The 115,343-nt window shown below is 36.2% G+C and carries 105 protein-coding genes, 3 tRNA genes and 1 pseudogene (1 of these 109 cut by a window edge); 49 read left to right on the top strand and 60 right to left on the bottom strand.

Translation table 11 applies throughout. From position 1 onward, the window contains the following. The first annotated feature begins 176 nt into the window (after positions 1-176). Positions 177-953: a carboxylesterase family protein gene (locus FW778_RS03660; protein WP_150413234.1), complete on the top strand. Its 777-nt coding sequence runs from the start codon at positions 177-179 to the stop codon at positions 951-953. A gap of 37 nt (positions 954-990) precedes the next feature. On the opposite strand, the gene FW778_RS03655 is transcribed toward FW778_RS03660, so the two are convergent. After that, a complete protein-coding gene (locus FW778_RS03655; RefSeq protein WP_150413233.1) occupies positions 991-1,710 on the bottom strand; it encodes a hypothetical protein in 720 nt (239 codons plus the stop codon). A 339-nt stretch (positions 1,711-2,049) separates the two neighbouring features. On the opposite strand from FW778_RS03655, the gene FW778_RS03650 reads away from it, so the two are divergent. Beyond that, complete coding sequence (locus FW778_RS03650) at positions 2,050-2,883, top strand: hypothetical protein (RefSeq protein ID WP_150413232.1); 834 nt, start codon at positions 2,050-2,052, stop codon at positions 2,881-2,883. 99 nt (positions 2,884-2,982) lie between these two features. Here the strand turns inward: FW778_RS03650 and FW778_RS03645 are convergent, their stop codons facing one another. Beyond that, positions 2,983-3,942 (bottom strand): ion channel, encoded by a 960-nt coding sequence (locus tag FW778_RS03645; protein WP_150413231.1) that lies wholly within the window; start codon positions 3,940-3,942, stop codon positions 2,983-2,985. Between the two features lie 155 nt (positions 3,943-4,097). On the opposite strand from FW778_RS03645, the gene FW778_RS03640 reads away from it, so the two are divergent. From FW778_RS03640 to FW778_RS03630, 3 genes are all read left to right on the top strand, one after another. Next, positions 4,098-4,394 carry a hypothetical protein gene (locus FW778_RS03640; RefSeq protein ID WP_150413230.1) on the top strand — a complete coding sequence of 99 codons (297 nt, stop codon included), beginning with the start codon at positions 4,098-4,100 and terminating at the stop codon, positions 4,392-4,394. Between the two features lie 121 nt (positions 4,395-4,515). Continuing rightward, positions 4,516-5,550 (top strand): sensor histidine kinase, encoded by a 1,035-nt coding sequence (locus FW778_RS03635; protein ID WP_150413229.1) that lies wholly within the window; start codon positions 4,516-4,518, stop codon positions 5,548-5,550. Positions 5,551-5,605: 55 nt separating this feature from the next. Beyond that, positions 5,606-6,751, top strand: a complete 1,146-nt coding sequence (locus FW778_RS03630; protein ID WP_150413228.1) for a glycoside hydrolase family 130 protein — start codon at positions 5,606-5,608, stop codon at positions 6,749-6,751. Positions 6,752-6,865: 114 nt separating this feature from the next. On the opposite strand, the gene FW778_RS03625 is transcribed toward FW778_RS03630, so the two are convergent. Continuing rightward, positions 6,866-7,834, bottom strand: a complete 969-nt coding sequence (locus FW778_RS03625; protein WP_150413227.1) for a ligand-gated ion channel — start codon at positions 7,832-7,834, stop codon at positions 6,866-6,868. Between the two features lie 183 nt (positions 7,835-8,017). Between FW778_RS03625 and FW778_RS03620 the strand changes: the two genes are divergently transcribed. Further along, positions 8,018-8,959 carry an NAD-dependent epimerase/dehydratase family protein gene (locus tag FW778_RS03620; RefSeq protein WP_150413226.1) on the top strand — a complete coding sequence of 314 codons (942 nt, stop codon included), beginning with the start codon at positions 8,018-8,020 and terminating at the stop codon, positions 8,957-8,959. Positions 8,960-9,097: 138 nt separating this feature from the next. Next, positions 9,098-9,598 (top strand): hypothetical protein, encoded by a 501-nt coding sequence (locus tag FW778_RS03615; RefSeq protein WP_150413225.1) that lies wholly within the window; start codon positions 9,098-9,100, stop codon positions 9,596-9,598. 90 nt (positions 9,599-9,688) lie between these two features. Here the strand turns inward: FW778_RS03615 and dapB are convergent, their stop codons facing one another. Genes dapB through FW778_RS03595 form a run of 4 tightly spaced genes read right to left on the bottom strand, consistent with a single transcriptional unit; the run spans position 9,689 to position 12,854 of the window. Then, on the bottom strand, positions 9,689-10,405 hold the full coding sequence (gene dapB, locus FW778_RS03610) for a 4-hydroxy-tetrahydrodipicolinate reductase (RefSeq protein ID WP_150413224.1): 717 nt from the start codon (positions 10,403-10,405) through the stop codon (positions 9,689-9,691). A 35-nt stretch (positions 10,406-10,440) separates the two neighbouring features. Beyond that, positions 10,441-11,088, bottom strand: coding sequence for a DUF5683 domain-containing protein (locus FW778_RS03605; protein ID WP_150413223.1), 648 nt, complete (start codon positions 11,086-11,088; stop codon positions 10,441-10,443). Positions 11,089-11,092: 4 nt separating this feature from the next. Next, positions 11,093-12,013: a ParB/RepB/Spo0J family partition protein gene (locus FW778_RS03600; protein WP_150413222.1), complete on the bottom strand. Its 921-nt coding sequence runs from the start codon at positions 12,011-12,013 to the stop codon at positions 11,093-11,095. Between the two features lie 34 nt (positions 12,014-12,047). Then, positions 12,048-12,854 (bottom strand): ParA family protein, encoded by an 807-nt coding sequence (locus tag FW778_RS03595; protein ID WP_150413221.1) that lies wholly within the window; start codon positions 12,852-12,854, stop codon positions 12,048-12,050. A gap of 307 nt (positions 12,855-13,161) precedes the next feature. Here FW778_RS03595 and FW778_RS03590 point away from each other — a divergent pair, with 307 nt between their 5' ends. Both FW778_RS03590 and FW778_RS03585 read left to right on the top strand, forming a co-directional pair. Continuing rightward, positions 13,162-13,659 (top strand): NADPH-dependent FMN reductase, encoded by a 498-nt coding sequence (locus FW778_RS03590; protein ID WP_150413220.1) that lies wholly within the window; start codon positions 13,162-13,164, stop codon positions 13,657-13,659. A 34-nt stretch (positions 13,660-13,693) separates the two neighbouring features. After that, positions 13,694-14,944, top strand: coding sequence for a metallophosphoesterase (locus FW778_RS03585; protein ID WP_150413219.1), 1,251 nt, complete (start codon positions 13,694-13,696; stop codon positions 14,942-14,944). A gap of 24 nt (positions 14,945-14,968) precedes the next feature. Here the strand turns inward: FW778_RS03585 and dcd are convergent, their stop codons facing one another. Further along, on the bottom strand, positions 14,969-15,505 hold the full coding sequence (gene dcd, locus FW778_RS03580; RefSeq protein WP_150413218.1) for a dCTP deaminase: 537 nt from the start codon (positions 15,503-15,505) through the stop codon (positions 14,969-14,971). 69 nt (positions 15,506-15,574) lie between these two features. On the opposite strand from dcd, the gene FW778_RS03575 reads away from it, so the two are divergent. Continuing rightward, positions 15,575-16,189 carry a 4'-phosphopantetheinyl transferase family protein gene (locus FW778_RS03575; RefSeq protein WP_150413217.1) on the top strand — a complete coding sequence of 205 codons (615 nt, stop codon included), beginning with the start codon at positions 15,575-15,577 and terminating at the stop codon, positions 16,187-16,189. A gap of 25 nt (positions 16,190-16,214) precedes the next feature. Here FW778_RS03575 and FW778_RS03570 read toward each other — a convergent pair whose 3' ends face one another. The 3 genes from FW778_RS03570 to FW778_RS03560 all read right to left on the bottom strand — a co-directional run bounded on the left by FW778_RS03570 (position 16,215) and on the right by FW778_RS03560 (position 18,853). Beyond that, entirely contained in the window at positions 16,215-17,483 is a 1,269-nt protein-coding gene (locus FW778_RS03570) for a DUF2130 domain-containing protein (RefSeq protein ID WP_150413216.1), read from the bottom strand. 49 nt (positions 17,484-17,532) lie between these two features. After that, positions 17,533-17,616 (bottom strand) — tRNA-Leu (locus FW778_RS03565). Positions 17,617-17,701: 85 nt separating this feature from the next. Next, positions 17,702-18,853, bottom strand: a complete 1,152-nt coding sequence (locus FW778_RS03560) for a sensor histidine kinase (RefSeq protein WP_150413215.1) — start codon at positions 18,851-18,853, stop codon at positions 17,702-17,704. Positions 18,854-18,949: 96 nt separating this feature from the next. On the opposite strand from FW778_RS03560, the gene FW778_RS03555 reads away from it, so the two are divergent. The 12 genes from FW778_RS03555 (at position 18,950) to FW778_RS03500 (ending at position 34,004) form a co-directional block, all read left to right on the top strand. Further along, on the top strand, positions 18,950-19,981 hold the full coding sequence (locus FW778_RS03555; RefSeq protein WP_235906012.1) for a glycosyltransferase family 2 protein: 1,032 nt from the start codon (positions 18,950-18,952) through the stop codon (positions 19,979-19,981). Between the two features lie 44 nt (positions 19,982-20,025). Further along, positions 20,026-20,247 carry a hypothetical protein gene (locus FW778_RS03550; protein WP_150413214.1) on the top strand — a complete coding sequence of 74 codons (222 nt, stop codon included), beginning with the start codon at positions 20,026-20,028 and terminating at the stop codon, positions 20,245-20,247. A gap of 60 nt (positions 20,248-20,307) precedes the next feature. Beyond that, positions 20,308-20,380 (top strand) — tRNA-Gly (locus FW778_RS03545). A 52-nt stretch (positions 20,381-20,432) separates the two neighbouring features. After that, positions 20,433-20,521 (top strand) — tRNA-Leu (locus tag FW778_RS03540). A 506-nt stretch (positions 20,522-21,027) separates the two neighbouring features. Next, positions 21,028-24,342, top strand: a complete 3,315-nt coding sequence (locus tag FW778_RS03535; protein ID WP_150413213.1) for a SusC/RagA family TonB-linked outer membrane protein — start codon at positions 21,028-21,030, stop codon at positions 24,340-24,342. Positions 24,343-24,362: 20 nt separating this feature from the next. Then, the gene (locus FW778_RS03530) at positions 24,363-25,994 is read left to right on the top strand and encodes a SusD/RagB family nutrient-binding outer membrane lipoprotein (RefSeq protein ID WP_150413212.1); all 1,632 of its coding nucleotides are present in this window, start codon (positions 24,363-24,365) and stop codon (positions 25,992-25,994) included. 73 nt (positions 25,995-26,067) lie between these two features. After that, positions 26,068-27,147 carry an alkaline phosphatase family protein gene (locus tag FW778_RS03525; protein WP_150413211.1) on the top strand — a complete coding sequence of 360 codons (1,080 nt, stop codon included), beginning with the start codon at positions 26,068-26,070 and terminating at the stop codon, positions 27,145-27,147. Then, entirely contained in the window at positions 27,147-27,719 is a 573-nt protein-coding gene (locus FW778_RS03520) for an HD domain-containing protein (protein WP_150413210.1), read from the top strand. The genes FW778_RS03525 and FW778_RS03520 overlap by 1 nt, the downstream gene beginning before the upstream one ends. Positions 27,720-27,723: 4 nt before the next feature. Beyond that, positions 27,724-28,407, top strand: a complete 684-nt coding sequence (locus FW778_RS03515) for an HAD-IA family hydrolase (RefSeq protein WP_150413209.1) — start codon at positions 27,724-27,726, stop codon at positions 28,405-28,407. Position 28,408: 1 nt separating this feature from the next. Next, the gene (locus FW778_RS03510) at positions 28,409-29,749 is read left to right on the top strand and encodes a DUF5690 family protein (RefSeq protein ID WP_202552060.1); all 1,341 of its coding nucleotides are present in this window, start codon (positions 28,409-28,411) and stop codon (positions 29,747-29,749) included. A 21-nt stretch (positions 29,750-29,770) separates the two neighbouring features. Next, a complete protein-coding gene (locus tag FW778_RS03505) occupies positions 29,771-30,898 on the top strand; it encodes a TIGR03364 family FAD-dependent oxidoreductase (RefSeq protein WP_150413208.1) in 1,128 nt (375 codons plus the stop codon). A gap of 382 nt (positions 30,899-31,280) precedes the next feature. Continuing rightward, complete coding sequence (locus FW778_RS03500; protein WP_202552059.1) at positions 31,281-34,004, top strand: bifunctional YncE family protein/alkaline phosphatase family protein; 2,724 nt, start codon at positions 31,281-31,283, stop codon at positions 34,002-34,004. Positions 34,005-34,081: 77 nt separating this feature from the next. Here FW778_RS03500 and FW778_RS03495 read toward each other — a convergent pair whose 3' ends face one another. From FW778_RS03495 to FW778_RS03445, 11 genes are all read right to left on the bottom strand, one after another. Beyond that, positions 34,082-35,368, bottom strand: coding sequence for an acetyl-CoA hydrolase/transferase family protein (locus FW778_RS03495; RefSeq protein ID WP_150413207.1), 1,287 nt, complete (start codon positions 35,366-35,368; stop codon positions 34,082-34,084). Positions 35,369-35,470: 102 nt separating this feature from the next. Continuing rightward, positions 35,471-35,923 (bottom strand): pyridoxamine 5'-phosphate oxidase family protein, encoded by a 453-nt coding sequence (locus FW778_RS03490; RefSeq protein WP_150413206.1) that lies wholly within the window; start codon positions 35,921-35,923, stop codon positions 35,471-35,473. A gap of 168 nt (positions 35,924-36,091) precedes the next feature. Further along, complete coding sequence (locus FW778_RS03485) at positions 36,092-36,802, bottom strand: sulfite exporter TauE/SafE family protein (protein ID WP_150413205.1); 711 nt, start codon at positions 36,800-36,802, stop codon at positions 36,092-36,094. A 10-nt stretch (positions 36,803-36,812) separates the two neighbouring features. Further along, complete coding sequence (locus tag FW778_RS03480) at positions 36,813-37,247, bottom strand: FixH family protein (RefSeq protein ID WP_150413204.1); 435 nt, start codon at positions 37,245-37,247, stop codon at positions 36,813-36,815. A 13-nt stretch (positions 37,248-37,260) separates the two neighbouring features. After that, complete coding sequence (locus FW778_RS03475; RefSeq protein ID WP_150413203.1) at positions 37,261-38,742, bottom strand: 4Fe-4S dicluster domain-containing protein; 1,482 nt, start codon at positions 38,740-38,742, stop codon at positions 37,261-37,263. Between the two features lie 59 nt (positions 38,743-38,801). Beyond that, positions 38,802-39,953 (bottom strand): cbb3-type cytochrome c oxidase N-terminal domain-containing protein, encoded by a 1,152-nt coding sequence (locus FW778_RS03470; protein ID WP_150413202.1) that lies wholly within the window; start codon positions 39,951-39,953, stop codon positions 38,802-38,804. Between the two features lie 10 nt (positions 39,954-39,963). After that, positions 39,964-40,155, bottom strand: a complete 192-nt coding sequence (locus FW778_RS03465) for a CcoQ/FixQ family Cbb3-type cytochrome c oxidase assembly chaperone (RefSeq protein WP_150413201.1) — start codon at positions 40,153-40,155, stop codon at positions 39,964-39,966. Between the two features lie 3 nt (positions 40,156-40,158). Continuing rightward, positions 40,159-42,309 carry a cytochrome-c oxidase, cbb3-type subunit I gene (ccoN, locus tag FW778_RS03460; protein WP_150413200.1) on the bottom strand — a complete coding sequence of 717 codons (2,151 nt, stop codon included), beginning with the start codon at positions 42,307-42,309 and terminating at the stop codon, positions 40,159-40,161. A 32-nt stretch (positions 42,310-42,341) separates the two neighbouring features. Continuing rightward, entirely contained in the window at positions 42,342-42,527 is a 186-nt protein-coding gene (gene ccoS, locus FW778_RS03455; RefSeq protein WP_150413199.1) for a cbb3-type cytochrome oxidase assembly protein CcoS, read from the bottom strand. A 91-nt stretch (positions 42,528-42,618) separates the two neighbouring features. After that, entirely contained in the window at positions 42,619-45,033 is a 2,415-nt protein-coding gene (locus FW778_RS03450) for a heavy metal translocating P-type ATPase (protein WP_235906171.1), read from the bottom strand. A gap of 118 nt (positions 45,034-45,151) precedes the next feature. Continuing rightward, complete coding sequence (locus tag FW778_RS03445) at positions 45,152-45,991, bottom strand: universal stress protein (protein WP_150413197.1); 840 nt, start codon at positions 45,989-45,991, stop codon at positions 45,152-45,154. Between the two features lie 268 nt (positions 45,992-46,259). Between FW778_RS03445 and FW778_RS03440 the strand changes: the two genes are divergently transcribed. From FW778_RS03440 to FW778_RS03405, 8 genes are all read left to right on the top strand, one after another. After that, positions 46,260-47,123: a universal stress protein gene (locus FW778_RS03440; RefSeq protein WP_202552058.1), complete on the top strand. Its 864-nt coding sequence runs from the start codon at positions 46,260-46,262 to the stop codon at positions 47,121-47,123. A gap of 68 nt (positions 47,124-47,191) precedes the next feature. Then, positions 47,192-48,010: an adenine nucleotide alpha hydrolase family protein gene (locus FW778_RS03435; protein WP_150413195.1), complete on the top strand. Its 819-nt coding sequence runs from the start codon at positions 47,192-47,194 to the stop codon at positions 48,008-48,010. A 480-nt stretch (positions 48,011-48,490) separates the two neighbouring features. Then, a complete protein-coding gene (locus tag FW778_RS03430; protein ID WP_150413194.1) occupies positions 48,491-49,342 on the top strand; it encodes a CHAD domain-containing protein in 852 nt (283 codons plus the stop codon). Between the two features lie 49 nt (positions 49,343-49,391). Next, on the top strand, positions 49,392-50,324 hold the full coding sequence (locus FW778_RS03425; protein WP_150413193.1) for a 1-phosphofructokinase family hexose kinase: 933 nt from the start codon (positions 49,392-49,394) through the stop codon (positions 50,322-50,324). A gap of 19 nt (positions 50,325-50,343) precedes the next feature. Next, complete coding sequence (locus FW778_RS03420) at positions 50,344-51,213, top strand: CHAD domain-containing protein (RefSeq protein WP_202552057.1); 870 nt, start codon at positions 50,344-50,346, stop codon at positions 51,211-51,213. A gap of 463 nt (positions 51,214-51,676) precedes the next feature. Then, positions 51,677-51,928, top strand: a complete 252-nt coding sequence (locus tag FW778_RS03415; RefSeq protein WP_150413191.1) for a DUF4342 domain-containing protein — start codon at positions 51,677-51,679, stop codon at positions 51,926-51,928. 294 nt (positions 51,929-52,222) lie between these two features. After that, positions 52,223-53,833 (top strand): sensor histidine kinase, encoded by a 1,611-nt coding sequence (locus tag FW778_RS03410; RefSeq protein ID WP_150413190.1) that lies wholly within the window; start codon positions 52,223-52,225, stop codon positions 53,831-53,833. A 4-nt stretch (positions 53,834-53,837) separates the two neighbouring features. Further along, a complete protein-coding gene (locus FW778_RS03405) occupies positions 53,838-54,896 on the top strand; it encodes a response regulator (RefSeq protein WP_150413189.1) in 1,059 nt (352 codons plus the stop codon). A 21-nt stretch (positions 54,897-54,917) separates the two neighbouring features. Here FW778_RS03405 and FW778_RS03400 read toward each other — a convergent pair whose 3' ends face one another. From FW778_RS03400 to FW778_RS03385, 4 genes are all read right to left on the bottom strand, one after another. Further along, positions 54,918-55,340 (bottom strand): hypothetical protein, encoded by a 423-nt coding sequence (locus FW778_RS03400; protein WP_150413188.1) that lies wholly within the window; start codon positions 55,338-55,340, stop codon positions 54,918-54,920. A 231-nt stretch (positions 55,341-55,571) separates the two neighbouring features. Beyond that, entirely contained in the window at positions 55,572-56,015 is a 444-nt protein-coding gene (locus FW778_RS03395; RefSeq protein WP_150413187.1) for an Hsp20/alpha crystallin family protein, read from the bottom strand. A gap of 180 nt (positions 56,016-56,195) precedes the next feature. Continuing rightward, positions 56,196-58,700 carry a cation-translocating P-type ATPase gene (locus tag FW778_RS03390; RefSeq protein ID WP_150413186.1) on the bottom strand — a complete coding sequence of 835 codons (2,505 nt, stop codon included), beginning with the start codon at positions 58,698-58,700 and terminating at the stop codon, positions 56,196-56,198. 20 nt (positions 58,701-58,720) lie between these two features. After that, complete coding sequence (locus FW778_RS03385) at positions 58,721-60,094, bottom strand: L,D-transpeptidase family protein (RefSeq protein ID WP_150413185.1); 1,374 nt, start codon at positions 60,092-60,094, stop codon at positions 58,721-58,723. Positions 60,095-60,486: 392 nt separating this feature from the next. On the opposite strand from FW778_RS03385, the gene hemN reads away from it, so the two are divergent. Further along, complete coding sequence (gene hemN / locus FW778_RS03380) at positions 60,487-61,851, top strand: oxygen-independent coproporphyrinogen III oxidase (protein ID WP_150413184.1); 1,365 nt, start codon at positions 60,487-60,489, stop codon at positions 61,849-61,851. 74 nt (positions 61,852-61,925) lie between these two features. Here hemN and FW778_RS03375 read toward each other — a convergent pair whose 3' ends face one another. The 13 genes from FW778_RS03375 to FW778_RS03315 all read right to left on the bottom strand — a co-directional run bounded on the left by FW778_RS03375 (position 61,926) and on the right by FW778_RS03315 (position 72,603). Next, positions 61,926-62,837 carry a hypothetical protein gene (locus FW778_RS03375; RefSeq protein ID WP_150413183.1) on the bottom strand — a complete coding sequence of 304 codons (912 nt, stop codon included), beginning with the start codon at positions 62,835-62,837 and terminating at the stop codon, positions 61,926-61,928. Next, positions 62,797-64,152, bottom strand: a complete 1,356-nt coding sequence (gene nrfD / locus FW778_RS03370) for an NrfD/PsrC family molybdoenzyme membrane anchor subunit (RefSeq protein ID WP_150413182.1) — start codon at positions 64,150-64,152, stop codon at positions 62,797-62,799. Before nrfD ends, FW778_RS03375 begins: the two co-directional genes overlap by 41 nt. Before the next feature lie 7 nt (positions 64,153-64,159). After that, the gene (locus FW778_RS03365) at positions 64,160-65,083 is read right to left on the bottom strand and encodes a 4Fe-4S dicluster domain-containing protein (RefSeq protein ID WP_150413181.1); all 924 of its coding nucleotides are present in this window, start codon (positions 65,081-65,083) and stop codon (positions 64,160-64,162) included. 28 nt (positions 65,084-65,111) lie between these two features. Continuing rightward, positions 65,112-65,342, bottom strand: coding sequence for a hypothetical protein (locus FW778_RS03360; protein WP_150413180.1), 231 nt, complete (start codon positions 65,340-65,342; stop codon positions 65,112-65,114). A 42-nt stretch (positions 65,343-65,384) separates the two neighbouring features. Continuing rightward, entirely contained in the window at positions 65,385-65,795 is a 411-nt protein-coding gene (locus FW778_RS03355; RefSeq protein ID WP_150413179.1) for a c-type cytochrome, read from the bottom strand. A gap of 49 nt (positions 65,796-65,844) precedes the next feature. After that, positions 65,845-66,774 carry a DUF5777 family beta-barrel protein gene (locus FW778_RS03350; RefSeq protein ID WP_150413178.1) on the bottom strand — a complete coding sequence of 310 codons (930 nt, stop codon included), beginning with the start codon at positions 66,772-66,774 and terminating at the stop codon, positions 65,845-65,847. Between the two features lie 10 nt (positions 66,775-66,784). Beyond that, complete coding sequence (locus FW778_RS03345) at positions 66,785-67,183, bottom strand: hypothetical protein (protein WP_150413177.1); 399 nt, start codon at positions 67,181-67,183, stop codon at positions 66,785-66,787. A 31-nt stretch (positions 67,184-67,214) separates the two neighbouring features. Next, complete coding sequence (locus FW778_RS03340) at positions 67,215-68,591, bottom strand: ethylbenzene dehydrogenase-related protein (protein WP_150413176.1); 1,377 nt, start codon at positions 68,589-68,591, stop codon at positions 67,215-67,217. Between the two features lie 280 nt (positions 68,592-68,871). Next, the gene (locus FW778_RS03335; protein WP_150413175.1) at positions 68,872-69,336 is read right to left on the bottom strand and encodes a hypothetical protein; all 465 of its coding nucleotides are present in this window, start codon (positions 69,334-69,336) and stop codon (positions 68,872-68,874) included. A 243-nt stretch (positions 69,337-69,579) separates the two neighbouring features. Continuing rightward, positions 69,580-70,560, bottom strand: a complete 981-nt coding sequence (locus FW778_RS03330; protein WP_150413174.1) for a DUF5777 family beta-barrel protein — start codon at positions 70,558-70,560, stop codon at positions 69,580-69,582. A 23-nt stretch (positions 70,561-70,583) separates the two neighbouring features. Then, positions 70,584-70,958: a hypothetical protein gene (locus FW778_RS03325; RefSeq protein WP_150413173.1), complete on the bottom strand. Its 375-nt coding sequence runs from the start codon at positions 70,956-70,958 to the stop codon at positions 70,584-70,586. Positions 70,959-70,979: 21 nt separating this feature from the next. Further along, positions 70,980-71,780, bottom strand: coding sequence for a hypothetical protein (locus tag FW778_RS03320; protein WP_150413172.1), 801 nt, complete (start codon positions 71,778-71,780; stop codon positions 70,980-70,982). A 223-nt stretch (positions 71,781-72,003) separates the two neighbouring features. Next, complete coding sequence (locus tag FW778_RS03315; RefSeq protein WP_150413171.1) at positions 72,004-72,603, bottom strand: hypothetical protein; 600 nt, start codon at positions 72,601-72,603, stop codon at positions 72,004-72,006. A gap of 222 nt (positions 72,604-72,825) precedes the next feature. Here FW778_RS03315 and eat point away from each other — a divergent pair. The 5 genes and pseudogenes from eat to FW778_RS03290 all read left to right on the top strand — a co-directional run bounded on the left by eat (position 72,826) and on the right by FW778_RS03290 (position 78,941). Next, a pseudogene (gene eat, locus FW778_RS23670) lies at positions 72,826-74,141 on the top strand (ethanolamine permease). Positions 74,142-74,179: 38 nt separating this feature from the next. Further along, positions 74,180-75,538: a glutamine synthetase family protein gene (locus tag FW778_RS03305; protein WP_150413170.1), complete on the top strand. Its 1,359-nt coding sequence runs from the start codon at positions 74,180-74,182 to the stop codon at positions 75,536-75,538. 148 nt (positions 75,539-75,686) lie between these two features. Then, complete coding sequence (locus FW778_RS03300) at positions 75,687-76,835, top strand: iron-containing alcohol dehydrogenase (protein ID WP_150413169.1); 1,149 nt, start codon at positions 75,687-75,689, stop codon at positions 76,833-76,835. 29 nt (positions 76,836-76,864) lie between these two features. Then, the gene (locus FW778_RS03295; RefSeq protein ID WP_202552055.1) at positions 76,865-77,563 is read left to right on the top strand and encodes a gamma-glutamyl-gamma-aminobutyrate hydrolase family protein; all 699 of its coding nucleotides are present in this window, start codon (positions 76,865-76,867) and stop codon (positions 77,561-77,563) included. Positions 77,564-77,573: 10 nt separating this feature from the next. Then, the gene (locus FW778_RS03290; RefSeq protein WP_150413167.1) at positions 77,574-78,941 is read left to right on the top strand and encodes an aldehyde dehydrogenase family protein; all 1,368 of its coding nucleotides are present in this window, start codon (positions 77,574-77,576) and stop codon (positions 78,939-78,941) included. Positions 78,942-79,061: 120 nt separating this feature from the next. On the opposite strand, the gene FW778_RS03285 is transcribed toward FW778_RS03290, so the two are convergent. From FW778_RS03285 to FW778_RS03270, 4 genes are all read right to left on the bottom strand, one after another. After that, positions 79,062-79,862 (bottom strand): sulfite exporter TauE/SafE family protein, encoded by an 801-nt coding sequence (locus tag FW778_RS03285; protein ID WP_150413166.1) that lies wholly within the window; start codon positions 79,860-79,862, stop codon positions 79,062-79,064. A gap of 55 nt (positions 79,863-79,917) precedes the next feature. Further along, positions 79,918-80,556: a Crp/Fnr family transcriptional regulator gene (locus FW778_RS03280; RefSeq protein ID WP_150413165.1), complete on the bottom strand. Its 639-nt coding sequence runs from the start codon at positions 80,554-80,556 to the stop codon at positions 79,918-79,920. Positions 80,557-80,716: 160 nt separating this feature from the next. Continuing rightward, positions 80,717-82,279, bottom strand: a complete 1,563-nt coding sequence (locus FW778_RS03275; RefSeq protein ID WP_150413164.1) for a membrane dipeptidase — start codon at positions 82,277-82,279, stop codon at positions 80,717-80,719. 115 nt (positions 82,280-82,394) lie between these two features. Further along, positions 82,395-83,168, bottom strand: a complete 774-nt coding sequence (locus FW778_RS03270) for a DUF4184 family protein (RefSeq protein WP_150413163.1) — start codon at positions 83,166-83,168, stop codon at positions 82,395-82,397. A gap of 288 nt (positions 83,169-83,456) precedes the next feature. On the opposite strand from FW778_RS03270, the gene FW778_RS03265 reads away from it, so the two are divergent. Further along, positions 83,457-84,407 carry an energy transducer TonB gene (locus tag FW778_RS03265; RefSeq protein WP_150413162.1) on the top strand — a complete coding sequence of 317 codons (951 nt, stop codon included), beginning with the start codon at positions 83,457-83,459 and terminating at the stop codon, positions 84,405-84,407. Positions 84,408-84,458: 51 nt separating this feature from the next. Here FW778_RS03265 and cysM read toward each other — a convergent pair whose 3' ends face one another. The 8 genes from cysM to FW778_RS03225 form a co-directional block, all read right to left on the bottom strand. Continuing rightward, positions 84,459-85,331 (bottom strand): cysteine synthase CysM, encoded by an 873-nt coding sequence (cysM, locus tag FW778_RS03260; RefSeq protein ID WP_150413161.1) that lies wholly within the window; start codon positions 85,329-85,331, stop codon positions 84,459-84,461. A 6-nt stretch (positions 85,332-85,337) separates the two neighbouring features. Further along, positions 85,338-86,153: a serine O-acetyltransferase EpsC gene (gene epsC / locus FW778_RS03255; protein WP_150413160.1), complete on the bottom strand. Its 816-nt coding sequence runs from the start codon at positions 86,151-86,153 to the stop codon at positions 85,338-85,340. Between the two features lie 23 nt (positions 86,154-86,176). Continuing rightward, positions 86,177-86,620, bottom strand: a complete 444-nt coding sequence (locus tag FW778_RS03250; RefSeq protein ID WP_150413159.1) for an OsmC family protein — start codon at positions 86,618-86,620, stop codon at positions 86,177-86,179. A gap of 109 nt (positions 86,621-86,729) precedes the next feature. After that, positions 86,730-87,719, bottom strand: coding sequence for a c-type cytochrome (locus FW778_RS03245; RefSeq protein ID WP_150413158.1), 990 nt, complete (start codon positions 87,717-87,719; stop codon positions 86,730-86,732). A gap of 12 nt (positions 87,720-87,731) precedes the next feature. Beyond that, positions 87,732-88,247 carry a DUF6691 family protein gene (locus tag FW778_RS03240; protein WP_150413157.1) on the bottom strand — a complete coding sequence of 172 codons (516 nt, stop codon included), beginning with the start codon at positions 88,245-88,247 and terminating at the stop codon, positions 87,732-87,734. Between the two features lie 2 nt (positions 88,248-88,249). Further along, positions 88,250-88,813, bottom strand: coding sequence for a YeeE/YedE family protein (locus FW778_RS03235; RefSeq protein ID WP_150413156.1), 564 nt, complete (start codon positions 88,811-88,813; stop codon positions 88,250-88,252). A gap of 123 nt (positions 88,814-88,936) precedes the next feature. After that, positions 88,937-90,472 carry an MAP7 domain-containing protein gene (locus FW778_RS03230; RefSeq protein WP_150413155.1) on the bottom strand — a complete coding sequence of 512 codons (1,536 nt, stop codon included), beginning with the start codon at positions 90,470-90,472 and terminating at the stop codon, positions 88,937-88,939. 113 nt (positions 90,473-90,585) lie between these two features. Then, complete coding sequence (locus FW778_RS03225) at positions 90,586-91,386, bottom strand: RHS repeat domain-containing protein (protein WP_202552054.1); 801 nt, start codon at positions 91,384-91,386, stop codon at positions 90,586-90,588. Positions 91,387-91,815: 429 nt separating this feature from the next. Here FW778_RS03225 and mazG point away from each other — a divergent pair, with 429 nt between their 5' ends. Together mazG and FW778_RS03215 are read left to right on the top strand one after the other, a co-directional pair. Beyond that, complete coding sequence (gene mazG, locus FW778_RS03220; protein ID WP_150413153.1) at positions 91,816-92,586, top strand: nucleoside triphosphate pyrophosphohydrolase; 771 nt, start codon at positions 91,816-91,818, stop codon at positions 92,584-92,586. Then, complete coding sequence (locus FW778_RS03215; RefSeq protein ID WP_150413152.1) at positions 92,583-96,353, top strand: ATP-binding protein; 3,771 nt, start codon at positions 92,583-92,585, stop codon at positions 96,351-96,353. The genes mazG and FW778_RS03215 overlap by 4 nt, the downstream gene beginning before the upstream one ends. A 7-nt stretch (positions 96,354-96,360) precedes the next feature. Here FW778_RS03215 and FW778_RS03210 read toward each other — a convergent pair whose 3' ends face one another. The 4 genes from FW778_RS03210 to rplU form a co-directional block, all read right to left on the bottom strand. Further along, on the bottom strand, positions 96,361-98,046 hold the full coding sequence (locus FW778_RS03210; protein ID WP_150413151.1) for a helix-hairpin-helix domain-containing protein: 1,686 nt from the start codon (positions 98,044-98,046) through the stop codon (positions 96,361-96,363). Positions 98,047-98,212: 166 nt separating this feature from the next. Continuing rightward, complete coding sequence (locus FW778_RS23555) at positions 98,213-98,335, bottom strand: hypothetical protein (protein WP_262714390.1); 123 nt, start codon at positions 98,333-98,335, stop codon at positions 98,213-98,215. 86 nt (positions 98,336-98,421) lie between these two features. Next, positions 98,422-98,688, bottom strand: coding sequence for a 50S ribosomal protein L27 (gene rpmA, locus FW778_RS03205; protein WP_150413150.1), 267 nt, complete (start codon positions 98,686-98,688; stop codon positions 98,422-98,424). A gap of 80 nt (positions 98,689-98,768) precedes the next feature. Continuing rightward, complete coding sequence (gene rplU / locus FW778_RS03200; RefSeq protein WP_150413149.1) at positions 98,769-99,074, bottom strand: 50S ribosomal protein L21; 306 nt, start codon at positions 99,072-99,074, stop codon at positions 98,769-98,771. A gap of 176 nt (positions 99,075-99,250) precedes the next feature. Between rplU and FW778_RS03195 the strand changes: the two genes are divergently transcribed. The 4 genes from FW778_RS03195 to FW778_RS03180 are packed head-to-tail and all read left to right on the top strand — an operon-like array spanning position 99,251 to position 104,156. Continuing rightward, positions 99,251-100,012 (top strand): lysophospholipid acyltransferase family protein, encoded by a 762-nt coding sequence (locus FW778_RS03195; RefSeq protein ID WP_235906011.1) that lies wholly within the window; start codon positions 99,251-99,253, stop codon positions 100,010-100,012. Positions 100,013-100,048: 36 nt separating this feature from the next. Continuing rightward, entirely contained in the window at positions 100,049-102,538 is a 2,490-nt protein-coding gene (gene priA, locus FW778_RS03190) for a replication restart helicase PriA (protein WP_150413148.1), read from the top strand. A 20-nt stretch (positions 102,539-102,558) separates the two neighbouring features. Further along, positions 102,559-103,578 carry a UDP-N-acetylmuramate dehydrogenase gene (murB, locus tag FW778_RS03185; protein WP_150413147.1) on the top strand — a complete coding sequence of 340 codons (1,020 nt, stop codon included), beginning with the start codon at positions 102,559-102,561 and terminating at the stop codon, positions 103,576-103,578. Between the two features lie 47 nt (positions 103,579-103,625). Further along, the gene (locus tag FW778_RS03180; protein ID WP_150413146.1) at positions 103,626-104,156 is read left to right on the top strand and encodes a hypothetical protein; all 531 of its coding nucleotides are present in this window, start codon (positions 103,626-103,628) and stop codon (positions 104,154-104,156) included. 40 nt (positions 104,157-104,196) lie between these two features. Here the strand turns inward: FW778_RS03180 and FW778_RS03175 are convergent, their stop codons facing one another. The 3 genes from FW778_RS03175 to FW778_RS03165 all read right to left on the bottom strand — a co-directional run bounded on the left by FW778_RS03175 (position 104,197) and on the right by FW778_RS03165 (position 110,278). After that, positions 104,197-105,720, bottom strand: coding sequence for a magnesium chelatase (locus FW778_RS03175; protein ID WP_150413145.1), 1,524 nt, complete (start codon positions 105,718-105,720; stop codon positions 104,197-104,199). Positions 105,721-105,792: 72 nt separating this feature from the next. Continuing rightward, positions 105,793-106,890, bottom strand: coding sequence for a vWA domain-containing protein (locus FW778_RS03170; protein ID WP_150413144.1), 1,098 nt, complete (start codon positions 106,888-106,890; stop codon positions 105,793-105,795). A gap of 256 nt (positions 106,891-107,146) precedes the next feature. Then, on the bottom strand, positions 107,147-110,278 hold the full coding sequence (locus FW778_RS03165) for a glycosyltransferase family 117 protein (RefSeq protein ID WP_150413143.1): 3,132 nt from the start codon (positions 110,276-110,278) through the stop codon (positions 107,147-107,149). Between the two features lie 254 nt (positions 110,279-110,532). Here FW778_RS03165 and FW778_RS03160 point away from each other — a divergent pair, with 254 nt between their 5' ends. Then, complete coding sequence (locus tag FW778_RS03160) at positions 110,533-111,414, top strand: DMT family transporter (RefSeq protein WP_150413142.1); 882 nt, start codon at positions 110,533-110,535, stop codon at positions 111,412-111,414. 78 nt (positions 111,415-111,492) lie between these two features. Here FW778_RS03160 and FW778_RS03155 read toward each other — a convergent pair whose 3' ends face one another. Together FW778_RS03155 and trxA are read right to left on the bottom strand one after the other, a co-directional pair. Beyond that, positions 111,493-111,909: an OsmC family protein gene (locus FW778_RS03155; RefSeq protein ID WP_150413141.1), complete on the bottom strand. Its 417-nt coding sequence runs from the start codon at positions 111,907-111,909 to the stop codon at positions 111,493-111,495. A gap of 30 nt (positions 111,910-111,939) precedes the next feature. After that, the gene (trxA, locus tag FW778_RS03150; RefSeq protein WP_150413140.1) at positions 111,940-112,236 is read right to left on the bottom strand and encodes a thioredoxin; all 297 of its coding nucleotides are present in this window, start codon (positions 112,234-112,236) and stop codon (positions 111,940-111,942) included. Positions 112,237-112,395: 159 nt separating this feature from the next. Here trxA and rpmB point away from each other — a divergent pair, with 159 nt between their 5' ends. The 5 genes from rpmB to rimO form a co-directional block, all read left to right on the top strand. Next, positions 112,396-112,632, top strand: a complete 237-nt coding sequence (gene rpmB / locus FW778_RS03145; protein WP_150413139.1) for a 50S ribosomal protein L28 — start codon at positions 112,396-112,398, stop codon at positions 112,630-112,632. 24 nt (positions 112,633-112,656) lie between these two features. After that, on the top strand, positions 112,657-112,839 hold the full coding sequence (gene rpmG, locus FW778_RS03140; RefSeq protein ID WP_150413138.1) for a 50S ribosomal protein L33: 183 nt from the start codon (positions 112,657-112,659) through the stop codon (positions 112,837-112,839). Positions 112,840-112,882: 43 nt separating this feature from the next. Next, positions 112,883-113,053, top strand: a complete 171-nt coding sequence (locus FW778_RS03135; protein ID WP_150413137.1) for a DUF4295 family protein — start codon at positions 112,883-112,885, stop codon at positions 113,051-113,053. A gap of 86 nt (positions 113,054-113,139) precedes the next feature. Continuing rightward, entirely contained in the window at positions 113,140-114,108 is a 969-nt protein-coding gene (gene ftsY / locus FW778_RS03130; protein ID WP_150413136.1) for a signal recognition particle-docking protein FtsY, read from the top strand. A 117-nt stretch (positions 114,109-114,225) separates the two neighbouring features. After that, positions 114,226-115,343, top strand: the 5' portion of a protein-coding gene (gene rimO, locus FW778_RS03125) for a 30S ribosomal protein S12 methylthiotransferase RimO (RefSeq protein ID WP_150413135.1). 190 nt of this gene lie beyond the right edge of the window; only the first 1,118 of its 1,308 coding nucleotides appear in the window; it begins with the start codon at positions 114,226-114,228; the stop codon falls past the right edge of the window.

Genomic DNA, 115,343 nt, shown 5'->3' with positions numbered 1-115,343 from the left:
GATAAAAAATTTTTGCAAGAAAAATTTATCGTTTTTGTGCAATCGCTGTTAAGAAATAATGATGCCTTTTTTAAAATACCTGTGTGACATGTGTTCTTATAAATACCAGGATTTCTAACTTTCGTTCAAATATTACATATCCCTTCTTCTAATAAACATTTTAAAAGATATAAAAAATGAAAAAAATCAAATTAGTTACGGTATTGATATTTCTTTTTGTTGCCGTTACCGTAAATCTGGTATCTGCCCAGCAATCGGTTTTTAGCTATGAGAAATTTACTAACGATAAAGGTGATACGCTAAACTACCGGCGCCTTTACCCCGACTATGATACGCTCCGTAAATATCCTCTCGTAATTTTTTTGCATGGTTCCGGCGAACGGGGCAACGATAACGAAGCCCAATTAAAGTGGGGAGTCATGAATTTTGCTACCGATCAGAATATGATAAAATATCCCGCAATTGTTATTGCTCCGCAATGCCCTGAGAAAATGGGCTGGGCCAATTTTTCTAATAAGAAAAACAGCCGTGAAAAGCTTCTGCAGCCCACGCCTTCCAAACCAATGGAACTTTTGATTGAGCTTGTTCATCAGATAATAAAAAAGTTACCGGTTGATACCAATCGTATTTATATAACAGGGCTCTCTATGGGTGGTCACGGTACTTACGATGCAATTGAACGTTACCCGGAACTATTTGCGGCGGCTGTACCGGTTTGTGGAGGGGGAGATGTGACGAGGGCTTCTTCAATAGCTCATATTCCTATCTGGATTTTTGCCGGGGCTGAAGATGCTGCGGTAAATCCATTGTATTCGCTCGACATGGTAGAAGCCCTTTTTAAGGCTGGAGCTCACCCCGGATTTACACAATATCCTGCGGTCGGGCATTTTTCGTGGTTAGGCGCATATAGCGACCCGCTAATGATGGAATGGTTGTTCAGGCAACATAAATAAATTTTCAATTGCGTTTACTCGAGGTAGTTATTACAAGTCAATGTTGCTCGCTGCTGATATATTTTACAAAACTTCTTTTAGCGATAGGCAATAATGTTTCCTCCATAGGATAAGTCAATTCTGTTTTAATGTTATATACAGCAGGATTCGGCAGTTCCCGGCGGTTTCTAATTAATTCTGCTTTTATATTTTCAGCGGAATTACTTACAGAGCGTTTCCATTGGCTTATAAAATCCGTACGGATGCCGCGATATTTTTCATCATGCTTTTCGTAAATAGTCAAATGATATTGATAGGCGACTGTTGTATTAAATCTTCCGTCGCATATTAATAAATAACCTTCATTAGTGTCGAGCGGAATAAGGCCTACAGGCTCAATATCCAACTTTGCTTCAACAAACTCATATATTTCTGTTCCGTTCTTAATTGTGACCTTTATTTTTTCTGCAGAATAGCGAACAATGTCTTCCATTTCTTTCATCAGGTCATTATCTTCTATGATCCTCTCATATTCAAGTTGCAGCTTTTTTAAGTTTATTTCGGTTAGTTGCTTTGGAAAGTGTTCCTGCAAAAATCTCCTGTTTTCCCTGAATGCCACAATATTATTGTAATGGAAAATAATATCAGCAAGTTGCGGATATAACTTGTTTTGATTAAAATAAGAATTTACATGTTGGAGATAAGCAAGCAACGTATATTTTTTCAATTCGAAATCAATATAACCTTCTGCAAACCAAGTTTCAGATAAAGATTTCATATTTATATGTTTTTGATTATAATATTGAATTTACACATTTGACTTCATATTTCTTAAAACGATGAACATGGAAAAATGTTTTAACAGAAAGTTGATGAGGTGAGTTTAAGAGAATAATTGCCAATTTTAACCCTCACTTGTTCGAAAAAGACATAACTAAATGGCACGAATTTAGTTTGGAGTTAAATTATATTATTGAGTTAAGTATAAGTTGCCGGCTGCAGATGCAATAAATTTATTAAATAAAATGTTATTGATTAATTTAGCTCGTAAAATATGTTAGGCTAAATCCCAAACCTTTAACCAACATTTTTAATTTAACCTCTAAAAGAAAACTAAATGAAGAGCCCTTTCCCATTTATCTTTATTGTATTATCCTGTTTAATTATTTCATCGTGTCAAAAAGAATTTTCGGATCCCAATGCCAGGCCTCCACACGTGTATGACGCGGATGCCTTAAGATTTATTGACAGCATAGGTATTTCAGATACTACTCAAAGATTTGCAATAGATGAATTTGTCAGCCAGTTAAAAGATTCTTCATTATGGTTGAAATTTAAAGCTATATATCCAATGGTGGGAGGTTCGGCATCGACCGCTAAATGGAATTTAAAAGATCCCAGGGATTTGGATTCCGCCTATAGATTAACTTTTAACGGATCTGCAGTATTTGCATCTACCGGTGTATTATTTCCTACTGTTTCGGACTATGCTGATACGCATTTAATTGATAATACGCTGGCTGGATCAAATAATAATTCAATAGCATATTATTCAAGAACACAAAATACAATAAGCGGTTACGACATGGGTTGTAGTGATAGTAAAAGTCCTTGGAACGAATTTTCAATTTATCATGGTTCGGATGCCACAAACTGGTTTGGTTTTTTTGCATTAGGAATTCAATCTGCAAATACAGTGGGGCTATTTATGCTTTCGTGTACGCCTGGAGATGTTAAAAGATATGATAATGGCATAGTTACAGATGCAAAAGGCTCCGCGCCGACTGCAACTTTTACGAACTTGCCAATTCTTATTGGGTCAGTAGTTAATGCTCCGTTAGTAGGACAAAGGGAATGTGGATTAGCAAGCATTGGAAATGGATTAACAGATTCAGAGGCTTTAACATTTTATAATATTGTTCAAAATTTTGAAACAGCGCTGGGGAGATAAGTTGAAAAAGCATCTATCGCAGGTAGCCTTATACGGTAGTTCTTCTGAGAAATGGAGGTTATCAGTTTTTAAATTAAACTTAAAATTAGCCGGTGGGTGTCAGAAGTCAATCTCTTTATGAAGGTTGAGTTTATGCAACTCAAGTATTGTTGTTTTACCATCGTCACTCTCGCGGAACATTGGTATAAATTTCCTGTTAAAAAGTATTTCATTAAATGTATAGGACGTTCGTTGCTGCACATAGTTAGAAAATACATCATCAAAGCCCCGCAGCATTACATATAATTCCACGTCAGCAGTTCTTATATCTTCTTCTGTAAATCCATTGAAAGGGCTGTCCTCATTAATCGGATGCACAACGGTCCAGCTCATTGGCATACTTTCTACTCTTGTTCTTTCAAGCGCCAGGCTAAAATATTTGTAAACGGGTGTTTCATTTTCTAATAAAAGCAAACCCGTGTTTACTCTTATATCAAGGTCGGTAAGTGCATGTTTATCTTTAAAAGCGGCAAAGCGGAACATAAGTCCTTTACCATCTTTGTATGGACTTATCAATGCATGATCACTAAACATAAGATAACTCCTTGGCTTTGAAAACCGGCCATATATTAAACCTGTTGCTATGGCAAGTGAAAGGAACCCCGTTAAGGCTTCTACCGCTGCTACAATATTAGCACCATCTCCAACAGGATTTACATGACCATAACCAACCGTGGTAAGCGTTTGTGTGCTGAAATAAAAAACTTCCCTGGCGATTTTCCAGGAACTACCCTTAATCATGCCTTCTAATTGCTGCGGACCGATGAGCAGGTAAATCAAAGTAAAAAGAATGTTAATCACGAGGTAAAAAAGAAAGATGACAGTAATAAATTTCCATAAGGGAAGGTTTAGCATGTCCTGGAAAAGGCTGAATCTCTTAAAGAAAGGCATCCCTTCTTTCACAAGATTATAACTTCCATCTTTATTAATAAAGCGGCCACCTATTTCACTGGTATTGCTCGCAAAACCTGTATCGTTATTTTGCTTTGAAAAGGGATTTATATTTTTATGAGAAGGCATGCTACAATTTTTAAATAGCAAAGTTTAATAAAATTATTGAATAGTATTTTTTAGTATTATCTGGTTTATCGCAAAAACAAAGTATAGTCTTAATGACCCAGCGTAAATAGAAATAATTTTTAAATTTGAAAAAGATAAAATAAAAAAATTTATTGATGACCCTATCTTCATTTAAAGATAGCCTTAGAGGCAAACAACCAGGTGAAAATATTTCGGATTGCTTAAAAGCTTTGTGGTACGATGCAAAGGGAAATTGGAGCAAAGCTCATGAATTGATTCAGCATAAACAAAATAAAAATGCGGCATGGATACATGCCTACTTGCACCGTAAAGAGGGAGATTTTTCTAATGCTGATTATTGGTATAACCAGGCAGGTAAAGTAAGACCTTCAGTTTCTATTGAAAAGGAATGGGAAGAAATTGCCGTTGCCTTATTTGAAATAAATTGTTAATAAGGAATAAAAAAAACTTATAAAAAGATTTTAGAAAAATTATTTAGCGGAATTCTATTAGAATGTAGAATTTTATCCAACCCCTGAAAGTAATTCAAGAAGTAAATAAATTTGATGCATTATGGAAAGCGCTGAAATTGAATTATTTACTCTGTTTGAGATGACTCCTGATCTTGTATGTATAGCTGGTAAAGATGGATTTTTTAGAAAGGTGAATCCTGCAGTTATTAAAAAGTTGGGTTATACAGAGAAAGAATTATTTGCTTTGCCTATAGCCTCTTTTATACATCCTGACGATAAGGAATTTACTCATCATAACAGAAAAGAGTTACTTAATGGAAAAGTGCTATTAAATTTTGAAAACCGGTATATTGCCAAAAACGGGCAACTGGTGTGGCTCGAATGGACTTCGATATATTTTCCTAATAAAGAGATTGTATTTGCAATTGCGAAAGATGTAACCGAAAGAAAACACATCGAAAAAGTAGTAGAAGAAAAATATAAGAAGTATAAGGGATTAACTGCTCATTTTAAAAATAAAATTGAAAAAGAGAGGAAATATTTTGCGTATGAATTGCATGAGGAATTGGCGCAATTAGTTGCTGCAGTAAAAATGGATATTGAATGGGTAGCCAATAATGAAACACAAATGTCCGCATCTTCAAAGAGCATGATTGAGCATGCCTTGGCTGTGTCAAAAATTATCATTAAAACTATTCAAAAAATTTCTTTTTCTATTAGCCCGAATATGTTGAGCGACTTTGGGTTAAATTCAACAATCGAATGGTTATGTAACGAGTTTTATATTTTGAATGAGATTCCCTGTAGCTTTGAAAGTGCATACAATGAGGAAAGATTAACACAAGAAATGAAAACAGACTTCTTTAGAATTTGCCAGGAATCTCTCACCAATGTTATAGATCATGTGATGGCAAGCAATGTAAAAATCAGGATTGCAGAATCACCTAAAGCTATACAACTCTGTAGTACTGATGACGGCAGAGGATTTGATGCCGCACATCAAATGGAAACTCCTGGCTTGATCAATGTGAGAGAGCATGCTTCTTCTATCAACGGTCATTTGGCCGTTCAAAACGAAATAGGCCAGGGAACAAGAATATGTGTTACAATAGAAAAAGAAAATAATTTAAACTAATGATTAAATAGCCTGTTTTTTTTAAGGGCTTAAGTAGAAAATCATAGATTTACTTATGAGCAAAAGTTTCACATTTATTAATATTTGCAGAAAAAAAATCCCCCTTATTTTATTATTGGTTTTTTCTGGTTTTTTTTGCCTGGCGCAACAGAACAATATAAATTTAAATGTCAATAGTTTTTATAAACCAAAAGAAAACCCGATACTAAAAGCCGATTCCTCCTTTGCCTTTACAGATCCTATCGCAAAACGAAAAGTAAAGTGGCAAAAAGCTGATGTATTTAATCCTGCCGCAATAGTAAAAGACAATAAAATTTTTTTGATATACCGTTGTGAAGATAATCCCGCCGCAGCAATAGGCGGCAGGACCTCACGGCTAGGGCTAGCCGAAAGTGAAGATGGAATACATTTTAAAAAATACCCGACACCGGTTTTATATCCCGACAAAGACGGATATACGCAATATGATTATCCCGGAGGTTGTGAAGACCCCCGCGTGGTTCAAACAGAACAAGGTTTATATGTTGTTGCATATACTTCTTGGAATAATAAAACCGCAAGATTGTCTATAGCATTTTCAAAAGATCTTATTCATTGGCAAAAAAAGGGTCCTGCATTTGCTAAAGAGTATGAGCAAAAATTCCAGGATGGATGGAGTAAATCGGGATCAATAATTACGAAAATGAAAAATGGCAAACCGGTTGCCGCTAAAATAAATGGAAAATACTGGATGTATTGGGGAGAACATTTTATTAATCTTGCATGGTCCGATAATTTATATACCTGGAATCCTTTGCTGGATGAAAATGGAAAACTAAAATCGCTGACTGCACCGCGGCGAAAAAAATTTGACAGTGACCTTACAGAATGTGGGCCGCCAGCAATTATAACCAGTAAAGGAATTGTTTTACTGTACAATGGAAAAAATGCCACTAACGAAGAGGCTGACACTTCATTGCCTAAAGGAACGTACTCAACCGGCGAAATTATTTTTGATAAAAATGATCCTGAAAAAGTTATTGGGCGATCAGAAACAAGTTTCTTAAAACCTTCCTTGCCTCATGAAACTACGGGCCAATACCAGGCGGGCACTACCTTTGCCGAAGGACTGGTCTTCTTCAAAAATAAATGGTTTTTATATTATGGCACTGCGGATTCATTTGTTGGCCTCGCCATTTCCAATAGTCAGGATCCTTTTTAATATGACTGCTATAAGTTATAATTATAACGGAGCTATAAAAACGACTCACTAAGGATATCAACTCAATAAAAGAATGGATAATAAATGTATAGCCTTACATTTCCGTTTCAACTATTAATTCCCATTTGCCTGCGAAATAAAATAAATATTTAAAAAAAGGTATAATACAAGAATCGCCTGCGCAACGAACATGTCAAACCGTTTTGCTTGTTTTTCTTTGCCCTTTTTTACAAGCTTGAGAGAATAGGCAGTAGCACTGATAATTATAAGAATGAACGATAAAGTAAGCCCATGCAAGGTATCAACCAGGGTGAAAGACGTAGATTCTGGCAAAGCCGAATCAATAATATATTTATTACCTATAACGGCAAACAAAGCACCTACGCTTAAACCAAAACGTGAATCAATACCATCCGGGTGAATGTAAAAACATACGTAAGCTATCAGGAAAGCGATATACATTCCGATAAACATTTTCCAAAATAATCCCAAAGCGTTCCTCGTTAAGTTGAGCCTCACTCTAAAGGCGCTGTACTCGCTGTGTGGTTTTGGAAGGCTTTCATCGCCGAAGGCAGTTTCATAAATTTTTGTTCCTGTATAAATTATGCAGCTATCAATATTCCATCCATTTAGTGTAAACCGCGGATCATAATGTTTACCTAAAGTATCTGCAACAAAAATCAATGAGTGAGAATCAAATTGAGAATTTTCTATGGAAAGCCTTAATTTCTGTTGATCGAAAGGGAAGTTGCTAATCTTCCAGGAATCTTTCATAACGCACTGTAATTTCATCAATAAATATATTTGACCGTCTGAGCTGTCAACAGTAGCAAAAGACCTTGAAACGGTTTTGGCCATAGGCACCTCAAGATTCTGTAAAAAATCAAAGTCTTTATTTTTATATTTTAACCACAACCAGAAAGTAACCGTGTATTCTTTTTGCTTAAAATCGATATCATGCACACTTGTAATATATATTCCGGTTTTAACTGTGTCTGGCTTTACCTCTTGTGCATAACAAACAGTTGTTATAACCAATAAGTTAAAAATAGCTACAGCGGCCAGGCAAATAGTCTTTTTCATTTTGCATTTTTAGGAAAACGAAAATTAGAGAATAGAAAGTATATAACAATAGTCATTTTTAAGACTTTGTTTTCTTCAATTAAAAAAAATTGATGTAAGGTATTTTACATCTGATTTTTATGATTGAATCTAATTCTTTGCTCTTTGATTATTTCAATTTTACTTTGCACACGAAAACTTGTTATGATAAAAGAAAAAATATTGGTTATCGGGGCCTGCGGCCAAATTGGTGTTGAACTAACACTTGAGCTTAGACGAATTTATGGGGGCGCCCAGGTAGTGGCTTCCGATCTCCGCGAAGAGAACGAGTTGCTGAAAGGCACAGGTCCTTATGTAAGCCTCGATGTGATGAACAAGGAAATGCTTCATGTGCAAATCATCAGGCAAAATATTACCCAGGTTTATTTACTGGCCGCCATTTTATCTGCCACCGGCGAAAAAAACCCCAACCTTGCGTGGAGCCTTAATATGCAAAGCCTTTTAAATGTATTGGACATAGCCAAAGATGAGCAAATAAAAAAAGTATATTGGCCAAGCAGCATTGCGGTATTTGGGCCAACATCGCCCAAGAGAAATTGCCCGCAACACACCATAATTGAGCCGATAACGGTTTATGGTATCAGTAAATATGCAGGAGAATTTTGGTGTAATTATTACAACCACCGTTATGGTCTTGATGTAAGAAGCATGCGTTACCCTGGCCTTATTAGTTACAAAAGCGAGCCGGGGGGTGGAACAACAGATTATGCAGTGGAAATATTTTATGATGCGCTGAAAGAAAAAAAATATACCTGTTTTTTGAAAGAGGATACATACTTACCTATGATGTATATGCCCGACGCTATCAGGGCAACTATTGAATTGATGGAAGCAGATGCAAGCAATATATCAGTCCGCACGTCTTATAATATTTCGGGCATGAGTTTTTCTCCAAAAGAACTAAGTGCTGAAATTAAAAAGCACATTCCCGAATTTGAAATTATTTATGAGCCTGATTACCGGCAACCCATAGCCGAAAGCTGGCCCCAAAGTATTGATGACAGCGTGGCAAAAAATGATTGGAATTGGAAGCCGGCCTTCGATCTCACCAAAATGACTACCGAAATGCTTAAGAATGTGAAATAATTTTTCCACAAAGGCAATAAAAAAATGATAGTCAAAGTATTGCATTTTCAATTTTATTGATACATATTTGTGCGGTGAAAAGATAATATTTATTTAATATTAAGTTCTACTAACCAATTATTAACGAAAAAATTTAAAATGAAAAAGACAATTTTAGCGGTTGCGGTTCTAACCATCTCCATTGCCTCAGTTAAGGCGCAGGACGATAAGAGTTCTAAAAAAACGGGAATAAGTATTGCTGTTAATGCAGGCATTCCTATTTCTTCACCTTCCGTTTATTCATTCGCTTTTGGCGCGGATCTACAGGCAGATTTTGCAGCTACAGAGGGACTGAAAATTACTGCAAGCGGCGGCTATGAGAATTATTCAATCAAATCTTCCTTTGGTGGCGGAAGGTCAGGGTTTATACCCCTTTTAGCGGGCGCAAAATTTAATTTGGGAAGCGATAAGGTTTACGGCCACGCTCAATTAGGTTACGCATTTTCTACAGAAAGCGGTGGCGGCGGTGCCTTTGCTTACGCACCCAGCATAGGATATTATTTCAGCCCCAATTTTGATGGCTCAATTAAATACCTTGCATTTAGCAAAAACAGTACAACGATAGGCGAGATTGGTGTTCGTCTTGCTTATAATTTTTAAGAATTAAATAATTAAAGTTTGATGGCCTCTTAGCGGAGGCCATTTTTATTTTAATAAAAGTCAAGTAATGATGGAAAAGTCTTAAAGGCTTTAGAAATTCAACACATCTTTCATGCTAAAAACTCCTTTTTTATTGAAGATAAATTCTGCTGCAAGAACGGCCCCTGCAGCAAAGCCTTTCCTGTTGTGCGCCGTGTGAATAATTTCTATATCGTCAACGTCGGAAGAATATTTTACTGAATGAGTTCCAGCGGCGGGATCTATCCTTTTACTTGTAATTGAAAGTTCGTTAGGAACATCTGAAAAGTGATTTACCCATTTATTTTTTTGTTGAGAAATTTTAATAATTTCCTCCGCAAGAGTAATCGCAGTTCCGCTTGGGGCATCTTTCTTTTCAGTGTGATGTATTTCTTCCATACTAACGTTATAATTCACCTGGTGCTTCATCAACTCTGCCAATTTCTTGTTCAGTTCAAAAAAAATATTTACTCCAATGCTAAAATTGCTGGCATATAAAAAAGTACCGCCAAGTTCTTTGCATTTTTGTTGAACCATTTCCATTTCCTTAAGCCAGCCTGTTGTTCCGCACACCACCGGAACCCCCGAACCAAAGCACAATAAAATATTATGAACAGCACTTTGCGGGCTGGTAAACTCAATGGCAACATCTGCTTGTTGAAGATTAGCCGTGGTCAATTCATCAAGATTCTGATCATGTATTCGTAAAATGATATTATGACCTTTTTGTAAAGCAATTTCCTCAATGGCTTTGCCCATTTTACCGTAACCTAATAATGCAATATTCATAATAAATTAATTGTTGAAATGAAAATAAGAAAACCTTAGGGAAGTGGCAATAAAACTTTAGAATGATTATTTTTAAAAAAGAACACAAATGAAATGCCCGGCCCGTTGTTAGCAGTGTTTAGGCCCGGACGAATCTTCATACTGATATCGGGGCTTACATCAAATGATTTTAAATGTGCATCAACAGTAGCATCTACAACATTCAATCCCCAAAACAACATAAAAAATAGAACCGAATAATCTATATTTTGCCTGTATTCGTTTCGGTACGATCTGATAGATTCTGTGGATAGGTTTATGAAATCCTTATATACCTGGTTATCGTTACTGAGTATTGTATCAGAACGAAGTATTACTGCCTGGCGCAATCTTTTATAAGTTTTTAAATTAAAAAAAAATACTCCTGCAGTGGTGCCTAATGCGCCATAAATAATCGGGATCTTCCAATATTTTCTATTGTATGCTTGTCCCCAGCCTGGCAATACTGCAGAACGAAATGTGGCAACTTTTGGATTGTATTTTTTCTTTACAACAGAAGCGGCAGGAACTTTTTTCCCGGTTGTATCAATGCTGGTATTTTCTTTTAATATGACCGTATCTTCTTTTTGCTGCGCAAATATTTTGGTATCACATATTATGAAGAGAAAAAAAAATGCGCCAAAAAGTAAGAATGTTTTTAGCATAAATTTAGTCCACAGGAACCTGCATCTTTTCTAAAATGGAAGTTAATTCGTCGATTGAATAATAGTCTAAAGTAATGCTGCCGGTTCCTTTTTTATTTTGTGTCATTTTCACTTTAGTGCTGAAATAGGATGCTAAATTATCTTCAATTTTCTTTAAAGACGGTGGCAGCGTGGCTTTTACCGAATTATTAACAGAGTCGTTTATGGGAGTATATAATTTTCGTACAAGGTCTTCAGTTTGCCTTACAGAGAGTTCTTTATTTTTAATTTCATTAAAAATATACAATTGTTTATCAACCACATCTACATTTATAAGCGCTCTTGCATGGCCCATACTTATAATTCCATTTCTTACTGCGGCTTGTATATCGGGCGGCAATTTAAGTAAACGAATATAATTGGTAACAGTGCTTCTTTCTTTTCCCATCCGCTCTGCCAGTTGTTCCTGTGTGTAATCAAGTTCATCCATTAATTGCTTATAGCTAAGCGCAATTTCTATTGCATTAAGATCTTCCCGTTGTAAATTTTCGAGTAATGCAAGTTCAAGAACTTTTGAATCTTTGGGTTCTCTTATATAAACCGGAACATCGGTAAGGCCCGCTATTTTTGCCGCCCTGTATCTTCTTTCTCCCGCTATTATTCTGTATTTACCGTTAGCGATTTTTGCAACAGTAATTGGCTGAATAATATCATGCATCTTTAACGATGCAGCTAATTCGCTCAATGAACTCTCATCAAAATCCCGCCTCGGCTGTTCGGGGTTTGGCTCGATAAGACTAAGTGGAATGCGGGTATTCACCGGGCTTAACTTTTCCGGGATCTCTTTTTTTAAACTATTGGCAGTTGTAGAAAGGTCTACATCTATATTTTGTAATAAAGACCTGATACCTTTTCCTAAAGCATCTTTTTTATTGGGAATACTCATGTTTAAATTTTTTACTAAAATTTTACCACGTTGTTTATGGATGTTCCATCACTCTTTGTTTCTGATGAATCTTAGTCATATTATTTCGCTGTAGTATTTCTTTGGCAAGATTTAAATAATTAACGGCTCCTTTGCTATCTGCATCATAAAGAATGGCGGGTTTACCAAAACTTGGAGCTTCACTCAATTTGGTATTGCGATGAATAATGCTATTAAATACAAGATCTTCAAAATGCCGGCGAACTTCGCTTACAACCTGGTTGCATAAACGAAGCCTTCCATCGTACATCGTCATCAGGAGGCCTTCAATTTGCAGGGAAGTATTGAGCCTGCTTTGAACAATTTTTATTGTATTTAATAATTTACCAAGCCCTTCCAATGCAAAAAATTCCGCTTGTACAGGCACCAACACGCTATCGGCCGCGGTTAGCGCATTCACGGTAATTAATCCTAATGAAGGGGAGCAATCAATAATTATAAACTCATACTGATCCTTGATATCACGCAAAATATTTTTTAAAACACTTTCCCTTTCGGGGTAATTAATCATTTCAATTTCGGCTCCCACAAGGTCAATATGCGATGGCATTAAATCAAGATACGGAATTTCTGTTTTCAAAATAACGTCTTTTGCAGGCGTTTCATTTACCATACAATCGTAAATACCAGTATTAATGTTATGAAGATCAAAGCCAACGCCTGTTGTACTGTTGGCCTGGGGGTCAGCATCTACCAGTAAAGTCTTATATTCAAGTACGCCAAGGCTTGCAGCAAGATTTATGGCTGTAGTTGTTTTGCCTACGCCACCTTTTTGATTTGCTATCCCTATAATTTTACCCATATTTCAAACAATAATTTTACCCCAAATTCTTTTTCAAAAGACCTAAATATTTACATAATTAGTATTCTTTCCTGTTTAGCAGGGGCGCTAAAGTAAACATTAATTTAAAGACATTACTTTAATATTGTCCCAAAAAGAATATTGTTTTATAACCGGCGAAATAATTTTAAGTCAATTTAATGCCAGATTGGCAAATTTAAATATTAGGCTTAATATTAGAGAACATTCAGCCTATAAAAATGGTTTATTAATCAACCAGTTTCTAACAATTTAACTTTGCAAAATCATTAGCCGGTAAAATTATAAGATGTACACAATAATAAGCGGAACGAACCGTCCTGCAAGCCATACCGGGAAAGTCGCCATAGAATATCAGCGATTGTTGAAGGAAAAAAATATCGATGCCGGCATTTTTTCATTAATTGACCTTGACGTGCTCAAAAGAACGCCGGAGTTTTTAAAAATTGAAAATGAAATATTAATTCCCACGCAAAAATTTATTTTTATTTTACCCGAATACAATGGTACTTTTCCGGGTGTTTTAAAAGCTATGATAGACAATAGCGACGTTAAAAAAGTATGGTATTATAAGAAAGCTTTGCTCACCGGCGTATCAACGGGAAGAGCGGGTAATTTAAGAGGGATGGACCACCTTTCTGCTTCTCTACATTATCTTAAGATGAATGTGCATCATAATAAATTACCCATTTCAGTTATTGATAAAGTAATGGATAAAGATGGCCGGCTAAATGAGGAAACTTTAAAGGTGATTGACGAACAATTAACTGAATTTATAAATTATTAAATTGCTATAATTCGCGTAACTAAAAGAATATTTCATGCGAACACCTTTAGGAGCCTTTATTTTCGTAATTATCATGCTGCTGCTGGACGCTTATGTTTTCCAGGTAATAAAAACACTGAGCCAATCTGCTTCTCCAAGAACAAGAACCATTATTTTTTCTATTTACTGGGCTATTTCAATAATTGCCATAATCGGCTTTATACTTTTTGTATTTACTGGCCCTGATTTTTTGCCAAGAAAAGTAAGAACCTATCTTTTTGCAACCGTAATTGGTTTGTTTCTTGCAAAATTTCTTGCCGTTGTTTTCTTTTTGGTAGATGATATAAGACGATTAATTCAATGGGCTTCAGGAAAACTTTTTTTTAAAAATACCGAAGGAGAAACCATCAGTGAGGATCATATCAGCCGGTCACTATTTCTAAGTTGGCTTGGCGTGGCGGCGGGCGGTACACTCTTTGGAAGTTTGGTATATGGCTTCAGCAATAAATACAACTACCAGGTTAAAAGAGTTTCTTTAAAGTATGATAACCTGCCTGCGTCCTTTAAGGGATTGAAAATTGTTCATTTTAGTGATGTTCATTCCGGGAGCTTTACCAACAAAGAAGCGGTTAAACATGGCATTGAAAAGATTATGGCACAAAATGCAGACCTGGTTATTTTTAGCGGTGATCTTGTAAATGACAAGACGATAGAAATGAAAGATTATATGGATGCCTTTAATAAAATAAAGGCGCCAATGGGCGTGTATTCTACTTTCGGAAATCATGATTATGGAGATTATGTTAGTTGGCCACAGGATGGAATTACCAAGGCGCAAAATCTAAAAAATCTTATGCAGGTGCATAAAGATTTAGGTTGGAGGCTTATGATGGATGAACATGTAGCCCTGGAAAAAAACGGGGAACAGATTGCACTTATTGGTGTACAAAACTGGAGCGCCAAAGCAAGATTTCCTAAATATGGGGATATGGCAAAGGCTTATGCAGGCACTGAAAAATATCCATTCAAAATTTTGATAAGCCACGATCCCAGTCATTGGGATGCAGAAGTTCGTCCTCAATATGGTGACGTTGATCTTACTTTAAGCGGGCATACGCACGGAATGCAGTTTGGCGTAGAAATTCCGGGTTTTAAATGGAGCCCTGTTCAATATGTTTATAAACAATGGGACGGCCTTTATGAAGAAGGAAGGCAAAAATTATATGTAAACCCGGGTTACGGTTTTATTGGTTATCCGGGCAGGGTAGGGATATTGCCTGAGATAACCGTGATAGAATTAACTTAATTCCCCTTTAGGTGTTAGGAGTTCTTAAAACTTATTCTTCCACATCATGCTTTCAACAGGCTTATTAATCTGACCGCTGTATTTCGCGTCTTTCTTTTGATTGTATTTCACTTCAATTTCGCCATCAACGGGAAAATAGATCAGTTGGCCTATTGGCATGCTTTTATAAATTTTTACCGGTTGCTTTACCGAAATTTCAAGGGTCCAGTTGCCGCAGAAGCCAACATCGCCTTTTCCCGCTGTCGCATGAATATCAATACCAAGGCGGCCTGTAGAAGATTTACCTTCCAGAAAAGGAACATGCGCATGTGTCTCAGTATATTCTTCTGTAACACCGAGATAAAAAATGTGCGGATACAAAACGAAGCCGTCTTCAGGTATTTCAAAATAATCTATAGTGTTATGTTTCTTAGCATCGAGTATATGCTCTTTATAAGTTGCCAGCCATTTTCCCAAATGCACATCATATGAATTACTGCCTAAACATTCCCGGCTGTAAGGTTCAATAACGATGGTTTTCTTTTCTATCTCTTCCAAAATACGTGAATCCGATAAGATCATTTCTTTCCTTTATTTTATTTTTTGCAAAATAATTCATACATCTGCAAAACAAGCGTAACTTTTTTTCGAATGCCTTTGTTTTATCAACATAATATCAACGATACATCCAAACTTGCCGTATGGCATATTACCGAGCCTGAAAATTTCTTCCTTCAAAATGTGCATTTACAAAAAGAAATACATCATCCCCATAAAAGGGTGCAACATCTTGCAGGGCGCTATTTGCTCCAGTTATTGCACCCGGAATTTCCGCTGCATTTAATTGAAATAGCAGAGTCAAATAAGCCAATGCTGCAGGATGAATCTTATCACTTTTCAATTTCACATTGTGGCGATTTTGCAGCAGCTGTAGTAAGCGAAAATACAAGCGCAGGTATTGATGTGGAATTAATAACTCCAAAAGTTAAACTGATACAGCATAAATTTTTATCCGCCGATGAATTAAAATTGTTGCCTGGAGCAGATCAAACGCTTCTTACTTTATGCTGGAGCTGCAAAGAAGCAGTTTATAAATGGTACGGAAAAGGTGGCGTTGATTTTATAAATCACATTCATATAAGTAATATAACAGTTAAGGATGTACGTGGAGTTATAGAATGTACATTTTTAAAAAACTGTCAAAAAGATTTATATATAAATTTTCATCTGTTTGAAAATTTGTGTCTTGCGTGGGTTGTAGGCTGATGTGCTCTACTGAAATTCGTTTTAATTAATCTTCCAGCAATCCCGGTTCGTCCAATAAACTCATATCAATAGAATCCTGCCCGGCAATTCCTTCTATTGAACCTTTTACATGTGCCGAGTTTAATAAAACTTTTTCCAATTGTTTTTCTCTTGCCTTCCACAAACGTTCCATGGAATCCCTTTCTTTTTGAATCCCAACTTTCATTGCAAAAAACCCTTCACGAATGGCTTTCCATTGCTCACTGAATTCGTTACTGGTTAAATAATCATACAACAAATGCATTTTATCGCCCTTGTTTTCCTGGCTTTTTGCCGAAGAATAAATGCGGATAATTCCATCTCTTAAAACATTGGCCAGCGCTTTCACCTCAGAAAATGTACAAACCCAAATGCCATCTTTCAACCCGAAGCAATCCATGTCTTTGGGCATTGTTTTAGTAACCAGCACAGCAATGTCGGCGCCGGTGCTGCGCATATCTTTTTTAAATTTCTCAATCCAGTCGCCGCCAAAATTTTCGGTGCGTTTACTTTCATAAATTATTTTACCACATTCCTGCCCAAAATTATTTCTCACCATTTGAACGCAATCTGCACCTCTTGTTCCTTTACCGACTTCAGTAATTATATCAAATGGAAAATTGTTGCGTAAAATTTCTTCCAACGCAATTTCCTGTACCTCGCCCTGCCGTTGCATTGAACCTTGTTCGGCTTTGCGTTTCATTTCATCAACTAATTTTTTTTGATCTTCCAGTTGTTTTTCAAGCTCTTTAAATTTTAAATTATTTTCAGTTTCCTTAATAGTATTTTTTTCTATTTCCTGCTTTCTTATCTGTTCACTTAACATTGCTCTTTCTTCCGATAATTTTTTTTGAAGAGCGATTTCCATTTCCTCTTCTTTATTTTTTAATTCCTGGACCTTCTTTAGAAACTCGAGCTCCTTTTGTCTTGCCGATTTTAATTTTTCTTCATTATCATTATTGGATTGCTGCAGAATTTTGATCTGGTTTTCAAAATCACTGCTGATTGATTTTCTTAATTTTTCCTGTATTTCAGTTTCAATTTTCAACTTTTCTTTTTGCATTCTTTCTGCAAATAATTCATTTTCCTTTTCCTTCTTTTTCTCAAATTCCTTTCTTTGTTCATCCAGTAATTTTTCCTGTTCAGAAAACTGCCGGCCCAGCTTTTGTCTTTCTTGATTTAATTTTTCTTCATATTCTTTTTCCAATGATTTTGCAATTGCATCTTCCGGTGCAAATTCATGTTTACAACTGGGGCATGTTATTAATGTTGGCATAGAGAATGTTTTTTATTAAAAAATCCTGTTTCAAAGAAACAGGATTTTGTGCGGCAAAGGAGATTCGAACTCCCACACCCTTTCGGGCGCTACCACCTCAAAGTAGTGCGTCTACCAATTTCGCCATCGCCGCATTTTTTGCTACCATCAAAATAAAATCTTTATAAATAAGGTGTTACTAAGGAATGCAAATTTAATAAAACCCTTTAATTAAAAATCTATGTGTTTAAAACAATCCTGAAAGTAGTTCCCTTATTAGGTTCTGAGGATTTTACATATAGTTGCCCTTTATGATATTGTTCTATTATTCTTTTTGAAAGAGATAAGCCAAGGCCCCATCCACGCTTTTTTGTAGTGAATCCGGGTTTGAAAACTTTTGAAATATTTTGTTTGCTGATGCCTCTGCCATTATCCGTAACGTCTATAACTATATTTCCCGGTCGCTCCCTTATTTTAATGTGAATGTTCCCTTTTCCTTCCATTGCATCCAACGCATTTTTCAAAAGATTTTCAATAACCCAATCAAATAAAGGTGCTGAAATTTTCGTGATGACCTTGCTGGGTGGGGCTTCTACCACAAAATTTACTTTGTCAGTAGCTCTTCTTTTTATATATGCCACCATCTTTTCTACTTGTTCTGTTATGTTATAATCTTCCAGTTTTGGTGCGCTTCCAATTTTTCCAAAACGGTCGCTGATAAGTTTTAAACGATTAACATCTTTTTCCATCTCAACAGAAATAGAATTAGACACTTCACTTTCCTTTAGCATTTCAACCCAACCTTCCAACGATGAAATAGGCGTGCCTAATTGATGTGCAGTTTCCTTTGCCATGCCCGCCCACACCTGGTTTTGAGTAGAGGTGTTCCTCGTGGTTATGGCATATAAAGTAATGATGATAAAAAGCGCTACAATAATTAATTGCACAATGGGATAATATCTTACCTGTTTTAGCAAATCAGAATCTCCATAATAATATTTATTAATAATCAGAGGATCTGTGCTTATCTCAATAGTAATAGGCTTGTGTTGTTTTTTAAATTCAGCCAGTTTTTTATAAACATAATGGCTATCTTTTTTTACCAACGCTGAATCAAGGTTTAAAACCATTCCGGATGGTTTGTCATTTTCGTCAGTCTCAATAATTGGAATGTCCTTATTTTCTGAAGTGATGATATTGGTAAGATCAAGTGCTGATTTCTCAGTAGTTTCAGCCCGCGTTTTTAACGCCTGCACCCACACGTTAACCTTTTGTCCTTCTTCAACGGCTATTTTTTTTGCCAGGAAATTTGAATAGAAAACAGTGCCGGTAACTATCGCAACGGCAATTACTGCAATCCATGTTCTAAAGTTAAAAAGTTGTGCAAGCATTAAAAATGATTCTTATCAAATCTAAAAGCTATTTCCGATAATTATCAGAATTGAAATCTAAAATTTTTATGTTTGTGTTTATTAATAAAATAAATTTTGATCTCTTTACCATCTGTAGCTGTTGTTATCCTTAATTGGAATGGAAAACCATTCCTGGAAAAATTTCTTCCTTTCGTATTGGAATCTACCTATAATAACTTTAGTGTTATTGTTGCTGATAATGCGTCTGACGATGATTCAGTTGATTTTTTGAAAAAGAATTATCCTGCTATAAAAATAATATTGAGCAACATAAATGAAGGATTTGCCAAAGGCTATAATACCGCATTACAGCAGGTTTCGGCTGATTATTATATTTTACTGAACAGCGATGTGGAAGTGACCGCGGATTGGATTGAGCCTGTTATTTCATTGATGGAATCAGATGAAAAAATTGCCGCATGCCAGCCAAAAGTTTTATCGTATACGGAGAAAACTAAATTCGAATACGCCGGCGCTTCCGGCGGCTTTATCGATATATTAGGATACCCGTTTTCACGTGGCCGCATATTCGAAACCTGCGAAACCGATAGCGGCCAATACGATAATGCAATGCAAATTTTTTGGGCTACCGGCGCGGCTTTATTTGTAAGAGCAAAAGTATTTCACGAATTAAATGGCTTTGATGAATTTTTTTTCGCCCACCAGGAAGAGATTGATTTATGCTGGCGAATGCAGCGGAAAGGCTATATAATTTACGTAGTTCCCGCTTCGGTTGTGTATCATGTTGGCGGAGGCGCGCTACCAATGGGCAGCAGGAAAAAAGTTTTCCTCAACTTCAGGAACAACCTTGTAATGATCACTAAAAATTTGCCTGTGGCGGAAAAGGTTTGGAAAATTCCATTACGAATTTTCCTGGATGTAATAGCAGCTTACCGTTCTTTAGTTGATGGTAATTTTAGTACTTTCATTTCAATTGCATCTGCGCACATGCATTATGCAGAATGGCTTTTGATTGGCAAACGAGGAGAAAAATTTCCCAAATTAAAAATGAAAACTATTGTTTCTGTATATGACAGGAGTATCGTTTGGCAATATTTTATAAAAAAGAAAAAAACATTTTCTGAAATTATTCCTCTTAAAAAATGATTTTTAAGCTCAATCGGTTATTTTTGCCGTGCAAAATTTAATATATGGAACACGAAGAAGTTCTTGATAATTCAGATCTTGATAATTCGGATAAGGATATTGCTCATAATTGGGTTTCCTCTTCACGTTTTCTTTTTTATTGCCAGATAATAATATTTATTGCGCTGGTTTTGGGTGGATGTTATACAATGTATAAGCACAGGTACACTGGTAAACCAGAAGTGGAAGTTCCTGGTAATACTTTGTACAATCCGCAATACAAATAAATTTTGCTTAAGCAAGTGTAATTATTACTTTTGCAATCCATTTTTTAGTTCTTAACATTTGCGGAAGTAGCTCATTTGGTAGAGCACGACCTTGCCAAGGTCGGGGTGGCCGGTTCGAGCCCGGTCTTCCGCTCATAATTTCCCGACCCGGTCGGGATTTTTTTTGATTTTTTACAAATGTGTTTACCCGGGTGGTGGAACTGGTAGACACGCAGGACTTAAAATCCTGTGATCAGCAATGGTCGTGTGGGTTCAACTCCCATCCCGGGTACCAGTAGATTTTAAAAACCTTGTTAGTATTTACTTTCAAGGTTTTTTATTTTAAGATAATTAAATGATGAAGATGAATTAGCTACAGAAATTACTCGCCTGGGAGTTATCAGAAAGTAAAAAAATGGAATGCTTGCCAAATTTATTTTTAAAAAAGCAATGTAACGGATAAGCTTAAACGCCGTTTTAAAAAAAATATTTTATCCGAAGATTTATAGTGGCAAAAGATGGTCTTAATACAGCTATTGATAAAACCATATCGATCGGTTATTCGCCTTTTGAATTTATAGTATTGCATCTTTTTTTATGAAAGCCTTGTCTAGTAAGGGTTTTTAGTCGAACTTAATGGTTTGAGTTTGTATATAAGCAAGGGAGATAACTTTTTACATTCTTGCTCTCACACGGAATTATTCGCTTAACCTTTTCATAACTTTTTGTTCATACGCCTTTAATAAATCCTTAACATTCGAAAGATAGTTTTGCCGCTCAATCAAAAAAAATTAATTGGTTATGAAGCGACCCAACCTCCCTTTTACGGGAACTATATTTCTCACAGTATTTTTATTTTTTATAACTCCTTTTATTTATGCCCAGGGCAATAAAATTCAAGGGAAAGTTATTGATGCGGCAAATAAGTCTCCTCTTGCAGGGGTGAGTATTTCAATTAAGAATTCCAGCGTCGGAACCTCTTCAGATGTAAATGGGAATTTTTCTATAGACGCTCCAAAAAACAGCAAAATTCTTGCATCTTTTGTGGGATATGAACCAAAAGAAATAAATGCTTCGCAAAAAAATATTACGATTCAACTGACTGCTTCCACGCAACAATTAAATGAAGTTGTTATAACGGCGACAGGCATAAAAAAAGAAGCAAAGCGTTTGGGATATTCTATTCAAACAATCGACGCTGCTGCGTTAACGAAAGCACGGGAGGCAGATCCTATCAATTCCTTGAAAGGCAATGCTGCAGGCCTTGCTATAAATATTAACTCCGAAATTGGCCATGCCCCGGACGTAATTATCCGCGGAGAAAATGATCCGAATAACCGTCCGTTATTTGTAGTGGATGGTGTTCCTATTAGTTCTGATACTTACAATCTTAACCCTGATGACATCGAAACATTTACCATTCTAAAAGGCCCAAATGCAGCAGCATTATATGGCTTCCAGGGAAAGAACGGTGCCATTATTATTTCTACAAAAAAAGGAACTAAAGATAAAAGGGGGCTGCAGGTTACATTTAATTCAAGCACCCAATTTAATAAAGGATTTATTGCTTTACCTAAATACAATGATTTGTACGGCCCCGGCGATAATGGTAAGTACGCATTCGGTGGTGGGGGTTCAAGCCCGGCTTCATACTTTGGAAACGGAGCCGTTGGGGTTGGTATAAATGACTATGATTATGATGTGTGGGGCCCGCAATTCAGGGGTCAGTTATTACCGCAGTACGATGGTGTTTATGATCCATCTCAAACTTTCACGACCGTTTTTGCTGATGGAACCAAGTATACAGGCCACGTTGTGCCAACACCGTGGGTGGCAAGAGGTAAAGATAATTTGAAAAAGTTTTTACAAACAGGTCTTCTTCAGTCTAACAGTATTTCCGTGGGTTCATCAACTGATAAAACAGATTTTCGGCTTTCAGTGGGAAATACGTACCAGCGTGGCATTGTTCCAAACACACAATTAAATAATGGAAACTTTACAGTAAGCCTTGTAGAAAGATTTAATAGGAAATTCTCATTGACATCTTATTTCAATTATAGCAGGCAATCAACACCAAATGTACCTGATGTAAGTTATGGCCCTAATAGTATCATATACAATTTTATACTTTGGGGCGGTGCAGACTGGAATGTAAATGATCCTAATATCCGCAACTACTGGCAGCCGGGCAAAACAGGAATCCAGCAAAACTACGCGGAGTATTACCGGTATAATAATCCCTGGTTTATGTCTTACGAATGGTTAAGAGGCCATTACCAGAATAACGAATATGGATACTTATCATTGAATTATAAACTCAATAATAATATTGATTTTCAATTCAGGCCAAGTATGACTGCATACGACATGGTTAATTCAGAAAAGTTGCCTTATTCAGCGGACGTATATGGAAGAGAACTTCACCAGGGAGATTACCGCGAAGACAGGAGGTCTTTATTCGAGACTAACGTAGACGCACAAGCGAGATATCATGAAGATAATATATTGGGATTTTTAGATGTTCAGGCATTAGCGGGTGCAACCGCAAGGAATTTCAGTTTCAATTCTAACTTTGAATCTACCAATTATTTGAATGTTCCCGGCATTTATTCTTTTTCTAACTCCAAGGGAACTTTAACGGGAAGTAGTTTTCGTTCGAGCATGCTGGTTTTAAGCGCTTATTACTCGGTAGATGCGGGATACAAATCTTACTTAACGGCTAACGTTACGGGCCGTGTTGATAAATCATCTGCATTACCTAGCAATACCAATAGTTATTATTATCCATCATTTAACCTGGCAACGGTGGTTTCTGAATACATGCACTTGCCAAAAGCAATATCATTTTTAAAATTGAGAGGTTCTTATGCAGAGAGTAAGGACGGAGGCACTTCTCCGCTTTTCTCCCCCAATGTGAGCGCTACGCCGGCCGGCGATTATGGTTATACCTGGAATTCACCGTACGGAGGACCTGGCTACCAATTTTCACAGCCCTATTCATTAAGTCCAACTTACTCAAGTCAAAATAGTGCTAAATACAGTGATCAAACAGTAAGCCCTACCATTTTTACTGCTGACAGAAAAGCTACTGAGTTTGGTGCTGATATTCGTTTCCTTAACAACAAATTAGCGTTTGATATAACCCATTACCATTATAGAAACACAGGTATTGTAAACCAGGGAACATCATCAGCATCCGGATATTCATCTTACCTAACTAACGGTAACGTATACACTAACGACGGATGGGAAGTTACTATGAATGCCCGTCCTGTTACACATCCGAATGGATTTAGCTGGAATGTAACTGCCAACTTCTCCTCTTATATAAGAAAATGGGTAAATGATGCCAACCCTAATAGTTATGAATACAATGGCAAGAGGATTGATTTGGTTTATGGAAATGCATTTGTAAGAACACCGGATGGCAAAATGGTTATCGATCCGGCAACCGGAGTTTATACACGGTTTTCTGATTTGGGCGTTTCAGCACAAAAAGTATTTGGGCATTCAGATCCTGATTGGCAGTGGGGGCTTGTGAACATGGTGAGCTACAAAAGCTTTTCATTACATTTTCAATTTGATGGAATGGTGGGCGGTGTAATGGAAGATTACGTTAGAAAGAAAACATTGCAAGGCGGACGCCATATAGAAAGTGCCACAGGAGCTTTCGGAGCAGCAAGGCCTTCTGACGAAGCAAATGTGGCAGCTTATACTGGCAGTGGAGTTAACCTGACCGGGGCACCTATAATCCTCGATCCTATAACTGGGGAAATTACGAACTATAAAGATTTAACGGTAACACAAAATACTACCAAAAGCCAGGTTCAGCCTTTCGTTACCCGTATGGCTTCCATCCCCGACCTAGACATTATTAAAAAGACTTATGCCAAATTAAGGGAAGTAACGTTTACTTATCTCGTGCCACAAAATGTATTTGGTAACAGGTCTTTTATCAAACAAGCAACGGTCTCTTTGGTGGGCAGGAATTTATTATACTTCTTTCCAAATAAATATAAAGATTTGGACGTAGATCAATACACCCAGGATTCGGGCTCTGGCTTGCAAACTCCCACCACACGCAGTTATGGCTTCAACGTAAATCTATCATTCTAATACCCGTAAAAGCACAAAATATGAAACAGATAAAATATATATTTTTAATAACTATAGGAACCTGGCTTATGGTTTCCTGCAAAAAACAAATCCAGGAAAAGCAACTTGACCCCAATAACCCCACCAGTGTTCCTCCAGGTTTAATTTTAGGAACTGTGTTAACGGATCTATCCGGAACAGGAAGCGCAGGCGGATTGGGCGGTATCAACTCCTGGGATAATGTGCAGGCGTGGAATCAATATCATTGCCAGAATTATGATTATTATGGTAACAATATTTATTCATGGACAGATGGCTCCTTTAATCCGTACCTGGTTATAAAGAATGTGATTCAAATGGAAAAGGAAGCAACTTCACGCGGAGCATCAAATGTAAACCCTTATGAAGCTGTAGGGAGGTTTATCCGTGCTTACTACTTTTATAATACTACGTCCTTATTTGGTGATGTTCCATTGACCGAAGCGCTGCAGGGTTCTAACAATTCCAAACCTGCTTACACGCCACAGGAACAGGTGTTTCAATACGTGTTAAACGAATTGGATACAGCTAACGCCGATTTTACATCGTTGATTGCTGCCAATGACAATTCGTTATCGGCTTCGCAGGATATATACTACCATGGCAATCTTGCTGCGTGGCAAAAGCTGGTAAATACTTTTAAACTTCGTGTGCTCGTCAGCGTTAGTAATAAAGCTTCCGATGCAACATTGAATGTGCCTGCACGGTTTGCCAGTATTATTGATAACCCGGCAAAGTATCCCATTTTTGAAAATCAAACTGATGATTTCTCGTTTGCTTATAATCCCGGCGGATCAAATACTTATAGTACTTATCCTTTTAATCCAAGTAATTTTGGTTCTATTGCGGGACGTTATAATATGGCAGCTACCTATGTAAGTGCACTTACAACGTTAAGTGATCCGCGTGTTTTTATTACGTGCGAACCGGCAACTGCTCTTGCGCTGAATGATCCCAACCCTGCACAATTTAAATATTTTGTGGGAGCCAGCACCGGCGAGTCTGTTCAAAGCATGTACGGTAATGCAAGTGCAGGATTATATTCATTTATTAACAGGCATCGTTATTATTCAAATTTTATCGGGGAGCCGGATGTTTTAGTAGGCTATAAGGAAATGTGTTTCAATATTGCTGAAGCAATCGTTCGGGGCTGGGTTCCCGGCAAGAATAATGTTGATGCGGAAGACTGGTATAAGGAAGGAATTACCGCTTCCATGGCATTTTATGGTATCGATATAAAGCAATCAAATTTTACAGCATATTTTTTACCGGCAGGTGCAAATTCCGTTACCCAGGTGGCGCCGTATCCGTTCGCATTTAATTTTTCAAATTATTATAATCAACCTTCGGTAAAACTTTCTTCAACTCCTTCAACAGCGATTAGCCAAATAGTTCTGCAGAAATATATAGCCTGTTTTGAAAACTCAGGATATGAACCCTATTATAATTGGCGCAGAACAGGTGTTCCTGCATTCCAGGCCGGTGCCGGTGTTGGTAACAACGGAGTTATACCTAAAAGATGGGCTTACCCGGTTTCGGAACAAACACAAAACAAAGCCAATTGGAATGCTGCATTATCTGCTCAACAATATTCTGCAGATGACCTCAACCAAACTATGTGGCTCTTAAAATGAATAGAATTTTGCAGACTGGTTTTTCTTATGCGAAGGCGGAGCCTTTTGGTTCTGCCTTTTTTAAAAAAAATTTATGAATAAATATATAGCTATTGTTTTCCTGTTTGTGTTTAATGTTACGCAAAAAACGTCAGCGCAATTAAAAACTGAAAACCTGGTAATAGTAACCTTGGATGGAATGCGCTGGCAGGAAGTGTATGGAGGTGCTGATTCTGCTTTATTAAAAAATAATGACTTTACAAAAGATAGCGCAGAAACCAGTTCAAAATTCTGGAGTAATAGTATTGAAGAAAGAAGAAAAAAATTATTTCCGTTTTTATGGAGCACTATTGTAAGTAAGGGACAGTTATACGGAAACAGGTGGGATGGAAATAAGGTGAATAACGCCAACCGGTACAAATTTTCCTACCCGGGATATAATGAAATTTTCACAGGCTATCCGGACACGACTGTAAATTCCAATGATAAAATTCCAAATAAAAACAGTAATGTTTTAGGGTTTCTCAACCAGCAAAATGGTTTTAAAAATAAAGTAGCAGCGTTTACCACATGGGATGCATTTCCTTATATTTTTAATAAATGGGAAAGTGGAATTTATGTAAACAGCGATACGGATTCTTTGCCTTACATCACTGAAAAATTCAGGCTTATTGATGATATAGAATCTCTTACCACACGCCCCATTGGTGTACGTCCTGATGTGCTTACTTATATTGCCGCCAGGGAATACATGAAAGAAAGGAAACCTAAAGTTTTGTACATAGCTTTTGATGAAACAGATGATTTGGCGCATGCGGGTATGTATAATCTTTATTTGGGAAGCGCACATGCGGAGGATGGCATGATAGCAGATTTATGGAACTATATTCAATCAACACCACAGTATAAAAACAAAACAACTTCGATCATCACTTGCGATCATGGAAGGGGCGATAATCCTAAAGAGAACTGGACAGATCATGGTGAAAAAATTAAAGATGCCGGCCATATATGGATTGCAGCTTTAGGGCCTGATACCAAGCCCGGCGGCGAAATGAAAAATAAAAATATATTGTACCAGGAGCAACTGGCAGCAACGTTTGCAAAATTGCTGGGCTTTACTTTTACCGCAAACCATCCAATAGCCCAACCAATAACTACAATCTATAAATAATGGAAAATTCAGAAGCTGAAAAAATCGCCGATGAAATATTGGGGCTGTACAAAATGTATGGCGACCAGGATTATATTGGCGAACCCGTTTCTCAAATTGAACACATGTGCCAATGCGCACAATTAGCCGAGAAAGAAAATTATGATGACGAAGTAATCCTCGCTGCGTTTTTTCATGACTTAGGCCATTTATGTGAGCACATTATGCCGGTAAATTATATGGATGATTTTGGAATAGCAGATCATGAAAAGATTGGTGCAGATTATCTTAAAGAAAAAGGCTTTTCAGAAAAAATCACCAGGTTAATTGCATCGCACGTAGATGCAAAACGTTACCTCACTTTCAAAAATCCTGTCTATTATAATCAACTATCGGAAGCTAGTAAGGCCACATTAAATTTCCAGGGCGGACGAATGAATGATAACGAAGCAATGCATTTTGAAAAAGAAGAATGGTTCAGTCTATACATTACTTTAAGAGCATGGGATGAGAAGGCAAAAGAAGAACGGCTTCCCCTGCCGGAATTACAACATTACCGGGACATGATGATCAATCACCTGACTAAAAAATAAATTAATGAGTATTAAACTGGTAGTATTTGACATTGCGGGAACCACCGTTGCAGATGAAGGCAATATCAATGATGTTTTTAGAAAAGCTTTTTCAAATGTAGGAATAGCAGAGGTAGAGGTTGCCGATGTAGATGAGGTTATGGGCTATAGAAAAAAAGAGGCAATAGAAATAATAGTTGAAAAGTATAAACCCGGTTATGAAAATGATGTAGAATTTATTGAAACTATTCACCGAGATTTTAATAATCAAATGGTATTGCATTATGAAACATACGAAGGGCTTGTGCCGTTACCTTATGCTGAAAGAGTTTTCCGCGAACTGCAAAATAATAAAGTGAAAGTGGCGCTTAACACAGGTTTTACAAGAACGATTACTACTCCAATATTAAAAAGATTAGGTTGGGATGCGGCATCGTTCATAGACGAAGTTATATGCAGCGATGAAGTTTCTGAAGGCAGGCCTCACCCTTTTATGATAGAAAAACTCATGCAAAAACTGAACATCAGTTTTGCAGATGATGTGGCGAAAGTTGGTGATACAAAAGTGGATATTGAAGAAGGCCGGAATGCGGGGTGCGGAATTGTGGTGAGTGTAACTACCGGCGCCTACACGAAAGATCAATTGGTAAAATATCAACCCGACTATATTATAGATTCCTTGGAATTTTTGCCTTCTTTAATACTTTAATATGCAGGCCATATTATTAAAAAAACACCGGCAAAAGTACCACGATACTTATGTTGCCGTGTTTGCCTCCCTTATTACATTCGCTACATACGCGTCGGTCTATGCATTTAGAAAACCCTTTACAGTCGGAAGTTTCAGCAAAGCACCTCTTATTTTTGGATTGGCTTATAAAGATGCTTTGGTAATAAGCCAGGTATTCGGTTACATGCTGAGTAAATTTTTTGGAATAAAATTTATAGCAGAATTAAAAAACATTGGCAGGGGAAAAATAATTATATTATTGGTGGGTATTTCATGGGCCTCATTGTTACTTTTCGCACTGGTTTCTGCTCCGTATAATATTATTTTTTTATTAATAAATGGTTTCCCGCTAGGTATCATTTGGGGTATTGTTTTTTCTTATGTTGAAGGGAGAAAAGCAACTGATTTTATTGGGGCTTCGCTTGCCGTGAGTTTTATCTTTTCATCAGGTTTTGTAAAATCTGTTGCTGAATATTTAAAGGTTAATTTTAATGTTACCGACTGGTGGCTTCCTTTTCTAACGGGGCTTTTGTTTATCCTGCCCTTACTATTTTTTGTTTATTTATTAGAGAAGATTCCTTTGCCATCGCAATCCGATATTGAACATCGTGTTGTTCGTTTACCAATGTCCAAAGCAGAGAGAAAAAATTTCTTTTCCCAATTTTCATATGGCCTGGTTGTACTTATTATTTTGTATGTGTTCCTTACAGTTTTCCGTGATATCCGCGATAATTTCGCCGCCGATATATGGCGGGAATTGGGTTTTGGCAACCAGCCATCAGTGTTTAGCGCGACAGAAATTCCCATAACTATTATTGTTTTGATTTTGATTGGCAGTATGATTCTTATTCGCAATAATCGCAAGGCGCTTGTGATTACGCACATTATGATTGTAGCAGGATTTTTATTGTCGGGCATCAGTTCGTGGATGTTTATTAACCATCATCTTTCTCCCTTTATGTGGATGACATTAGTTGGGCTCGGACTATATATTGGCTATATTCCTTTTAATTGTATCATATTTGAACGCCTCATTGCCACTTTTAAAAAAGGTGGAAATGTTGGCTTTCTAATGTACGTGGCCGACTCATTTGGTTACATGGGCAGTGTAATTGTTATCATCAGTAAATCTGCCTTCACCAATAAATTGCCATGGGCAACCGTGTATTCTAATGGTGTAATGTACTTGTCGGTTATAGGAGTTATCGGAACGTTTATGGCACTCCGTTATTTTAATAAAAAATATAAAGATGATTTCGTTAAAACAGAAGTCATTAATTCGGAAAATTTAGATCTTAAGAAATCTGTCCTCATTTACTAAAAAGAAAATCAATAAGCCTTCATGAATAAATCAGCTGTTGTAATAGGTGCGGGCATAGTGGGCCTTGCTACGGCGCGTGCACTTTCTTTAAACGGATTTACGGTAACTGTTGTAGAAAGGTCGGGTATGGCCGTTGGTGCATCTGTAAGAAATTTTGGAATGATATGGCCCATTGGACAGCCAGATGGGAAAATGTATAATCGTGCATTTCGCAGCAGAAATATTTGGAAGGAAATTGCTGATGCTGCCGGTTTCTGGTTCGATGAATGTGGAAGCATTCATCTTGCCTACCATGAAGATGAGTGGATAGTTTTACAGGAATTAAATGAAGCTTTTAATAAAAATGGTCGGTCCGTTGAGTTAATGAATCCTACTCAAATAGGCGAAAAAGTAAATGGCGTTAATCATCATAACTTAATCGGTGGTTTATTCTGCAAAACAGAATTAATCATTGATCCGCGGGAGGCAATTGCAGCATTGCCTTTGTATTTAATAGAGAATCACAATGTTCAATTTATATGGAATAAAAATGTAGTGGCAGTTGAAAGAAATAAAGTAATGATGGGTGATGAAACCATCCAGGCTGATATTATTTTTATTTGCTCGGGCGCCGATTTTGAAACATTATACCCTGAAAAATTTGCTGAGCTGCAACTTACCAAATGCAAACTCCAAATGATGCGGTATATAAGTAGTGAATCTAAATTTAGAATTGGTACTTCTTTATGTGGCGGGTTATCGCTTATCCATTATGAGAGTTTCAAAGCTGCTCCATCATTACCTTTGCTGAAAGAAAGGTACCAGAATGAATTAAGTGAATATCTTCAGTTAGGCGTTCATGTTATGGTTTCCCAAAATGGAAAAGGCGAACTTACCGTGGGTGATTCGCATGAATACGGATCAACATTTTCACCATTTGACGAAGCTTACATCAATGATTTAATTACAACTTATCTTAAAAGATTTGCCATTGTCGACAACTGGAAACTTGTTCAGTCGTGGCATGGTATTTATCCAAAAATGACTGATGGTAAAACGGATGTTTTTATACAGGCTGAAGAAGGTGTTTATATCCTAAATGGACTGGGCGGTGCAGGTATGACTTTATCCTTTGGGCTTGCCGAAGAAATGGTGGGTACCATTTCATAATTCATTGACCATTATCGCTAAGACCTATTTCATTGTCTCATTTTATTCGTAAGTTTTTGTTACTAGCGGTTAATCGTATATGCTTTTTAAACTCTTACGGACTGAAAAGGGTTACCCGGTTTTTTCCCGCATTTGCATAATCATTTAATAATAAAACAACGAAATCTAAGGAAGATAAATGAATTGGGGTTGATGCGTTATTACTAACTCCCAGGGTTTATTTGCAGAATTAAGCCGATAATCAACGAAGACGGGGTTAAAACTTTACTGTTTAATGAAATACTTTTGCGAGAACTTTCATTCTTTTATGTTTCATTAAATGCATTATAGCTTTTGCCATTGGCATAAAAGAGAAAGTTGGTACTTTTAAAAATGAAATAGAATGAGAATAAAATATATTTATAATAATTCCATTGCAAAAATCAATTTCTCCGCGCTTACCGGTCCTTGCAAAATCTTTTTGTTTCTCGCTTGGTTAGTTTTTGCGTCGTGTAAAACTACCCGCATTTATAAATCGTCTGTTACCACCGATGAAAATTATCATAGCAATTATGATGATACTACTTTGACGGTTGATAATAGTTCTATACTCATGCCTAATAATCGCTTTATAGATCCTGCAGGAACGGTGATCCGTTTTGGCAATTCAGCGCTTGAAAATCATAGCCTGGATTGTGTGTTGCTACCGGGCGAAAAGGTGTTGGCAGTGGAAGACAGGTATGGAGTGGCTTTCATTGATGTAGCGGAAAATAAACTGCTATTTCACCTGGATTATTCCGGAAACTACAAAGGGCTGATGAGTACTTATTCCGGGATAAAAGTTTATGAGGATGACCACGGAACTCATGTTCTATGGGGCGCTGCTAACCCTTATAATAATCTGTCACTCATTCTTAGCGCTTCATGGGACGGTAATAAAGCGCTAATCGAAGATTCAATCTCTTTTGCAACAGTTACACCTGCGCCAATGGCGTTGCCCAACGATATTGCGATTAATAAAGAAGCAGGGGAAAATTATTTGTATGTAGTATTAAACGGTAACAACCAACTTTCGAAATTAAGGTTAAGGGATAAAAAAATTATTTGGACAGCCGCTACCGGAATGGCGCCGTTCGGCATTGCATTAACTGCATCAAAAGCATACGTTACCAATTGGGCAGGCTCTGTACCAACCGACACTTCAAAGGAAACAGCGGGTATTCCTTACGGAGAGGTGTATGTTGATGCAAAAACCGGGGCGACTTCCTCCGGAACAGTAAGTATTTTTAATTTAAAAACCGGCAAGCTTGAAAAGGAAATGGAAGTTGGATTGCATCCCAACGCAATTATCGCCGCCGGTGATCATAAATTTATCTATGCTGCTAATGGAAACAGTGATAATATTTCCGTGATAAACGCATCGAAGGATAAAATATCAGAATCCATCTCAGTAAAGCTAACAGATGGTGCGAATACGTTTATTGGAGATTCGCCTAACGCTCTCGCCGTAAACGAAGCGGGCGATAAATTATATGTCTCAAATGGAATGGATAATGCGGTGGCGGTAGTAGCGTTGGGCAAAAAATCTTCGTCATCCGGCAAAGAAGTGTCTAGAGTTACAGGGTTTATACCAACAGAAGCTTATCCCGCAGGGTTAGTGCTAACAAAGAACATGTTGTTTGTTGCCAACCTAGAAGGAGAAGGAGCAAGAACGGCAACTGACGGTAGTTATAACAGCCACCGCCAACAAGCTACTGTTTCAATTATAGCGCTGCCGGGTGATACCATCTTAAACGCATACACGAAGAGAGTAGAAGCCGCTAACTTAATATTCCGTACAAGATTTACAGGCCTTCTGCCAAGAAAAGGAGTTGCTTCAAAGCCGGTGCCTGAAAGAATTGGCGAGCCCTCAGTTTTTAAACACGTGGTTTACATCATTAAAGAAAACAGGACATACGACCAGGTATTGGGCGACATGAAGGAAGGCGATGGCCAAAGTTCATTATGCATTTACGGAAATAACGTAACGCCTAATCAACATAAGCTGGCAAAAGATTATTTGCTTTTAGATAATTATTATGCATCCGGTAAATCGTCTGCTGAAGGGCATTCATGGACCGATGCGGCGATTGTTACAGACTATGTTGAAAAAAATGTGAGGGCATGGTTTAGAAGTTATCCGCACGTTTTGTATGACGCTCTTGTTTATAATAAAAAGGGTTTCATCTGGAACAATGCGCTGGACCATGGCAAAACGGTGAGAATATATGGCGAAGCATGTGTGCCCGAATTTGATGAAAGTTTAGATTGGACAAAGATTTATCAAACTTATCTTAATGGTGGCAAAACCGAATTTACAAATACAACAACTATCTCACGGGTCCGGCCTGTAATGTCAAAGGATTATCCTTGTTATGACGGGCATAAATTTACAGACCAGCTTCGGGCTGATGAATTTTTAAATGAGCTGAATGAAATTGAAAAAAAGCCCGGCGATCAATTACCTGATTTAATGATTCTTGCGCTGCCTGCCGATCATACTTCGGGCATGGCACAGGGATTTCCAACTCCCAGGGCGATGGTAGCAGATAATGATCTTGCATTGGGGAAAATAATAGAAGGCCTTACAAGAAGCCGTTTCTGGGATTCGACGGTTGTGTTTATTACTGAGGACGATTCACAAGACGGCTGGGATCACGTTTCTGCGTATCGCACCACGGGATTTGTAATCAGCCCGTATTCTCATCTCAAAAAAACAATACATACGAATTACAATCAAACCTGCATAGTTAGAACGATTGAACAAATTTTGGGTTTACCACCAATGAATGTAATGGACGCAACCGCGCTGCCAATGTTTGATTGCTTTAATGAGATGGCTAATAAGGAGACGTATTCTTTTTTAAAGAATAACATCCCGCTGGATGAAATGAATAAGAAAGCTTCGGCCTTATCAGGCAAGGCCAGAAAATTTTCTCTCCAGTCTTCGTTGCCGGAATTCGACCATATTGACGGCGGCAATGATGATCTCCTTAACAGGATACTTTGGTTTGCCTCAAAGGGCGATACGCCTTATCCTAAGCGGATGACGATCCCAAAAAAAGAAAGAACAGATGTTGACGATTAAAAGTTTTTATTTATAACTGCTGTAAAGAAGTCGTTTTCTTACGGTTGAGGCTACACGAAAGAAGATTTGGCAAAAATTTATGCAAGGGATTTAAATCGTTCACGAAATGCCTTTTCTAAAAATTCTTTATGATCCGGGTGAGCTATGCGAATCAGCTCTTTTGCTCTTTGCCTCAGGTTCTTTCCAAACAGGTCAGCCATACCAAACTCTGTTACGACCCAATGTACGTGCCCCCTGGTAGTGACTACACCGGCACCTTCCTTTAAAAAGGGTACTATACGGGAAACTCCCTTTGATGTTATGGATGGCATGGCTATAATTGGTTTTCCGCCTTCGGACAATGACGCTCCTCTTATAAAATCCATTTGACCACCTATGCCAGAATATTGATATGTTCCAAATGAATCTGCGCATACCTGTCCCGTTAGATCAATTTCAATTGCGCTGTTTATAGCGGTTGCCCGTGGATTTTTTCTTATAATACTCGTATCGTTTACATAGCTGATGTCCATTACTCTTATTGCAGGATTATCATCTACAAAATCGTATAGCCTTCTTGTTCCTGCCATAAATCCCGTTACGGTTTTCCCCATGTTTATTTTCTTACGACTATTATCAATAATACCTTTTTCTATCAGCGGAATTACTCCATCGGATAGCATTTCTGTATGGATGCCAAGGCATTTATGCGTGGAAAGATTTCTTAATACCTGGTCGGGAATTGCACCTATGCCTAACTGTAAGGTCGCCCCATCTTCAATAAGCGACGCGACGTTCCTTCCAATTTGAGTTACCGTGTCATTTGATTTTGATGAGTAGTCTATTTCAGGGAGTTCAGCATCATGCCAAACCAGGGCATTAATTTTATCTACATGAATAAAACCCTGGCCATGTGTACGGGGCATTCTTGAATTTACCTGCGCAATAATGTGCTTAGCAGTATCTACAGCGGCCCTGGCAATATCTACGGAAGTTCCCAGGGAACAGTACCCATGCCGATCTGGTGGCGAAACCTGCACAATTGCCACATCTAACGGTAAAATATTTCTTTTAAATAATTGTGGGATCTCGCTTAAGAATATGGGTACATAATCCCCGTGATCACTGTTAACAACAGCACGCGTATTTTCTGATACAAATAAAGAGTTTATAAAGAAGCTTTTTTTATAAATAGGGTTATTAAAATTTATATTTCCAAAGGTGGTGATGCTAACTAGTTCAACATTATTTAATTCTTCATATCTTTTTTGAAGCGCTTCCAAAATATACACCGGCGTGGCTGCGCTTCCATGTATAAACACCCTGTTGCCCGATTTGATAATCTTTACTGCATCTTCGACAGAAACATCTTTTTTATATTCCATTATTATAATATTAAATTTTAATTAGAGATAACTTTTGGATTGAGAATTTAATTGGAAAGAAAATTTTTAACTGGTTGGAAAGTTATAACAAAGGTTTGTTTTTTATTGTTTTTCAAATCTTCCTGTTTTTTCTTTTACTTTAATCCGGAACATGACGGGCTTAATTCTATTGCTGTCATCAATATCTGAGACCGGTGGCTCGTGTTCATGGGAATGAATTGTGGAACTTGTTAAATAAGGCCATATATGATTGAATAGATAATTTCTCGCTTTGGTTGCCGCAACACCCTTCAGCTCGTTAAATACTCCATTAATAATAACGCTTCGCCAGTTCGCCATATTATTCATTGAGTCTACTTCAAAACATACATTTGGATTATTGCGCATAATATGAAGCTTCTTTCCTTCCGTCGTCTGTCCTATTATATCTTTACCGTTATACACATAGGTTACAGGTACTATATACGGCTTTTTCCCATCGGAACACGCTATTCTGCCTACAGCTTGGCTAACCAGGAAATTATTTATTTGCATTTCATTTAATTCACCCAACATAGTGTTAATAAAGTTTTATAAAAAATAAAGTGTTCAAAAATAGGAGAGGCTTATATTTAAGATTATGATATCTGGCATTAATAAAGGTGATTAATGTCATGAAGGAAAATGGAATTATATAAGGAAAGATGCAACAGGTTATAATAACCGTTTTATGTCGCGATAATTTTATACAGGCTTAACACAACAATTTTGAACAACGCTTTTTTCAACCACCGGGCTTATGTAAGGAATTCCTAAACCCATACCACGAAGTATTAAAAGACAAGCAACCAGCATCATCATGTAGGGATATGCTTTTCTTATTTTTTGACGAACGCTGACGCCTATATAATTCCCAAAGAATGCGATACTCCACATCATGGGTAGTGTTCCCAATCCAAAAAATGCCATAAACGCTATACTGTTTATGATATCTCCGGCTGAAACCGCAACTGCTGCAGCCATATAAACAAGGCCACAGGGAAGTAAGCCATTTAATAGACCAATTGAAAATAAAGATGAAAAATTTTTCTTTAAAAAAAGCCTGCCTAACGCCGTGCGCAATTTTTGAAAAGAAGCAAGTATTAAATTTTGGTGTTGAAAAAATGCAAATCTTTTTGGGAGGAATATGAAAAAAAGTATCAATACTCCTAAGATAACTGATAACCATTGCTGGTATCCAAACAGCGCAACGCTCTTGCCAATTAACCCGAAAATTAAACCAAATACGGCGTACGTAACAATGCGCCCGGAATTATAAAACAACGCCGCGGAAAATTTTGCCCAATCGCTGTCGTGTTTTAAGGGGAGAGATAATGCTATAGGTCCACACATGCCCACGCAATGAAAGCTTCCCAGCAGACCCATCATAAACGCAGTAATTAATAACTGAGGCATAATGCGTGCTTTAATTTATAATTAATTTCTTTTCGAAATAATAACTCGTTCCATCAGCCTGCCAGCTCAATTGCAGTTGATACTCCAGTTTGCCTGCGGTGTGTACCGGAACCAATACCTGTAAATCTTTTACTGAAAAGTTACGCGTAATGTCCTTGTCCTCATCTGAAGGGCAATAAAGCAACACCTTGCCATCAATTGTTTTTCCTGAAAAATCTTTGGGAAAAACAATGGCTAACTTTCCATCGTTCATCGCATATTTTACCGTGTCGGACAATTGATGAACGCTTTTCATTGCATCTATCTTTTCCTGATACTTCAGCTCCTTTGCATAATAATCTGTAGTTACTAAATCCACTTTCTGGCTTGATGATTTGAAAACTAGCAAGATTATGCCGCTAACAAAACCAAGGTAAACGATAAGAATTTTATATCCCCAGTTCATAGTAAAATATTTATCAGTTATAAATTTCGGGGCCAATGAAATCGGCTTCCAAAGTTTTTATTTTTTTATTGTTTTGATACATTCCAATCTTTAAATCCGTTTTCCAGCTTTTAATATCGCTCCGGTTAAGTTTTACAAAAAACTGCAGGTGGGCGTATTCTTCTTTTTTTACAACCAGGCTGGTATTAGCGATAATTTCAATTTCACCTTTTATATTTTCGAGCTTTAAAGTATAAGGAATGTCCTCATGTGTTTTATTAGCTAGTTTCAGGTTATAGAGATTGCTAATCCGGCCGTCAGGCAAAGTCGTATAAGTCATGCCTGCAGTGCGCATAAGCCGGGCATCAAGATCGGTGCGGCTTACTAAAAGAAAAACCAGCAACGATAATAATAAAGCAAGTACGGCTGTATATGCTTTTATCCTTGCTGTAAATCTCAGCTTTACTCCTTTTACGATACTGTTTTCTGATGCAAAACGGATTAAACCCAAAGGTTTTTTAATACTTGTCATTATACTATCACAGGCATCAATACACGCGGTGCAGTTTATGCATTCCAGTTGTGTGCCATTTCGTATATCGATACCCGTTGGGCATACACGCACACATGCAAAACAGTCAATACAATCGCCCTGCGGAACCATTGATTCTATCTTTTGAGCCATACTTTTGCAGGCGCCGTCTTCCTTGCAATCAACACATTTACAGTCATGGTCTTCTTTCTTTTTTAATTTACCTCTTGGTTCTCCCCGTTTATGATCGTATGCTACTACAATTGAGTCTCTATCCAATAAGACGCCTTGTAATCTTCCATAAGGACATACAACTATACAGGCTTGTTCTCTAAACCACCAATACACGAAAAAGAATATGCTGGTGAACACCAGTAAAGAGATTAATGTTCCAATGTGCGCAAACGGATTTTTTAAATAGCCCAGTAATTGATCCATACTTATAAGATAGGCCAGGAAGAAATTTGCTATTATAAATGAAATGAGGAAAAATATGATAAACTTGGTAATGCGTTTTCTTGCCTTAAGTGAATTCCGCGGCATATCTTTCAACCTTCTTTGCTGTGCAGAATCACCATCAATCCAATATTCAATTTTGCGAAAGACCATCTCCATGAATATGGTTTGCGGACATGCCCAGCCGCAAAATATACGTCCGAAAACTACCGTAAACAGGATAATGAAAACTACGAATGTGAGCATGGCAATCCCAAAAATGAAAAAATCCTGCGGCCAGAATACCATACCAAATATGATAAACTTTCTGTCGAGGATGTTAAGCATCAACAACGGTTCGTTGTTTACCTTAAGAAAGGGCAACGTAAAGAAAACAATAAGATAAAAGATGCTAAACCGCGTTCTTAATTTATATAGACTTCCCTTTGGCTTTTTGGGATTAATGAAATTTCTTTTCCCTTCCTTGCTTATTGTAGCAACAGAATCCCGGTAACTTTCTTTTTTATCAATTGCTGAAGTTGCTTCCATAGTAAAAGTTTATTCTGTTTGCCTCTCGTTATCTTAGGTAAACTTTTAGGGGCCAGCTTTTATTTACCTATTGCTGAAGAATCAGCAGCGCCTGTTTGCGGCGTTGATGATGGCTCTACATATAAATCTCCCTGCGGTGCTTTAGGGTTAGGAGGTTTAGTGCCATGCAACGTTTTTATATAGCTCGCCAAAAAACTTATTTCTTTTGGCGAGTAAACGGTAGACCAGGATTGCATTCCCTTGTCTGGATAACCGTGCTTTATTGACTGGTAAATATCATTGAGTGAACCTTTGTGCAGCCAATAATCATCTGTGAGATTTGGCCCGGCACCACCTTCACCCAATTTGCCATGACAGGCAAAACAAGTAGCTGTAAAAATTTCTTTTGCTTTGGCTAATCCGGCAGCATCTGCCATAGGTACATTGTTTTCATCAATCTTATCTTTATTATTCGATTCATATATTTCCTTTTTAATTCTTGCCTGTTCCATTTCTGCCTGATACTCTTGCGTTGGATTTTTTCCATAACCAAAAACATGAAAGTTTAACAGGTAAACAATTGCCACTCCAATGGTAATATAGAATCCATATTTCCACCAGGGTGGTAACGCGTTATCCAATTCTCTTATGCCATCATAATCATGATCCAGCATAACATCAGCTTCTTTTTCAACTGGTATCGCCCTGGTTAATTTTTTATTCAGCCTTGCCCACCAGGTCTTAACCTTATTTGCCTTGGCAAGTGCAACTTTTTTCTGTGGTAATAATTCTGCTGAGAATCTTCGTATAAGGAAGGTGAAGAAAAATATAATAATAATTTCTGTTGCCAATACCGATACCAGTAAATAAAAAGTACCCGTAGAAAGCCCTCCATAGTTGGAGACTGCCTTTACCGTCTCCGTTTTTACTGCATCTTGTGCAGAGGACGATTGTGCAGTAAGTACCAATAGGCCTGCTATTAATAAGGGGAGTATTTTTGAGGTTTTTGTTTTTTCAATTAACTGCTTGCCTAATACTAATAAAACGCGGCCCAGCAGCCAGATTACAAAAACCAAAAGACCCATAATTACTAATAAGAGAGTTAACAGGTTATTGCCCGTGCCTGATGCTTTTGCGGTACCAGTTGAGTCTTGAGCTATTGCAGCAGGTATTCCCATTAATGCGGTTAACGCGGTAGTGGCTATCTTCTTTGATAAATGAATATGTTTCATACTTTCTTAATTATATGATTGAGTTATTTAATTCCTCTTTGTCAAAAGGAATGTTGGATAATTCTTTGACTCTTTCCTTGCTCATTTTTTTTACAAGTATTAGCAATACAATAAAGAAGACCAGGAAAATAAATAATGATATATAGGCATAAATGTGAGCGCCGTTTATTTTTTCCGCATATTGTTTTATGAATGTAAACATGTGTTATTTATTATAAGTGGTTGTTGTATTTTTAGATATATCGGTTCCCAGGCGCTGTATATAAGCGATTAATGCAATCACTTCTTTTTTAGGAGAAACCCTTATGCTATCGCTAAGTAAGCTGTTGGAAATTTCTAATGATTGCCTGTCAAGATCCTGCATTGCAGTCTTCTCGTAATTTTTCGGGTACGGTACACCGAGAGTTTTCATGGCATGGATCTTTGCAGGTAGTTCTGAAGTATCCAAATCATCAAAAAGTAAGAAAGCATACGAAGGCATAATTGAGCCTTCGCTCATAGATGCTGGTTCACGAAAATGGCGAAAGTGCCATCCATCGGTTTTCTTGAGGTTACCTGCACCTTCTCTTGCCAGGTCCGGCCCGGTGCGTTTACTGCCCCATTGAAATGGATGATCATAAACAAATTCTCCAGCTTTGGAATATTCTCCATAACGCTCCGTCTCACTTCTAAATGGGCGGATCATTTGAGAATGGCACACGTAACATCCTTCACGTATATAAATGTCTCTTCCTTCCAGTTCCAGTGGCGTGTAGGGTTTAACGCTGCTGATGGTGGGAACATTTGACTTAATGAGGAACGTAGGAACCAGTTCTACAATACCGCCGATTAAAATCACAACGAGGCTTAACACCATAAATTGAACAGGCCTTCTTTCAATCCACCTGTGCCAGTGTTCGCCTTTGTGAGCCACATATTCTTTTTGCAATGGTGCTGCCTCAGCTTCTTCATTGGCAACTAACTTTCCTGATCTTACGGTTTTGTAAATATTATATACCATAAACAGAACACCCACCAGGTAAAGAGTGCCACCCAAAGAGCGCATTGCATAAAATGGTTTCAGGTAGGTAACTGTTTCAAGAAAAGTGTATTTTAACTGTCCTGCCTCAGTAAATTGTTTCCACATGGAGCTTTGCGTAAAGCCTGCCCAATACAATGGAATTGCATAAAACAAAATGCCCAGTGTACCTAACCAGAAGTGCACATTTGCCAGCTTTTTTGAAAAGAGGTCTGTTTTAAAAATTCTTGGGACGAGCCAGTATAAAATGCCAAACGTAAGCATACCGTTCCAGCCTAATGCGCCGATGTGTACGTGGGCAATAATCCAGTCGGTATAATGTGATATGACACTCACACTTTTTAATGAAAGCATTGGGCCTTCAAAAGTTGCCATGCCATAGGCAGTAACTGCTACCACCATAAACTTTAGGATAACGTCATCGCGTACACGATCCCACGCACCACGCAGCGTTAATAAGCCATTTATCATTCCTCCCCAGCTCGGAAAAATAAGCATGAAAGAGAACACAACACCCAATGATTGCGCCCAGTTAGGTAATGCAGTATACAACAAATGGTGAGGGCCGGCCCAGATATATAAAAAGATTAATGCCCAAAAGTGAATGATAGAAAGCTTGTAAGAATAAACGGGTCTGTTAGCAGCCTTTGGCATAAAATAATACATGAGGCCCAGGTAAGGCGTTGTTAAAAAAAATGCCACCGCGTTATGCCCATACCACCATTGCACCAATGCATCCTGAACGCCAGCATACCAGCTATAACTTTTTAACCAGGTGTAGGGCAATTCACCGGAACGGACAATATGTAGAACTGCAACCGTAACAAACGTCACGATATAAAACCAGATTGCTACATATAAGTGCTTCTCTCTTCTTTTAATAATTGTGCCAAACATATTCCATCCAAACACAACCCAGATTATAGTGATAGCTACATCTATTGGCCATATCAATTCCGCATATTCGCCACTGTCAGTAAGGCCTAATGGAAGTGTAATAGCCGCAGCAACAATAATTAATTGCCATCCCCAAAAATGTATGTAACTAAGTTTATCACTAAACATTCTTGCCTTGCAAAGCCGCTGCAATGAATAGTACACGCCCATGAAAATGCCATTGCCCACAAATGCAAAAATTACTGCATTGGTATGCAAAGGACGAAGCCTTCCGAAATTAAAGTAAGGCGCTAAGTTTAATCCGTGAGGAAAAGGAGCAGGAAAAACTAATTGCAGCGCTATCCAAAGGCCGACAAGCATTCCTATGGCGCCCCACACAATAGTGGCGTAAGCGAAGTTTCTGACAATTTTGTTATCGTAATAAAATTTTTCTACCTGCATATTCTGAGCTTATTTTAAGTGATAATTAATTTCTATTTTTTATTTGGGATTTTCTCTTCGATAACCTCAATAGATTTGGGCGCATCTTCAAAAAGCATGCGAATGGATGGCGTGTAATCGTCGTCATATTGACCTGATTTAGCGCTCCACAAAAAAGCGATTAAAAAACCGGTGGCTACCAGGATGCTTGCACCTATTAAAATAATTAATGCACTCAATGAATGTAAATTTTAAGTCTCAAAAATACCCGCCGTTGCAGTCTCACTTTATGATGACTATCAAATTAAAAAATGATTTCAATCAGTTTATTTACAAATTCTTTGTTCGTGCGCTTATTGAAGAGAGCACAGTTACCAGGAGTACGATACTTATGCTGCTGGCCGGCATTAAAATAGCTGCGATCATTGGAGATAACATTCCGCGTACCGCGTATGACAAGCCAACAATATTGTATAAAATGGAAAGAATAAAACTTATAGTAACAATAGTTTTTCCGGACCTTGCGAAGGCAATAAATTTATCAAGCAATTTTACATTAGTGCCATCCAAAATAGCATCACACGCCGGGGAAAATTGTGACGAGTTATCACTAACGGCAATGCCTACGTTACTTTGCATTAGCGCCCCTGCATCATTAAGGCCGTCACCGAGCATTAGCACATTTTTGCCTCTGAGCCCCGGAGATGAAATAGAAAATCCTTGGAGTGATTTTATAAAATCTAATTTTTGCTGAGGCGATTGGTTAAACCGAAGCTGCGTGTTCTTATTAAATATTTTTTTTAGTTTTTCCTTTTCAGAATCATTGTCGCCAGACAAAATATAAAGACCATATTTTTCTTTTTTTAAATTATCTGCCAATTCCTGGATCCCATCGCGGTATTGGTTGCTCACGGTAAACTTGCCCATGTGTACATCATTCATCATCACATGCACGTGTGTACCTGTATCGTATGAAATAAGTCCATGATCAAATTGATTTATAAAACCGGCAGATCCCATTCTTACATACATGTTATTTACTTTTGCTTCCAATCCTTTGCCGGCATATTCCTTAAACTCTTCAACGTGTAATGATCCTGGCTCTGATTGAAGTGAAGAGGCGATAATTTTACTCAAAGTATGCGATGAATGCCGGGTAATGTTTTTAACTGCCAATAATTCTTTAGCAGTTAATGGCGTACCTTCATAAGTCACCTGGGAAGGTTTATTTTGGGTAATGGTTCCTGTTTTATCAATAACAATCGTATTAACTTTTGCCAATGCTTCTATTACGCTTGCATTTTTTAAATATAACTTGTTCTTGCCAAAAATGCGAAGCATGTTGCCATAGGTAAAAGTTGCTGAAAGTAAAAGTGAGCACGGACAGGCGACAATTAAAACTGCCGTAAGTGAAGGCAATATTTTCGAGCTGTCATACTTCCACCAAAATAATATTGTGAAAAAAGCAATGGTAAATAATGCCAGCGTAAAGTAGCGGCTCCATGGATGAATGAACGATTTTTCCTCGTTCTTTTTGCTATTGAAGATGTCGTTGTTCCAAAGTTCTGTAATATAACTTTGAGATGCCTCCTTAATGATTTCCAGCTCAATAGAGCTTCCTGTTTGTTTACCACCTGCATAAATCAGATCGCCTGTTTTTTTCTCAACAGGAGTTGTTTCACCACTTACAAAACTGTAATCAATGCTGGCATTTCCTTTTATTAATATTGAATCTGCAGGAATCATTTCTTCGTTGCGAAGAATAATACGGTCGGCTTTTTTTAATTGCGTAACAGGAATATTTTTTTCTATTCCATCTTTTATAACGGTGACGCCTAAAGGGAAATACGACTTGTAATTCCTGTCGAATGAAAATGACTCATAAGTTTTATTTTGAAACCAACGGCCTATTAACATGAAGAACACGATTCCTGTTCCTGAATCGAGGTAGCCCGCGCCATGCCCGGTTGTAATTTCATAATAGCTTCTTCCAAACGTAACTACAATAGCCAAAGCTATGGGTGCCTCGATGTTTAAATAGTTTTGTCGCAGGCCTTTCCATGCAGAGATGAAAATGCCTGAGGCGCTGAAAAACAATACCGGCAACGATAATGCAAGATTCATCCAGGTGAATGTTTCTTTGAGCCCGGCTTGCCCAATGTTTCCTCCCGAGAAATATTCCGGGAAACTAAGCATCATAATATTCGCAAAGCAAAAGCCTGCAACCCCGATTTTATAAATCTGCTTCCAGTTAAAAGTAACCGGCTTTTTATTTCGTGTATCGTTAAGTGTTATATTTGGCTCATAGCCAATAAAAGCCAGCAGCTCCACGACTTTTCTTAACGTGATAAGCTGTGGATTAAAAACAATAAATACTTCCTTCTTCTGGAAATTTGATTTCGATGTTACAATACCTTCATTAATTTTATGCAGGTTTTCCAGTAGAAAGATGCAGGAAGAACAATGCATTTGCGGTAACTGAAAAACAACATTGGTTTGCTGGGTGCTGTTAAACTCCACCAGTTTATTTATTATCGCTGCATCCTCGAGATAACCAAACCTTTCGGAAGTAAATTTTCCCTTAGCTTTTATACCGGGGTTTTTTTCGAGTTTATAATAATTGCAAAGATTATTTTCATTAAGAAGCAAGTATACCTGTTTACAGCCATTACAACAAAATGCTTTATCATCGGCTTTAATGGTGTCATCGCAAGGTTCGCTGCAATGGTAACAGGAAGTTTGTATGGTTGTATCTGTTATTATATTATTGGTTTTATTGTTATCTCTTCAAAGTATTATGAGAAAAATTAGTAAAAGCAGACCCTGGTTTATCCGGCATTGATCTTTATCGAATAGACCAGGTTTAAAAATGTGCGATAAATATTGGTTGTGGTATGGTTTTAATAATTAAATCGGCTTTGCTTGGTTTAAAAAACCTGGATAAACTATTTCTTCCGTAAGCGCCCATTACCAGGAAGGTATTTTTTTTCTTAAAAACGTATTCAATCAGGTTGTTATAAATATTTCCTTTAAGCACTTCGAAATTCAAATCATAATAGTAATTTTTAAGATGTTCTTTAAGTTTAAACCTGTTGGCGTCGTTCCATTCGCCGGTATCGTTAATGTGAACAACATTTGCTTTTTTATCATGTAATTGGGGAAAAATGTACGTGAACTGTTTAATTGCAAATACTGAACTGGCAGAGCCGTCATAAGTAAAAATGATTTCGTCTATAGCTTCAAAGCCTTCAGGAGCAACAATTGCCGGGCATTCTGTATTTTTCAAAACATTTTTTATAAAGTCAGTAGGAGTTCCCTCAAAAGTTTTATTAAATGATGTTGCGGGATCTACCACCAGTATATCCGCATACCTGCTTTCTGAAATCAACTCCTGTACCGGTACGCCTCTGTCGCGATGAAAGCTAAAATTTACTCCCCGGTTAACTGATGCTTCTTTATAGGATAATATATTTTTTTCTATCAATTCTGCCCTGCTTAGCTGATCTTGTGTATACTCATTTTCCTGCTCTTCTGAATAGGTATATTTAAATACAGGTTTAACTTTAAGAATTTCTTCATCGCCATAATTTTCAAGAAAAATACCAGTGATACCTGAATTGGTTAACCTTCCCAGGTAACATGCAAATTCAAGGGAATTTTTATCCGGGTCAATTGCATTTATTGCCAGCAAGATTTTTTTCATTCTGATAAAATTTAAAAATTGGGCATTGTTTTCTAAAGGTTATATGAATGAAAACGCCCTTTGGTAAAGGGGTATTTTTATTCATATCTATTCCGATGCAGGTAAAATTATTCTCTTTTAAAAAGGTAACGTATGATATTTAACAACCCTGCGGATGATCGTTATCAGCTTTTTAAAACACAAACTGATGATATGAATCAATGATATTTCTAATGGAAGTCATCTAAAAAAATAAATGGCGGGAATACTTTTGCCTAAACAGAATTTCATGAAAACTATATTAATTGCTACAGATTTTTCAAACGGATCCAGGGTGGCGGCGTTATGGGGGGTACAATTTGCAAAAGCATTGGATGCTAAAATTATTTTATTTAATGCCTATAAAGTTGCACATGCGGTTCCTTCATTTAATGTGGGCATATCCCGGTACGATATAATGATGCAGACGGATAAGAAATTAATGGATGAAGCAGATTTCCTGGATACAAAACGCTCCTTAATTGAAATTATATGCGATGAAGGGGAGCCCGAAGATGCAATTATTAATATTGCCAATGAAAAAAAGATTGATTTTATTATCGCTGGTATGAAAGGTTCGGGCAAAAGTTTTAAAAATATATTTGGAAGTACTGCTGTTTCACTTACCAGGAAGACTAATGTACCTTTAATATTAATACCGGAAAATGCAGGCTACAGGAACCCCGAAACTATAGTCTTTGCAAGTGATTTAGGAGTAGGAGGCGACTTGCATGCAATAGATGAATTAACGGATATATTCAGGTTTTTCAAATCGAAATTATATGTGGTGACGGTATTGAAAAACAAGAATAAAGAATGGTTTGAAGTATTAAATACTCCGCAAACATTAAGAAAGGCTTTTGAGGCAACTGATACAACTTTTGAATATCCGGTTGATATTGATATTACAAATGCACTTAACTCTTTTATAGAAAAAAATAAAGCTGAAATGTTGATAATGATGCCGCACAGGCACGAATGGTTCGAACGGATTTTTAAAAAAAGCGAAACAAAAGATATGATCTTTCATAGCTATGTGCCGTTATTAATTTTGCCAGAAAAACTTTTAGAAAAAAATAATACTATTCATAACAAGAAAGCTGTTGAAATTTAAAAGAAGCATTAAACTGAAAAAGTGTCTTTAATTGTTACCGGTATATTTCATGTTTAAAATTAATGACGATGAGAAAAATAATTATTCCTTTTGATGGAGGAAATTTTTCAAACGGTGCATTTTCATTTGCCTGTAATATCAATGAAAAGAACCCGGTTTTATTAACAGGTATTTTTTTACCAGCAGTAACTTATACTCCGTTATTTTTTTTCCCCAGTGCATTTACGGCTCCATTGTATATACCCGTGAAAGAAGGCGTTGATGAAGAGATTTCAGCAAACAATATCGGCGAGTTTAAACGATTATGCGATAAGAATAATATAAAATATAAAGTGCATGAAGATTTATATGACTCAGCACTTCCGCAATTAACAAAAGAAACACGTTTTGCGGATCTTATGATAATCGGGAGTGAAATATTTTATTCAAATATCACGAATGGCCCACTTGAATATTTGCTGCATGCATTACATGCTACTGAATGTCCCGTGATGATTGTTCCGGAAAAGTTTAATTTCCCAGTTCATATAATTCTGGCGTATGATGGGTCTGAATCTTCGGTGTATGCTATTAAGCAATTTGCAAATTTATTCCCTGAGTTATGTTCGCTTAAAACAATGTTGGTGTATGCTGGCGATGAGAAACAAACTATTCCCGACGAACAATTAATTGAAGAATTTGCAGTAAGCCATTTTGAAGATCTTACTATAAATAAAATTCCCGGCAAAGATAAAGACCATTTTAATGAATGGCTGGCCGAACAATCAAATCCTTTACTGGTAAGTGGTTCATTTAGCAGGTCTGATATCTCTCAATTATTCAACAGAAGTTTTATTATTAAAACAATTAAAGATCATAAAACTCCTGTTTTTATTGCACATAGATAAATATTAACATTTATTTCCCGGTTCAAAAACCTTCTATTTTCTGATCTGCCGCTTTCACAGTCAATAAAAATCACAATCATACTTTTTCTTGATTGCAATCATTGCGGGCTACATGATTGAAAAATAATTTTGTTGTGGATATAAAATTTAATGATAACGTCACAACACCATATTGCTAAAACCAATTTGCATAAATCTGAAAGCTGGTTTATTACGGCGCTGTTGTCTATCATTTTTTTTCCTTATTTAAGAAATTTGGTTGTTTATGTGCTTGTAAAATTATATGAGTTAATTATTCAACATGGTATCGAGTGACGGGCGGCAATTTTTTGGATCTGTAAAATTTGTTTTAACCGGTGTAAATTATTCTATTAAATAACTGAGTTGCGTGGCCGTACCTGTTTACTGAATAATTTAAAAGTTTTGGATTTAATTTTTTATAAAAGTTTGGAGCAGAGGCAATATTATAAATTATGTACAATGAAAAATGATGAGATACAACCGGTGATTAAACAACATTTCAAAATAATTGATAAATTATTCCATAGAATAATCATTGATTTCGACGTGGATGATATTTTAGAATTCAGGGTAGAAATAAAAAAGCTACGATCTTTTCTTCACCTGGTAAATATGCAATTTACAAACGGCTATGAATTCAGGATAACTAAAAAGCTAAAGACTTTTTACGGTTATGCAGGAATTATTCGTAACCTTCAGCTTCACCTTAAAAATATCCGTAGTTTTTGTGATGAAGTAACCGTGAGCATTCCGGAATCATATCTAACAAAAATAGATAGAGAAATACAGTACTGGAAGGTAAACGCAAAAAGTTTTATGAATTCGGATAACAATTTTTACAATGATGAAGAAATAATGTTATCGGAGTTGCCCGATAAAATAACAAAGAGCTCAATCAAAAAGCTACTGCAATATACTTTTTACGAATTGAATGTTTTGGTAAAACACCAGGATGACGATGAAGTGCTGCATAGTATCAGGAAATTCCTACAGGACGTAGCCTATAATTTACCTGCTATACATTATTTTTCCATCTCTGTTCCTGAGGCGCTCGGCCAAGAAAAAAATATCTTGTCGTGTATAGAACAGCTTGAGATTTTCAGGGACAAGTGTATTGACCTGGTGCTTTTGAAAACATATTATGACGATTCATTTACAGTGGACGAGAAAAAGTTCCTGCAAAAAATAGAGCATCAATGGCAAAAAGAAAAACAAGAACTCAAGATAAAAATTTACAGTTGCCTAAAAACATTACAACTTACGCAGGGAAACATTAGTTCGTTTATGTTGAATGAGCAGTACATTGATTAGCCTGCGGCTTGCCAGGAAACATTTACCGGGCAATAATTAATGATGCCTTATGTCAAAAATTATAACGATAACCTTCAGTCCATGCATTGATAAAAGCACCTCTGTGCCATCATTAATCCCTGAAAAAAAATTACAATGTAGTGCGCCAAAACTTGAGCCTGGAGGTGGTGGTATCAACGTTGCCCGGGCTTTGAGAAAACTTGGAGAAGATGCTATCGCTATATTCCCATCAGGAGGCTACACCGGAAAGTTTTTTAATCATTTAATGGAACTGGAAAATATTAATTGTAAAATAATTGAAATAAAAAATGAAACACGTGAAAATATCATAGTGCTTGATCAATCAATAAATGCTCAATATCGTTTAGGTATGCCCGGTAGTGAACTGGCTGAGCATGAATGGAAAGCCTGTTTACAGGCAGTGGAAGAGATAAATAATATCGAATTTATAATTGCCAGCGGAAGCCTCCCACCCGGTGTTCCTGTTAATATTTATGCGATGCTCGCCGAAATTGCAAAGAATAAAAATGCAAAATTAATTGTTGATACTTCGGGCGAAGCTTTAAAGGAAGCGGTACAAAAAGGGCTATTTCTTCTAAAACCAAATATTGGTGAATTGGCCTACTTAGCGGGGAAAGACAAATTGCTTCCGGGAGAAATTGCAATAGTTGCTAAAAAAATAATCGAAAAAGGACAATGCGAAGCAATTGTTATATCAATGGGAATGGAAGGCGCGACAATTATAACAAAAGATACAGTGGATATAATTACTGCACCAAAAGTTACCAGAAAAAGCACGGTTGGGGCGGGCGACAGCATGGTTGCTGGAATTGTTTTTTTTCTTTCAACGGGCAAAAGCCTGCTGGAAGCTGCTAAATTTGGGGTTGCCTGTGGTACCGCGGCAACAATGAATCCCGGAACAGAATTGTGCAAAAGGGATGACGCGTTTCGGCTTTATAATTCTATGTGTACAGCTTCTTGAATTTAATTATACAACTTCAATGACGGAAAGTGAAATAAGAAATATCATCAATAATCATTACCGGCAGCTAAATAAATTTATTAGAAAAGTAAATAAGCATTTTGAACCTGAATCTATTCACCGCCTGAGGGTTGAATACAAAAAGTTGAGAGCCTTTTTGAGGATGATTTCAGTAGAAAATGACTGCGGTAAAAAAATAAAGATTTCCAAAAAATTAAAAAATGCTTACCACGTTGCTGGCGAAATTCGCGACCTCCAGCTACAACATCAACGAATGTTGGCAATAAAAACAAAAGAAATAAATCCTACAGGTGCTTACCACCAGCTCCTTGAAAGAAATATAAATAAATTAAAAGGTGAGTTTGCAAGTATTTCTTTAAAAAAAGCAATTAATAAATCCATTAAGAAAGCCAAAGTTTTAGATGGTAAAAAAATCAATTCGATCTGTGGAGTCAAGTTTATAGAAGATAACTGTGCCGCAATAGTAGCAATTATTATAAGCGGCAACTTTACTGATGCGAATATGCATGTGATAAGAAAAAGACTGAAAGATGTTTTTTATACTATTCACGTGTTCGAAGATGCGAAGAACGAATTGAAATTTTGTGGCTCCGCAATTACGAAAGCTGAAATGGAATATTTTGACGGGCTTCTTGAAGAGTTGGGAAATTTCCAGGATCAAATCACCTCGTTGGCGCTTTTGAATGATGAATGGCTGAACTTACTAAGTACTGATGACCGACAAGTATTGATCGCGATTAAGGATAAATTCAGTTCGGATAAGAACGCAATTAAAAACGGTATTGTAATTAAATTACAAAGTGAAATACGACCTCATCTGCAGATTTTTTCAAGGCTATTTTCCGCTCCAGGAATATCATTTACTTGAAGACGTGACTTTTTTTTGTAAAAATTTATCCATATTAAAAAAAAATTGCAAGTATTAGAGATTTTATTACTATTTTGCCGGCATTGTAAAAATTGAGGTATTTCTAATTGTACACTTAGTTTTTATAATTAGTTAGTTTTGGTACGGCCCCGGTTTCTACCGGGGCCTCTTTATTTATAAACTAATATGTGAACAATGGCATCCGGCAGGAGCAAAAATGGAAAAATCAATTCTGATGCGATATAAGAAATAAATTAACTAGCTACACTCTTAGAAATTGAGGTTTAGCTGACCATCCTCATAAAAAGCCATGATATGCGTCATCTTTTTAGTTTTTAGTATAAAGCAATTTTGTGAATGTTCTGTGACTAAGTGAAAAGTTTTTGAAAAGAAAACAACTTAAAGCGGAGATGGTATCTTAATTATTTGATTTGTAAATTTAAAAGCAGAAAAATATTTTACAATGGGAACAAAAGAATTTTTTACGATTAACGGAGAACATTTACTTCAAAAAATAAAGGAACTTATAGAAGAAGGAAATGTGCGAAGAATAACTATAACAGAAAAGTCCGGGAAGGAATTAATGAGCTTTCCGTTAACCGTCGGCGTGGTCGGAGCATTGTTTGCCCCTGTTCTTGCGGCCATTGGCGCATTAGCAGCTATAATAGGAGAGTGCACCATTGCGGTAGAAAGAGAAGAAAAAGAAACCAACTAAGCTTTTTTAACCGAGAGTATATTTTATCTGCCTGCCCACATAGAATCATAGTCCAATAAATAATTTAATACTTTCCCTACTCCTAAAAAATAAATCGGTGAATTATGTTTCTCATAAATAAAATTTTAATAACACAACTCATATTTTAACCTGGGATATAAAGAAAAATATTTTAAAACGCAGTTTTGAATTTGGGTATTTATTGATAGTTTTTTAAAGATTGATAGGTTTTTATCTTTATTTTTCGTTTAGATAACAGGATATTTTATCTTTCTCTTTATATTAAATTTACAGATGCAATCTTCTCCCCAAAATTATGCGCTATTTAATAACTCATCAATGGGTATTGTTGTTGTTAACGACAAGGGGGAGATCCAGTCTATAAATCCTTTTGCCTTACAACTTTTTGGATATTCAATCGAAGAGATAATTGGTAAACATGTTGAAATGCTTATTCCTGGCAGGTTCCATCATAAACATGTGCACCACAGGGATGGTTATATTCATGACCCCAGGAGCAGGCCAATGGGATTAGGAATGGATCTTTTTGCAGTAAAAAAGGATGGAACTGAATTTCCGGTGGAGGTAAGTTTAGGTAGCTATAAAAATAATGGAGACAATAACGTAATCGCTTTTGTTAGTGATATAACTGTACGTAAAAAAGCCGAAGAAGAAATTAAGAAACTAAATGATGAACTGGAAGCAACAGTGGAGCAACGTACAAAAGAATTGAGGGAAACTTTGTATCAGTTACAGATATCCAGCGAAAAGCTGCAAGATGCCTTATCTTATCAAAAGGCTTTGCTCGACAATGCCGGAGCTATGATTATTGCTACTGATGAAAATGGGATTATTAAGCTGCTGAATCCTGAAGCATCCCTTAACCTGGGATATAATGATTCTGAAGTAATCAATAAAAATTCAATCATACTCTTTCATGATAAAAAGGAGTTAGAAAAAAAACGAAAAGAGTTAATACGAAAGTATGGAGTAAACCTGGAAGATGACTTTGGAGTATTGGTAGAAGAATCGCGGCAACACATTCATGAAGAAGAGGAATATAGGTATATAGGCAAAGACGGCACTACTTTCCCCGTATCGGTAACGCTTACCACTATATTAGATAATGCGGGGAGAATAACGGGCTTTATGGTAATTGCTTTTGATATTTCGCGGAGAAAAAAAGCAGAGGAAGATCTTAGAAACGCCTTGGAGAAAGAAAAGGAATTGAATGAGCTCAAATCAAATTTCGTGTCTATGGCGTCTCACGAATTTCGCACGCCACTAAGCACCATACTTTCATCAGCTTATTTAATTGAAAAATATGCCACGTCCGATGATCAGTTAAAAAGAGAAAAACATTTGCAAAGAATTATTTCATCAGTAAATATGCTCACAGATATTTTAAATGATTTTTTGAGTGTTGGTAAAATTGAAGAAGGCAAAATACAAGTGAAGCCGATAGAATTTAATATTGAAACTTTAATTTCCACCATAGCAGAGGAAATTAAAAATAATTTGAAGAAAAAGCAGGAGATTACCTATCATCATGAAGGAAATCCTAATGCTGTAACGGACGCATCATTATTAAAGCACATAGTAATGAACTTAGTTTCAAATGCAAGTAAATTTTCGCCGGAAAATACTTCTATTGAAATGAAAACTGTATGTAAAGATCATCAGCTTAGTCTTTCTGTAAAAGATCACGGAATAGGAATTTCGAAGGTGGATCAGCAGCATTTAATGGAACGTTTTTTCCGCGGCGCCAATGTAAGTAACATCCAGGGAACAGGACTCGGGTTACATATAGTTTCTAAATATGCTGAACTCATGAACGGTTCTGTTACCTATAAAAGCGAATTGGGAGAAGGTACAGAGTTTATCATCACAATAAATTTAAAATAATAACATGAAAAAAATTCTGCTTATTGAAGACAATGACGACATTCGCGAAAACACAGCAGAAATACTTGAGCTTTCCAACTACGATGTGATTGTGGCTGAAAATGGAAAAATCGGCGTTGAAAAAGCAATTGAGTTTTTGCCCGATCTTATTATATGCGATATAATGATGCCGGGTCTTGATGGATACGGCGTTCTACATGCTGTACACAGAAATGAGACAATAAAAAATACTCCCTTTATTTTTTTAACTGCAAAAACTGAACGTTCTGATTTTCGTAAAGGAATGGAACTGGGTGCCGATGATTACATCACCAAGCCTTTTGAAGGAATTGAATTATTAAACGCGGTGGAAAGTCGTTTAAAAAAAATCGATCTGCTAAAGAAGGAATTAATTCCCGGGCTGGACGGTTTGCAAAACCTGATGGAAGCATCAGGCGGAAAAAATTCTTTGAAAGATTTTACTGAAGACCGCAACATTAATATCTATAAGAAAAAACAATTAATTTATTCGCAGGGAAATCATCCAAACAGGCTTTATTATGTTGTAAAGGGGAAAGTGAAAACTTTCAAAATTCATGAAGATGGCAAGGAACTGGTGACTGAATTATATAGTACAGGCGATTTCCTCGGGTATATTCCGCTGTTAGAAGACACCGTTTATAAGGACTCCGCAGAGGCCTTAGAAGAAACAGAGTTGGCCGTAATACCCAAAGAGGATTTTAAAGAGTTAATAAACAAAAACGCCGAAGTAGCGAAAAAGTTTATAAAGTTATTAGCTAAAAATATTACGGATAAGGAAAATCATCTGCTCGGCCTTGCTTATAATTCTTTGCGAAAAAAAGTGGCGGAAGCATTGTTAATGCTACAGAAAAAATACAGCAATGAACAAGATGAAATATTTGCAATTGATATAAGCCGGGAAAACCTGGCCAGTATTGCAGGTACTGCCACTGAATCGGTAATAAGAACTTTAAGCGATTTCCGTAACGAGAAATTAATTGAAATTAATGGGGGAAATATCAAGATCATCAACAAGAAAAAGCTGGAGAACATGATTAATTAGCTTAAATTTTCCCAATACTTTTTAGCACATTTTTTCAGCCAGGTAAGTATTAAAGTTTAATTGAAGCTGAAAAAATTGCCTCTCATAATTAGCCATATTGTTGCGAAGATGGGCAAGCTTTTTATCAACACTTTCATCAATTATTCCGGCATTCAGATCGCCATCTAATAATTTGTCAAGTTCGGCTGTATCATTTCTGAGTAGACTAATCACTTCATCCTGCTTAATAAATTTCGTTTGAAAATTTTCAAATTCGTCCAGGAACTTTCTGTCGAACCCATCCTTAAGGATATCTGAAAGCCTGTTTTTTAAATAGACGTTTTCCTCTTTGAAAAAATTCAGAAGTCTTTTCCAGGTATTAACTTCTATTTGAAGCTGACTAATTTTTTTTTGTTGCATGGTTTCGTAGCTACTTAATCTGTCATCACCTAAATTATTTTTCATGTTTCTGTTTGGTTATCTGTGAACTTCAACACCCTTTAAATATTTCCCGCACAAGTAGCATAAAAGGATTTTTAATTTCAGAAACAAATTAATAATTGCTCTTTCCTGTATTTCGAGAGGTTTTTATTCCAGGGTTTAAGAATCTTTATTTTTTAATCGTTGTCTTAAATTCACTTTGACAACATTATAAAAAACTGCCCTGCTTGTTATAGCAGAGCAGAAACCTGAATTTTATTTAACAGCAATTTTTTTAACAGCAGGTTTTTTTGCTTCTTCTTTGCGTGGCAATGTAATTTTTAGTACGCCATCTTCATATTTGGCATCAATGTTTTCTTGTTTAATTTCTTCGGGCAGTGAGAAGCAACGGCTAAAAGAAGAATAGCTATACTCTTTGCGTGTAAATTTTTTGTTTTTTTCTTCTTTGTTCTCTTCCTTCTCGCTGCTGATGGTAAGCATGTTTCCGTCAACATCGATTTTAAAATCTTCCTTTTTCATGCCGGGTGCAGCAAGTGATAAAAGATATTCGTTTGGTTGTTCCGTAATATTTACAGCCGGTACATTTATTGGCCGTAAATTCCAACCTCCATTGTCAAACAGGTCGGTCCAAGGCCTTAAAAATTCGTCAAACACGGACGGTAGTGTTTCGTTCAACCTGGTTAATGCTCTTGTTTCCATGATAGTGATTTTAAATGTTATAGATATAAGTTACAGTTATAAAAATAGCATTATGGTCAACATGAGATTAGGACGATAATCAGTAACTTGAATGAGATTTGTCAGGAAAAACTCTAAGGTTCGAAGGATTTTTTTGCTTTTATTCCGGATTTATCGATTTTTTTTCTGTTTCAAACCATTTCAACCCGGGTTTTTTTCACGAATTTGCTTTATAAACTTCAAAATTTCTATCCAAAGTGTACTTATCAAAGCGACTATTATAAAAATAGCCACGTCCATTTCGGACACCCTGGTGAGAAGAAAGAGATTTCTAAAAAAAGGGATATATAAGAGTGAAATAATAAAAAGAAGCGTGACGGTAATCATGAAAGGTATAAGATAATTTTTATACCGGATGGTTTTAAAAATTGTATATCTGAAAGAGCGATTGCTGAGCGTAAGAAAGATGTTACAAAATAACAGGGTAATAAATATTGAAGTCCGGACCATACTTTCGCTTTGTTGGAGTTTCGTGAAATAATATCCAATTCCCAGGCATCCCGCCGTTATCATCAAACCCTGCACTATACTTATTTGAAGCTGTTTTCCAGATAAAAAAGTTGAAGATAATCGCCGGGGCAAGCGAAGCATAGTCCCGGGCTCCATTGGCTCATTTTCATAAATAATGGAACAGGTTGGCCCCATAATTAATTCTAAAAAAATTACGTGAATAGGCGTAAAAATCTCATTGAATTTCCAGCCCAAAAGCAAGGGTAGGGTAACGATAAGTATAATGGGAATATGAATAGAAACTATATATTGAATAGCTTTTTTGAGATTGTCATAAATTTTCCTCCCTAGCGCAACCGCCTCTGTCAAATGCGAAAGATCATCATCAGTAATAACCAGCGAAGCAGTGTTTTTTGCTACTTCGCTTCCGCGTTCACCCATCGCAATGCCAATGTGAGCGGCTCTTAATGCCGGCGCATCATTTACTCCGTCACCGGTCATGGCAACCACTTCGCCGTTTTCAATCAAAGCATTTATTACTCCCAGTTTTGCCTCGGGAAACATTCTTGCAAAAACGTTTGTTTCCTTAACTTGTTTTTTTAATTCTTCCTTTGAAAAATGAGTTACTTGTTTTCCGGTTATATATTTACTGCTTTTGTCCAGCTTAATTAAGTGGGCAATTGCCATTGAAGTTTCAGGATAATCGCCGGTAAGCATTTTTACGGATATTCCGGCATCATTGAATGTTTTTAGGGTTTCCTCAATTTTTGCTTTGGGAGGATCATAAAAAGCTATAAGACCCAGAAACTGGATATCAAATTCTTCCTGCGATACTGGCCATGTTTTTTCTTGCCAAACTCCTTTCCCAATTCCTAATACTCTAAATCCTTCTTGGGCATAAGATTGCAGTTGTTGTTGAATCTTGTCTGTTTGTTCAACACTTAAATTACTTTTCTTCAACAACGCTTCGGGCCCGCCTTTTGCGGCAATAATAAATTCATTTGAATGGTTTTTAAAAATATGAGTCATCATCGGCGGCTTCCCGCTTACCGGGTATTCATGTACCTGTTCATATTGTAAGCGTTTATCCGCACCGCTAGTTTGCGCATATAATTCATGAATCGCTTTTTCCATAGGATCAAATGGATCTGTTTCGCTTGACCACATTGCATATTCAATCAACTTGCGGGGCAATTCTTTTTTATTCTCAACACTCAACGAAATTTTATTTATAGCATCGTATACATAAGCAATGCTCATATTATTTTCTGTGAGCGTGCCGGTTTTATCAACACATATTACAGTAGCAGATCCTAAAGTTTCGACATACTGCGGTTGTTTTACAATAATATTATTGCGCAATAAACGAAAAGCGCCCAGAGCCTGAAATGTAGTAAACGCCACGGGAATCTCTTCGGGCAGAATACTCATTGCAAGAGTTAATCCCTGTAAAAAAGATTGAACAATATTGCCTGATTGCAAATAATGGTACACAACGACAATTATAAAAGCTATCGCCCCAATCCAAACCATTATGCGAACAAAAGAATTAATTTGTTGCTGAAGTGGCGTTTTCAGGATATTGATTGCCTTAATAGATAAACCAATTTTGCCCAACATAGTTTTGTTGCCCACGGCAAATACTTTTATGATCGCATTGCCACTAAATACCTGCGTGCCTTTGTAAACCTTATCATCGTTCTCTGACGTTTTATTAACAGGTAACGACTCACCCGTAAGAATGGATTCATTAATAAAAAAATCGTGGGACGAAATGATTAGTCCATCTGCAGAAATAATTTCACCTTCTTCTAATACAACAATATCATCTACCACTATTTCTTCCGTGGGTATTTTAATTTGCATTCCATCTCGTATAACGGTTGATTTGGGAGCTGATAACTTTTTCAAAGCGTTTACAGCGTCCTGGCTCCTGTATTCCTGGTATAACGAGATACCCGAAACGATAAAAATAGAAACCAGCATTATTATTCCATCTGAAGATCTTCCAACAAAAAAATATATTAAGCAGGCAGCTAATAGCAAAATGAACATGGGCTGAAAAACTATTTCTTTGAATACATGTAGCAATAAACGCGGCTCGCCTGACTCGGTAGTATTAGTTCCATTAGTTTCTCTTGATATTGCAATCTCTGACGTGTTAAGGCCTTGTATATTTTTAGGATTGGGTTGCATATAACAGTTCTATTTATAATCTATTTTAAAAAGCTATATACATCTTTAAAATATTGTAGTTTACCTGCAATGCTGGTTTCTACGGTTTGATAGATCACGAATATCGGTACCGGCTTAGGTAAATTTAAAGTAATGGGCTGTTGATCCTTTAAACAGGATTCTAAAAATGTGCTGTCAATTTTGCCCGGCAACAAATAGCTGGCAAGTGCAATCGGCTCCTGGATGCGAATACAGCCGTGGCTGTAGTAACGAAGTCCCGAAAGAAATGCATTCTTATTATTGGTATCATGCAGGTACACGCTGAACGGCGATGTAAGATTAAATTTTACAACGCCTAAGGAATTGTCACATCCCGTTGATTGACGAATTTGAAACGGAAAATAATCTCTACTGTAATTTCTCCAGTTTAATTTATGGTGATCAATAATGTTTCCTTTTAAATCCAGCACCTGCATATTTAATGCATCAACATCGCCGGGATGTCTCCTGAACTGTGGCAATAGTTCATTCCTCGCAATACTTGAAGGAACATTCCAGTAAGGATATAATATAATCTCGTTGCAATGTGCAGCAAAACGCGGAGTTCTTGTTGAAGGCTTTCCCACCACCACTTTCATTCTTAGTTTAATGCTGTCATATTCATAGTACCTTAATGTAGCTGATGGTATATTTACCACTATCCATTTTTCAAGTTTGAAATGGTGCATCCATCTATAAAATTGCAGGGAAGTTGTAAGTTGTTTTTTTTGCAAAGCAGATAATGAGTCTGCTTTAGATTGCAGTTCTTTTTTTATTGCGAGGTATTCGGCATCCTTGGGCTCTAATGAATTAATGGATGCAAGCAAATTGTAAGGTGTCTTTGCATTTGATAATCCGGTTAATAAAAATTGATTATCCTGCGCTTCACTCTTTAGAGAAATTTCGTCGTACAACATCCAATGACCAATATCATTTCCCTGGTAAACATCTTTACAATAGGCAATTGCAGCGTCAGTAAAAATGCGGTCTGCAGTTAAAGCGATTATGCTATCTTGTTCTGTAAAATCTGAATTGATATATTTATTAATTTCATTCAGATGATATTTTTCTTTCTTTAATCCAAGACTTGCTGAATTATCAATCTTCGACTTTAATAATTGCCTTAATGGCTTAGAATTTTCATTAATTGAAAACCAAAACAATTGATTAGTTCCTGCCTCATAAAACCGTTTTACCAGCTGAGGGTACAGTAGTTTTATTTCCCCGTTTGCATCAATTGATGCTTTGGAAGCAGGTTCAGTTTTACCGGCAAACAAACGATGTGGAGTATTCAATAATAAACTAAAGAGCAAAATTATAATTATACTTATAGCAGTAATGTTTAGTTTATGATGAAAGTGATAATTATAAATCATTGTTACCTTTTGTTTTGCTCAATTATATTAAAGCCGATAAGTTTAATTGCTCAAAGGCAGGCAATATTTATTTTAATAGTTAAGATTTAGTGGATTTAATATTTTCAAAGGCTAATTTACTTGTGAAATTTTTTTAAAAGTAAATTAGCCAGTATCTATTATCTATGATATTAAAGGCCACAAAAGATGATCTAAATCAGCAATATTTTTAATTAAAGAGGCTATTGAGCTTTATATAATGACGAACTTACTGTTTTAGTTATGATAAAAATCAGGAATAATATTAATTTGCATCATAGTATTTGCCGAAATTGTTTTGAACATTTACCAATTATATATTTATTATAAATTCCGGTTTAAATAGCCGGTTTATTTTTTAAATGACTTTTTATATGAATGATAGTATTTTATCATTGCTTGCCAAATATGATGTAGCAACACCACGTTATACAAGTTATCCAACCGTGCCTTACTGGAATTTTTCTTCTCTTGATAATAACACCTGGAGACAATCCATTGCCGAAAGCTTTAAACTGGAGAACGGCGAATTATGTATTTATATTCATTTGCCGTTTTGCGAAAGTCTGTGTACTTTTTGCGCCTGCAATAAACGCATCACTAAAAATCATAACGTTGAGCAATCATACATAGACGCAGTTCTAAAAGAGTGGCAAATGTATGGCAAAATATTACCTGGTATTCCGGTAATAAAAGAAATTCATTTAGGAGGAGGCACGCCCACTTTTTTTAGTGCGGATAACCTCGTTAATCTCATAAATAATATTACGACCGGCTCCCTTATAAAAGACGATCATGAATTTAGTATTGAAATACATCCAAATTTTACAACTGAAGACCACCTGGAAAAATTATCAGCACTTGGCTTTAACAGGATGAGCATTGGCGTGCAGGATTTTGACCCGCAGATACAATTTGCAATAAACCGTATACAGACTTATAAAAAAACTAAAGAAGTTTTTGATTGGGGAAGAAAGTATAATTATAAAAGCATTAATGTTGATTTAATTTATGGCCTTCCGCATCAAACTATAAAGAGTGTTGAACATACAATTGGACTTATTAAAACATTGATGCCCGACCGAATTGCATTTTATTCTTATGCACATGTTCCATGGAAGAGTAAGGCCCAGCGTAGATACACAGAAAGTGATTTGCCAGCCGCTGCTTTAAAATGGGAAATATATCATAGAGGTAGAGTGCTCCTTGAAGAGGCTGGCTTTAAAAGTATTGGTATGGACCATTTTGCTCTGCCGGATGACCAATTGTTTATAGCCGCAGCGCATGGAAATCTGCATCGTAATTTTATGGGTTATACCACTACTCAATCGAAGATTATAATAGGCCTTGGAGCTTCTTCAATCAGCGCAACAAGAAATGCGTTTGCACAAAATGAAAAGGTTGTGGAAGATTATGAGGTGAAAGTGAATTCCGGGATATTTCCTTCGGTGAATGGACATTTATTAAATGAAGAAGACATCGTAATTCAAAATTATATTCATGAATTGATGTGTTTGAATAAAACAACATTGCATAAAGAATTACATGATAATGATTATTTAGAAAATGCTTTTTCAAAGCTCAGATCGCTGGAGGCTGATGGTTTAGTAGTTTTGAATGAAGAGGAAATAACTGTAACTGAAAAGGGTAAATTATTTATAAGGAACATCTGCGCTGCTATTGACGCTTATCTTCTCAATAAAGAAATAACAACGCAAACATTTAGTAAAGCTATTTAATTGTCGAGGCAAGATACATAGCGTTTGACCGGAGTCGTTATAAAACGATTTAATTTTATCTCTGCTGTATTGAATTAGGCATTGGCTCCCAACCTCTTTATTTTTACAATTTGCCAGATTAAATAAAATATAACACACCATACGCCAATGCCAATAGAATAAGCTACGATCAATAACCATATTGGTGTTTCAAATCTTGTTGACCATAGTGTTCGTTGAGCAAAGAAATTTTTTGGAGGTTTAACGGCCGCTCCCCAATTAACATTTTTTTCGGTAACGAGGTTACCGTAAGTATCGTTATCATCCACTTCAGCTACCAGAATTATATTTCCTTTTTGATCGCCGGGTAAAGAATCTCTTTTAAACTCAGCACTTGAAACGCCGGTAGAATCAGAGGTGTACGTTGCTTCATCGCCTACTGATAAATTACCCAGCATGCGTTTTATACCGAGTTTCATATCAATGTTTTTAATTGCTACCCAGTCATTTCCACTTTTTTCTTTTAGTTGTGCGGTAACCATCCTGGTTCCATCTGCTGAGGTTGTATCAACCGTTAGTATTGCCTTTTTTATTGTAATGTCAGCACTTAATGATTCCTGTCCTGCAGATGAATCAGACTGTGCAATAAATTTAAATTCATTGAGTGAATCCCAGGTATTTTTAAAAGAAGCCGGGATACCTATTCTGCCTTTTCCACTGGCATCAGTAGTTACTTTTCCTAATAAATTTGTTGGTTCCGCTTCGCTTAGGTAAACACTAACAGGTATGTTTTTTACCGGTTCAAATTTTCTCCCTACTTTCTTTTTTGTACTTACTTCCAGATAGGGAACTTTGTTTGCAGGTAGAAAATAACTTACACTCAGTTCTGTTTTAGATACTGCAGAGTCCTGTGCATTTATGGTACAAACAGATGTTCCAAACAGGAGCACCATAATAATAATATATTTATGATACTGGTACACTTTCATATTGTTCAGTTGTTTCATGTTGTTTTGTTAATGCATTTTTATCCTCAAGTGTTTTATAAATGGATATAACGGGAAACACTCTTGCAAAAAAAGTAATGATCAGTAGAACGCCAGCCATGGAACCTATGGTAATGGCCCATTCTTCCCAACTTGGAAAATAATGGTTAAATCTTGCTGGTGCATCGTATTTTGGCAAAAAGGGATGAAGTAATGTGGGAGTAACTATCAGGTAACGTTTGAACCATGCGCCTACTACTACCATTACCCCTACAATAAACATAGGTTTGGGCTTTCTTCCTTTTTTAAATAAAAGAACTAATATTGGAATAATCATTCCAATTAAAATAGCAAACCAGAACATAGGGGCGAAGTCACCTGTAAAAAGGCCGCTTAAATAGTCCTTCTCTTCTTTTTTCATTTTAAAGGCAGGAACTAAAAATTCATTTACATTAAAATACAGGTATAATAGGGCAAGCATTACCGTTAGTTTTCCCATTTTATCAAAATGCGTTTCGGTAATATAGTTTTCAAGTTTATATACCCTGCGAAAAACGTACATAGCCACAACCACCGCACCGGCTCCTACGAGGAACGCACCTGAAACAAAATAAGCGCCGAAATTACTGCTGTCCCATCCCGGGCGGTAGGTAGTTGCAAATAGCCAGGAAGTAACTGTATGTATGCAAAATGCAACTGGGATAACTGTGATACAAAGTATGGTAATGGCTCTGTCTCTTATTTTTTCCTGTGCAGCCGTTCCCTGCCAGAAGGAAGCCAGCCAATGGTACAGTTTGGAAAAAGGTTTTCCGAGTTTATCTTTTAAAGATATCATCATTCTTATATCGGGGATTAGGGTTATGTACAACAAAAGAAGACTAAGAAAGAAATAAGTAGTAATAACGATAACATCCCACAAAATGGGAGATTGTATACGCCCGTGAGTAAACAAAAAATACAGCCTTTCGGGGCGCCCCATATCTACAATAATGATGAGCGCAGCAAAGGTAATGTTGGATACCGCAATAATTTCGGCTATGCGTGTTAGTGGTGTTCGCCAGGGAACACCCGACAGCCTGAAAATTGCCGTTATAAGTGAGCCCACGAGGCTTACCGCAACAAAGAACACGAAGTTTGAAATATAAATTCCCCACGAAACGTAGTCGCCCATATTGGTAACTATCAAGCCTTCTCTTAATTGTTTGATATAAGCAAATGCTCCTATACAGCAAATGACTATCAATGAGGCGGTCCATATCATTCCCCTGCGTCCAAATTTCTGCGGTAGCAGATCATTGGTAATTTTTTCAGCCGATAAATTTTTCAGATTTTCCATTATTAGTTTAAGATTTTTTTTGAGCAGGCTCCTCTTTTTCAAGGCCTTCTTCAAATTTGAAATTCCTGTTTACGGGTGGTAAATAATAAACACTTGGTTTTGTTCCAAGATCCTCCATCAGGCGGTATCCTGCTTTGTCTCTAACGAGGTCGCTGAAACGAAAAGTTTCTGCTCCGTTAGTAACCGAATCTTCAATCATATCTCCAAAGAAGTATACACCGTTAGGACAGGCAGAAACACAATGTGGCAACATACCCATTCTTGTCATATCCGGGCAAAAATCACATTTGCCAACAGTTCCCTTTTTCTGTGGCAGACTGGTTTCAGGATTATAAGCCTGGTCAGCTATATCTACAGGCAGGTTGGGGTCTCCCCAATTAAAAACGCGTGTAGAATAAGGACATGCCGCCATACAAAAACGGCAACCGATACATCTATCGCTATCAATTAATACAATTCCATCCTGCCGCTTGAAAGTTGCATCTACCGGACAAACTTTTACACAAGGCGGTTCATCGCAATGCATGCAGGTAGTAGGTTGCCAGTATGGTGCTTCCTTTTCTGAATCCTGCATTGGATATACTTTTATCCAGTTTTGTGCATCTTGAACATGGTGAGCGTGATTGCAGGACGTCTGGCAGGCTTTTACATTTTTGCAGCGTGAAAGATCTATAACCATTACAAATTTTTTGCCTGGTATTCCCTTCCTTGCTTCTTCATTACTCACAGAAGGCATATGTGGCACAGGTTTTAGAAAAGCTTTATCCACTTCAATAACGTTGCCATCAATTGAAAGCAATTTTACTTTTTCGCCCGAAGCCATTAGGTCTTCCTCGCGGTCAAAAGGCAGCTTCTTAGAATTGCAGGCTACGGCCATTGTAGTTAATATACCAGTTGCAAGAAACTCTCTGCGGGATTTGTCTTGATTCATTTTACATGAGTTTGATTATTGGACACTGCTATTTTTTGATCCAGTTTTGTAATTCTTTATTGGTTATCTTTTTCTTTTTAGGAGATAGTGCAGCTATATCAACCTCTACAAGTTTGCCGTCTTGAGTTAGCATCTTTACTGTTTTTGTTTCTTTCTTTCTTTTGGGAACCCAAAATTTAAAAGCAGTAAATAAAGCCGCTGCGGAAATACCAAGCCCAATAAATTTTTTTCGGCTCTGTATTTTGTTATCGGTATCCATATGTTTCATTTCTTGATGAGAAGTAGTATCGAAATAAATTGATTACTTGTTTAGTGTTCTTATATAATTTACAAGGCTCCAGATGTCTTCTTCATCAGGAATTTTTTTCTTGAAGTTTGGCATATCTTCTCTTCCTTCAGATATTTTATAAAACAAAGCGCCGTCTGACTGGCTTTGTACTTCTGCTGGTGCAAAGCTTCCCGGGTCAGTTTTTAATTGCGCTGCCTTTGGCCCATCACCATGCCCGGATTTACCATGACATGACTGGCAATTTTTTATCCATAATTCCTTTCCGTTTTTTAAGGATTCAGCATTAGAGGCAACAGGATTTTTCATACTGACATATTTACCAGGAACCACCCATGGTTTCTTAGGCTGAAAAGCAGTGATAATGCTAAAGATTGCAACGCTTGCAAGAAGCAGAGCTGATGTGAATAAGAATTTTGTTTTCATTTTATTTTATTTATTGTTTGATTACTAATTTAATATTTAAAAGTGTGGTTTAAAAATTCCATAGTCTTGTGATATTAAAGCCAATTAAAAATTGCCCCTTTGTAAAATCATTCTGATTAAACATGGCATTATTTTGAGGTAAAATATAGCCGTAGTTTCCGACAAAAACCTGGAAATCATGTCCGCTTGACCTCATCTCCAACCCGATACTGATATTAGGATGGGGATTATTTGCAGGATGTTCAGTAAGCGGTTGATCATAATTAGCAATAATGGCGGTTTGAGGGGCTATCTTATACCTTGCTGAAAATGAAATCGCGAAATGATCGTTTTTCATTAACTGTTGAACTTTTCCTGACGAATCGATATAACCCTGGAGATTATTAAAGTGTGATAAGCTTGGGCTTACCTGGATAGAAAATTTATCGGTAACTTTTCTTGCAATCATAATTTGGTTAAAGTAACTGAAGCGATCGGATAAGCTAACAAACAATGTTGTTGCGTCTTGTTTTCGTGTATCCATAACGGCATTGCCAAAATAGGTAACACTTACAGGTATTTTTTCATCTTTTGTTTGTTGCAATAAAGCATATTTTAAATTCCAATCTACCTGCATTCTGTCGTTGCTGGCACCAAATCCTACCTGTAAATTCTTTACCGGTACATAGCTAAAACCCAGTCTCATTTTGGCGCTTGCAAAAAGTCCGAACATATCTTTAAAGCCATTACTGGCAATTCCAAATCTGTGTAGAATAGCAAATTCGAAAGTTCCTTTAATAGGTAACATTACAGTTTGATTATCTATTAAATAATTTCCTTCAAATGTATTTTTTACAAAAGATTTCTTTTTAACTACAGGTTCCGGAGCTGCATTATCAGCCTGTGTAGAGTCCTGCGCGGCAGCACCCAGGCTCATAATCATCAGCAGGCAAAAGGCAATGCTATGTTTTATGATAAAATATATATTCTGTTTTTTCATAAATTTTTTTTTAATTGTTTTTTGCGCCTTGTTTAATCCAGGCAAGTATTAATGCATTTATATTTGAAGGATTATTAGCACTGCCAAGAGGCATTGCTGCACCTTTTTTTCCTGTTAGCCATAGGTATACTTCACTGCTTGGAGGATCTGAAAGATTAAGATAGTGACCTGACACTAATGAATTATATGCATTTGTCTCAGTTAAATTAGGAGCAACGCTTCCACTATGGCAACCACTTGTAGCGCAGCTTTTGGTTAATATCGGAACAATGGTTTTGGAGAATTGAACCGTCTCTGTTATGGCAGGAGAGTTATCTAAAAGAACGGTTGTTGTTTTGGAACAACCAGCTATCGTAACCACCAGCGCAGCAATAAATAACAATCCTATTCCTATTATTATCTTCGACATGATTGTTGTTTTAATTATTAAGTCGCCAGGATTATTTCTTAAACGTGAGGGTTAAGTTTGGTTGAATGCCATGCTGGTAATTTGAATTGTTCCAAATCGCCACTCCAAATACCTGGTCTTGCAAACTTGAAAAATCAATGTCCTGTTTTAATACATCCCCGGTCTTTAATGCACGCTTGTATTCAACAATCCAACCAGTACCGGTATAAACAGCAGCGCCGGTTATATCGGCTCTTCCCCCGATTAAGGGAACTCCAATATAGCCTGGAATTGAATTTTTTGCAGTAGCTCCTGTAGCACCGCTTGATTTTTGATAATCGGTACCTACATTAGGATCAATTGTTGAACCATCACTTAAAGTCAAGACACCGGTCTTTATATCCAACTGAGTTACTTTTTTGGCTTTTCCACTTGCCGTATCTGCCACTAAAATATAACCAGCACTCCCGGCTCCCGGGATTACCCAAACTGGAACGGAAACAGTATCCTTAACTGTCACAGTATCCACCTTATGAGAAAAATAGAAATTTTGCGAATTATTAACTTCACCTTGTGTTGGAGATGACGTGTAATTTGGACGATAGGGCCAGGTTTTGGATTTTGTGCCGTCCGGATAAATGCCATCCACGTGCCTTCCGTTTCCATTACCACCTGTAACATTAGTATAAGTTGGGCCACCAGCCCAATCCTGGTAGTTGTCATCCACAAAATGAAGCGACGCATCTTTACTCATATAACCTAAGCGGCCCCACCACATATCAATTTTTTCAGATGCACCGTTAGTATAATGGTTACCACTGGCATTTGCTGTATAAACTGCCGGATCTTTAGAATAATCCATATATGGCGTAAATATGTGGCAGCTTGAATAGCAGGTTTGCGAGACGAATTTTGGAGTTGAATTATCAATATTCCAAAGCATGGCAATTCTATCTTCACCGAAGCCAACTCTTGATAAAGCTCCGTTTGCATCGTATGAATCATTATTAGGTTCTTTTTGCCATCCTGTTTTTCCGGTAACATTCTTTGCAGGATCAAAATACCAGGGTGCAACATTTACACTTTGAGTTGGATCTTTAATTTCAACTAAAAAATAAATATTTTGATCATCATACATAGAGCGGATAGTTGCAGGATATTGCTGACCGCTGTAGCCCGAAAACAATCCGTTTCCCGGATCGGGTACCGTTGGCAAAATATTTAGTTTTGTTGCATTAGCCCAGGATGCGTCAATTGTGCCATCAATGGTAGGTGGTGTTGTTACCTTAATGGATTGGAGGGTTGTTGAATTATCTGAAGTATTATTAACCGTAAGTATTTGGTCGTGTTTGGTACAGCTTATCCAATAACCTACAAATAAAACGAACGAAGTCAGTATCCAAAATGACTTTTGTTGAAACATTTTCATATTTGTTATTTTAATAATTTAAATCTTAAGCAGTTGTAGATAATTACCTTGTTTTAAGAATGCGTAAAAATATAAATGGTTAAAATAAAATTTTGTGAGGTTAATCATTCCTAAATGTGATTTTGATCATAACTTAAAAGTTGATTACAAGTTGAAGAAATCATTAACTATTTAAAATCTGATAATTATAGAATCCCATTCGAAATTTGTCTGGATGATATTATAAACAAAGAGCAGAATATTTACGTGTATGCTTTATTGTTATGAAAGATGAATTCATCTATTTTTTAAAATAAAATCCGAGCTCAGTGTCAATGTTTGGCATGTCAACAAGTACAGGATCCTTTTTCCCGTCAAAAAGAAATAAGCCACATATGTCGTTCTTGTTATTGAGGTCAATACATATTTTACTTTCATTGGCTTTTATAAATATCAGGTAACGGGCCATTGAAACTTCAACAATATGTATTTGAGGCCAATATTTTTTAAGCTCTATCCTCGCATTTTCCATTTGATAATAACAATTGTGAGTGAGCATATCAAAAATGGCTTTTTCGTTCACTGCTTTTATTTTTTCCATTTGTAGCGAATCGGGACTGTAAAATACAGCTGATTTAACTGTAACCTTAATGGTATCATTAAAACTGGATGCTGGCTTTTTTATGTTCGATGGCTTTCTTTTTGGGATTTCCTCTTTCTGCTTATTATTTTTTTCATAGTTTTCAGAACATGATGAAGTGAGCATAAATATTGTCAATATGCAATACGTGAGGATTTGATAAGGAATTATTATGGTAACATTTTTGCTCACGGAAAGAGAGTTGAAAACTTTCTATTATTACTTTTACTCTAGTAGCAACTAAGTTGGAAGCTATACTTATTACCGAAGCAATCATAAAATAAAGAACCCTGAATTGCAATTGAATTAAGGGTCCCCTAGTTTTGAGATTGTCGCTTTATTTATATAAGCACAATATTTATATTATAATTAAAAGTTCCACAACCTGGTAATATTAAAACCAATCAAGAATTGACCACCTTTCACTTTTGTGCCACCTGTTTGAGTAAATCCAAAGGGGTTGTTTGCGTTGTATAGACTATTTTGTTGAGGGTTCAGCAAGGAATAGTTTCCTGCAAACAACTGAAAGGTGTGTCCACTGGTGTTAAACTCAAAGCCGAATGCCAGGTTAGGATGTGGGTTATCTGTCGGAAACCTTGTAAGAGGCTGATCGTAGCCGATAATAATTGCTGTGACGCCCGTTAATTGATACCTTGCGCATACAGATGCTGTAAACATGTCAAACTTCTGTTTTTTATATATAAATGTGGTAGTATCTTTCTGAGCATAATAACCCGGAACCGAATTTTGATGAGATATGCCTGCTCCAACCTGTACCGATAATTTATCGCTGACCTTGCGGGCCACCAGCAACTCGTTAAAAAACGAGAAGCGTTCCGTTTGATAAGTAAACAAAAAATGACTTGGATCTGCAATCGACTTATAACCTATATTTCCATAATACGTAACACTTACAGGATATTTGCCCTTTGTCTGCTTTATTATAGCATATTTTGCGCTTCCATCCCACAGCAAATCGTTCTTTGTAAGCCCAAAACCAAGATACAAATTATTGACGGGGGCATAATTAAAGCCGATGCGCATGTTAGCTGAAGCATAGATACCCCAAACATCTTTGGCACCATTTTCAACTGTTCCAAACCGGTGCTGAATATCCGCTTCGAAAGTCCCCTTCACGGGAACCATTACGGTTTGATTATCCAATATCCATACACTATTAAATGTATTCTTTACAGGCTTATGTTTCATTGGAACTGGCGCATCTGTTTGTATTGCATCAGCGGTACTGTCAGCCTGGGCAAAACCTGCACTGGTTGCCATAAACAGTAAAACCGTTATATAAGCGCAAAATTTCAATTGCCTTTTTGATGTATAACTAATTCTTTTCATTTGATTAATTTTTTTGGGATCACTTAATTGTTAGGAGCGCCATTTCTTATCCAGTCATAAATTTTTCGTCTGTCATCAGCATTGGGAATGTGTACCTGCATGTTTCCGTTTATTTGTTGGTACAGCTCACTTTGCTCTGGCTTTATCGTATTCACAAATCCTCCCAAAAGCTGTTGGTAAGAAACATCAGCACTTAAATAAGGAGCCTGAGAACCTTTTACATGACAACCGGACAAAGCACAATTTGCGGTAAAAATGGGCTGGAGATCGGTGCTAAAACTTACGTATTGAGGCGGCTTGGTGTTAGCAACAGCAGGTAGAATCACATCCTTGTAGCAACTGCTCAAGACAAAACTCGTAAAGAACAGCAATCCTGCGTATATTAATAATCGTTTCATTATAATTAAGTTTTTGAGTAATTATAGATTATTGAAATTTATGTTACATTGAACCGAAACAATATCTGATATTTCGTCAGTAGTCATTCCAAAGGATCGGCAGTTGAACTTAAAGTTTAGTTGCAAACCAAATACGTCATAGGCTTTCGCTGTACCCGCATCAATTGTTGACCTTTTTACATAAGAAAGTGTACCATTTATTGTTGTGTCATGGGGGGCGGAAAGTAAACCCTTCCAACTCATTACCATCGTAACGATATAGCCCGGACTTTTTGTATCAAATTCCACTTTGGTAGTTCTGATAACAGCTACGTTGGAGTCCTGGAGGTTCTGTGTGCCGGTGATTATTTTGGGTGCAGCTACATAGCCTAAATAACAATTTCCGTCTCTTCCGGGTTCTCCTGTATTAGAGGTATTCATTTGAACATAGCCGGCAAAATAAGTTTTTGTCGGATCGTTTTCATAGAACGCCCATGAAGTATCCAGCACGGGCTGACCTTTTGTAACGTAAAGCTGTCTTGCAGAAGATGGAAGACTATTTAGTCCAAACATGTTAAAGCGGCCTGTAAGCAGGGCCCCCTGTTGAAGGTAGTCACCTGACCAAAGAACGCTGGAATGTACCTTGTCCATTTTCCATTGGGTTGTATCGCCCTTGGTTTCGGTGCCGGGCAGAAAAACGCTATTACCGCGGTTAATAATAACAGTGCCGGTGGACTGGTCTGGAAGAATCAAATCTTTATGAGTACAACTCGCTATATAGCCATATCCGCTTATCAAGATCAGGGCAATTAATAGCAGTGCTTTGTTGTTGAACAGTTTCATATTGTATTTTTATTTATGAATAATTAAATGAAAACACGAAACTAAATTGGCCAGATTAGTATTCTTATGATTATAATCAATCACCCGGGTGACTTTTGTCACAAAGTAAAAGGAGACTTACCCTGGACGCAGCATGAGCATAAAATGGATTAAATAGTTGCAGAAATTTATATGAAAGCGGAAAAATGAATGTTACTAACGTCGGCAGGTAATCGCTAAAGTGTTATTTCAATTCCTGTTTCTTTTTAGGGAGAAAAAGAAAAGATAATAATAACATCAACACTAAAGAACCAATATTTAAAAGCAGGCTAACGGTATAAATTCTCATATCGTTTTTTAAAATATTCTCGTCTGCTGATGAAGCAAATTGTAATATGATATCCTTAACCAAAAAGAAAAAGAATACCAGGCTATGAAGTAGACTCAGTGCCCTTTTCCTGCCGACTGCAGGTATCCAGAAGAGTATTGAAATTAATGCCCAGATCATCAGGTAAGGCGAATGCATTAACAGTTTTACATTTTCGGATGAATAGTTGAAATATAGTTTTTTTAACTGAAGGCCGAGATAAAGGGTCCCTGTAAATGCGTACGCAAAAGGTAAAACTGCAAGTATGCGGGTCTTAAAATTATTTTCGGCCCGTTTGTTTCCTGCAAAGTAAATTATAACGGCATATATTAATGGATAACCTGAAAAGAAAGCCATTAGCTCTAACTGTTGCAGGTATACGAAAAAACTATTTGCCATTTTAGTTTCAATTTTAAATGTTACCGAATCGTCGACTTTATCAAAAATTTGAAATTCATTGTATTTTGGTTTGCTCATGAAAATAAAAGAGACTTTTATTTCTTATTTTCATCTTATAAGAGAATTGAATCAATGTAGCCCAATCCAATATAAACATTTTGCAATAAATTTTCAACTTGTTTGTAATTGTTATCCTGGTCTTTCAACCATCAAATTTCACAGCATTTTTCTTTGCAGTTAAATATTAGTTTTTTTGTTATAAGTTTATTTCAGAATTATTTAAGCTGATAAGCAATTAACATGTCTTTATTACCAAAGCCTCATCCCGCTGAATTAAAGCGTACACTCTCACCTGCTATGTTGTGGGGCCTTGGTGTTGGGTACGTTATTTCTGGAATGTATTTCGGATGGAACCTGGGACTTGAAGAAGGGGGTACGTTAGGTTTGGCTATTGCTACATTTTTTATCATCATTATGTATGTCACATTCACATTCAGTTATGCTGAATTAGCCTGTGCTATACCTAAAGCCGGTGGCGCATTTGATTATGCTGCACGTGCACTCGGAAAAGACTTAGGCTTTGTGGCAGGTATGGCCCAAAATATTGAATTTATTTTTGCTCCTCCTGCTATTGCTTTTGCAATCGGCGCTTATTTTAATTTATTCTTTCCACAGATACCTGTTATTGCAATTGCCATCTTTGCTTATGTAGTTTTTACTGCCTTAAATATCTATGGTGTGAAGGCTGCTGCAATGTTTGAATTGGCTATAACAATTTTAGCAGTAGGCGAGTTATTGTTATTTACAGGTATAACTATTCCTCATTTCGATTTCAAAATTTGCAACATAATGCATTGCCTCACGGATGGATGGGAATTTTTGCAGCTATTCCTTTTGCTATTTGGTTTTTTCTCGCTATAGAAGGTGTTGCCAATGTTGCAGAAGAGGCGATCAATCCTCAACGAACTATTTTAATTGGATTTGGTTCTGCTATTCTTACATTGGTTATTTTATGTGTATTAACTTTTGCATCTTCAATCGGTGTTGCGGGGTGGGAAGCTATAGTTTATAAATCAGATGGTACTTCTTCAGATTCGCCACTGCCATTGGCTTTGAGCCATATTGTAGGGAGCAATCATGTAATGTATCACTTATTAATTGCGGTTGGGTTGTTTGGATTAATTGCATCTTTTCATGGAATTATTTTAGCTGTCGGAAGGTCTGTTTTCGAATTTGGAAGAGTGAAATTTGCGCCGGCATTTATTGGTAAAATTCATTCAAAATTTAGGACACCCTCCAATGCATTATTGATTAATATGGTCATTGGAATAATTGCGTTGCTTACAGGCAAAACAGCAGAGATTATAACCATTTCAGTATTTGGTGCGCTAACGTTATACATAATATCTATGGTCTCTCTTTTACAATTAAGAAAAAAAGAAGCACAGATGGTTCGCCCTTTTAAAGTGCCGATGTATCCTTTATTTCCCGTTTCAGCTTTAGTAATTGCAATTGTATCGTTTGTTGCAATGACGATTTTTAATTTACAACTTGCGATGATCTATTTGGTGATTATCGGAGTTTGTTATGGTGCGTTTAAAGTAATTAAGAAATAAGAACGTTTATTATTTTTAATTTTCATCAATGAAATTATATGAATATAGAAGAAATCATTCAATACGTAAAAGATCACCCCTCAGGAAAAGTAAAGATTGCATTAACTGATATTGATGGCATATTGCGTGGTAAATATATTTCAACAGAAAAATTTCTTTCGGTAATTGATGGCCATACGGGCTTTTGTGACGTCATCTTCGGATGGGATTCAAACGATGTGGCTTATGATAATGTTGCTTACACGGGCTGGCAAACAGGGTATCCCGATGCGCCTGCTAAAATAGACTTATCTACTTTCAGGAAAATCCCATGGGAAAATGATGTCCCTTTTTTTCTGGGTGAAATGGTAGATAATAACAATAAGCCATCATCAGTTTGCCCAAGGCAATTATTGAAAAAAGTTTTGAAGGATGCTAACGGTCTGGGTTACCTGCCATATTTTTCACAGGAATTTGAGTGGTACAATTTTGCAGAAACTCCGCAAAGTGTTCACGAAAAGCAATTCAAAAATCTAACGCCGCTCACGCCGGGTATGTTTGGATATTCCATCCTAAGAAGCTCCCTAGAAAATCCATATTTCACTGATCTTTTCGATTTCCTCAACAAATTTGGGGTTCCATTAGAGGGCTTGCATACCGAAACTGGTCCGGGTACTTATGAAGCGGCTATTAATTATTCTGAAATTGTTGAAGCCGCAGACAGGGCAGTAGTGTTTAAGACATCCGTAAAAGAAATTGCGTACATGCATGGCTGTATGGCCACCTTCATGGCTAAAATTAATGAGAATCTTCCCGGTTGCGGTGGGCATGTGCATCAAAGTTTATGGGATAAGAACGGGAAAAAAAATCTTTTTTATAATGAAAAGGATGAGATGAAGATGAGTAGTATTATGAAAAATTATATAGCAGGACAGTTGTATTGTCTTCCTTATATTTTGCCCATGTTTGCTCCAGTAATTAATAGTTATAAACGGCTGGTAGAAGGAGCGTGGGCTCCCACTACACTCACCTGGGGAGTTGACAACAGAACTGTTGCTTTGCGGGTTTTGTCATTAAGCAATAAATCCTGCAGGCTGGAAACAAGAGTCATAGGTTCAGATGTAAACCCTTATTTAGCAATGGCCGCTTCACTGGCATCTGGTTTGTATGGAATAAAAAATAAATTAAAATTAAAACAACCTGCTACTGTTGGAAATGGTTATAAAGATTATTCAAACGGAACGCTTCCTAAAACATTAGATGAGGCTACGAAGATGATGAAACAATCAGAAGTTGCGAATGAAATTTTAGGAGAAAAATTTGTTGAACACTTTGTTCAAACCCGTGAATGGGAGTGGAGGCAACATTTGAAGGCTGTTACTGATTGGGAGTATAAAAGATATTTTGAGATTATATAAGATCCGATTTTATTACCTGCAGAATCACGGTTCAAGGCCAGGAAGATTTGTTAACGCTCTATTATGAAAACTTAAACAAATATTCACGGCTACTTCTTACCTTTTATCCTTATGTATCTTTGCCCAAATCCTTTAAATAAATTTCTAAATGAAGTTCGACAAAATTTATCAATACAATTTTCCAACTACCATTCGCTTTGGTGCAGGAGCCAGTAAAGAACTGGGAGATTATTTACTAAAAAATGATTTATTAAAGCCTCTTATTGTTACCGATCGAAATGTTGCTCAATTAGATTTTTTTAAAGAAATTATTTCTGACCTCAAGAAAAAAAATATTTCAACGGAGGTATTTAATGACATTCATAAAAATCCAATAAGGCCTGACGTTTATAATGGAACAGATGTTTATGATGCAACAAATCGTGATGCAGTTATTGGAATAGGAGGTGGCGCTGCTTTAGACGTTGCAAGGGCTATTGTATTAAGAGTAAATCATCGTGAAGATCTTTTTAAATATGATGATCTTATTGGTGGTGATGTTTATGTTACTAATGATGTTCCGCATTTTATTACTATCCCAACTACGGCCGGAACCGGGAGTGAAGTCGGAAGAAGCGCTATCATTTCTGATGAGATAACACATCAAAAGAAAATCCTTTTTTCACCGAAGCTTTTGGCTAAAATCGTCTATGCTGACCCGTTATTAACGATGGAATTACCGCCGTTTATTACTGCTGCTACCGGCATGGATGCACTAACCCATAATATGGAGGCGTTTCTTGCAAAGATGCCACATCCTATGTGTGATGGAATTGCCCTGGAAGGAATTTCATTAATTAACCAGTCGTTGGTAAAAGCAGTAAAGAATCCTGACGTTGAATCACGAAGTAAAATGCTCATCGCTTCATTGATGGGAGCCGTTGCTTTTCAAAAAGGATTAGGCGTGGTACATTCATTAGCGCATCCTTTATCTTCATTGCTGGATACGCATCATGGCCTGGCAAATGCTGTGAATATTCCTTATGGTATGGAATTCAATATTGAAGGATTTGAACATAAATTTAAACGAATAGCAAGAACACTCGAATTAACAGAAGAAAACGGGGAAGGAGTTGTTGAGTATTTGCATGAGTTAAATTCTAAAATAAACATCCCAAACAGACTCGGTGATATTGGTGTAAAAGAAGAACACATAGAAACATTGGCTGATCTTGCTATTGCGGATTTTGCTCATCCTAATAATCCAAAACCCGTTACCAGAGAAAATTTCAAACAATTATATTTAAACGCATTGTAAGATGAGTTTTTTACTTTAAAATTTTATTGATGAAAAATATTGTTATTGGTATTAGTGAAGGTTCTAAATATTTTAATTATGAAAACTGGTTCAAAGATGAGCCTGGAGTGCAAATAATTAAATTGAGTTATCTACTGGATAATTTTAAAGATGTTGAAAAATGTAATGGAATTATATTATCGGGAGGAAATGATATAAATCCAAGGTTGTATAACCAACCTGACTTTCTTGCTTATGTTAACCCAAAAGATATTGATGAAAAGAGGGATGAATTTGAATGGCAAATAATTAAATACACTCAGGAGAATCAAAAACCTCTTTTAGGAATATGCCGGGGGTTACAAATTGTAAACGTTTATTTTGGCGGCACATTGGTTCCTGATATTCCCGCATTTGGAAAATTTAACCATGGTAAATTTAAAGAAGGTGATGACAGGAAACATTTAATTAGCGTTGATCCCAATTCAGCTTTATATAAAATTATTGGCGAAGAAAAGGGTGAGATAAACAGTGCTCATCATCAGAGTGTGGATATGCCAGGTTTTGATCTCGTGGTAAATGCACTATCACCGGATGGAATAATTGAAGGAATAGAAAGAAGAGAGCCGGAAGGAAAATCATTCCTGATGTTGGTACAATGGCATCCTGAAAGAATGGAAAACCAGCAAAGCAGGTTTGCAAAAAATATTAAACATAATTTTATAGATACAGTTCGGCAAACTATTTAATAAATAATTTATGAAAATCATTAACCCTGCAACAGAAGAACTCATCAGGGAAATTGAAGAGGATGCAAAAGTAACTTTAGAAAAAAAAATTCAATCATTACAATCTGCTCAACCTTCCTGGCAAAAGGTTTCATTGCCGGAACGAATAAGAGTTCTACAGAAGTTTTCTAATCTTCTTAAAGGAAATATTGAAGAGCTTGCGCTTACTCTTTCTAATGAAGTTGGTAAACCACTGCAACAATCACGTAATGAAATTAATGGCGTTATCAATCGTATTAAATGGCTTACAGGTAATGCAGAAAAATATTTATCCGATGAAGTAATGAATTTTGAAGAGGGGCTTGAAGAAAGAATTTCTTATGAACCTTTGGGAGTTATCTGTAATATCTCTGCATGGAATTATCCTTATCTCGTAGGAGTAAATGTATTTGTTCCGGCTTTGCTGGCTGGTAATGCTGTTATGTATAAGCCTTCTGAATATGCCACGCTTACAGGATTAGAAATTGAAAAGCTATTGCAACAGGCAGGGCTACCCGAAAATATTTTTCATGTAGCGGTTGGTGCAAAAGAGGTTGGAGAGTTGCTGCTGGAACTTCCATTCGATGGATATTTTTTTACAGGCTCTTATAAAACAGGCAAATATATCTATGAAAAAGTAGCTGCTAAAATGCTTCCATGCCAGTGTGAGCTGGGTGGAAAGGATCCTTTGTATGTTGCAGAGGATGTTACCGATATTAAATCAGTTGCAGCGGCAACTGCAGACGGAGCTTTTTATAATAACGGGCAAAGTTGTTGTTCAGTTGAAAGAATTTATGTGAATGAAAAAATTTATGATAAATATGTTGAGGAGTTTGTTAAGGAAGTGAAATCGTGGAAAAGCGGTTTGCCGACGGAAGATGGAATTTATTTTGGGCCACTAACAAGAAAAGAACAACTTAATGTTTTGGGAGAACAAGTTAAAGATGCATTGGAAAAAGGCGCGAACATACTAATTGGTGGAAAACGAATTGATAGAAAAGGTTATTACTTTGAGCCAACGATTCTTACTAATGTCAATCATGAAATGCTTGTTATGAAAGATGAATCCTTTGGGCCGGTTATTGGCATTATGAAAGTAAAAAATGATGATGAAGCCATCCAGCTAATGCAGGATACGGAATATGGATTAACTGCTTCTGTTTATAGCAGTAATAAAACAAGAGCGGAAAATATTTTGCAACACATAAATTCAGGAACGGGTTATTGGAATTGTTGTGACAGGGTGAGCGCTGCTCTTCCCTGGAGTGGAAGAAAACACTCTGGCTTTGGCGTAACCCTTTCCCACGCAGGCTTACGTGCTTTTGTAAGACCTAGGGCTTTACATCTGAAAACTGAATAAAAAAAAGCATTTTTGATTTTATATTGTAATATTCATAAAAAATAATACCTGGTTTTTCTTCAAACACAAGATTGCCCGAAAGCAATATTATAAATGAAATCTTTTTGCCACGGATTCAAATTATTTTATCAACGTTTCATGGATAATTATGTAGATACCCATGATCAATACAAACCATCCAAAGCCTTTCTTTAAGTGGTCTCCATGAATTTTTTTATTTAATGCTCCGCCAATAAGAATTCCTGCGATAGCAATTGCAGTTATTTTGAAAAGGAAAATCCAATCAATATTAAAATGACCAAGATCGCCTGTAAAACCAATTAAAGAATTTAATGCTATTATAAAGAGAGAAGTACCAACGGCTTCTTTCATTGGTAATTTTACAAGAAGTACAAGCGTAGGAATTAATAAAAAACCGCCGCCGGCGCCGAGAAGCCCGGTAACAAAGCCAATTGCAATGCCGTAGAGCAACAGCTTCGGAAGATTTATTTTTTTGTTGCTGACGTCCTCAGTTTTTATTTTTTTATTACTGTCGTTTATCATCGATAAAGATGCAGCCACCATAAGTATGGCAAACAATACCATTACAAGAATGGACTCTGTTATTTTAAAATTACCTATTGAGCCAAAATACCCTGGTATATGTGGTATTAAAAATTTGCGTGTAAGGAACACCGTTGTTATAGATGATATGCCAAAAAGTAAGGCAGTTTTTATTCGTACAAACCCTTTAAGATAATTATTAAATGCGCCAACGAGGCTTGTGGAACCAACTATGAATAATGAATAGGAAGTTGACAACACAGGGTTGACACTAAATAAATAAACCAGTACCGGCACAGTTAAGATTGATCCGCCACCGCCAATCAACCCTAATGAAATACCTATTAGTAAAGAAGCAAAATAGCCCAAAATTTGCATCGTGCAATTTGGTTTTAATCTATTAAAAATATGGTGATATATGTCACAGTTAGTGTTAGTCTAAATTAATGATTTCGATATTTTGCCGGTTAACTTTAATCAATCCTCTTTCTGCCAGTTTTTTTAACAATCTTGAAACTACCTCTCTTGATGTGGTAAGTTCTGCTGCTATTTGCGCATGGGTAACGGTAATTGTTTTGTTATTAGAAATTTCTGAATGCTTTTTTAAATACATTACCAGTCTTTCATCCATATTTTTGAAAGCTATCGCATCTATTGTATTCAATAATTCTTCAAACCGCGACCGGTAAGTTGAGAGAATAAATTGATACCATGATTTGTATTCTTTCATCCATTGCTCAACTAAATGCACAGGAATAGCATATACTTCTGTAGGTTTAACTGCTGTTGCTTTTATTTCGCTGGTTTTGTGTTGAACCGCACATAATATTGATAATGCGCAGGCCTGGCCAGGTTCTAAATGATACATAAATATTTCATTCCCATCTTCATCTTCCCTGTAAATTTTTACCAATCCTTTTTTAATGAGCATGGTAGATTTAATATTCTGTCCACTCTTTATCAGGTCTTCGCCTTCTTCATATTCTATTATTTCAGCATTACTCTCAATTTCTTCCAAAAGCTTGCGTTCAAATAAAGGAAAAAGATTTTTTATTTCATGATCATTAATCATACGTAAACTAAAAGTACTGAATATAAAATAAGACTTGTGATGGAATTGGTTTCAAAACAAATGCTGGTTTTGCTATTATATATAATAAAAATTGCTGTAAGTTTTAAGAAAGTGTACAAAATATTTCAACATAACAAAAGATATTGCCCACACAATTAATCTATTTTCCTATTTCACGCAAGCGGTTTAGAAGAAAATTTTTGCCATTGTTATAAAAAATATTTTCTGCGAATTCATTCACATTGATTCCTTCATCACCAAGCTTAGCATCATTCAAAAGCTTTGGCATTTTGGCGATGGTTAATGTTTTAAAAGCATCAAGCAGGTCCACATGTTTGCAGTTATCAATAGCATTAATCAGTCCGTCGTAGTCAGTGCCAAGGCAAACTTGTTTCATTGCTTTTTGTATTCCGATATTGGCGTTATTTTTTGCAATAGTTAAAACGTGAATTACCTGGTTTAGGAAAAATAGAGGATGAAGTATGGAATCAAATGCAGGATCGAGATTTTCAAAATCTTCAGAGGTCCATATTTTAGTATCATCCGTCCAGGGCTTCATGTTTGATGGGTTAACGCCATTGAAAAAAAAGTTTGCTTCCAGTTCACTTATATATTCCACGTCGTGTGGAACTGTTACATCACGTAACACATTTTCATCTGCAAAGCCGAGTATACGTTGGTCGAATGACAAACCGATTAAGCCGCCTGAAAGTAATATCGCCTCTACATCTTCATCATATAAATTAATGCTGCTGCAATTGAAATATACTTCATCTATGTAAGGACTTTTTGGTTTCATATAAACAACCTCGTACACCAGGCCAACGTCGGCGGGTACACGAAGGATATATTTTAACCGGTTTTCCATCCGTTGGCCGGTAAGCCCGGCGTGGGTACATAAAATCGGCGCAGTGTATTTATTTGAATCTGCCGGATCACGCAATAAATTATATAATTGCCATCTCGAAAAAAGACTCATGTGCTTTATGTCTGTAAGTATCTTTTTTTCAAGCATTCGTTTTATAACTTCAAATCCCCATGTTGAAATTCCGCATCTTGTTGGGAAAAAATATCCGGGATTTATAAATTGAATTCCATAGGCATGATTGCAAAATGAATTTTGCTGTATATGACAAATATTGATGGCAAAAATGGTATTAGCATCCGTAAAGCTTTCAAAGTTTTTCGTGAATACTTCTTTAACGTTGGTTGCTGTTTGATCGTCAAAGAAGCAATGTAATCCTTCAACAATAAGAAACGCAAAAATGGTGTCCGGATCATCTTCATTAAAATCATTTGAATTTTTTATGATTTTTAATGCTGCGCGGTTTAGATCTGCAGGAGCTTTTGATTCAGTAATTCTTTGAAGGTCTTCATTCAATAATTCGAAGTAATGGTTGCCACTATTAATAAGTTGTAATCGCTTTTTATCTAGCAATGCAATAGCTCCCTTGTTTACGATTTTTTTTTCGAGTAGCCCTTTTGCCATGTTTGCTTCGGGTGAATGTAATGCTATGCCAAATAATTTTACGTGACCTTTATATAATTGCCCAAGGCAGCTTTGGGAGTTTAACACCTCATTAAACAAAGGATTGATGCTTATTTTGATGTCTTTAAAAATCGCAAGTTTGGCGTCAATAAACAACCAGGGTGATATTGCGTTTTTTTGATCTGAAAAAGTTGGCTTTAGGCCGGGGTGGCAATGAAAATCGAAGTAGGGCATAATAATTTTTTTGAAAGAAGTAAAAAATTATAAAACTTTTTTGAGTGTTGCAACGATTTTTAAAAATTAATGATGAAGGAAAAATGATTAATCGTATGTAGCATCAACTAATACTTTACTTGTTCCTTACCCTATTCAGCTTTTTGTAAAGTTGTCTTTTTTTGTTTTCGTTGATGAAAACTGATAACGATAAAATTCCGATTAGCGCTCCCGATATCATTGTTACAATTATATCTTCATGGTCGTGGTGGTTGAGCAAAGAATCGAGATATAATCTTATAGCTAAGATGAACATCATAATGGATGAAACAACAAGCCAGAACGTAAGAATGTTAGGCTGTTTGGTTTTATGCCCTTCGGGAAATTTTAAAATAAAAATTAATATTGCAATAGCGCCAATTAGCGAACTTATATATTGAAATAACAATGCACCCGATATGTTGTGATTTAAAATATTAATGTTGTCGTTTAAAACGGGTATGGTTTCCGCAAAAAAGCCGCCGTCGTGGGTAAAACTATCCCAGAACAAATGGGATGAAATACCTGCTAGCAAAGAAATAAAAACAACGATTGTATTTTTTTTGAAATATTGATTCCAGTTAAATTTTTCAAAAGTTGAAAGCCTTACATTATAGCTAAATGGTAGATATTCGATTAAAGTATTTCTTACTACATTATGAAAAATAAAAAGCAATATCAATCCTAATGGAACATCAAACCAAAAAACGCCAGACCATGTGTGGCTATACCGGCTGTAATCTTTCATCCTGATGAAATATTCAAAATCAGGAGTCATGCTGCCGATAATTAGACTGCTTAGAGAATAATATTTTTTGGGCAACGAGGTAGCAGGTAAAACTATTGCAGGATGAGAAAAGGTAAAAGGCATCAGGTTCTATAAAATGTTTAAAAACAAGTTGGATTTTTGAATTAAGTATGAATTAACTTAATTATATAAAATATGAATTTATCGGATTGTAAAAATATTCAATTCTTTTGCATTTTAAATGGTTTTCAAACGAAGAGAATGTTAAGAAAAATAATCTGATTGATGAGAAAAGCTCAAAATAAAACAAAAGAGACATACGTTATTATGAGGGTTGACTAAAATTTTATTAATAGTTTAAATTCTGATAAAAGCCTTATACTAGATTTCGTTTTAACCAAAGCTCATTATATGCATTTTAGATTTTTATTAGTACCTATAGCTGTGTTTTTTTATTCAACTTCTTTCTCTCAAAAAAAAATTGAACATTACTATAATTATTATCGACGGGAATGCCCGGCGGATGATGCAAGATACTATTCACTGGAAGTAAAGACAGACTCGGGCTGGTACAAAACTGATTACTTTGTGAGTATAAAAAAACTCCAGATGGCTGGATTGTATGAAGACCAGGAGGATTTAATACCAAATGGTACTTTTTACCAATTTTATTGTAATGGAGCTTTAGAGTCTGTAGGTAAATTTATACATGGTAAAAAAACAGGTAGGTGGATGTATTATTTTCCTGATAGAACAATAAAAGATTCTGAAAATTATGAAGACGGCAATCGTGTTGGTATTTCATTAGGGTGGTATGATGACGGTGCTTCAAGAGATTCATTAAACCTTGATGCAAGTGGGGATGGGGTTTACATTTCTTGGTTTGATAATGGAAATCCATCATCGGCAGGAAGGTATACTCATTTTAATCAACACGAGGGGAAGTGGCAATATTTCCATAAAAATGGAAAACTGAGTGCCTTGGAAATTTATAAACATGATACATTAATTGATAAAAATTATTTTGATGAAGAAGGAAATCCGATGGCGGATACTACGTCAACTGATAGGAATGCTCAATTCGTAGGTGGAGACAGAGCTTGGAATAATTATTTGACTAAACGTTTATATTTCCCTCCCGGTTATGAATTTAAAAGTGGCTACCAAGCCGTTGTTACCGTTACAGCCACCGTTCACGAGGATGGAACAATTGGCGATACACAGGTTAGCCTGCCACTAAATCCCGCTTTTGACAAAGTGGCTTTTGAAGCTTTAAAAGGATCTCCTCCCTGGGCGCCTGCAATTAAACATAATAGGAAAGTTAGTAGTGAAGTTTCACTGTCTATAAACTTTAGCGAGTAATTATAGAAGGCTGAACTATTAACGAGTTGATTTGGAATTTTATAAATTATTTTATCCGAATAAGTCACTGCTTAAATACCTGTCTCCACGGTCGCACGCAATAAAGACAATGGTACCTGAAGATAATTCCTGAGATAATCTTAAAGCAGCAGAAGCTGCACCACCACTACTCATGCCGGCAAAAACGCCTTCTTCCTTTGCAAGCCTTCTTGTCATCACAGTTGCTTCTTCCTGCGATACATCAATTATTCTGTCAACTCTTGAGGGATCAAAAATTTTTGGAAGATATTCAACAGGCCATCTTCTTATACCCGGAATAGAAGATTCTTCAGTTGGCTGGCAACCGACAATTTGAATATCTTTATTTTGTTCCTTCAAATACATACTGCAGCCCATAATAGTTCCCGTGGTGCCCATTGAACTTACAAAATGAGTTATTTCATGGTTAGTATCTTTCCATATTTCGGGCCCGGTTGTTTTATAATGTGCCTTGTAATTATCAGGATTAGCAAATTGGTCTAATAAATAAAAATCGCCGGAAGCACTTTTTTCTTCAGCATAATCCCTGCATGCTTCTATACTTTCCAATAAAGTTACTTTTGCTCCAAACGCTTCCATAGTTAACACACGCTCACGGGTAGATGAAGATGGCATTACCAGTTCTATTTCTATTCCATATAATTTTGCAATTAAGGCTAAAGCTATTCCTGTATTTCCGCTGGTGGCCTCAATAAGTTTTGAGCTCTTGTTGATGTCTCCTCTTTCAAGAGCGCTTTTTATCATATTTAATGCGGGCCTGTCTTTCACGCTTCCGCCTGGATTATTGCCTTCCAGCTTGGCAAAGATTTTTACATTTTTATTTTGATTCAAATGTTGCAGTTCAACTAACGGAGTATTACCAACGGTGTCTAGAATTGTAGCCATATTTTTTTAATAGTTAACGATTTTACCTTCAACGACTGTTATTTCAGGATTGTGATAGACCAATGAACCCGGCGGAATACTTTTAGTAAGCCATACATTACCCCCGACAACGCTATGATGACCAATAACAGTTTCTCCACCCAAGATAGTTGCACCTGAATAAATGATTACATGATCCTGTACGGTAGGGTGGCGCTTTTGAAACACCATACTTTTATCAACACTTAAGGCGCCAAGAGTAACGCCCTGGTATAACTTTACATGGTTGCCAATTTCAGCAGTTTCGCCTATAACTATACCAGTACCATGATCTATAAAAAAGTGATCACCTATTAACGCGCCGGGATGTATATCAATACCGGTTTTGGAATGAGCATATTCTGTGAGTATGCGGGGGAGAAGCGGGACATCAAGTTTTAATAGTTCATGGGCAATTCTATAAAAACACAATGCAAAAAAACCCGGATATGCACGGATTACTTCAAACTCCACCCTCGCCGCGGGATCGCCAGTATGTAACGAATAAATATCGGTATTTAATACCCGGTAAATATCTGGCACCTTCTTAAAAAATACCCGTGCTATCTCTTCATTATTACAATTTTTGCAGGCACGGGTTGCATTTAAAATCTTCACAAGATCTGTTTCCTGTCGTTTATATTCTTCTTCAATTTCAATAGTTGAAGAATAAGAAGATATCGATAATTCAGGATATAACAAACCTATAAGATTTAATGCCCACGATGCTATAACCTCATTGCTCGGCACAATTTCCTTTTGCTGCTGCTTGCTTAAAAGTTGGTTGAAGAAATTTATATTCATTCTAAGTAATTGTATTTATGATATCATTGCACCAATGCTTTTTCGGTATTAATTACCTTTACATTCCAGGTAACTTGTGTTCCTCCCCGTCTAAGTGTTTCTGCAACCGAACAATGTTTTTCCATTGATAAAGAAGCTGCTTTGTTTGCTTTTTCTGTATTTATATTTCCATACAATTCAAATGTAATTTCAACTGATTCCCATAAAGAAGGCATTTTATTTTTTTCTCTCTCACCTGCTATTTTAATTTTAAAATCTTCAACCGTTTGCCTTTGTTTTTTTAATATCGATACTATATCAATGGCGCTGCAACTTCCCAGACCCGCAAGAATCAATTGCATGGGCCTGAATCCATAATTACTACCCCCGTTCTCTATGCTGCTATCTGATTGTACCACATTTCCGTTTTCATCTTTTGCCTGGAAACCAAAATCGCCGGTTTTTCTTTCCATTTCTATAATATTCATAAAATCATTTTTTTGTTTGCAAAATTAAACGAAACAGGCGAAGTGTTGCATTAATTAAAACCTAATGCCTTCTTAAAAGAATTACCAAATCGTTAATAAAAAAGATGTGTTAATCTATATTTTTTTTAAGCTGAAGTGCTTCGGCTATTGGTTTATAAGGTCCATACTTGTGTTGTAATTCAGAAAAAGTATCACTATAAGGACCGGTTGGATTATCAATTTCCTTTTTAGAAATATCAGGATAATCTATTTTATTTTTTATTAGTGGTCGTGGCTGGCTATCTATAAATGCGGCAACATCCCATGCCTCTTCATCGGTAAGTTTTGGATGCTCATAATTCGATTCCTCAAACGGCATATTATTTTTTATAAAACCAGCCAGGTTTGATATCCGGTAAAAACCTGCGCCTGTATTGAAACTATTTGGCCCCCATAACGGCGGATAAATAAACCCTGAAGCATCTTCATTAAATTTTCCTTCACCATTTTTGCCATGGCATTTTTGACAGTTATTTATGAAAACAATTTGACCTTTGACGGGGTCTGCTGCTCTATCTAAATATTTAAGTTTCATTATACCTGAACCTAACGGTTTTTTTCCACGCGGCACATCATCGCCAACCCAATGCATATAAGCGATGATGGCTTGCATTTCGTGGCTATTTGTATCGATGGCACTTCCATTTAAGCTACGCTCGAAACAATCGTTTATGCGGCGCGAAATAGACATCATTTTTCCACTACGATTACTAAATTTTGGGTAGGAGATTATTACTGCGCTAAAATTGTTTCCCCATGGAATTATGCCACCCTGCATGTGGCAGTTTTGGCAATTCATTCCATTTGTAATGGCTGCTACTTTTCCTTTTGGCCCGAAATAATAAGATGTATTTTCAATAAGATCATGTCCCAATCTAACTAACGTGTCTTCAGGTTTTATCTGGTATTTATTCCATCCATACCATGGAGCTACGGGAATTGAATCACTAATTGTTTCCTTATCAAAAGACGATTTACAGGATGGCAGAAATGAGCTCAAAACGGCAATAAAAAAAATAACAACAATGAAAATTATTTTAGCTTTAAATGAATTGCCCATAGAATAAGATAATTAATGAGGAAGTTTCTCTCTCAATAAACCATACATCCAGGTTCCTGCAATTGCACTCAATAAAGTAATTATAATTACTAATGCACCTGTTCCAATTAATGCAAATAAAGGTCCGGGGCAGGCGCCTGTTAATGCCCATCCAAACCCGAAAATTAAACCTCCATAAATTTGACCCTTATTAAATTTTTTGGGATAAAAATTTATTTTTTCTCCATAGATAGTTTTTATATTGAATCTTTTTATAATTAAAATTGAAATAATGCCCGTTACAACTGCCGAGCCTATTACGCCATACATGTGAAAACTTTCCAGGCGAAACATTTCCTGGATCCTAAACCATGATATTACTTCGGACTTTACCAAAATGATTCCAAACAAAACTCCGGTAATCAAATATTTAATATTATACCACCACGGATGCTGCAGGGTTGATTCATTAACGCACATTGTATCCAGCGAACGCACTTCAAAATCGGTATTGGTTTCAATAGTTTCTATAGTTGTTGTATTATTCATTCTTATAGGTTTAAAATAAACGGTAAAATAAAATTGGCCATTATAAAACCACCTGCCATAAAACAAATGGTTGCAACTAAAGAAGGAAATTGCAGATTGGAAAGTCCCATTATTGAATGGCCGGATGTACAACCTCCGGCATAGCGTGTTCCAAAGCCCACAAAAAAACCGCCAACAACCATAAGGATAAATCCCTTCAAAGTAAATAATTGTTGCCAGTTAAAAATCTGCGCAGGAACTAATGAATGATAATCGGTGATGCCATATTTTGAAAATTCGCTTACTAATTTTGGGTTCACATCGATAGCCTTTCCACTCGCCAGGAACAAACCTGCGATAACTCCCCCTGCTAATATTCCTCCGGCAAAAAATAAATTCCAGCTTTCTTTTTTCCAATCGTATTTAAAAAAAGGAATCCGTAATGGTACACAAATAGCACAAATATGTCGTAATGATGAAGACACACCAAACGCTTTGTTCCCCAATATTAATAATAAAGGAACCATCAGGCCAATTAACGGGCCGGCTATATACCAGGGCCATGGTTGTTTTAAAAATTCTATCATAATGGTTTTAATAATACCTGCAAAGTTGTGAAATTAATTTTTTATTATCCATTAAGACTTTTTTGGTAGTCTATAAAAAAATAAAGCGGCAAATAGCCGCTTATTTTTTCTTTATACCTTTTGTTATTCTTTCTTTTCTTTTCTTTGAGGATCACCTTGCGGTGGCGAAATTACTTTTTGATTATCGTTGATTCGTGGAGGTTGATTATTTAACGGCGGCCTGTTATCAGGTGCATTTCTTTGTATTGGTTGTACATTGTCATTTTGCGGTTTTATATTCGGCCGATTCAAATTACGAATATTGGCTGGCGGATTATCTCTTCCCTGTGGTGGTTGATTGTTATTAGGGTTTTGAAAACGCCTGTTATTAAACTGCTCATTTTTCTTGTCCGTATTTTTTTGAATGCGTTGTTGATTTTCTTTTTCCTGAAGTTGTCTGTCATTCTCAGCTTTTTGTTGTTGAATGCGTTGCTGAAACTCTTTTTCACGGACTAGCCTGTCATTTTCAGCTTTCTGTTGTTGTATGCGTTGCTGATTTACTTTATCCTGAAGTTGTCTGTCATTTTCAGCTTTTTGTTGTTGAATGCGTTGCTGAAACTCTTTTTCACGAAGTATTCTTTCATTATCCGGGTTATTGTTTTCATTTTTTATGTTACCTGGATTAGGTTGAACCTTCTGATCGTTAATTGCTTTTTGTGGGAGACTAACTTCCTTTTGGCGATTAATTATAAGTGGAGGGTTATTTTTTTGTGTGTTATCCGGTTCCTGCACTCTGTCTACAGGATTCAGTTCTTTCCTGTTATTATCATTGGAAGGAAATTTATCAGTTGCCCCTTCATACCTTTCCCGACGAAGTTTAACTTCATCCAGGTTTGACAGTTTGGGCGGCCTAATAGTCCGCGTTTGCTGCGGTACATCTTTTATCACCGGCCTGAACATCGTCAATTTATCACCCGATACCTGTTCCTCTCCTGGTTTATTTCTTTGTATAATTCTTACCGGAGTTATCTTTTGATGAGTATTCCTTTCTACATCGCTGGGTGAAGGGCCAGTAACGTAGACATTGTTATTATTGATAACCCGGGTATTATTTATGATAGTAGTGTTATTTATTATAGTAACATTTTGTTGACGGTTCACATAATAATTATTAATACGGGGGCTATTAATATAACGGCTAGGCACAAACGACCAATAATCGTATGGGATATTGGAGCCATAATTAGAGTTTACATCCATGCCGGGACCAAGGGGTGCCCATCCATAATAATCGCCTCCGCTTCTCCACGAAACCCATGCCGGTGCCCATTGATAGCCCGGCACCCACATCCATCCATAGGCATAATCATACAACCAACGGCCATAATGGAAAGGCGCCCATCCCCAATTATAATTCGATACCCAGGTCCATCCATATTCACTGTAAATCCAGTGACCATTGTTATAATAGGGACGAAAACCTATTTCGTTAGGTATCCATACGTAACCATAATTTTGATAATCAACCCAATCGCCATAAGGGCTTAAATCGTTATAAAATTGTTGATACGTTATATCAGGTTGTTCGGAATTATAATTGCTTTGAGGATAATTAGTAACGCTGCATGAGGCTAACAGCATAGCTATAATTAAAGAAATATATGTATAAATATTTTTCATTTTAAATATTTTTATAATTATTAGACTCTCATAAAGCCTGTCGGATAATTCAAGATAAATAAAACCGGTGAGTTTAACCAAGCGTTAACTTTTCTAAATATTTTTAATTTAAATCATTTGTACTCATACTGTATAGTTCCCAATAATCGTCTCTCCTTTGAAAAGCACTTTTCCGTTTCGCGAAGATTTTTATCGTTATAAGTATACTTCCATATAAAATAGTTGCTTCCGCCTTCTTCTGTAGAAATCATTTGTTTAGGCAGGTTGAGTTCATTATATTCATACATATAGTTTGGTAGCAGGCGTTTAGCTCTTTCATTATAGTGAACAACATCTGTAAGCCTATTTTTATCATCATAGTAGTAAAAATATTTTTTATCTACATTGCTATTTCCTTCCACATCTTCTTCGATAATATTTCCGTTAGCATCACTTACAAACTGAACGGTAGCAATAAGATTATCTCCCTTCTTGCGTAACATTTTTACCGGCCTTCTGTTTTCATCATAAAAATATTCACGAGTTTCTGTTATTCCGTCAGAATCATCATCACCTTTTGTAACAATTTGGATTGTTTTAAGTAGATTATTTTGATCGTATTGATAATTAGTAACGCTTGTTGTTGTTGGTGTTTCTTCAGTTGTTTTAACTGGCTGACCGCTAATGTTATAATCTGATATTAATAATGATTGTCCTGTAACATTCGATTTTGAAATCATTTGCGACTGCGTATAATTTTTGTTAATTTTCTTTTCGCAAAAAAAACCTTCGCTTGGCTGATTATCATCTTCAAAGCTTTTAATTTTTATGGCTTTTAAATTATCAGTTTTAAGAATGCCGAACTCCTTTACCAATTGCTGATTGTTCCAGATATCTTTGTAGTAATACTGGCCACTTACCGAAGTTGAAAACATACACACTAACAGTAAAACGGAAAGGTAAAAAGCTGAAGATTTTATGATCATCGTCAAGGAAAATTTGGATCGTTTTTTTTGGCTGTTTTTCATATCTGTAAAATAACAGAATAATTCTGCAAGCAAATTTAGTTTGTTATTTTTAACCATAATTTATTAAAGCCAGTAGTATAGTGTCTCATCTGCCCCAACGAAATGAAAAAAACTGCCTTAATTGTGGAACGACATTAATCGGAAAATATTGTCACGAATGCGGTCAGGAAAATATTGAACCAAAGGAAAGTGTTTGGCATTTAATCTCACATTTCTTTAGTGAAATACCTCATTTTGATGGAAAGTTTTTCACCTCTTTGAAAGACCTGGGTCTACGGCCTGGCATTCTTTCTAAAGAATATTTGACTTATTTTTTTGAAATCCAAGTAATGTAATATGCCCGAAATTAATAGTGGAATAGAACGCCTGGTAAACATGATGAATGAACTTCGTGAAAAATGTCCGTGGGATAAGAAGCAAACTATTCATATCCTTCGTCAGCAAACCATTGAAGAAACTTTTGAACTTGCAGATGCAATAACTGATAAAGACTGGAAAGGAATTAAGGAAGAATTGGGTGACCTGTTATTGCATATTATCTTCTATGCAAAAATTGCTGATGAAGAAAAACAATTTTCGTTGCAGGGAGTTATTGATGATATATGTGAGAAATTGATTAAACGGCATCCGCATATTTATGGAACAGTAACTGTAAAAGATGATGAAGAAGTTAAGAGAAATTGGGAGCAGATAAAATTGAGTGAAGGAAAAAAATCTGTTTTAAGCGGTGTTCCAAAATCGTTACCAGCCATGGTAAAAGCCATGCGACTGCAGGAGAAAGCAAAGCAGGTTGGTTTTGAATGGGAAACCAAAGAACAGGTTTGGGAAAAAATAGAAGAAGAAAAGAATGAATTACTGGAAGCCGTAAACGAAGGTGACAGCGCACATATTGAAGAAGAAGCAGGTGATCTTTTCTTTTCGGTAATTAATTATGTAAGATTTGTAAATGTGGATGCCGAAAATGCTTTGGAAATTACTAATAAAAAATTTATTCAACGGTTTACAAAGATGGAAGAAACTGCTGCAAAAAGCGGGCACAACCTTAGCAATATGACTTTGAAAGAAATGGATGAAATGTGGAATGAAATAAAGAAACAAAAACTGTGAACTCTATCTTTAATAAAAACACCAATACTTTTTTTGGAAGAAACGGGTATCTTCTTCTCGCATCGGCATGGCTGTTTACTATTTCATTTATCATAGATAATTACTGGAGCGGAACATCTACTATTAATGCTGTTCAAAGAAGAATTCAAAGGAATATTAATAAAAATCAAAGAAGGAGTGATGACTTTTTTAATAACACTGCTTTAATAAATAAAGTTATTAACCGCTCTTACAGCGAGAAGGAAATTAATGATTTTGTAAATAAAGATTATTTCATTTTTATTTATAAAATAACACCGTTTGCCGAGCCCCAGCCGGTGTTTTGGAACACTCAGGTTATCTTGCCTGATTCAACAGTGCTGGATAAACCGGATGGAAGATATTTTAAACGACTGGTAAACGGGTGGTATGTTATTAATAAAAAATCATACGAAAACAGCAACGGGTTACTGTATGAAATAGTGTCATTGATACCGGTTAAATGGAATTATTATATCGTAAATAAATACCTTATCAATTCATTTATTGCGGTCGATAATATCCAGGATGCTTACGACGTAAGCTTGGTGCCAACAAATATTGCTATTAAAGATATTAACGGGAATAAGCTCTTTTATTTAAAACAAATAAAATATAATGTAATAACCCGTGATAATATTATTTCGATACTATTAAGAATTCTGGCCGGTATTTTGGTTCTTTTTTTTATACAAAAGTTTGCTAGGTTTTATTATGAAAGAAAAGGATTCTGGCCTGCTTTTTCAGTATTAATAATTTCTATTATTATACTTAGAACCTTAAGTTACTTTTTACCCATACCATTAAACTTTAAACAGCTTGAGCTCTTTAGCTCTGATGTGTATGGGTCCAACATTGTTTTTCACTCTCTTGGCGATCTGCTGATAAATTCGCTGTTATTTATATGGGTTGTGCTTTTCATAAGAGTTCATTACCAGTTTAAATATGTCGATTCGTATTTCGATACCAAACTTAAAAAATACGGAGTCATTGGCATTATCTCTCTTTTGATGATTGTTATTACAATTTCATGCGGCAATATCGTAAGAAGCCTCGTTTCAGATTCACAAATTTCATTTGATGTAATAAATTTTTTCACGCTAAATATTTATAGTGTTGTTGGTTTTATAGTATTGAGTTGTGTAGCAACGGGATATTTTTTTCTTATCCAGATTCTAATGTATCCGATAAAAAGGATTATAGAGAATCATTGGTTTATACTATATGTTTTTATTGCGGTTATTGGCTTGGTTTTTTTAACGGTAATGTTTCATTCAACCTCCGTTGCTTTTAACCTCAGCCTGCTTGCCTGGCTTTTATTTTTCATTTACCTGCTTAATAAAGTATCACTTGCCATAGATACTTACAATCTTATATCTTCCCGTTTTATATTCTGGCTCTTTTTCTTTTCTGTTTCAATTACTGCAGCAATAGTTATACAAAACCGGAAAAAGGAATTGGAACAAAGAAAGCATTTTGCTGAAAATATTGCTAACAGGGCAGACCCTGCGGGTGAAAGAATCATAAGTATTATTCTTAGCGATTTCAATAATGAAGCATTGCTGGGAATTTTCAACAGGTTTAAAAAACCTAATGAAAACAGGTTTTTAAAAGACAGCCTCATCAATGAAAATTTTTCAGGATATCTTAATAAATATGACACACGCATTTATACTTTCGACTCAAGTGAAGCGCCACTTTATAATTTAGATTCCACAAATTTTAATTCACTTAATGCTATAATACAAACGCAGGGAAAGAAAACCGAGATACCGGATCTTTATTATTACGACATTTCTTACGATCGTTTTAATTACATCAGTAAAAAAGAAATTGTTGATACAACAGGAAAAAAGAAAGGATATATTTTTATCGTTTCTACTCCTAAAAAGTATAAAAGCGATGCGTTATACCCGGAGCTATTTTCCAAAGGCAGCACCAATTCTATAGAAAGCTCATCGGTATATGCGTTTGCTATTTATAACGATAACCAACTTAGCAGCAGTAATAATGATTATCCATTTCCAACAATGATAGATCCCGGTGCGTTTACTTACAATGAGTTTAAGATAGTAAATAGAAATGGATATGAAGAGCTTTGGTATAAGGCTAATGAAGATAAAGTAATAGTTATAGCAAGGCAAGATGATTTTTTTATTGAATCAATCACTTTATTCGCTTACCTGTTTTGCTCTTTTTTGGTTATCACAGTGCTCTTTAATTTTTTAAATAAAATATTGGGGAGTAAAATAAAATCAGAAAATTTCAGGTCCTTCTGGCAGTTTACGATACGCAACCAGGTGCATGGTACTATTATAATGATCAGCATCTTTTCTTTTTTAGTAATTGGTATTACCACGATACTTTTTTTTATAAGCCGCTATCATAGCAACAATCGTGAAAAGCTTAGCCGTACAATTCATGTAATGGAAAATGAAATTCGCAATTCGATAGACACAATGTCAACTGCGGAAACACAAATGATGGATTTTGATTCAGTCTCGAATGAAAAATTAGATGAAACTATTAACCGCGTTGCAGGTATTCATGCAGCAGATATTAATCTTTACGATATTAATGGAGATCTTAAAGTTTCGTCATTGCCGTTACCTTATAAAAAAGGAATTGTAAGCGAAAAAATGGACCCGGTCGCTTTTTATCATTTAAATAAATTAAAAGATGTGCAGTACTCGCAGGAACAATTAATTGGCAGTCTTGAATACCTGAGCAACTATGTGCCCGTAAGAGATGAGACTGGCAGAGAATACGCTTACCTTAATATTCCCTACTTCGAATCGCAGAGCAACCTGCAGGATGAAATTTCAAATTTCCTTGTAACAATTATTAACCTGAATGCTTTTATTTTTCTTATTGCCGGCATTATCGCATTGTTTATCACCAACAGAATTACAAGATCGTTTTCTCTTATAAGTAATAAGATGAAAGAAATAAATCTTGAAAAAACAAACGAAGAAATTATTTGGACACGCAAGGATGAAATTGGCGAGCTGGTTAATGAGTATAATAAGATGGTTAGAAAGCTCGATGTAAGTGCCCAGTTGTTAGCTAAAAGCGAGAGGGAAGGAGCGTGGCGTGAAATGGCAAGACAGGTAGCTCATGAAATTAAAAACCCACTTACGCCAATGAAGCTTAATCTGCAATATCTTCAAATGGCGATAGATAATAATTCGCCGGGCGTGAAAAAAATATCATTGTATGTTTCTAATATTTTACTTGAACAGATAGAACATTTATCGAAGATTGCGAGTGACTTTGCACAGTTTGCAAACCTGGGAAATTCTAAAAATCAACTTTTTGATATTAATCGAACTCTTATAAGTATTGCATCACTTTATTCAGCAAATGAAAAACTTAAAATAAATACTAATTTATACGATGATGAAATATTAGTTGAAGCTGATAAAACACAAATCAACCGGCTGTTTACAAACCTGCTGCAAAATGCAGTGCAGTCTGTTCCTGAAACAAGAAAAGCAATAATCGAAATAGAGAGTCATCTCAGCGGAGATCACGTAATAGTTTCGATAAAAGATAATGGAAACGGGATACCCCCGGAGATGTATAGTAAAATTTTTATTCCCAATTTCACAACGAAAACTTCGGGTACGGGTCTTGGGCTTGCTATGTGCAAAGGAATTGTTGAAAAATTAAATGGAAAAATTTGGTTTGAAACAAAAGAAGGCAGTTGGACAATTTTCTTCGTAGAACTTCCTGTAGTAAATTCATAATTTAATTTCATGTCAAAGCTTTCTTCTCCTTATTTTCTTTTAGAAAGCTTTCAAATTCTTTTAAATTAAAACTGCTAAGATTTTTTTGAGCAGTAACCATTCCTTTTTGCGCAACTAACACGCCATAGCGTGTATTTGAAAATTCTTCAATAGCATGAGCATCCGGATCTATGGAAACCTGTACATTTTTATTCAACGCATATTCAAGCCATTTCCAGCTCATATCGAGCCTGCGTGGATGCGCATTTATTTCAATCACAACATGGTTCGCAGCGCACGCGTCAATTATTTTTTTATGATCAACGGGATATCCTTTCCGGCTCAATAATAATCTCCCGGTCATGTGACCAAGAATTGTAGTATAAGGATTTTCAATAGCGTTTATTAATCTCATCATTGCTTTTTCTTCATTCATTTTTAAATTAGAATGCACAGAAGCTATAACCAGGTCGAACGTGGAAAGAATATTATTACTGTAATCAAGACTGCCATCATTTAAAATGTCGCTTTCAATACTTTTAAAAATTTTAAATGGCGCCAGTTTTAAATTGAGTTCATCAACTAAAGTGTGTTGAGCCGCTATTTTTTCTTCATTAAGTCCCTGCGCATAGAAAGCCGATTTACTATGGTCGCTGATTACAAGATATTCATAGCCTTTCAATATACAAGCTTCGGCAAGTTCCTCCAGTGTGTTGGAGCCATCACTCCAGTTACTATGGCAATGAATAATTCCTTTTATATCCCCAGGCTGAATTAACGCAGGTATCTTTTTTCCCCGGGCAAATTCTATTATGCTTCCGGATTCTCTTAAGGAAGGAAGAATATATTGTAATCCTGCAGTTTTAAATATTTCTTCATCATTATTAGCTTTCTCAATTTCCGCCGGGTTAAATAATTTATTAAAGGCCTCATTAAACTCAATGGTATTTGTTGTTTCAAAAACCTTTTGTATAAAATTTTTTTCGTTAGCTGAGTACAGTTTTATTTTTATTCCGTCATTGTATTTGTAAATAAAAAATTCATCATTGCTTTCTAAAAAATAAAACTCTGGCAGGCCCGCAATTCTTTCTGAAATAATTTTATTGGAGAAAGGGATTACAAATTCAAGTTCATCAACAGTTTCATTTTGTCTTGCAAATGACCCTGTAATTTTTATTTTATCAGATGCAAAAATTTTGCAAAGCATCTGTTCCATATCAATGGCAAGTTGTTCCACTTGAGCATATAAATAATTACCTTTTTGCTTTAAAAAAAATTCTATTGATTCAATAACATTATCCTGTGTTTTCTTTCCAAAGCCTTTTAAAAGTGACAACCTGTTCTCATGACAGGCATATAAAAGTTCCCCGATATTTTCTACATTCATTTCTTTCCATATGATGGCTATTTTTTTTGGACCGATACCTTTTATCTTCATCATTTCTAAAATTCCTTCAGGAGTTTTTAATAGTAATTCATCAAGACTTTTCATCTTTCCTGTCTTATTTAACTCCAAAATTTTTTTTCCTATGGCTTCACCTATGCCATTAATTGAAAAAATTTTATCATCGGAAAGCATTTGTAGCTCAACCGTTAGTTGATCAATTTTGTATGCAGCGATGGAATAAGTTTTTGATTTAAAACTATTTTCTCCATGTATTTCCATCAGCTTCGAAAGCAATGAAAACTGCTTTGATATTTCATAATTATCCATAATTCAAATGTAGAAATCGTGAATTAATTACTGATGTTTTTTTTGAACAAAAATTTAGAAAGGCCTGAAAGCCTTCGCCAGTATGGGTTTCAGTAAGAATTAAAAAATAAAAAAAGTCCCGGAAAAAATCCGGGACTTTAGTAGTATTCTGCTTTGAAATAAGTTACTACTTCTTTTTTGCAGCTTTCTTAGCAGCTTTTTTAGGAGCAGCTTTCTTAGCAGCTTTCTTAGGAGCAGCTTTCTTAGCAGCCTTTTTAGGAGCAGCTTTCTTAGCGGCTTTTTTTGCCATTGCCATGTTTTTAGAATTTAATTGTTAGTAAATAATAATTAAAAATAAAAACATTTTTTTAACTGCCAAAAATTATTTATGAAATTTTATGCAGAAGCTTCAACTGCATTTACAGAAACGAATGTCTTATCGCCTTTTGTTTTTCTAAATTCAACAACTCCATCAGTAGTTGCGAAGATGGTAAAATCTTTTCCAAGTCCAACATTTTTACCAGGATGATAAACTGTTCCGCGTTGACGTAAAATAATATTTCCTGCTGTAGCTGCTTGTCCGCCGAAAATTTTTACACCTAATCTTTTGCTTTGTGAATCGCGGCCGTTTTTAACCGAGCCTTCACCTTTTTTATGAGCCATAATTTTAAATTAAAAATTATTATTTATTAAAATGATACCATCAAAAATTAATATCATTTATTTATTTGCACAATTTTTTATTATGCTATGTCTGTAACTTTTATTTGCGTGTATTGGGTACGATGACCATGCTTTTTTCTAAAGCCTTTTCTTCTTTTCATTTTAAAGGCGATAACTTTTTCACCTTTAATAAGGTCATTTACTATTTCTGCTTTTACAGTAACCTTTGCATCTTTGCCAACAGAAATTTTTCCTTCGCTGTCGTGCAAAAGAATATCAGAAAATTCAACCTTGTCTCCTGATTTACCTGTCAAATGAGGTACGTATAAGCTTTGACCGGGCTGAACTTTAAACTGCTGACCGGCGATTTTTATAACTGCAAACATAAATTCCAAATTTTTGGAGTGCAAATGTAAGGGATTTATGAATAAAATTTTCTATTAAAATCCCAACTAACGCCTATTTTTCGGATTTTAGGTTAAATTCCGTTCTTATATGTGCGAAATTGCTGGTTTTATACGATGTGTAACTTGTTATTTTTTTGTGATTTAAACCTTTTAAAGTGAGTAGTTTAAGTAGAATATTCCGCTTAATTTTTAGTATTTATGGATTTTTAATTTTCCTGGTATTGATGTTCCTGTTACTGCCCCTTTTTATATATAGCTTTCTGTTAAATGAAATAAAAGGTGGAAATGTGTTATATAAGATATCCCGGTTTTGGGCAGATGCATTTTTTTTCGCAACAGGCATTACTTATAAAAATATTTACGAAGAAAAGCATGATACCAATAAACAATACATTTTTGTAAGCAATCATATTTCATATCTCGATATACCTATGATGATGAAAGCTATCAGGCGCCAGCATGTACGTATTTTAGGAAAAGCGGAAATGACTAAAGTTCCCATCTTCGGCACGATTTATAAAAAGGGTGCTGTGTTGGTTGACAGGGAAAACCCCGGTAAAAGATCACAGAGTATAAAAAGTCTTATTTATTTTTTGCATAAAAAAATATCAGTGTTTATTTGCCCGGAAGGAACATTTAATATGACACATAAACCTTTGAAAAATTTTTATGATGGAGCTTTTAAAATTGCCATACAAACACAAATGCCAATAAAGCCTATCTTATTTTTAGATACGTACGACCGGCTTAATTATAAAAGTATTTTTTCCCTGAACCCCGGAAAATGCCGTTCAGTATACCTTTCCGAAACTTCTACCAGCGGACTAACGATTAACGATGTTCCAATGCTAAAAGAAAAAATTTTCAGGCAAATGGAAGATGGATTAAAACGTTACAACGCAAGTTGGATTAAATAGAAACTGCTTTAATGGTTTGAATTTATATTTGTGTAAATGATAAATGAAAATTTTCAGGAACAAAATTTATTTGAAAAAAGCGAAGTTGCCAATCTATGGATTGAAGTTATTCTTCCTCTCGCTATTCCTAAAACATATACCTATTCTGTTCCATCATTTCTTCAAAAAAAAATTAAAACAGGTTGCCGTGCTGAGGTAGTTTTTGGAAAAAATAAAAAGTACGCAGGCATCATAAAATCAGTAGGTAATTTAAAACCTGCTTACGAAACCAAAGACATTCTTAATATAATTGATGATGAGCCTATAGTTTATCCGCAGCAGCTTTTGCTTTGGAAATGGATAAGCGATTATTATATGTGTAGTGAGGGTGAAGTTATGGCTGCAGCGCTGCCAACACATTTAAAATTAAGCAGCGAAACTATTTTAATTTATAATGAGGAATATGGCGATGATTTTTCTCAGCTTGATAATGAAGAATATCTGGTAGCAGAAGCATTGTTGATAAAAAAAGAATTAAAGTTAGCCGAAGTACAATTAGTAACGGATACGATTCATGTGTATCCAATAATAAAACGGCTTATTGATAAAAGGGTATGCTTTGTATGGGAAGCATTTAACGAAAAGTATAAAGAAAAGAAAGAGAATTATATTGTATTAAATCCCGATTATGATAATGATGAAAAGCTTAGTGAATTATTAAACAATTCTAAAGCTCCTAAACAGATGGAACTGTTATTAAGTTTCCTGCATTTAATAAAAACCCAAGGCGAAGTTTCTCAATCTGAGCTTTTAAAAAAATCGGGCGCTTCGGTTGCCCAATTGAAAGGCCTGGCTGATAAAAATATTTTGTTGGTTGAAAAGAGAAGTGTTGACCGGTTGAAAAGTTTGCCTAAAAAAAGTGATATAAGTTTTGAATTGAATGAATCACAAAAGAAGGCATTGAGTGAAATTGATATTGCCTTTAACACCAAAGATGTTTGCCTGGTACATGGAATTACCAGCAGTGGCAAAACGCAGTTGTACATCAAACAAATTGAAAAGTTTATTAACGAGGGGAAACAGGTATTGTACCTGCTGCCTGAGATAACTCTAACTGCACAGATTATCCGAAGACTGCAAATAAATTTCGGAGGTAACATTGGAATATATCATTCAAAGTTTAATAATAATGAAAGGGTAGAACTTTGGAACAAAATAAAAACCGGGGAATTAAAAATTATTTTAGGAGCAAGAAGTGCACTATTCCTTCCATTTAAAAGTCTTGGGCTAATAGTTATTGATGAGGAGCATGATCCTTCTTTTAAGCAGCAGGAGCCAGCGCCAAGATACAATGCACGGGATACGGCAATTTTTTATGCATCACTTTTTAAAGCTAAAGTTTTAATGGGAAGTGCAACACCTTCCGTTGAAAGTTATTACAATGCTTTGAAAAACAAATATGCATTAGTGAATCTTGATGAAAGATATGGGGGCATTAAATTACCTGAAATAAAAATTATAGATACAAGAACAGTTGCTGCTGCTAAAAAAGGCAAAGTGATGATCTCTCCTCAGCTAAAAGCCGCAATTGAAGAGGCCTTGGCGAATGACCGGCAGGTAATTCTTTTTCAAAACCGGCGGGGCTATGCACCATTTTTAATTTGCGGCACCTGTGGATTTATTCCGCGATGTGAAAACTGTGATGTTACTTTAACGCTGCATAAATTTTCAAATAAACTGCATTGTCATTATTGCGGCAATACTTACCCTAAGCTTCCGGCATGTCCCGCATGCGGCAGTGTTAATTGGATTGAAAAAAATTTCGGTACCGAAAAAATCGAAGAAGAGCTTACTGAGGATTTTCCTAATAACAGGATTGCACGAATGGATGTAGATGCAGTTAAAGGAAAAAATGCACATGATACTTTAATTAAATTGTTTGAGCAACATCGTATCGATATTCTCGCAGGAACACAAATGGTTGTTAAGGGACTTGATTTTGAAAAAGTAAGTCTTGTTGGTATTTTAGATGCGGATGGCTTGTTGAGCTTTGCAGACTTCAGAGTGAATGAGCGTGCCTTTCAATTAATGGAGCAGGTGAGTGGGAGAGCAGGACGAAAAAAAGAGCAGGGCCTTGTTTTGATACAGGCTTCAAAAATTAATCATCCTGTACTGTTGTTTTTACAGGAACATAATTATGAAAAATTTTATGAAAATGAAATTGCGATGAGGAAGCAATTTTTTTATCCGCCATACAGCAGGCTTATAAAATTAACTTTAAAGCATAAACTAAAGGATACTACACATGATGCAGCTGATATACTTGGTAATTCTTTAAAAAAATATTTTCCAGGTTTAGTTGGGCCTGCTGCACCTGTAATTAATAGAGTACGTAGCATGTACCTGATGGAAATTTTAATTAAGTTATCAAAAGATGCAGGTCACATTCAGGATCAAAAAAAAGTAATCAATAATTATATAAATCTTTTGAAAGCTGATAAAAGATTTAGAAGTGTTATAATAATTCCTGATGTGGATCCTGTTTAATAAATTGTTTATATTGATCGATGCAAATTTTTAAAAACTATTCGCTCAAAGATTATAACACATTCGGCATTGATGCCTACGCAAAGAGTTTTGCTGTATTTAATTCAGTCAATGATTTGCAAAACACTTTTCATACAACAAACGATTATAAAGATGAGGCCGTTCTTTTTTTAGGTGGAGGAAGTAATATACTCTTTACAAAAAATTTTGATGGCCTTGTTTTAAAAAATGAAATAGATGGAATTGAAACAATTCATGAAGAAGAAAAATATGTATATGTAAAAGTGGGAGCCGGTGTAAACTGGCATCAATTCGTATTGCATTGTATTCATAAAAATTTTGCAGGTGTCGAAAATCTTTCTTTGATTCCCGGTAATGTAGGTGCATCGCCGATGCAGAATATTGGTGCCTATGGTGTAGAAATTAAAGATGTTTTTTATTCATTGGAAGCCTATCATTACAAAGAAAATAAAATAATAAATTTTACTTTAAACGATTGTGAATTTGGTTACCGGGAAAGTGTTTTTAAAAAGAAATATAAAAATCAATTTGTTATACTGGATGTTACTTTCCGGTTAAATAAAATTCCTCATTATAATATTTCTTACGGCGCTATTGAGGAAGAGTTAAAAAGAATGCATGTTGAGCAATTAAGCATCAAAGCCATATCTGATGCCGTTATTAATATACGTACGTCAAAATTACCTGATCCAAAAATAATTGGTAATGCAGGCAGTTTTTTTAAAAACCTTGAGGTTAACGAACACGAATTACACGAATTGAAACGAATTAAAATTGATGTACCATTCTATACAATAAATGATCATAAGTTTAAAATTCCTGCAGGCTGGCTTATTGAACAATGTGGATGGAAAGGTTATCGCAAAGGCGATGCAGGCTGCTATGATAAGCAGGCGTTGGTTTTAATAAATTATGGTAATGCAAAAGGGAGTGAGATTTTAGAATTGAGCGAAGCAATAAAAAGATCAGTTAAAAATAAGTTTGGCCTAACGTTGGAAACCGAAGTAAACATTATTTGATTTATTCAAATGGATTTATATCTTTAATTCCATAACTAAACTGTTTTATGAAAAAATTGCATTTAACCTTAATGTTAACACTTTGTATTGGGATCCTTTTTGCACAAAAAGATACAGTACGTTTAAGAGAAATTTCAAGAAATCAAAAAACCATTGTGACTGACCGACCACCCCAGGCAGTTTATTTTTTAATTGGTGGTTCAGGCCCGCTTTTATCTATTCAATATGACAGACGATTTTTAAAAAAAGTAAATGGGTTTGGCTTTGCAGCCGGAGTAGGATTTTATGGTGTGAGTGGAATAAGCATTTTTTCAATTCCGGCTTCCTTAAATTATTTAATTGGACGCAACTCTCATTTTTTAGAGATTGCAGGTGGCGCTACTTTTGTTTCAGCAACAGCAACAGATTTTTTTGATTCCGGGACCAGTAACGGAAGTGGTGTTATTTTTCATATCAATACGGGTTACCGTTATCAACCTACACGCGGCGGATTTTTTTTCAGGGGAGGCATTAGCCCTTTATTTTTTGAGGGCGAGTATGCAACGTCGTACTATGTTGGTTTTGGTCATAATTTTTAAAATAATAAAGCCGGGTTTTATCCCGGCTTTATTACTTTTTTTATTTAAAATCATCGTCATCCAGTTCTTCATCTCTAAAAGATTGAGGGCTGAAGTTGAGCATACTTCCCATCAGATCTTTAAATTCTATTTTTCCTTCTACCACTTTTTTGCTTATGAGTGAATACGAGGAAAGTCCATGCAAAACAAATTCCATAAGCAATGCATTTTCTTTCGCATTGGCCGTTGGAAAATGTTTTTTTACCAGGCCAAACAATCCATCTACTTTATATAGCATTTGAATTTTCTCTTCATCTTTTAATCCGAATAAAAGATTTAAATGATTGCCGGAATCAAACCAGCGGATGATTGCTCTATAAGGATTTTCATCCGCTCCGCTGTCTTTTCTTCTTTTTTTAAATGTTTCAGGATTGGGGAAAAACGCTGCGAATTGTGTGCGAATTGCTTTCTCCATTAAATTATAAGCCACCTGGTAAGGGCCTTCCTGTTCTCCTTCGTATACGAGTTCAATCTTCCCCGTTATAGATGGAATAATGCCAACGAGGTCGCTAATCCATACCTGCGTTTCTTTTTCTTTATTAATAATCGCCCTGCGTTCTGCGGAACTTACTGCATTTTCATAAGCGGCAATAGTAAGCCTTGCAGATACACCACTTTTCTTATCAACGTATTCACTGCCACGTGCTTCAAATGAAACCTGTTCTATCAAACGTTTTACCAAATCGCTAACTTGTATTCTTTTTAACTGATCTTCATGAATGCCTGCCTCCTGTTCGGTAATTGATAAGGAAGTCTCCATGGTAATGGGATAGTGTGTAAGTATCTGGCTTTCTATCCTGTCTTTTAAAGGGGTTACAATTGCTCCCCTGTTCGTGTAGTCTTCAGGGTTAGCTGTAAACACAAACATAATATCCAAAGGCAATCTTAATTTAAAACCTCTTATTTGTAAATCGCCTTCTTCCAAAATATTAAATAATGAAACCTGGATGCGGGCCTGCAAATCCGGTAATTCGTTTATAACAAAAATGCAGCGGTTGCTTCTTGGAATAATTCCATAATGAATTACCCTTTCATCAGCATAACTTAATTTTAAATTAGCAGCTTTTATAGGATCGATATCGCCGATAAGATCGGCAACGCTTACATCGGGGGTTGCCAGTTTTTCTCCGTAGCGTTTGCTTCTGTGAAGCCATTCAATTGGTGTATCGTCTCCCTTTTCTGCAATCAAATCTTTTGCGTATTTACTCAGTGGCTTAAAAGGATCATCGTTTACTTCACTGCCTTGTATCACTGGAATATATTCATCAAGCAAATCGGTCATTTGCCTTGCCATGCGGGTTTTTGCCTGTCCACGTAATCCGAGAAACAAAATGTTATGCCTCGACAGTAATGCTCTTTCCGTATCAGGAATTACAGAATCTTCGTAACCAATAATACCGGGAAATGTAATTTCTTTTTTACTTATTTTTTTTATAAGATTCTCACGCAGTTCTTCTTTTATAGACCTTGGTTTGTAGCTGCTGTCTTTTAATTCGCCTAAGGTTTTTATTTTTTGTATGTCCATTAATTTTTTTTGAATTTAAATTTTAGATTAAAACTTCCATTTAGAAACATTTCTTTAAATGCACAAATAGATTTAATACACCGTCTTTCTTTTACCGCTTTCAAAGTCTTTAAAGATAAACGCGCCAAGCCTGTCGAGAGATGCAAAAAATGCTTTACCATTATTGGTTTCAGTGAATTCTGTAACAAATCTTTGGAGGTATGGATCGCTTGCTATCATAAATGTTGTAATAGGTATTTTTAATTTTTTGCATTGCGCAGCAAGATTCATACAACGGTTTAATATTCTTCTGTCAACCCCAAAACTATTTTTATAATATCGCTTTCCAATTTTTAAGCAAGTGGGCTTGCCATCAGTTATCATAAAAATCTGCTTGTTGGGATTTTTTCTTTTTCTTAATAAATCCATGGCCAGCTGAAGTCCCGCCACCGTATTTGTGTGATAAGGGCCAACCTGCAGATAAGGCAAATCTTTAATTTCAACGGTCCATGCATCATTTCCAAAAACTACAATATCCAACGTGTCTTTAGGATATTTGGTTGTGATTAATTCACTCAGCGCCATAGCAACTTTTTTTGCAGGTGTTATCCTGTCCTCGCCATACAAAATCATGCTGTGCGAAATATCAATCATTAAAACTGTGGAAGTTTGCGCCTTGAAATCTGTTTCACGAATTTCAAGATCGTCTTCGTGCATGGTAAAGCTATCTATGCCATGATTGATCTGTGCATTACGAATGGATTCTGTAAAATCAATTTGTTCTAATGTATCGCCAAATTGAAATGGCCTCGTTTCTGGATTTATTTCATCGCCACCACCCGGTTTGAAAGTGTTGTGATTTCCCTGCTTGGTTTTTTTTAATTTCCCGAAAATTTCCTCCAAACTTCTCTTGCGAATTCCCTGCTCGGTTTTGGGAGTAATTTTTATTTCACCATTCTGTCGGTTCTCATCAATGTATCCTTTATCCTTGAGGTCTTCAATAAAATCGCCCATCCCATATTCATCATTGGTAAGTTTATACTCTTTATCAAGTTCTGTCAACCAGCTTAATGCTTCTCCTACATCTCCATTTGTGTAGGTAAGCAATTGCATGAAAATATCCAGGAGCTTTTCGAAAGATGTCTTACTATTTTCATTAGGGTCGTATCTGGAAAAATTATGTCCTCGCATGATGGTATTTTTAAATTAGCGATGTAAGATTTCAAAATTGCCTGAAATAGATTACATCAGAAATAAGGTACTAAGATTAATCTAAGGTAACTATTTTATAAACTTTGGTTTATGATATGAAGCGGCAGACCAAGGGTACTCACGAATTAATCTACAGCAAATTACTAAACAATTTATTTTAATAATTAGTTTGATTGTTAAATAAAAAAATCCCGGCTGCCTGAAGCTAACCGGGATTTTAATTTATTCAAAAAAATTATTGTGTTTTGTCGCTAGCCTGCTTTTCCTTTTTTGGTGCAGGAACGTTATTAATAACCGGGGCGCTTGTTTCAGGGTTTATTGCAGGATTATTTTTGAAATACTGCTCCATGCCCTGTAATTGCTGTAAGAGTTGTTGAACAATTTGATTTTCATAAGCAAGGGCTTGTTGTTTATTATCGTCCAAACTATTAAAATAAGTTATTTGTTGTTCAAGATCTTTACGCAGCGATTCAGAAACCTTTTTTGCCAATACCGTATCGCCGGCTTTGTATGCTGCTAACAGGAACTGCCCTGAAATCTGGTCCTGTTGCTGACGGCGTGATACAAGGCCATAAGGGAAATTTTCCTGCAACATCATCTTGTCACATTTCTCAAGCATCTCTTTTGCATCATCTTTCCTGTTATGGTCGGCGAGATTCATGGCAACCTGTGCATACTGCATTCTTATAGTATTTAAATGCCTGCGATTTTCTTCATCATAATAAACGCCTTTAACGTTTGCATTGCCAAAAGCAAATTTTTTCATCATAACATCATAAGCCCAGTCACGGTTTACCTCACTGTTTTTTACCGGAACCAATCTGTAGGTTAAACCGTCCGTTCTTAAATAATTTTGAAATCCGAGTTCATCATAAGGCGATGTAAAATAAATTGGCCTTTTCCATTTGTTGGCAGCTATTATATTTAATATGGCACTTTCATTTTTGCCTAAAGCACTCTTGGGAATATCAAATTCAACTTCGCTTACCACACTATCTCCTGGGTTAACCGTGCCATTTTGCCTTACAAAATTTGTATCAACCGGAACTTCTACTTTTTTCGTTGGATATATATTCAAATAATCGTCACCATTTGCCACCATTCGATTTGGATCATCGCTTCCGGCATAATCTTTCATCATTGTATAGAGATCCATTGGTTTTGTCTGGTCCACTTTCGCCCCCGGAGCGTCCGGATAAAAATATATGGCATCCCTGTTACTTCCCATGATCTGATCAGGAGTCCATATAACATCTATCGGGTCACTTTGATTTACCTTATAACGCAATTGGTTAAGATACCAGTCCGTTCCCATCAGGCTGGAATTAATCACCCTGATATCCCGGCGAATGCCCTGCACTTCCTGGGCATACCATAGCGGGTATGTGTCATTATCGCCAAACGTAATAAGAATCGCATTTGGCGCGCAGCTTTCTAAATAATCTATTGCCAAATCACGTGCAAGAACTTTGTGGCTGCGATCGTGATCGTTCCACTCCTGGCTGCCCATCAATACTGGTACTGCAAGGAGGCATAATCCGGCCGAAGCATAATTGGCAATTTTATTATTGGCAAACTTTTCAAATAGTTCTTTTACATATAATACTCCAAGCCCAATCCATACTGCGAAGGCGTAAAATGAACCCACATAAGCGTAATCCCTTTCACGTGGCTGATTGCCCGCCTGGTTAAGATACAAAACGATTGCTATGCCTGTAAAGAAAAAGAGCAAGCCCACAATAAGAGTATCCTGTTTATCTTTTTTATATTGATAAATAAGACCGAGAATTCCCAAAATGAGCGGAAGGCAAAAGAGTTTATTATGCGCCTTATTATGCTTGATGCTATCAGGCATTTTGCTTTGATCCCCCAACCGTGCATTATCCCAAAAAGGAATTCCGGTAAGCCAGTTTCCATCTCTTACATTGCCCATATCTACTCCTTGGATGTCATTTTGCTTACCAGCAAAATTCCACATGAAATACCTCAGGTACATCCAGTTCAACTGGTAACTAAAAAAGAAAGCAAAATTATCTCCAACAGTTGGCTTATTGCTATAGGCTCCAGACTTCTGGTCCCTCGTTATACCCGCAAAGCTTGCGTAATAATCAGCATGCCCCTGGTCATTGCTGTTGTCCCACATTCTTGGAAAAAAATGGAGGTCTTCGGGATGGTAAGTTATGGTTTGCTTTTTGCCAAGATCTTCATATTTGTTTTTTCCCTTAACCATATAAGATTCCGTCTTATAATCAGGCGTATATTGTTCTCCCTGTACATTTCCTGCTGTAAAATCCTGGCCATATAAAATTGGCCAGTCACCATATTGCTCCCGGCTTAAATAGCCAACAAGACTCACGGGGTTATCAACGTTAAACATATCAACTGCCGGATCGGCAAGTGAGCGAATAAGAGTTGTGTAATAAGTAGAAAAACCCAGCAATACAAATGCAAAACTCCACATTGCCAGCTTTAAGAAATTCCAGTTTCGCTTTGCGGCAAGTCGTAACATGAAATAAATGATAACGGCAAGCATTATAAAAAAGAAAGTGAACCCGGTGAAGAAAGGAAGACCCAGGCTATTTTTGAAAAATATATCGAACTGCCCGGCAAACTTAATAGACCATTGAATCATTGGCACTTGCACAATTCCTGTAATAAGACATGCTATTACAAAAGCCCAGAAGGTTTTCCATTTTGTTTTATTGTTATATCTCTTAAAATAATACACCATAACAATAGCAGGAATAGTAAGAATTGGTAGCAAATGAACACCCACTGCAAGTCCTATGAGGTAGAAAATTAATATCAACCACCGGTCAGCCCTTGTGAAATGCCCTTTGATTCCATTGGCCATTTCTATGGTTACATTCTGTTCCCATTTAAGAACGGCCCAAAAAACTATGGCTGTAAAAAAAGAGGAACTTGCATATACTTCAGATTCAACGGCGCTATACCAGAATGAATCGCTGAATGTATAAGCCAGTGCACCAACAGCCCCTGCAGCCATTATAGAAAAAATCTGCCCGCTTGTAAGAGGGTTTGGCTTATTTTTTTCAAGAATTTTCCTGGCAAAGTGTGTTATGGTCCAGAATAAAAATAAAATAGTAAAACCGCTCATTAAAGCACTCATGCTATTCAGCCCAAGTATGGCGCTATCGGGATTTGAAAAAGGAATCATGAACAACCTTCCCAGCAAAATAAATAAAGGTGCTCCGGGCGGATGAGGAATCTGGAGTTTATATGCGCTGGAAGCAAATTCGCCACAATCCCAAAAACTTCCGGTGGCTTCCATTGTCATTAAATAAACTACACACGCAATAATACATATTGCCCATCCTGTAATGTTGTTGATTTTTTTAAAGCTCATAGCGGGGTTTTATAATAAACAGGGGCAAATATAAAACTATGCATGCTACAATTACATACGCTGATTTTTTTTTATACAAAGGAATGTTAATATTATTACAATGTTATGATGGTGGAAATAATCAAAATGTTTGTTGTACGATGAGCGAAGTACGATGTAATGCATATTCAATTACTAAGAATAATTAAAGTTTCTACAGTACTAATTTCCGGCATCGTACATCAAACATCGGACTTCGTACATATTTTTGGCGCATGAAAAAAGCTTTTCTTCAACTACACGTTGCCGTAGTACTTGCGGGATTTACAGCAATTCTTGGGAAGCTTATTAATTTAAACGAAGGAATATTAGTTTGGTATCGAATGTTATTCAGTGCTATAACACTGGCTATAATTTTATTGTTGAGAAAAGAACTTATTAGAATTTCTTTTTTAAATACAATGAAACTTTTTGGGGTTGGAACTCTTATTGCGCTTCATTGGGTTAGTTTTTATGGAAGTATAAAATATGCTAATGTTTCGGTATCTGTAACCTGCCTTTCTGCCATCGGGTTTTTTACTTCTTTTATTGAACCGGTAATAATGAAGAGAAGAATTGATTATACAGAAGTGTTGCTGGGAATGCTTGCTATTGCTGGTATTTATCTCATATTTAATTTTTATCCTGAATATAAAACAGGAATTATTTTTGGAATTATTTCAGCGCTGCTTGCCTGTCTTTTCCCGATTTTTAATAAAACATTGCTGAAAGAATTCTCACCTAAAATAGTAACGCTGTATGAGATGAGCGGTGGTTTTATTGCACTTTGTTTAATCATTCCGTTTTACCTGCAATTTTTTCCCGCCAGATATTTTGTCCCAACTTCCACCGATTTGTTTTGGTTGTTAATTTTATCGTGGATATGTACTGTATTCGCTTTTATTTTAAGTCTAAATGCCCTGAAATATATTTCAGCTTTTACTGTAAATCTTACCTACAATTTTGAACCTATATATTCTATCATACTGGCATTTATAATTTTCAAAGAAAATAAATTTCTTGGACCGGGTTTCTATTTTGGCTTTGGTCTTATACTGCTGGCGATTTCATTGCAAATGGCAAGAGTTTGGAGGGAAAGGAAATTGCAGAAAAACTAAAACTCATTACACGAATTAGAACGAATACGCTAATAGATTTATCTGCTGTCTAATTCGTGTAATATTCAATTAGTGTAATCAAATAAAAATAATTGTATGAGAAAGTTTTGCAAAAGCCCTGAACATTTCACTTACGCCGCAATATTTGTCCTGTGAAAGTGTAACCGCTTTTTGCACTTTTCCTTCATCTTTTTTATGAACTTTTATGGTATAGGTAACGGTAACCTCATCGTAAATTTTTGGATCAACTTCTGTAAGATGTGCATGCACATTTATTGAAAGGTCAGAGAAAGTTACTTTCATTTTATTCAAAATACCCACTACATCCAGGCCGGTACAACCTGCCAATGAAACCAACATTAATATCTTCGGGCTCGTGCCAAGATCATTGCCGCCACCGGCTTTATCAAGATCTATTATTACATCGTGCCCTTTTACATCAGCCTTAAAAGCCACGCCGCCCTGGTACACGGACGTTATTGTATTTGTTGCCATTTTTATTTTTTGAAATTGCTAATAAACGAATTATAATTTTGGTAGTACAGCACTGGAAATTTGCTGTGCACTCATAGCGCCTGATTGTCTCCAAAGAATTTTTCCTTTTTTAAAAAGAATCAATGTTGGTACACCTTGTATATTAAACTGGCTTGCTGTGGGTTGGTTTTTGTCGATATCAACTTTTAAAACCCTTACATTTTCTTTGTTGTTTTGGGCAAATCGTTGTAACTCAGGAGCCATCATTTTACACGGCCCACACCATTCGGCATGAAAGTCAACAAGGACAGGTTTGTCGTCATTAATTATTGTGCTAAATGTTTCCATAATCTATTTTCCCATTGTACAACATAAAGCATGCCCATGAAGTTTTTGCCCAAAAAATGGAACATTATGACAGTTTTGAACTGTTCTGAAAAAACTCCTTTATTTATTTTTCGGGTAAATATTTCTTTATTACCTTTGCCGTCCGAAAAAAAGATCATTATGGCCAGAGTATGTCAGGTTACAGGAAAGAGACCCATCACGGGAAATACTGTTTCGCATTCAAATATAAAAACCCGCAGGAGATTTTTACCTAATCTTCAAAAGAAAAGATATTTTCTTGCGGAAGAGGATAAATGGGTTACTTTAAAGTTGTCTTCTGAGGCGATTCGTACTATTAATAAAAATGGTCTTTATAACGTAGTAAAAGAAATGAGGGCAAACGGAGCCAAAATCTGATCAAAAATATTTTAAACATTTGTTATGGCAAGAAAAGGAAACAGGGTACAGGTAATTTTGGAATGCACGGAGCATAAAACATCTGGTTTGCCCGGCACCAGCCGTTATATTACCAAAAAAAATAAAAAGAATACACCGGAAAGATTGGAGTTGAAAAAATTCAACCCTATTTTAAAGAAGGTAACGGTTCATAAAGAAATTAAATAATTAGCTTACAAAGCAAATTATCACATTATCAAATTAAAATACAATGGCAAAAGCAGCTAAAACCGCTATTAAAACAAAAGATCAAAAAGCAGCAGCGGAAGCAAAAAACTGGACTAAAGTGGTTCGCACAGTACGCAGCCCCAAATCCGGTTCTTACACATTTAAAGAATCTATTGTTCACAAGGACAAGATCAAAGAATTTTTAGCAAGCTAAATTGCTTCTTTAAACTTCATGTAAAGCTATCCGGCATTCATTGCGGATAGCTTTATTTATTTTTGCCCTTTACTAATTTTTATACAATGGGAATTTTTGATAAAATATTTGGAAAGAAAGAACAAAAGGAAAGTCTTGACCAGGGTTTGCAAAAAACAAAAGAAGGTTTTTTTGACAAGCTTACAAAAGTTATTGCCGGTAAAAGTACGGTTGATGAAGAAGTGCTGGACGATCTTGAAAATGCTTTGGTGAGTGCAGATGTTGGCGTTGATACTACAATAAAGATTATTGATGGAATTGAAAAAAGAGTTGCAAAAGATAAATACATTAATACTTCAGAACTTAATAGAATATTAAAGGAGGAGATTCAATCTGTTCTTATAGATTCGCCTGTTGATACTTCTTATAAAAGCTATGAATTACCGTCAACTCATAAACCTCATGTAATATTAATTGTTGGAGTAAATGGTGCAGGAAAAACGACTACCATTGGTAAGCTTGCTCATAATTTTACTTTAGCAGGCAAAAAAGTTTTATTGGGTGCTGCTGATACTTTCAGGGCAGCAGCCGTCGATCAGTTGGATATATGGAGCCAACGGGCAAAAGTATCTATCGTAAAGCATTCAATGGGCGCCGATCCAAGCGCTGTCGCATTTGATGCGGTGCAAAGTGCAGTCGCAAAAGATATGGATGTGGTGCTGATTGACACTGCTGGAAGGCTTCATAATAAAATTCATTTAATGGATGAATTGAGTAAGATTAAGCGATCTGTAAATAAAGCGCTTCCCGGTTCGCCGCATGAAGTATTATTGGTACTTGATGGTAGCACAGGGCAAAATGCACTCGAGCAGGCAAGACAATTTACTGGCGCTACAGACGTAACTGCAATTGCAATTACAAAACTTGATGGAACTGCAAAAGGTGGTGTGGTGTTAGCCATTGCCGATCAGTTTAAAATTCCTGTGAAGTTTATAGGAGTGGGCGAAAAAGCAACGGATCTTTTGGTATTTGATAAAAAAGAATTTGTGGATAGTTTATTTGAGGGAGTTAAATAGTTAATTGATTCATTAGTTTATTGGTTAAGTTAAACAGTTCAGAGGTGAATAGAGATATTGAATTGATGTTTGCATTCAATTCGTGTAATTAGTACAAAGAAATTCGTGTTATTAAAAATGAGAACCAAGCTTAAAAAAGATAAAGTAAATATCATCACATTAGGGTGCAGCAAAAACCTGGTTGATAGTGAAGTGTTGAGCGGTCAACTTGCAGCGGCTGATGTAAATGTGGAACATGAAAGTAAAAAGCTTGATCATAATATTGTAGTTGTAAATACATGCGGATTTATTGATAAAGCAAAAGAAGAAAGTATCAATACAATTTTGGAACAGGTAGAATTAAAGAAACGGGGAAAGCTTGATAAGGTCTACGTTACAGGCTGTTTGAGCGAGCGTTACAAACAAAATTTGGAAGATGAAATTCCTGAAGTGGATGCATTTTTTGGAACTATGGAGCTGCCTTTTTTGCTTAGAAAATTTGATGTTGATTATAAAGCTGAATTGGTTGGCGAAAGGTTGTTAAGCACACCTAACCACTATGCCTATCTGAAAATAAGTGAGGGCTGCAACCGTACCTGTTCCTTTTGCGCAATCCCTTTAATGCGGGGAAAACATGTAAGCCGTTCCATAGAATCATTAGTTAATGAAGCAAAGAATTTAGTGCAAAGAGGTGTGAAAGAAATTATGCTGATAGCGCAGGAACTTACTTACTATGGATTGGATATTTATAAAAAAAGAGAATTACCAAAACTGCTTCACGCATTGGCCGATATTCCCGGCCTGGAATGGATAAGGTTGCATTATGCATATCCTTCAAAATTCCCGATGGAAATTATAGATGCTATGAAGGAAAGAGAAAACATCTGTAATTACCTTGATATGCCTTTGCAGCATGCCAGCAATAAAATGCTACATGCAATGAAAAGGCAAATTACAAGAGAAGAAATGGAAGATATTATTGGAGAGATTAAATATAAAATTCCGGGCATTTGTTTAAGAACCACGCTCATAGCCGGTTTTCCGAAAGAAACTAAAGATGATGTAGAAGAATTAAAAACTTTTTTGAAGAAAATTGAATTTGATCGCGTTGGCATATTTACTTATTCTCATGAAGAAAACACAACTGCGTATGATTTGGCAGATGATGTTCCTTCAGAAATAAAAGAGCAGAGAGCACAGGAAATTATGGAAGTGCAACAGGAAATTTCTTTTATGAAAAATGAAGAGAAAATTGG

The sequence above is a fragment of the Ginsengibacter hankyongi genome (genome assembly GCF_008710285.1).
In the GTDB taxonomy this organism is placed as follows: Bacteria; Bacteroidota; Bacteroidia; order Chitinophagales; family Chitinophagaceae; genus Ginsengibacter; species Ginsengibacter hankyongi.
The sequence above is the reverse complement of the archived record's forward strand: the minus strand, read 5'-3'. Positions and strand labels throughout refer to the sequence as shown.

Bases quoted from the DNA above. Each gene is read 5' to 3' on its own strand.
- FW778_RS03660 (WP_150413234.1), top strand. From the start codon at position 177: ATGAAAAAAATCAAATTAGTTACGGTATTGATATTTCTTTTTGTTGCC.
- FW778_RS03655 (WP_150413233.1), bottom strand. From the start codon at position 1,710: ATGAAATCTTTATCTGAAACTTGGTTTGCAGAAGGTTATATTGATTTC.
- FW778_RS03650 (WP_150413232.1), top strand. From the start codon at position 2,050: ATGAAGAGCCCTTTCCCATTTATCTTTATTGTATTATCCTGTTTAATT.
- FW778_RS03645 (WP_150413231.1), bottom strand. From the start codon at position 3,942: ATGCCTTCTCATAAAAATATAAATCCCTTTTCAAAGCAAAATAACGAT.
- FW778_RS03640 (WP_150413230.1), top strand. From the start codon at position 4,098: ATGACCCTATCTTCATTTAAAGATAGCCTTAGAGGCAAACAACCAGGT.
- FW778_RS03635 (WP_150413229.1), top strand. From the start codon at position 4,516: ATGGAAAGCGCTGAAATTGAATTATTTACTCTGTTTGAGATGACTCCT.
- FW778_RS03630 (WP_150413228.1), top strand. From the start codon at position 5,606: ATGAGCAAAAGTTTCACATTTATTAATATTTGCAGAAAAAAAATCCCC.
- FW778_RS03625 (WP_150413227.1), bottom strand. From the start codon at position 7,834: ATGAAAAAGACTATTTGCCTGGCCGCTGTAGCTATTTTTAACTTATTG.
- FW778_RS03620 (WP_150413226.1), top strand. From the start codon at position 8,018: ATGATAAAAGAAAAAATATTGGTTATCGGGGCCTGCGGCCAAATTGGT.
- FW778_RS03615 (WP_150413225.1), top strand. From the start codon at position 9,098: ATGAAAAAGACAATTTTAGCGGTTGCGGTTCTAACCATCTCCATTGCC.
- dapB (WP_150413224.1), bottom strand. From the start codon at position 10,405: ATGAATATTGCATTATTAGGTTACGGTAAAATGGGCAAAGCCATTGAG.
- FW778_RS03605 (WP_150413223.1), bottom strand. From the start codon at position 11,088: ATGCTAAAAACATTCTTACTTTTTGGCGCATTTTTTTTTCTCTTCATA.
- FW778_RS03600 (WP_150413222.1), bottom strand. From the start codon at position 12,013: ATGAGTATTCCCAATAAAAAAGATGCTTTAGGAAAAGGTATCAGGTCT.
- FW778_RS03595 (WP_150413221.1), bottom strand. From the start codon at position 12,854: ATGGGTAAAATTATAGGGATAGCAAATCAAAAAGGTGGCGTAGGCAAA.
- FW778_RS03590 (WP_150413220.1), top strand. From the start codon at position 13,162: ATGTACACAATAATAAGCGGAACGAACCGTCCTGCAAGCCATACCGGG.
- FW778_RS03585 (WP_150413219.1), top strand. From the start codon at position 13,694: ATGCGAACACCTTTAGGAGCCTTTATTTTCGTAATTATCATGCTGCTG.
- dcd (WP_150413218.1), bottom strand. From the start codon at position 15,505: ATGATCTTATCGGATTCACGTATTTTGGAAGAGATAGAAAAGAAAACC.
- FW778_RS03575 (WP_150413217.1), top strand. From the start codon at position 15,575: ATGCCTTTGTTTTATCAACATAATATCAACGATACATCCAAACTTGCC.
- FW778_RS03570 (WP_150413216.1), bottom strand. From the start codon at position 17,483: ATGCCAACATTAATAACATGCCCCAGTTGTAAACATGAATTTGCACCG.
- FW778_RS03560 (WP_150413215.1), bottom strand. From the start codon at position 18,853: ATGCTTGCACAACTTTTTAACTTTAGAACATGGATTGCAGTAATTGCC.
- FW778_RS03550 (WP_150413214.1), top strand. From the start codon at position 20,026: ATGGAACACGAAGAAGTTCTTGATAATTCAGATCTTGATAATTCGGAT.
- FW778_RS03535 (WP_150413213.1), top strand. From the start codon at position 21,028: ATGAAGCGACCCAACCTCCCTTTTACGGGAACTATATTTCTCACAGTA.
- FW778_RS03530 (WP_150413212.1), top strand. From the start codon at position 24,363: ATGAAACAGATAAAATATATATTTTTAATAACTATAGGAACCTGGCTT.
- FW778_RS03525 (WP_150413211.1), top strand. From the start codon at position 26,068: ATGAATAAATATATAGCTATTGTTTTCCTGTTTGTGTTTAATGTTACG.
- FW778_RS03520 (WP_150413210.1), top strand. From the start codon at position 27,147: ATGGAAAATTCAGAAGCTGAAAAAATCGCCGATGAAATATTGGGGCTG.
- FW778_RS03515 (WP_150413209.1), top strand. From the start codon at position 27,724: ATGAGTATTAAACTGGTAGTATTTGACATTGCGGGAACCACCGTTGCA.
- FW778_RS03510 (WP_202552060.1), top strand. From the start codon at position 28,409: ATGCAGGCCATATTATTAAAAAAACACCGGCAAAAGTACCACGATACT.
- FW778_RS03505 (WP_150413208.1), top strand. From the start codon at position 29,771: ATGAATAAATCAGCTGTTGTAATAGGTGCGGGCATAGTGGGCCTTGCT.
- FW778_RS03500 (WP_202552059.1), top strand. From the start codon at position 31,281: ATGAGAATAAAATATATTTATAATAATTCCATTGCAAAAATCAATTTC.
- FW778_RS03495 (WP_150413207.1), bottom strand. From the start codon at position 35,368: ATGGAATATAAAAAAGATGTTTCTGTCGAAGATGCAGTAAAGATTATC.
- FW778_RS03490 (WP_150413206.1), bottom strand. From the start codon at position 35,923: ATGTTGGGTGAATTAAATGAAATGCAAATAAATAATTTCCTGGTTAGC.
- FW778_RS03485 (WP_150413205.1), bottom strand. From the start codon at position 36,802: ATGCCTCAGTTATTAATTACTGCGTTTATGATGGGTCTGCTGGGAAGC.
- FW778_RS03480 (WP_150413204.1), bottom strand. From the start codon at position 37,247: ATGAACTGGGGATATAAAATTCTTATCGTTTACCTTGGTTTTGTTAGC.
- FW778_RS03475 (WP_150413203.1), bottom strand. From the start codon at position 38,742: ATGGAAGCAACTTCAGCAATTGATAAAAAAGAAAGTTACCGGGATTCT.
- FW778_RS03470 (WP_150413202.1), bottom strand. From the start codon at position 39,953: ATGAAACATATTCATTTATCAAAGAAGATAGCCACTACCGCGTTAACC.
- FW778_RS03465 (WP_150413201.1), bottom strand. From the start codon at position 40,155: ATGTTTACATTCATAAAACAATATGCGGAAAAAATAAACGGCGCTCAC.
- ccoN (WP_150413200.1), bottom strand. From the start codon at position 42,309: ATGCAGGTAGAAAAATTTTATTACGATAACAAAATTGTCAGAAACTTC.
- FW778_RS03445 (WP_150413197.1), bottom strand. From the start codon at position 45,991: ATGAAAAAAATCTTGCTGGCAATAAATGCAATTGACCCGGATAAAAAT.
- FW778_RS03440 (WP_202552058.1), top strand. From the start codon at position 46,260: ATGAAAACTATATTAATTGCTACAGATTTTTCAAACGGATCCAGGGTG.
- FW778_RS03435 (WP_150413195.1), top strand. From the start codon at position 47,192: ATGAGAAAAATAATTATTCCTTTTGATGGAGGAAATTTTTCAAACGGT.
- FW778_RS03430 (WP_150413194.1), top strand. From the start codon at position 48,491: ATGAAAAATGATGAGATACAACCGGTGATTAAACAACATTTCAAAATA.
- FW778_RS03425 (WP_150413193.1), top strand. From the start codon at position 49,392: ATGTCAAAAATTATAACGATAACCTTCAGTCCATGCATTGATAAAAGC.
- FW778_RS03420 (WP_202552057.1), top strand. From the start codon at position 50,344: ATGACGGAAAGTGAAATAAGAAATATCATCAATAATCATTACCGGCAG.
- FW778_RS03415 (WP_150413191.1), top strand. From the start codon at position 51,677: ATGGGAACAAAAGAATTTTTTACGATTAACGGAGAACATTTACTTCAA.
- FW778_RS03410 (WP_150413190.1), top strand. From the start codon at position 52,223: ATGCAATCTTCTCCCCAAAATTATGCGCTATTTAATAACTCATCAATG.
- FW778_RS03405 (WP_150413189.1), top strand. From the start codon at position 53,838: ATGAAAAAAATTCTGCTTATTGAAGACAATGACGACATTCGCGAAAAC.
- FW778_RS03400 (WP_150413188.1), bottom strand. From the start codon at position 55,340: ATGAAAAATAATTTAGGTGATGACAGATTAAGTAGCTACGAAACCATG.
- FW778_RS03395 (WP_150413187.1), bottom strand. From the start codon at position 56,015: ATGGAAACAAGAGCATTAACCAGGTTGAACGAAACACTACCGTCCGTG.
- FW778_RS03390 (WP_150413186.1), bottom strand. From the start codon at position 58,700: ATGCAACCCAATCCTAAAAATATACAAGGCCTTAACACGTCAGAGATT.
- FW778_RS03385 (WP_150413185.1), bottom strand. From the start codon at position 60,094: ATGATTTATAATTATCACTTTCATCATAAACTAAACATTACTGCTATA.
- hemN (WP_150413184.1), top strand. From the start codon at position 60,487: ATGAATGATAGTATTTTATCATTGCTTGCCAAATATGATGTAGCAACA.
- FW778_RS03375 (WP_150413183.1), bottom strand. From the start codon at position 62,837: ATGAAACAACTGAACAATATGAAAGTGTACCAGTATCATAAATATATT.
- nrfD (WP_150413182.1), bottom strand. From the start codon at position 64,152: ATGGAAAATCTGAAAAATTTATCGGCTGAAAAAATTACCAATGATCTG.
- FW778_RS03365 (WP_150413181.1), bottom strand. From the start codon at position 65,083: ATGAATCAAGACAAATCCCGCAGAGAGTTTCTTGCAACTGGTATATTA.
- FW778_RS03360 (WP_150413180.1), bottom strand. From the start codon at position 65,342: ATGGATACCGATAACAAAATACAGAGCCGAAAAAAATTTATTGGGCTT.
- FW778_RS03355 (WP_150413179.1), bottom strand. From the start codon at position 65,795: ATGAAAACAAAATTCTTATTCACATCAGCTCTGCTTCTTGCAAGCGTT.
- FW778_RS03350 (WP_150413178.1), bottom strand. From the start codon at position 66,774: ATGAAAAAACAGAATATATATTTTATCATAAAACATAGCATTGCCTTT.
- FW778_RS03345 (WP_150413177.1), bottom strand. From the start codon at position 67,183: ATGTCGAAGATAATAATAGGAATAGGATTGTTATTTATTGCTGCGCTG.
- FW778_RS03340 (WP_150413176.1), bottom strand. From the start codon at position 68,591: ATGAAAATGTTTCAACAAAAGTCATTTTGGATACTGACTTCGTTCGTT.
- FW778_RS03335 (WP_150413175.1), bottom strand. From the start codon at position 69,336: ATGCTCACTTCATCATGTTCTGAAAACTATGAAAAAAATAATAAGCAG.
- FW778_RS03330 (WP_150413174.1), bottom strand. From the start codon at position 70,560: ATGAAAAGAATTAGTTATACATCAAAAAGGCAATTGAAATTTTGCGCT.
- FW778_RS03325 (WP_150413173.1), bottom strand. From the start codon at position 70,958: ATGAAACGATTATTAATATACGCAGGATTGCTGTTCTTTACGAGTTTT.
- FW778_RS03320 (WP_150413172.1), bottom strand. From the start codon at position 71,780: ATGAAACTGTTCAACAACAAAGCACTGCTATTAATTGCCCTGATCTTG.
- FW778_RS03315 (WP_150413171.1), bottom strand. From the start codon at position 72,603: ATGAGCAAACCAAAATACAATGAATTTCAAATTTTTGATAAAGTCGAC.
- FW778_RS03305 (WP_150413170.1), top strand. From the start codon at position 74,180: ATGAATATAGAAGAAATCATTCAATACGTAAAAGATCACCCCTCAGGA.
- FW778_RS03300 (WP_150413169.1), top strand. From the start codon at position 75,687: ATGAAGTTCGACAAAATTTATCAATACAATTTTCCAACTACCATTCGC.
- FW778_RS03295 (WP_202552055.1), top strand. From the start codon at position 76,865: ATGAAAAATATTGTTATTGGTATTAGTGAAGGTTCTAAATATTTTAAT.
- FW778_RS03290 (WP_150413167.1), top strand. From the start codon at position 77,574: ATGAAAATCATTAACCCTGCAACAGAAGAACTCATCAGGGAAATTGAA.
- FW778_RS03285 (WP_150413166.1), bottom strand. From the start codon at position 79,862: ATGCAAATTTTGGGCTATTTTGCTTCTTTACTAATAGGTATTTCATTA.
- FW778_RS03280 (WP_150413165.1), bottom strand. From the start codon at position 80,556: ATGATTAATGATCATGAAATAAAAAATCTTTTTCCTTTATTTGAACGC.
- FW778_RS03275 (WP_150413164.1), bottom strand. From the start codon at position 82,279: ATGCCCTACTTCGATTTTCATTGCCACCCCGGCCTAAAGCCAACTTTT.
- FW778_RS03270 (WP_150413163.1), bottom strand. From the start codon at position 83,168: ATGCCTTTTACCTTTTCTCATCCTGCAATAGTTTTACCTGCTACCTCG.
- FW778_RS03265 (WP_150413162.1), top strand. From the start codon at position 83,457: ATGCATTTTAGATTTTTATTAGTACCTATAGCTGTGTTTTTTTATTCA.
- cysM (WP_150413161.1), bottom strand. From the start codon at position 85,331: ATGGCTACAATTCTAGACACCGTTGGTAATACTCCGTTAGTTGAACTG.
- epsC (WP_150413160.1), bottom strand. From the start codon at position 86,153: ATGAATATAAATTTCTTCAACCAACTTTTAAGCAAGCAGCAGCAAAAG.
- FW778_RS03250 (WP_150413159.1), bottom strand. From the start codon at position 86,620: ATGAATATTATAGAAATGGAAAGAAAAACCGGCGATTTTGGTTTCCAG.
- FW778_RS03245 (WP_150413158.1), bottom strand. From the start codon at position 87,719: ATGGGCAATTCATTTAAAGCTAAAATAATTTTCATTGTTGTTATTTTT.
- FW778_RS03240 (WP_150413157.1), bottom strand. From the start codon at position 88,247: ATGAATAATACAACAACTATAGAAACTATTGAAACCAATACCGATTTT.
- FW778_RS03235 (WP_150413156.1), bottom strand. From the start codon at position 88,813: ATGATAGAATTTTTAAAACAACCATGGCCCTGGTATATAGCCGGCCCG.
- FW778_RS03230 (WP_150413155.1), bottom strand. From the start codon at position 90,472: ATGAAAAATATTTATACATATATTTCTTTAATTATAGCTATGCTGTTA.
- FW778_RS03225 (WP_202552054.1), bottom strand. From the start codon at position 91,386: ATGTTTTCAACTTCGGTAAGTGGCCAGTATTACTACAAAGATATCTGG.
- mazG (WP_150413153.1), top strand. From the start codon at position 91,816: ATGCCCGAAATTAATAGTGGAATAGAACGCCTGGTAAACATGATGAAT.
- FW778_RS03210 (WP_150413151.1), bottom strand. From the start codon at position 98,046: ATGGATAATTATGAAATATCAAAGCAGTTTTCATTGCTTTCGAAGCTG.
- FW778_RS23555 (WP_262714390.1), bottom strand. From the start codon at position 98,335: ATGGCAAAAAAAGCCGCTAAGAAAGCTGCTCCTAAAAAGGCTGCTAAG.
- rpmA (WP_150413150.1), bottom strand. From the start codon at position 98,688: ATGGCTCATAAAAAAGGTGAAGGCTCGGTTAAAAACGGCCGCGATTCA.
- rplU (WP_150413149.1), bottom strand. From the start codon at position 99,074: ATGTTTGCAGTTATAAAAATCGCCGGTCAGCAGTTTAAAGTTCAGCCC.
- priA (WP_150413148.1), top strand. From the start codon at position 100,049: ATGATAAATGAAAATTTTCAGGAACAAAATTTATTTGAAAAAAGCGAA.
- murB (WP_150413147.1), top strand. From the start codon at position 102,559: ATGCAAATTTTTAAAAACTATTCGCTCAAAGATTATAACACATTCGGC.
- FW778_RS03180 (WP_150413146.1), top strand. From the start codon at position 103,626: ATGAAAAAATTGCATTTAACCTTAATGTTAACACTTTGTATTGGGATC.
- FW778_RS03175 (WP_150413145.1), bottom strand. From the start codon at position 105,720: ATGGACATACAAAAAATAAAAACCTTAGGCGAATTAAAAGACAGCAGC.
- FW778_RS03170 (WP_150413144.1), bottom strand. From the start codon at position 106,890: ATGCGAGGACATAATTTTTCCAGATACGACCCTAATGAAAATAGTAAG.
- FW778_RS03165 (WP_150413143.1), bottom strand. From the start codon at position 110,278: ATGAGCTTTAAAAAAATCAACAACATTACAGGATGGGCAATATGTATT.
- FW778_RS03160 (WP_150413142.1), top strand. From the start codon at position 110,533: ATGAAAAAAGCTTTTCTTCAACTACACGTTGCCGTAGTACTTGCGGGA.
- FW778_RS03155 (WP_150413141.1), bottom strand. From the start codon at position 111,909: ATGGCAACAAATACAATAACGTCCGTGTACCAGGGCGGCGTGGCTTTT.
- trxA (WP_150413140.1), bottom strand. From the start codon at position 112,236: ATGGAAACATTTAGCACAATAATTAATGACGACAAACCTGTCCTTGTT.
- rpmB (WP_150413139.1), top strand. From the start codon at position 112,396: ATGGCCAGAGTATGTCAGGTTACAGGAAAGAGACCCATCACGGGAAAT.
- rpmG (WP_150413138.1), top strand. From the start codon at position 112,657: ATGGCAAGAAAAGGAAACAGGGTACAGGTAATTTTGGAATGCACGGAG.
- FW778_RS03135 (WP_150413137.1), top strand. From the start codon at position 112,883: ATGGCAAAAGCAGCTAAAACCGCTATTAAAACAAAAGATCAAAAAGCA.
- ftsY (WP_150413136.1), top strand. From the start codon at position 113,140: ATGGGAATTTTTGATAAAATATTTGGAAAGAAAGAACAAAAGGAAAGT.